The sequence below is a fragment of the Zhihengliuella salsuginis genome (assembly GCF_014651715.1).
Classification (GTDB): Bacteria; Actinomycetota; Actinomycetes; order Actinomycetales; family Micrococcaceae; genus Zhihengliuella; species Zhihengliuella salsuginis.
This window is the reverse complement of record NZ_BMXK01000006.1, coordinates 1-112190: the sequence shown is the minus strand read 5'-3', so window position 1 is coordinate 112190 and position 112190 is coordinate 1. Positions and strand designations below refer to the sequence as shown.

Genomic DNA, 112190 nt, shown 5'->3' with positions numbered 1-112190 from the left:
GCGTCGTAGCGCGTCGCGTGCTGCCAGACCTCGACGAAGACTTCTTGGAGAACTTCCTCGCTGAGATCCGGGTCGCGGACGACCCGCTTGATCAGGCCGAAGACCAGAGAGGCGGAGTCGTCGTAGAGCGCTTCGAAGGCGTCTTCGTCGCCGAGGGCAACTCGGGCGAGAAGATCGTTCAACGTCGCGGGCTCGGATTCGTTCCGCGCAGTGCCGGGCAGTTTCATTACCCCCATAGTTCCATATGAGGCCTTCATGCCGGTCCGACCCCCTCTACGCTTTCGCCCGTGTCGCCCAGTTCACATTCGATCCGGGCGGAGACCACGGGTCCCGGAGTGCGAACTCCGGGACCCGTGCCGTCTGCGGGCTCCTACTTCTCGTCCGCCGCCGGCATCAGGACCTCGTCCACGAGGTACACGGTGGCGTTGGCGGTCTGGACGCCGCCGCAGATGACGTTGGCCCCGTTGACCGTGAGCTCGTCGCCTTCGCCTGCGACCTCGACGGTGCCACCCTGGACGGTGGTCTGCTCGCCGGCGATCTCGTCAGGCGTGATCTGTCCGGGCACCACGTGGTACGTCAGGACACTGGTGAGGGTGTCCGCGTCGCTGACGACGGCGTTCAGGTCCTCCTCGGGGATGGCGCCGAAGGCGTCGTCGACCGGGGCGAAGACCGTGAACTCATCGCTGTTGAGCGTGTCCACGAGGTTGACGTCCGGGTTCAGCTCGCCGGAGACGGCCGCGGTCAGCGTCGTCAGCAGCGGGTTGTTCGAGGCCGCGACGGCGACCGGGTCCTGGGCCATGCCCGCGACCGATCCGTCGCCCTCGGGGACCTGCTCGGCGTAGGCCGCGCAGCCCGGGCCGACGAGGTTCGCGGCCGGGTCCATCATCTCGGCCTCTTCCGAGGCCGGGGCCGACGAACTCATCGGCGACTCCATCGGGCTGGACTCGGGCGCCTCTTCCGAGGTGCCGCCGCCGGAACAGGCGGCGAGGGCGAAGGTGGCGGTGGCGAGGACGCCGAAGATGGGAAGAATCCGGTTCGTTTTCATGATGTTCTCCTTGATGTGTGTCGAGCGTTGGCTGGTTGGAGTTTCTCGACGGGCGCCGTCCGTGCTGCGGACGGCGCCCGCGTGTGGGACCTCAGGCCGTGGCGGCGTGGAGGTTGTTCCGGCGCCCGAGGATGAGTCCGAGGGCGATCATGCCGATGCCGAGTCCGAAGTGCAGGACGTTGTCGGCGCCGTTGACCGGAACGAAGTTGGCGGGGCTGCCGTGCGGGACCAGGACGCCGTAGACGCCGAGGACCAGGTAGACGACGCCGCCCCACACGAGGAAGCGGATGGCCCCCTTGCCGCTCCGGCCGGCAGCGATGCCCAGTACGCCGAAGAGCAGGTGCACCACGTTGTGGAGCACGGAGACCTGGAAGAGGCCCAGAAGCATGGCCTCGGAGTGGTGGGAGGCGAACGAGAGGTCGCCGATATTGCTCGTGATGCCGGGAACGAATCCCAGAACGCCCACCAGCAGGAAGACCACACCGACGGTGCGTGCTGCGAGAGCAACTGCGGACCGCCGTGTCACCTGAGCTGCGGAACTGTTCATCGTGTGCTCCTTTGTCGATGTGTCGTCACCGCCGTTGTGCGGTCACATGAACAATTCGGAGCGGGGGCGATATCGGATTGGAGGAATCGCGAAGTTTTTTCGCGGGCCGTCCCAAACCGTGGCGAAGCAGGACGCCTTCGGCGTCGCCAGGTCCGGAATATCAGGGCATCCGGGGTGGTTGACGTGAGCGTGAAAAACATCGGCTTCCTGTCCTTCGGTCACTGGACCGACTCGCCCCACTCCGCGACGCGCAGCGCCTCCGACGCGCTCCTGCAGGCGATCGACCTCGCGGTCGCCGCCGAGGAGCTCGGTGCGGACGGCGCGTACTTCCGCGTCCACCACTTCGCCCAGCAGTACGCCTCTCCGTTCCCGCTGCTCTCCGCGATCGGCGCGAAGACCAGCAGGATCGAGATCGGCACCGGCGTGATCGACATGCGCTACGAGAACCCGCTCTACATGGCGGAGGACGCGGGCGCCGCGGACCTTATCTCGGGCGGCCGCCTGCAGCTCGGCCTCAGCCGCGGCTCACCCGAGCAGGTCATCGACGGCTGGCGCCACTTCGGCTTCGAACCGGCCGAGGGCCAGTCGGATGCCGACATGGGCCGCGCCCACACGGAGCGCCTGCTCGAGGTCCTGACCGGCGAGGGCTTCGCGGAACCGAACCCGCGCCCGATGTTCCCGAACCCGCCCGGCCTGCTCCGCGTCGAGCCGCATTCGGCCGGTCTGCGGGAGCGGCTCTGGTGGGGCTCCGGCTCCACGGCGACCGCCAAGTGGGCCGCGAAGCTGGGCATGAACCTGCAGTCCTCCACGCTGAAGGACGACGAGAACGGCAAGCCGTTCCACGTCCAGCAGGCCGAGCAGATCGAGGTCTACCGGCAGGCGTGGAAGGAGGCGGGCCACGCGCGCGAGCCGCGCGTCTCGGTCAGCCGCAGCATCTTCGCCCTCACGGACGAGCGCGACTGGCAGTACTTCGGCCGCGACCGCTACAGCTCCGACCAGGTCGGCAACATCGACGAGAAGACGCGCGCCGTCTTCGGCCGCTCCTACGCGGGCGCCCCGGACGAGCTCGCGGCCAAGCTGGCGGAGGACGAAGCCATCGCCGCGGCCGACACCCTCCTGCTCACGGTCCCGAACCAGCTCGGCGTCGACTACAACGCGCACGTCATCGAGTCGATCCTGACGCACGTCGCGCCGCAGCTCGGCTGGCGCTGACGCGCCACGCGGTAGTACGACGACGCCGCCGCGCACCTGCCGCGGGCTCTACGCCCGGGGTGCGTGGCGGCCGCACCCATACACCTCTTTACCAATAATTGGTATTATCGCTTCATGGCATCCAACACCTCCATCAGCCTCGATGAACACTTCACGGATTTCCTCACGCACGAGGTCGCCTCGGGACGATTCCGGTCGGCGAGTGAGGTAGTTCGCGCTGGCCTCCGTCTCCTCGAAGACCAGGAGACGCAGATGGCCGCTCTGCGATCTGCACTCGTCGCTGGCGAACAGAGCGGCGATCCCGAGGAGTTCAACTTCGACGCTTTCATCGCGTCCAAGAAGTCGTGACGCGCTACCGACTTTCTCCAGCGGCACAAGCAGACCTGTCAAAAATTTGGGACTACACCGAAGAACAATGGGATGCCCGCCAGGCCGAGACTTACATCCGCGACCTGCAAACTGCCTTGGAACGGATCGCAGTGGAACCCTCTCTCGCCCGCCCCGCAGACGAGATACGCGCGGGTTATCTGCGATACGCAATAGGCAGCCATCTCATCTTCTTCTTGGAGCAGGTCGATCACATCGATGTCATCCGAGTCCTCCACCAGAAGATGGATCCGACCCGTCACCTGTAGACGCCTTCACGCCATCCCCGCACCGAAGAGGTAGTTCTCCGTGGCCCAGCGGCGAGGAGAGCACCGAACACCCTCGTCAGCGATTCGCATTATGAGTAACTCAGTTACGCATAAACTCGCGCCCTCACTTATGAGTAACTCCCCTCACGCAAGGCGGGACGGGTAGCGTCGGGCAGGTGCTGAGCGCCGATGATCCCCTCCCGCTGAGGCCGCGGCGCATCGTCGTCGCGGGCGTTTCCGGCGCGGGCAAGACGGCGCTCGCCACCCGAATCGCTCAGGTGCTCGGCGCAGCACACACCGAAATCGACGCGCTGTTCCACGGCCGCTACTGGCCGAACGGGCGGACCACATGGTCTGGCTGGACCTTCCGTTCTTCACGACCACGCCCCCCGCGTGATCCGCCTGCGCTCGCAGCGCCAAGTCGACCGCTGGGTCACCAACCAGCTGCTGCCACCCGCGTAAGGCGAGGTACGAGGCCTTCACTCACGCTGACAGCATCTCCCAGTGCAAAGTCCATGGTGCTTACGGCGAACCGGCACGGCTTACCCGGCTTCGTGCCGCGCAGCCGGACACCAACTGGCGCCGTTTTCAGCGGGTGAACCACCACGTGATGACCAGGAACAGGGCGGTGACGATCGGAGTCTGGAATGTGAGAAGGACTTTGAGGGCCTTCCCCCGGCCCCCGGGTTCACGGCTGGATCCACCGTCGTCGAACGGGGACTCGATGGGATCGTCCGGCGTCTGCGTGCCGGCGCGGGCGATGAACTCCCACCCGATTCCGGCTGCCATCGCGGCAGTTCCAACGCCGAGACCCCACATCGGCTGAAACTCGGCCACGGAAGTAGTCCACAGCACTGCGGGCACAGCGAGAATCCCGGTGTGCACCATGAAGACGACCACCGACCATACGGGACGCTTCACGACGAACCGCACAACGCGCTGCGCGCAGAGCGCCAGCAGAGCGATCTCGCCGACCAGAACCGCGGCCAGGAGCACGCTGCCGGCCGTGAGTTCGAACGGTTCACCACGGCGCCAGTCGGTAAAACTCCAGAGGATCAGGAGCATGCCCACCAGTTGAACCATGACCGGGAAGACGGCACGCAACATGTCGCGCGTCATGTGGGTATTTGATGGCAGGTCGAGGCTCGCCGCGTAGACGGCCGGATCGCCGAAGGCGCTCTGGGCGGATTCGCCGCTCTCAGCGCAGTGAGAGTCGACCTCCGCGAGCACACTGCCGATGCGTGCACCGTCGACCCCCTGCATCCGCATCTCGAGGAGCAGGTCCCCAGCCCACTTCCTGTCCACGTTCGGAGCGAACTGCTCCTCCAGCGAGGCCGAACGCGGGCGGTTGCTGATCTTGGTCGGAAGTCTCATGACTCCTCCTCTGAAGTCGTTGCGGATCGGCGCCCGTCGGCGGCCATGAAGTCTCGGGTGAGGTCGGCGAACCGGGCCCACTGCAGTGAGAGGGACGCAAGCTCGGCGACGCCCTCATCGGTCAGGAGGTAGTACTTCCGTCCCGGGCCGCCGTCGCCGGCACGCCACTCGGCGGTCACCCAGCCGGCCTTTTCGAGCCGCGTCAGCAGCGGATAAAGCGTGCCGCCCTTCACTGTTCCGAGACCCGCCTCGGCCAGACGCTGCGCGATCGAGTACCCGTAGATCGGCCCGTCGGACAGCGTGCGGAGCACGCACGCGCCGAGCACGCCGCGCATCCACTCGCTGGGCCAAGGCTGTTCGTTTTCCGGCATGACTAGACAGTACCGCTAACTAGTATGCCTGTCTACATAGTCGGCCGGCGGGCGGACGCAGCACGTGCAGGCGTCGCTGCTGTGGAGCATGATCTCCAGTCCCGATCCAGCTCGGCGTCAGCTACAACGCGCACGTCATCGAGTCGATTCTGAAGCACGTCGCCACGGGGAAGTACGACGCCGCTGCGCCAGCCGTCGCCCACTGCGGTCGCCGCACTGCGGGTCGTCGCTCACTGCGCTGATTTCCGGGATTCTCGACCGTCAGCGACGACTCGCGCAAGCAGGCGAACGCCCAGCGACGACTCGCACGGACCGCGCGGCTACGCGGTCGCCACCTGCTCGGCCCCGGCGTCCGCACTCAGCCCCAGCTCCTCGAGCAGGAACCCAGCGCCTTTCTCCCCGATGAGGATCGACGGCGCGTTCGTGTTGCCGGTCGTGATCGTCGGCATGATGGACGCGTCGATCACGCTCAGCGACGCAACCCCCTTGAGGTTCAGGCGCGGGTCCACCACGGCGTCGTCGTCCGAGCCCATCCGGCACGTGCCCACCTGGTGGTGGTAGGTGACCGCGTTGTTGCGGATGTAGTCGACCAGCTCGTCGTCCGTCTGCACGTCCGGCCCCGGGTACACCTCGCGGGTGCCCCACCCGTCGGCGAGCGCGGGCTGGGCCATGATGTCGCGGCACTGCTTGAGGGAGAACAGGAACGAGTCCAGGTCCTCGGCCTCGCTGAGCGCGCCGAGGTCGATGCTCACGGCGTCGTCCAGCCCCGGCCCGGTGAGGCGGATCTCTCCGCGGCTCTTCGGCGAGACGATGCCGGAGTGCAGCGTGAACGCCGGCCCGTCCACGGGCTCCATGCCCGGCGAGTACATGGGGACGGCGAAGAAGATCGGCTGCGTGTCCGGCACAGTCTTCTCCGGGGTCGACTTCGCGAAGAGGTGCGTCTGCGACACCGACGTGCCGGCCGGCGGCAGCGGGATGTCCCGCGTGGTCGCCCCGATCACGGGCGCGAGCAGGTGGTCGTGCAGGTTCTTGCCGACCTGCGGCGAATCGAGCACGACGTCGACGCCCGCCTCCGCGAGTTCGCCCGCCGGGCCGATGCCGGACCATTCGAACAGCGTCCAGAAATTCCCCCGCCCCTCGCCCGGAGCAGCCGTGTTTAGTAAACGTTTGCGTGGCTTACATCACCACTTCTAGCCTCGATACGTAAACGATTACGTGACGCAAGCAGAGCAGGAGGTGCCACACATGACAACGATTCGCGAAGTAGCCCAACGCGTCGGCGTCTCCGCGGCTACCGTTTCCCGCGTGGTCAACGGAGTCCCCGGCTTCTCTGAGCTCACCCGGCAGCGTGTGCTGCAGGCAATCGACGAACTCGGATACGAGCCAGATTCATTGGCTCGCGGACTTAAGACCTCGCATAGCGCGCTATTGGGGGTTCTCGCGCCGGCCGTTTCCGATGCCCTTGCATCGCAAATCATGAGCGGAGTCGAGAGCGAAGCACGGGCGCACGGGCACGCAGTGATGCTCGGCCGCACGGGCTCCGGAGCCGAGCTCGCCGTCGAGTACCTGCGGACCCTGCGTGCCTATCGGCCCGCCGGCGTCGTCCTGATCTCCACGGCCATCACGCCAGAGATGAGGCGCGCAGTAGGTTCCCGTGTCCCACTTGTGTCCGTGGCCATCCGTAAGGGCAATGAGCTCCCCAGTGTGGCCATCGATGACGAGTTGGCGGCTTATGAAGGCACCATGTCGCTGCTGCGCTCCGGGCACCGGAGGATCGGGCTCCTCGCCGGTGACGAATCCTCGGTCCTGGTCAACGCACCCCGCGAACGCGGATACCGTCGTGCCATGCGGGCGGTGGGGGCAAAACCGCTCGAAGAACGAGGCAACTCCCTGTATGAGAGTGCGATCCCAGCACTCCAACGGCTGTGGCAGCGCGACCCCGAGCTGACCGCCATCTTCGCACTTAGCGACGAGATGGGGGCGGCCGCGGTCAACGAGGCGCAACGCCGTGGCCTGCGCGTCCCCGAAGACCTATCTGTCCTCGGCTTCGACGACACCCCCACCTCCCGGCACGTGCACCCCCCGCTGAGTACGGTGGCCCAGCCTCTGGTCCCGATGGGGGAGAGCGCAGTGCGGCTGCTCCTCGGGCAAGGCCCCCGAAACCAGGTGCTCCCCCATCGCATCATCGCCCGCGGCAGTACGGGACCCACCCCCATGCCGCCGCACTAAATCCACGCCCCCGGGCCTGGACCGGCCGACACATACTTTCCTTCCGCAATCACTCATCACCTCACCTTTAGGAGTAACAGCATGAGGCAACGACGCCCCAATCGATTCGCAACACTCTCGGCGCTGGCCATTGGAGTACTCACCATGACGGCCTGCGGCGGCCCCTCCGACTCGACGGCCGCCTCCGCACCGGAGGAACTCTCGGGACGCGGACCGATCACCTATGTGAGCAGCCCCGACTCGTCCGGAGCCGCGCAGGAAACCATCGAGGCCTGGAACGCGGCACACCCGGAAGAGCCCGTGGAATGGATCGAACTCCCGCTGGACGCCGATCAGCAGCGTCAGCAGATGATCCAGAACGCACAAATTGAATCCGATGCATACACCGTACTGAATCTTGATGTGGTGTGGACCAGTGAGTTTGCGGCGAATCGTTGGGTTGAGCCCCTGCCCGTTGAGGAGCTGCCTCTTGATGGCATGATCGATGCCACCGTTGAGGCGGCCACCTATGCCGATCAACAGTTTGCGGTTCCGTACTACACGGACGGCGCCCTGCTCTACGGGCGCAGCGATCTTCTGGAAGCGGCCGGTGTTCAAATGCCCACCACTTGGGAGGCAATGGAACAGGCCTGCGCTGCCGTCCTCGAGCTACCCGAAGCAGAGGGAATGAGCTGCTATGCGGGGCAGTTCGACAAGAACGAGGGGCTGACCGTTAACTTCAGTGAAGCAGCGGCCTCCGCCGGTGGTGCGCTGTACGACGCCGACGGACAGCCCAGCGTCGATACCCCGGAGACGCTGGACGCCCTGAACTTTCTGGTGGACGGATTCGAATCCGGCATGATTCCACAGGAAGCCGTGACCTTCCAGGAAGAGCAGGGCCGCCAGGCGTTCCAGGACGGCGATCTCGTGTTCCTGCGGAACTGGCCGTACATCTACAATCCGCTGAGCGCTCAGGACGGCTCCAGCCAGGTGGCCGGCAAGTTCACCGTGGCACCGATCCCCGGTCAGGACGGCCCTGGGGTCTCCACGCTTGGCGGACGCAACCTGGCCATTTCCTCATCCGCGGAGAACAAGGCCACGGCGCTAGACTTCATCACTTTCTTCGTCAGCCAAGAGCAGGAACGTGCGCGTCTGGAGCTGAGCTCACGTGCTCCTGTCTACAGTGCGCTCTTTGAAGATCAGGAGATCGTCTCGGCCCTCCCGTACCTGCCGACTCTTCTGCAGTCGGTCGAGTCGGCTCAGCCGCGCCCCAAGGCCGTTCAGTACGGCGCCGCGACCGCCGCTATTCAGGACGCCGTCTATGCCGCTATCACCGGCAAGCAGACGCCGGAAGAATCGCTCGCCGGGCTGCAGATCCAGCTCGAAGAGCTCGCGAACTAAGCCCTTTTCGCAAAGGAACCCATGACATCGCATTTGTCCAGCGCCCCGTCCGGTCTCCCCGGGTCCGGCGCAGCTGCAACAGTACGCCGGCCCCTCCGACGTTCCGAGGGGCGGGCAGCCAGCCTGCTACTTTCCCCAACCCTGATTGTTCTGGCGCTAGTGATCTTCTACCCGCTGCTCTCCGCAGTGGGACAGTCCCTGTACTCCGCGGAATCGCGACTCGATGAGAACGGGTTCGTCGTCGACCGCGAGGTATTCGTCGGCCTAGAGAACTACGCAGAGATATTCGTCGGCGCGCAGAGCGAACGCTTTTATAACGCGCTCGCCAACACCACCTTCTTCACGGTGGTGTCTGTGGCGCTGGAGACCGTGATTGGCGTCGCGTTCGCGCTGATGATGAATCGCGCTTTCCGGGGTCGAGCCTTCCTGCGGGCCGCCGTTCTAGTGCCTTGGGCGATCCCAACCGCTGTATCGGGCCTGCTGTGGCGCTGGATGTTCCAAGCGGACGGCATTGTGAACGCGCTGAGCGGCTCTCAGGTTCTGTGGACCGCGGAAGGCATGGCGGCACAGGCGGCGGTAATTATCGCGGAGGTGTGGAAAACCTCCCCGTTCATCGGGCTCCTAGTTCTAGCGGGCCTCCAGATCATCCCGGAAGAGGTTTACGAAGCCGCCAAACTGGACGGCGCGTCCGCTTGGAAGCAGTTCTGGGCCATCACGCTTCCGTTGGTGAAACCCGCCCTGATGGTGGCCGTGCTCTTCCGCCTGCTGGACGCGCTGCGAATGTTTGATCTCCCGTTTGTTTTGGTGGGTCCGCGCAAGGAGTCCGTGGAGACGCTCTCCATCCTTGCCTGGGATTCGGCCAACCAGTTGCAGTACGGGGCGGCATCCGCGTTCTCGATCGTCCTTTTGCTCTATGTGTCTGTGATCGTCTACATGTTCGTTCGCCTGCTGGGCGCAGACATCTTTCAAAGTGACGCAACCCGACCGCAGAGCTCGCGTCGTCGTCGAGCGGTCTCGCCGGCACCGCGGCCTGCAGCACACCACCAGGAGGAGACCCGATGAGCACTGTGACGCAGGAAGTGCCCGCGCCCCCGGGGCGGGCCCCGCAGATTTCCAAAGCGCCGCATGTCAGGGCCGGACGACGCGCCCAACCAGCCCGGACATTGCACGGGGCAGCGGGCGTTGCCGCGGTGGTGTTGATCGGCGTGTACTGTCTGGCCCCGTTCTACTGGATGCTGGTCTCCAGCCTGCGGCGATCAGGCGATATCTTCGACACCACCTTGCTGCCCAGTGTGTTCTCGGTAGAAAGCTATGTGAAGGTCTTCAGCGGGTCCTCGGACTTCGCGCACGCCCTGGTCAACAGCCTGATCGTGGCCGCGACGACGACGGCGCTGGCACTTGTTTTCGCCATCTTCGCCGCCTATGCGATCTCCCGCCTGAACTTCCGCTTCAAGAATGTGATTCTGGCCGTCATCATCGCCACCTCGATGTTTCCAGGCATCTCCGTAGTGGTGCCACTGCTGCGCCTTTTCTCCGATATCGGGTGGATCAACACCTATCAGGCCATGATCGTACCGAGTCTGTCCTTCGCGATTCCGCTGGCCGTCTATATTCTGACTACCTTCATGAAGCAGCTGCCGTTCGACCTCGAAGAAGCAGCCATGATGGATGGTGCCACCAAATGGCAGGCCTTTCGCAAGATTCTGCTGCCGCTGGCCGCGCCTGGCATCTTCACCACCGCGATCCTGACGTTCATCCAAAGCTGGAACGAGTTCATCATTGCCCTCTCCATGGTGAATGACCCAGCCGTTCAGACGGCCACCGTGGCAATCTCCAAGTTCACCGGCGCCAGCGAATTCCAGGCGCCTTACGGCGAGCAGATGGCCGCCGGCGTAATCGTGACGATTCCATTGGTGATCATGATCCTCATCTTCCAGCGCCGGATCGTGGAGGGACTGACCTCTGGGGCCACCAAATGACGCGAAAGAGCGGGGGCACCGAGATTGTCGACGGCGCGGGGGCCACCGTGGCCACCGTCGATGTGGATTCACAAGCGAGCACCGCTGCTTGGTGGGAGTCCGGGGTGGTCTATCAGGTCTACCCGCGTTCCTTCGCGGATGCGGACGGCGACGGCACAGGTGACTTGCAGGGCATCATTGAGCGCCTGCCATACATCGCGGCCCTGGGCGTCAACGGAATCTGGCTTACGCCGTTCCAGCCTTCACCAGGCGTCGATCAGGGCTATGACGTGCAGGACTACTGCGGTGTGGACCCCCAATTCGGCACATTGGAGGACTTTGACGAGTTGCTGAGGTGTAGTCATGCCCTGGGCTTGCGAGTGTTGATCGACGTGGTACCCAACCACACCTCCACCGAGCATCCGCTGTTCAAGGAGGCGCTCGCTGCCGGGCCAGGATCTCAGGCGCGCCAGCTCTTTCATATGCAGCCCAGTGCGGCAGGCAGCGCGCCGCCGAACAATTGGCAGAGCGTCTTCGGCGGTCCCGCATGGTCCCGCGCGAATCCGGAATCGGAAACGGATACCGACTGGTATTTGCATCTCTTTTCCCCTGCGCAGCCTGACTGGAACTGGGAAAATTCTGCGGTCTGGGAGATGTTCGACGACGTCCTGAGCTTCTGGTTCGACCGTGGCGTCGATGGCGCGCGCATCGACGTCGCGCACGGGCTGTTCAAGGCCGAAGGCCTGCCGGATTCACCAGTGGTGCCCACCGTGATCGACGGGCTGCGTTCCAACCCCTTGGCCATGGATCGGGAACGAGTCCACGAGGTCTACCGACGGTGGCGTCGTCTGGCGGACAGCTATGAGTCGCCGCGCCTTTTGGTGGGCGAGGTCAACCTTGAGCCCGAACGGTCCGCGCGGTACACACGCCCCGACGAAATGCACCAGACCTTTGCGTTCGCCTTCGCCCGCTTGGGGTGGGATCCTGAGGGCTGGGCCGATGCGGGGCGTCGTTTCGAGGCCATGCGTTTGCGCTACGGCGCATCACCCACATGGGCGCTCGAGAATCACGACCTGGTCCGTACTGTCACCCGGTTCGGTGGTGGGGAGCGTGGCGCGCGCCGCGCCCGGGCAGGAGCCCTCTCGACCCTCGGTTTCCCGGGTGGCGCCTATCTCTATCAGGGACAGGAGCTGGGTGTACCGGAGGTCGATGTGCCGGAGCACCTGCGGTTGGATCCCATGTGGTCCCGAGGTGGAGTCAGTCGCGACGGTGCCCGGGTGCCTTTTCCGTGGACAGCCGACGATGAAAAATCCTACGGCTTCACAACCAGCGCGACGGCTGAGCCGTGGCTGCCACAGCCTGAGGGGTGGGGGCAGTACAGCGTCGAGGCCCAAGAAACCGATGCCGCCTCGATGCTGATCCTGACGCGGAAAGCGTTGCGATTGCGCGCAGAGTTGGTGGAGCGCGGCCTTTTTGCCCCGCACGCCGGGGCTGTGTGGAGCGTCGATCAACAGTCTCTGACCTACCTAAGCGCGACGGGCTTGGCAGTAGTCGTGGCTATGGGGGAGTCGCCAGTTCCTTTGCCCGGTACCCTACTGCTGTCTTCAGAGCCGGTCGTTGACGGGTTTCTCCCCGCTGATGCGGCCGCGTGGGTGCTCATGGGAGACGGTCGAGGTTTCGAATGAGCCCACTCCGAAACTTCGTGAAGCGGTGTCCGCGCTGGCCCGCTTCGGTGCGACGCTAGCTGCCTCGCACTCTCCGCCACACTGCATCGTCGGCGTCACCAACATCATGGCTTCCTTTGGCTCCTGATCCAGAGCACAACGCTTGGATCTCAGTGCACGACTCACAGGCCGCCCGGAGCACCCGGACCGCTAGAGTGGGCCGGGTCCACGCACGACGAACCCTGAGGAGGGATGCAGGATGACTGACGAGAACGTTCTCCACCATGGCGGAACCGTTTCTCCCCCGGCCGGTTCGGGTACCGTCTCCCCTCCGAACATCGTCGTGATCCAGGCGGACCAGATGGCCGCGCAGGCGCTCGGCGCCTACGGGGACACGGCCGCCAAGACGCCGAACATCGACGAGCTGGCGGCGTCCGGCGCCGTGTTCGACCGCGCCTACTGCAACACGCCGCTCTGCGCGCCGTCGCGGGCGTCGATGATGACGGGGGCCATGCCGAGCGAACTCGGCTGCTTCGACAACGGCGACGACTTCCCGTCGTCGGCCCCGACGTTCGCGCACCGCCTGCGCAACGCCGGGTACCACACGGCGCTGGTCGGCCGGATGCACTTCATCGGCCCGGACCAGCACCACGGGTTCGAGCAGCGCCTGACCACGGACGTGTACCCGGCGGATCTGGACATGATCCCGGACTGGACGCGCCCGCTGGACCAGAAGCTGCAGTGGTACCACGACGCCGACGCGGTCTTCTCGGCCGGGGTCTCCACGGCCTCGGTCCAGCAGGACTTCGACGACGAGGTGGGCTTTAGGACGCTGCGGCACCTGACCGACCGGGCCCGCGCCAAGCAGGCGGCGCTGTCCTGCGGCGATCAGGTGCAGCCGTTCCTGATGGTCTCGAGCTTCATCCACCCGCACGACCCGTACGAGCCGCCGCGCGAGCACTGGGACCGGTTCGACGGCGTCGCGATCCCGGATCCGAAGCACCCCGAGGTGCCGGCCGCGGAGCAGGACCCGCACACGCACCGGCTGCGCGCGATGAGCGGTTTCGACAAGCGCGAGCCGCAGTCCGACGACGTGCGCCGGGCCCGCCGCGCCTACTACGCGGCCGTCAGCTACATCGACGACCACGTGGGGCGCATCCGGGCCCGGCTCGAGGAGCTGGGGCTGGCCGAGGACACGGTGATCATCGTGACCAGCGACCACGGCGACATGCTCGGCGAGAAGGGCCTCTGGTACAAGATGTCGCCGTACGAGCAGTCGGCGCGGATCCCGCTGATCGTCTACGGGCCGGAGCGCCTGGTCCCGCGGGGCCGGTACCGCACCACGGTCTCGCTGCTGGACCTGCTGCCGACCCTGGTGGACATCAGCCGTGCCGCGCCGGCGCGCACCGAGGGCTCCTCGCTGCTGGAGATCGCGCACCGGGAGGCCGCCGGCGAGCTCGCCCCGGACGACCGGGACGTGTTCATCGAGTACCTGGCGGAGGGGACGTACCGGCCGCAGCTGACGGTGGTCCGCGGGCCGCACAAGTACATCCACTGCCCGGGCGACCCGGAGCAGCTCTTCGACCTGGTCGCCGACCCGGACGAGCTGTCCAACGCGGCCGGCAGGCCGGAGTACGCGGAGATCCAGGCGCAGCTGCTCGCAGCACTGGCCGAGCGCTACGACCTCGACGCGCTCGAGACCGCGGTGCTGGCCAGCCAGGACCGCCGCCGACTGGTGGCCGCGGCCCTGCAGCGCGGGGCGGTGCGCAGCTTCGACTTCGATCCGGAGCCGGAGCAGCGCTACGTGCGCGGCGACTTCTGGAACGCGCTGGGCTACGGCACCATCAGCGACCCGGAACGCTAGAGCGGCCGGGGCGCGCCGCCGTCGTGCTGTGATTCTTCACGGCACGACGGCGGCGCGGCCGGTCGTCGCTGCCTGCGGTTGCGGCGCATCCGTTCGTCAATTACTGCGCCGATCTGCGATTTTTGCAGCCTTCAGCGACGACTCGCGGGAACGATAGGACGCTGGGCGACGACTCGCGGGGACAATGGACGGCAGGCGACGACTCGACGATCGAACGGCGTTCGGACCGAAGCTCTCGGGCCGACAGCCCACCCGAGAGCACATGGTGCTGGTGGTCGCGAAAGACCCATCCGACAAGGAGAAACATGACTGAGCAGTTGAACGTGGCCTTCATCAAGGCCGGATGGCACGGCGACATCGTCGGGCAGAGCCTGACCGGATTCACCGAGGACATGGAGACGTCCGGCGTGGCCTGCGCCGTCGACGTCGTCGACGTGCCCGGCGCCTTCGAGATGCCGCTGCAGGCCAAGCGGCTCGCCGAGACCGGCAAGTACGACGCGGTCGTCGCGTCCGCCCTCGTGGTCGACGGCGGCATCTACCGCCACGACTTCGTCGCGCAGGCCGTCGTCGACGGGCTGATGCGGGTCCAACTGGACACCGGCGTGCCGACCTTCTCGGTGAGCCTGACGCCGCACCACTTCCAGCCGACGGCCGAGCACGAGAAGTTCTTCTTCGACCACTTCGTGAAGAAGGGCGCCGAGGCCGCGCGCGCTGTGCGCAGCGTCGCGAGCCTCTACCGCCAGTCCTGAGGCCGCTGCGACGCCGGGCGGGCGGCGGCGCCTCCCGGCCCGCACGACTTCTGGCACACTGGGTTCATCGAACGAAGGGGATCCCGTGAAGCTGAAGACCCGCCCGCCCAAGCACACGACCGTCCTGCCCGGCGGACGGGTCCTGGACCGCATCATGCGGCTGCTCGTCGCCTCGGTGGCGACGGGGCTGATCTACGGGCTGCTGGCCTACGCCAGCAAGAGCTCCTGCGCCGGAGGTTTCGCGGCGTCGGGCGAATACGTGGACACCTCGGGGAACACCACGGAGTCGGTCCCGTCCTGCATCTACCTGACCTTGGAGCCGAGCGGCTGGGTCTACCTGGTCATGGCGTTGACGGCGATCGTCCTGCTCAGCCGGGCGATCCGGAACTCTCCAAATGAAGCGACCGCCCTGCACCTCATCAGGTGGGCCGGAATGATCGTGCCCCTCATCGCGGTCGCGGCCCTGGTCATCAGCCAGGTCAGCTTCATGCTGGTTCCCCTCCAGGAATGGGCGCCCGGCTCCGACTTCTCCTACTTCGTGCCGTTCGGCTCGGTCGACCTGGAGATCACGAACATGACTACTCCCTCGCAGCCGTAGAACGCCGTCATCGCAAGACCCGGTGCCGCGCCTACGTGGAATGATGTGCGCGTGAACAACGGACACGACACCACAGCCACCTCGGACGCAGTCGACTACGCGGTCATCGGGGCCGGGATCGCCGGCGTCTCGACCGCCTGGCGCCTCGCGCAGGCCGGGCACCGCGTCGCCCTGCTGGACCGCGACGAACCCGCCAACTCCGCCGGCTCCTCCCACGGGTCGGCCCGGATCCTGCGCTACGGCTACCCGGACCCGCTCTACGCCCGCCTCCTTGCCGAGGCCGAGGCCGGCTGGTCCGAGCTCGAGGCCGCCCACGGCGCACCCCTGATCACCCGCACCGGCTGCATCGACGCCGGCGAAGCCCACGACACGCGGCGGCTCGCCGGGGTGTTCGCCGAGACCGGGGTCGAGCACACGCTCCACTCCCCCGAGGAGGCCGCGGCGCGGTTCGGCGGCCGCTTCGCCTTCGGCACCGAGGCCCTCTGGCACCGCCGCGCCGGCGTCCTGGACGCGGAGGCGACCGTGAACGCGATGGTGCGCGCCGCCGTCGTGCACTCGGCGAATCTGCTGACCGGCTGGGAGGCCGCGTCCGTGACGCGGCGGGGCGCCGGATACCTGGTGACCGCGGCCGACGGGCGGAAGCTGTCGGCCGGCCGGGTCGTGGTCGCCGCGGGCGGCTGGCTGCCGGGGCTGCTGGGCGGGCTGGGGCTGCCGACGTCGTTCACGGGGGCGCTGCCGGCGTTCGAGGTGCGGCAGGAGTCGGCCTTCCACTTCCCGTACCGCGAGGCGCCGGATCCGGCGGACCCGTGGCCGACGAGCATCCACATGATCGAGGGCATGACGGTCTACACGCTTCCGGGCGGCCGCGACGCCGGGCACCGGGGCCAGAAGGTCGCCGAGTTCAACGGCGGGCCGGTCATTCCCGACGCCTCCGCCCAGGACGGGCGGATCAGCGAGGCGCGCCGGGCGCGGATCGTCGACTACGTGGGCACGTACCTGCCGGGGCTGGTGCCGGAGCCGTATGCGGAGACGACGTGCCTGTTCACGAACACGCCGGACGAGGACTTCGTGATCGACACCTGCGAGGGGATCACCGTGGTGTCGGCCTGCTCGGGGCACGGGGCCAAGTTCGCACCGATGCTGGGCACGCTCGCGGCGGGTCTGGCGACGGGCGAGCGCGACGTGCCGGCGCAGTTCCGCCCGTCGCGGTAGGGCCGACTTCCCTGGCGACCTACGGCCCGAGCAGGGACAGGGGCACGACGTGCACGCCGTCTTCGCGTTGGTAGGCCACGGGACCGGTCGTGACGACCACCTTGGCTGCGAGCCGATCGCCGATCTGCGACTCCAGCCAATGCAGATGCCTGACATCGGTGTCGCCGACAGTGCCGGCGAGTTTCACTTCGATGGCAACGACGGAACGGTCGTGCCCCTCGACGATCAAGTCGATCTCCCGTTCAGTGGATTTCGTCCTCAGGTGGTAGACGCGCGCCTCGGCACTGTCCGCATAGACGCGCACGGCCTGAGTTACCAGCGATTCGAAGAGAGCACCGAGCCAGAGTCCGGCTCCCGCCCCGGCACGGCCTCCTTCACCCGTGAGAAGGCCTGCTTCCTCGATGCCGACCAGATGGGCTGCGAGCGAGGGGTCGACGAGGTGGTGCTTCGGGGCCTGAGTCAATCGCTTGAGAGGAGTGAGCGCCGGTGTCCACGCTTCGAGGGGCTCGAGCACGAACACCCGAGTCAGATAGTCCCGGTAGTGTCCGACCGTGATGCGCGATGGCTTGTCCTGCTCCGCGGGGGTGGCAGCGTCGAGGATCCCGGAGTAGCTCGCCGTCGTCGCAGTGGCCGCACCGTAGGCGGCCAGCCACGATCTGATGCTGGCCGGCTTGCGCACATTCATTCCGTTCTCTGGCAGCTCGCGGGCGACGATCCGCTCGATGTAGCTCTCCAGCTGAATGCGCCGGGCTCGCGGAGGTAGGCCGCGCAGACCGGGAAATCCCGAAACGATGATCTCGCGCGCGTAGTCCTCCAGCTCGACTGAAGAGCGACCGTCCGTCTCGCCTGCCGTACGTCCGAGCAGCGCACGGAGGGAGACCACAGGAATCTCCAATCCGCGCTCCGCGAAGGACAAGGGCCGCATTCTGAGACTGACGATCCTGCCGGCGCCCGTATGGATGCGGGCGGCTGAAGGGGCTTCGGCCGATCCGGCCAGGAGGAAGCCCTCACCGGCCGCGCCATCGTCGACGGCTCGACGCACGGAATCCCAGGTGGAGGGCACGAGCTGCCATTCGTCGATGAGCACGGGCGTCTCGAGTTCGCGGATAGTCCTAGGCCGCATCGAGACGGATTCACGGGTCAGCTCGTCGTCGAGCGCCAGGACCGTCCGCGCCCGCTGCCGGGCCGTCTCCGTCTTGCCGACGGCTTTGGCGCCTTCGAGAGCGACGGCATCGAGGTGCGGGAAGAGCTCGTCGAGGATGTCGTCGACGATCCTGCGCTGGTAGGTCATGACCGAACTATACATGTGGACGGATTTGAAATATACAGTTCGACGGAACTGAACTATACAAACGGACGGATCCCGCCCATGTGCCCAGCCGTTGCCCCGACCAGAATCAGCCCGCAGTCTGCCCGTCGTCGAGGACCAGCTGGTGGCGGGCGGGCACCTTCAGCGTGTGTTCGCCGCTGGCCGCGATCCGCGTGATCTCGAGGCAGCGTTCGGCGTCGTCCCCGCCGGAGTGCAGGATCCACGGGCCGACCGTCACGAACGGCTCGTCGTAGGAGGCCGCCGTGGCCACGCCGGCGATGACGAACCGGCCGTAGGGGTGCTGCTCGAACGCGGCGACGACCAGGTCGCCGTGGGCGACGTCGACGTGGGCGACGGGCTCCCCGCCCATCTCCGCGGGCGCCTCGGCCGGGAACTGGCGGACGTCGCGCTCGGGTTTGCGGATGGCGACGTCGGCGTCGTCGCGGCGCTCGTTGGCCGCCTTGCCGGCGACGATCACGCCGCCGATGACGACGTCGTGGAGCGCGGTGAAGTACGGGACGCCCGTGAGCAGGTAGGAGCCGTTGCGATCATCGCGCATCAGCACGGTGGCCGGCTCCCCGGCCTCGATCGCGCCGAACGCGGCCTTCATGCCGGCGACGTCGCGCCGGGACGGCCCGGCGAGGGCCCCTTCGAATTCCATGTCTACTCCTCGTGCCTCACGTCGGTGGTCTCTCCCGACCAGTGTTTCATCAGCAGGCCCTTGGCCTGGTCCTCGCCCAGCCCGGCGATCTCCTCATCGGTCAGATTAAGGTTCGCCCTGAGCCCCTGCGCCAGCCAGTCCGGGAGTTCTGGCCGGAGTTCGGGCTCAGGATGAACGGGAATGTCCGCATAGAGGCGGCCCATCTCCTCGACAACATCGGCCAGTGATGCAATCCGCTCGTCGTCGTCACTCCTGAGGCTGGCGATGCGTTGACGGAGCTCCTCGTAGATTTCGGAGTCGGCGCGCGCCCCGGCGGCCCATACTTCGGCGACATCGAGGGTGGGCTGGTGCGCTTCATCCGTCGTCCGCCGCCAGACGATACGCCAGTGACGGTCGCCGACGACGAGCTTCCGGAATCCGACGAGCGCCCCGAGCAGCGGCTCACCCGCCTCGGTGTTTCGCTCCAGCAAGATCATCTTCGCGAAAACCGTTCGCAGTATCTGCGGGTCCTTGCGGTGCAGCCGATGCAGGTCCTGTACCGCAGCCTCGGTGAGCCGAACGCGGCATTCCGCTTCCGTCATCGCAGGCACGCCCCATCAATCATGCAGGCCGGCGTCGACTTCTGCCTCAAGCTCCGCCCGATTCACCCCGAACGCCTCCATGGCATGGTCCAGATCGGTCCGCTCCCCGGTATCCGTTGCGAACCGCGCCATGACGAGCGCGGCATCGCGGAGCGTCTCCCGGTCCCGCCTCAGTTGCGCGAGCTCTTCCGCGCCCACGACTTCAGCCACGACCCGACCGTGCCGTGACAGCGCAACGTCCTCGCCAACGGCCGCCGACTTCACCAGCGCGGAGACGCCGGCGCGGGATGCCTCGGTAATCGTCATGTTCACCATCCCTCAAATATACACAGATTTCTGCATAGAATCCATGTTCCGGGGCACCCAAGAGCCACTGCGGCCGCCTCTGGAACATGACTCCCATCCCATCAGGCGCCACCCGCATTTTGGGGCGACCAGAATACGGGAGACCCGGAGAGAGCCGGAACTAAACCCAGGGCGGCTCACCACTGGACCAGACCGCCTGCGCAGCGGAGTCGAGCTACTTCCGCCGACGCTTCTCCCGCGGCTGGTCGACCCCGATGTGCCGCCGCGTGCGCTTGCGCTCGATCGCGATGAAGACCGACCCGAGCAGCCACAGCGGGATCTGCGTCAGGAAGGCGATCTTGAACGCGTCCAGCGTGTAGTCCTCCGGCCGGCTCGCGCCCTGGAGGTCCATGGCGACGCCGATGAAGAACAGGGCCAGCAGGGCCGCCAGGAAGCCGCCCACGTTCGTGATGCCGGTGGCGGTGCTGAGCCGGTGTCTCGGGTTGTGGGTGCGCGCGTGGTCGAACGCGATCATCGACGCCGGCCCGCCGACGGCGAGCGCGATGGCCAGAACGAACAGCATCCACAGCGGCGCCGCCCCCGGCCACAGGATCACCACCAGCCAGGCCGCCATCTGGATCGCGACGGTCGGCAGCACCAGCAGCCGCGACCGCAGCAGCGGCACCTTCGCGGACAGCGTCCCGATGATCGGGCCGAACACCACGCCGAAAACCACCAGCGTGCTGGCCACGGCGGACGCCTCGCCGATGGACAGCCCCTGCCCGACGGTCAGGAACGGCACGCCCCACAGGATGACGAACGCGGTGCCGGCGAACGGCGTCGTGAAGTGCGTCCAGAACGCCAGTCGCGTGCCCGGGTGCGCCCACGCGGCGCGGATGCCCACGCGGGTGTCGACGGAGCTCTTGACGATCTCGATCGCGCCCGTGTCCGTGTTGACGGAGACGTCGGCCTTGTACCCGGGCGGGTGGTTGCGGATGAGCGCGAAGATCAGCACCGCGAACAGCACGGCCAGCCCGGCGACGGAACCGAACGCCACGGTCCAGGAGGTCGCGTGCACCAGGTGCGCCAGCGGGATGAGCGCCACCACCTGGCCCATCTGCCCGAGGATGCCGGTCAGCTGGTTCATCACCGGCGAGCGCTGCGCCGGGAACCATGTGGCGACGAGCCGCAGGACGGACGGGAACACGGTGGCGTCGCCGGCGCCGAGCAGCATGCGCGCGAACACGGCGATCCCGACGGTCGGCGCGAACGCGATCGTCAGCTGGCCCAGCGCCATGAGGATCATGCCGATCGTCATCATGGGCCGCGCGCCGTACCGGTCCAGCATCAGGCCGACGGGGATCTGCATGAGCGCGTAGACCACCAGCTGCAGGACGGCGAGCATGGAGAGCATGGAGGCGTCGGCGTCGTACCGTTCGGCGGCGTCCACGCCGACGGCCGACAGGGACGTGCGGTTCACGATCGACAGGACGTAGGCGGCGACGCCCACCACCCAGATCAGCCACATGCGCCAGGACGGGGCGGGGGAGATAGTTGTGCTCACTGACCAAGACACTACGCCCGTGACCTGACACGGTCTATCGGAACCGTCACAGTACGACGGCGCAGGTCACCGGCCGCTCGGGGCTCAGCCGTGCAGCGCGGGCCGGTAGACGAGCTCCTGGATGTCGGTGTCGAGCGTCCGGGTCTCGAGCAGCTCGAGGTCGAAGTCGGCCGCGCCCGCGAAGATCGGGTCCGCCCCGGTCCGGCCCGTGATGACAGGGAACAGCGTCACCTGGACACGGTCCACCAGGCCGGCGGCCATGAGCGCCCGGTTCATCGACAGGCTGCCGTGCGAGCGCAGGGGAACCGGGGACTCCGCCTTGAGCCGGGCGACAACGTCGACGGCGTCGCCGTTCGCGACCGTCGCGTCCGGCCAGTCGAGGGGCCCTTCCAGCGTGGTCGACACGACCGTCGCCGGCATGTTCCGCATCCGGGTGACCCAGGGGTCGCGCACGTCGGAGTCCGCGGTGCTCTCGGCGAGCATCTGCACGAACAGCCGGAACGTGTTGGCCCCGAAGACCATCCGCTGCTCCCGCTCGTACAGGGCGAGGCGGTGCCCGAGCAGCTCGGGCCCCTGCTTGCCCCAGTAGCCGGTCCAGTCCCCGCCGGCGGCACCGAATCCGTCGAGGCTGGAGAAGACGTCGAAGGTGTAGGTCGCGGACATGGTGCTCGCCTCCCGAGGGCTGTGCCCCCATCGTAGAACCGGGCCGCGCGGATGGCGATGGTTGTGCGGAAGGGGCTTCTCAGCCGATGACCGAGATGCCGAGCTTCTCGCAGTAGCCGACCAGCCAGTCGTCGTCGGCGGGGTTCACGCCGAAGGCGCGGGCGAATCCCGGGTCCTGAATGAACGCGGCGCCCTGGCCGGGGCGGCCGAAGAAGACGTAGGCGTAGCTCTCGTTGTGCTTGTCGCTGACCCACGCCAGCCCGTCGTAGCCCGCCAGAAAGGCGGCCTCCGCCCACTTGACGGTCGCGCCGTACTCACGGGGAGAGGTGTTGGTGACGTCCGAGGCCCGGGTCCGGAGTCTGCGCAACCCTTCCGACGTCAACGACGCCAGCCGGAGCCCGCGTGCCGGATGGAGCCGGGAGAGGACTCGACCGTTGAACGCCGACGGATAGAGCTTCGCCTCCTCCGGGGGCAGGTCGTGGAGGATCGTCTCGCAGACGGCCGCCTCCGGCGTGCTGGCCGCGTACAGCACCGGGACGGTGCCGCCGTCGACCTCGAAGAAGGCGAACCGCGAACGGGCGCCGCGCCCCGGGTTGAACTCGACCGCCTGGAATCGACCGCTGTGGACGCGGTACAGGTCGTCATCCTGGTCCAGCCGGATCTCGAGCGGGTCGAACGGACGCCCCGAGGGCGGGCGCCCCTCCGTCACCACTCGACCCCGAACGCCGCCCCCAGAGCCTCCTCGATCCTCGCCAAACCACCGGGCCCGGCGAGAAAATCGACTGGCCTGCGGTCATCGAGCGTGCGGCTGCGGCTGGCCATCCAGAGGGCGAGGTCGTGGTCCGAGACGTCGTACTCCCGTGCCCGCTTCACGATCTCCGGGATCGCGTCGAACACCTCGCCGGACGAATCGAACTGGTAGCCGGGATAGACGTACTGTCCCGCGCGCATGAACCCGATCAGCTTCCCGGCCCGGCGCCGGTCCCGCGCCCAGCTGCCCCGGGTATCGCGGCTGCCCACCAGCTTGGCGACCTCCTGCCCGGTCAGCAGGCCGAACGCCGCGTCGACCTCATGGAGTTCCCGCGCCAGATTCGCTGCCCGCGCGGCCTCCTGCGACGACGGCGGCAGCTCGAGCGCGTCGAACGCCTCCCCCAGCGCACGGCGCAGTTGCTGGACCCGGGCGGAGACCCGGACCAGCTCATCGGGGTCGACCGGCGCCGAGGGCCGGGGAAATTCGATGGTCGGCACAAGACACTCCTTCCATGAGTTCTATACCAATCATTCTAGCCATGGAAACCATGGGTGAACAGATCCCCGCCGCCCTCACGGCACGGAACCCTCCCCACGGGGCGTGCGGAGCGATTTCGCGGACGCCCCGGACTCTGATTTAATTCAGAATCATTCGCATTAAGGGGTTTCCGCAGCGCTGCGGGCCCTCCCGCCGCACCACCCAGCAAGGAACCGCCGCCCCATGCCCGCTCCCGCACCCCCGCGCCCCCTCGTCTCCCTGACCGGCGTCACGGTCGCCAGCCGGCGCACCCGGGAGACCCTGCTGACCGTGCCCGCGCTGGAGATCGCGCCCGCGACCCGCACGGTCGTCATGGGCCCCTCCGGCGCCGGCAAGTCGATGCTGCTCTCCGCGCTCACCGGGCGCCTGCCCGCCGGCGTCGTCCTCGACGGGACGCGCACCGCGCCCGCCGGCCTGCGCATCGGCTTCGTCCCGCAGCGCGGGGCCGAGGCCCTGCACCCGCTGCTGCCGGTCGGCCGCCAGCTGCGGGCCGTCACGGGCGCGACCGCCGCGCGCACGCGCCAGGTGCTCGCCGCCGTCGGGCTGGACGCGTCCGCCCTGGCCGGGCGGCGCCCGGCCGAGCTCTCCGGCGGGCAGCTGCAGCGCGTGGCGATCTCGCTGGCCTTCCTCGGCTCCCCCGCCCTGGTGATCGCCGACGAGCCGACCAGCGCCCTGGACAACGCCTCCCGCGACGAGACCCTGTCCGTGCTGCGCGGGCTCTCCCAGGCGGCCGGCAGCGCGCTGGTCGTCGCCACGCACGACCCGCTGGTCCGCGCGAAGCTCGCCGCCGACCTGATCCGCGTCGAGTCCGGCCGGGTCCACCTCGGCGACGTGGAGACCGCCGACGACGCGCGGGCGACGGCCGCATGAGCGCGCCGGTCCTGGAGGCGTGCGGCATCGGGGCCGCCTACGGCACGCGCCGACGCCCCGTCACGGCCCTGCACCCCGCCGACTTCGCGCTGCACGCGGGCGAGTCCGTGGCCGTGATCGGCCGCTCGGGCGCGGGCAAGTCGACTCTCGCCGAGATCGTCCTCGGCCTGCGCGCCGCCAGCACCGGCCACGTCCTGGTGCACGGCGAGCGCTTCTGCGGCGCCGGCCGCACCCCGCACGCGGCCCGCCGCCACCTGGTCCAGGGCGTCCCGCAGGACGCGGGCGCCTCGCTGCCGCCGCGGGTTCCCGTGCGCGCCTCGATCGAGCGTGCCCTGGCCCGCCTCGGCGTGCCCGGCGACCCGTCCGCCCGCATCCGCGCCGCCGCCGACACCGCCAGCCTGGACCCGGCCCTGCTCGAGCGCACCCCGCGCCGGCTCTCCGGCGGGCAGGCCCAGCGCGCGGCGATCGCCCGCGCGGTCGCGGTCGGCCCGGACGTGGTCGTCGCCGACGAACCCACCAGCGCCCTCGACGCCGCCACCTCCGCCGGCCTCGCCGACGCCCTGCTCTCCCTGCCGGCCCGCACGGGCGGGGCCCTGCTGCTCGTCACGCACGACGACGCCCTCGCCGCCCGCTGCGACCGCGTCCTCACCGTCCGCGACGGGGTCGTGGAGCAGACGCGGTGAGCGCCGCGCAGCCGCTGCGCCCCGTCCTGGTGCTGCAGCTGGTCTTCATGCTGGGGTTCTCCTCGGTGGTGCCGTTCTTCGCCGCGATCGGCCAGTCCCGGTTCGGCCTGGACGCGGCCGCGGTCGGCGCGCTGGTGGGCGCCCGGGTCATCGCGCAGCAGGGCCTGTTCGTCGTCGGCGGATACCTGACCGACCGCTTGGGTGCGCGCACCCTCCTGCTCGCCGGGTGCCTGCTGCGCGCGCTCGCGTTCGGAATCATCGCGTGGGCGCCGGACGCGCCCGCGTTCGTCGCCGGCGTCGTCCTGGTGGGCCTGGCCGGGGCGCTCTTCTCCCCCGCGGTCGACGCCCTGATCGGGCGCATCGACGCCGAGCGGCGCGGGCACGACGGCGGTGCGCCCGCCCGCCGCGGTCCCGCGCCCTTCGCCGCGCTCGCCCTGGCCGGCGAGACGGGCGGGATCATCGCCTCGCTCGGCGCCGCGCGATTCATGCCCGAGCACTCGGTTCAACTCGCCGCGGCCTCAGCGGCGGTCTTCGTCGCCGCGGCCGTCGCCGTGCACCGGCTGATCCCGCGCGGCGTCGTCGTGCCGCCCACCCCCGGCGCCCGGGACGCGGCCGCGCCGCCGGCCGGACAGGAGCCGGCCCCGGCGGACCCCGTGCGCGTGGTGCCGCTGGCGGCCGCGTGCTCGGCCCTGTTGGCCGTCTACACGCAGCTGTTCTCCACGGTCCCGCTGGCCCTCGCCGAGCACGGGCTCGACGCCGGGCGCATGGGCGCGGTGGCCGCGGCCCTCTCGGCGGCCACGCTGGCGCTGCAGTGGCCGCTCTCCCGGCTCGCCGAGCGGCTGGGCCGCTGCACCGCGGTGATGCTCGCGCTCTACGTGTCGACGGCGGCGTGCCTGGCCGCGTTCGCCGGCCAGCTGTACCTGGACCCGGCCGCGCTGCCCTGGGCGTTCTGCGTGGTCGCCGTGCTGGTCGGCGTCTCGATGATGCTCGGCACCCCGAGCGCGCAGTCGCTCATCGCGGGCGGCTCGCACCGCTGGCGGGCCACCCGGCTGGCGTTCCTGCCCACCGCCGGCGGGATCGCCGCCTTCCTGACCACCACCGCGACCGGCGCCGTCGTCGGCCAGTGGGGCACCCTGGCCGCCTGGCCGCTCGCCGCCGCGCTGCCCGCTCTCATGCTGCCGCTGGCCTGGTACGCCCTGCGCCCGGCCCACGAACTCCGCCACCACTCGACCTCCGCGCCGGCGACCGCCGGCGCCCTGAACGACAAGGAACACACCCCGTGAACCACCGCCTCCGCACCGGCGCGCTCGCCGCCGGCGCCCTCGCCCTGACCCTGCCGCTGGCCGGCTGCTTCTCCGCCGAATCCGCCGAATCGAGCGGCACCGGCGACGACGCCCGCATCTCCCTGGCCATGATGCAGCCGCCGCGCTCGGGCCTGAACCCCATGAGCGACGACGCCTTCAAGCTCTCCCGCTGGGCCACCGCCGAGACCCTCGTGGCGCTCGACGACACCAGCGACCCCGTGCCCGCCCTCGCCACCGAGTGGGAGCAGACCGACGACCTCACCTGGCGCTTCACCCTCCGCGACGGCGTGACGTTCCACGACGGCACCGAGCTGACCGCCGAGGCCGCCGCGCACTCGCTGCGCGTGGCCACCGAGTCGAGCCCGCTGCCGCGCATCCTCGACGGCGTGGACATGGAGGTCTCGGTCGACGACGGCCAGGTGGTCGTCACCACCGGGTCCCCCGACCCGCTGCTGCCGAACCGCCTGACCAGCCCGCAGTTGTCCATCCTGTCGGCGAACGCGTACGACGGCGGCACCATCAGCCCCGTGGGCACCGGCACCGGGCCGTTCGAGCTGGTCTCCGTGGACGGGACCTCCAGCGCCACGCTGGACCGCTTCGACGGCTACTGGGGCGCCCCGGCCGCCGCCGCCGGGATCGACGCCGACTTCGTCCCGGACGGCACGGCCCGCGCCGCGGCCCTGCGCACGGGCACCGCGCACGTCGTCGAGACCGTCCCGGCCGGCCAGGCCGCCTCGATCGACGAGGAGCTGCTGCACGAGGTGCCGATGCCGCGCACCAACACGCTCTACCTGAACGCGGAGTCGGGCCCGTTCGCGGACCCGGCCGTGCGGGCCGCGGCCCGCGAGGCCGTCGACCGCGCGCAGATCATCGCCTCCGCCTACGAGGACCGGGCCGACGAGGCCGTGGGCCTGCTCGGCCCGGCGCTGCCGTGGACGCTCGAGGAGCGCGGGGGCGCGGACTACGACGAGATCCTCGCCGGCCGCGCCGAGCCGGCCGACGTCGACGGCGTGGAGATCAGCCTGGGCACGTTCACCGACCGGGCCGAGCTGCCGGAGGTCGCGGTGCTGCTGGAGCAGCAGCTGGAGGCGGCCGGGTTCGTGGTGGAGCAGGACGTGCGCGAGTACCAGTTCATCGAGTCCGACGCCCTGGACGGCGCGTTCGACGCGTTCATCCTCTCCCGCGCCACCGTCCTGGACTCCGGCGACCCGGTGGCCTACTTCGGCGCCGACTTCACGTGCGCGGGCAGCTTCAACCTCTCCCAGCTCTGCGACGAGGACGTGGACGCGGCGATCGACGCGGCGTCGGCGGCCCCGGCCGGCGAGGCGCGCCGCGCGGCCATCATGGCCGCCGAGGCGCAGATCCTCGCGACCGATTCGGCCATCCCGCTGCTGCACGAGCGCGTCATCCAGGGCGAGACCGGCGGCGTCGCCGGAGCCGTCCGCGACCCGCGCGAGCGCACCCTCGTGACCAACGAGACCCGCATCGATGCGCAGTAGCGGCCGGCGGGCCCTGGCCTCGCGGATCCTCGCGGGGCTGGGCCTGCTCACGGTCGTCGGGGCGCTGCCGTGGCTCTCGCAGCGCGACCCGGCGCTCTCCGTGCTGCGCGCCCGCTACTCCGAGCTGGAGCCGACGCCGGAGGCCATCGCCTCCGTGCGGGCCGAGCTGGGGCTCGAGGGCGGGCCCTTCGCCATCAGCGCCCGCTGGTGGTCCGGCGTGCTGCGCGGGGACCTGGGCGACTCGTGGGTCTCCGGCACCCCGGTGGGCCCGGGCGCGGCGCAGGCCGTGGGGGTCTCGGCCACGCTGACGCTGCTGGCCGTGCTGGTCTGCCTGCTCGTCGCCGCCGCCCTGGTCGCGCCCGTGCTGCGGGCGGTCGCCCGGGACCAGCCCGTCCGGGGTTCCGGCCCGGCGGGCGTGGCGATGACGGCCCTGCCCGAGTTCCTGCTGGCCAGCGGCTTCCTGGTGCTCTTCGCGGTGTTCCTGCGCTGGTTCCCGCCCTACGGGTGGACCGGCCTGGAGACCGCGATCCTGCCGGCGGTGGCGCTCGGCATCCCGGCCGGCGGCCTGTTCGGGCGCCTGCTCGGCGACGCGCTGGCCGGGGCCTCCCGCGAGTCCTGGGTGGACGTGTGGCGGCTCGCGGGCGCGCGGCGGAGGGTGATCGTCCCGGCGGTGGTGCGCCGGGCGGCCGCCTCGGTGGTGGACCAGATGGGGCTGATCGTGATCGGGCTGCTCGGCGGCGCGGTCGCGGTGGAGCAGATCTTCGCGATCCCTGGGCTCGGCCGCTACCTGCTCGGCGCGGCCAACGCCCAGGACCTGCCGGCCCTGCAGGCGGGCGTGCTCGCCATGGCGGGCGCCGCCGTCGTGATCGGCGTGGTTGCGGGCGCGGCCCGCCTGTGGCTGCTGGGCGGGCCGCTGCCGGCTGGCTCGGTGGCGGCGCCGCCGGAGCGGCCGCACGGGGACCGGCTGGCGCAGTGGACGTTCGGGACCGGGTGCGCGCTGCTGGTACTGGTGCTGGTCGCGGGGCTGCCGCGGGATCCGTACGCGATCGTGCACGGCCGGCTCGAGGCGCCGTCGTGGCTGCTGCCGTTCGGCGCGGACGCGAGCGGGCGCGACCTGCTGGCGCGCGTCGCCCATGGCGCGCTGGGCACGCTGGTGCCGGCGCTGGTGATCGTGGTGGCGGCGATCGCGATCGGGCTGGTGCTCGCGTTCATCCCGAACGCGGTGCGCGGGCCGATCGAGGTCGCCAACGCGACGCCGCCCGTGATCGCGGGCGTGGTGATCGCGGCGCTGTTCGGGCCCACGATGGGCGGCGCGGCTGCGGCGGTGCTCTGGGTGAGCTGGCCGCCGCTGGCCTCGCACGCGGTGGCGCTCGTGGAGGAGGCCAAGGCGATGCCGCACGTGAAGTGGCTGCCGCTGGCCGGCGTGCGGCCGTTCGAGGTCATGACTCGGCACGTGGTGCCGGTGGTGGCGCCGGCACTGGCGCGGCACGGGATGCTGCGGCTGCCGGGCATCGCGCTGGCGCTGGCCTCGCTGGGGTTCCTGGGCCTCGGCGCGCAGCCGCCGGCACCGGAGTGGGGCCGACTGCTGGCCGAGGGCATCGACTACGTCGAGCGCGCCCCGTGGGCGACGGCGGCCCCGGCGGCGACGCTCGTGCTGGTCTCGGTGATCGCGGTGGCGGCGGCGTCGCTGCAGGGCTCGCAGCTGCCGCGCCCACCGCGCGACGGACGAGAGAAACCAGAGGTGCAACCGGCGGATGGTGTATCGGCGTAGGACGCCGCGCACGATTCCAGGTCTCCCGAGTGAGGAACGATATCGAACTCTCCGGATTTTCCGGAGAGTTCGATCGAAATGCAATACGCAAAATCCAGGCGACAGTCGCCCCTTGCCGACCAAGAGCAGCTGTCCGGATTTTCCGGACATCTGGCCCCACCGGGCCTGCCCCCTCACCGGTCACGTTGTAGACGCGAGTCGCTCCGAGAGGTAGCGGTTGATGGAGACGTGCTGCTCGGCGGCGGCGATCGCCACATTGCGGTGAACCTCTGGCGAGACGCGCACCTTGAGGTTGCCGCTGTAGCGCCGCTCCGCGAAGGGCTGCGGAATCTCTTCACCGTTGGCAACCAGGTCTGCCACGACGTCCTCCAGCATTGCCTCCAGCCCGGAAAGGGCTTCGGCTTTGCTGTCCGCGATCCACGACAGGGAAGCGAATTCGGCCACCGTGGCAACATAGGCCTCGTCCTCCGGCGACCACATCACCGAATACCGGTAGTGGGCCACCCAGCGGACACCCTCATTCGCCACTTTCCATCGCCTCTACTCTGATTCGGTCGATAGCCGCCAGCACCTGACGAACCCTACGCTCCAAGCGTTCGGTGCGCTTCACGATCATGGTCCCACTAATGGAACCAGATGGGCAATATCAGGCAATGGCTGAATATTCATCTACCCACCATCCCTGCGACGACCCCCAATTTGGACGGGCGATCCGGCGCGCGCGGACCTCCCGGCTAAGCGGTCCGCGCCCTCAGCAGCCGACCCGTCGTCTTCACGAGCATCAGGACCAGCAGCACGATGCCCACATAGCCGTTGACGACGTAAACGATGTTGACCATCTGCGAGAAGGGCAGGACCAGGCCGATCAGCGTGCCGGCGGCGGCCAGCCCGAGGGTCGCACCCCGGTAGGCGCGCGTCTTCTCGGTGAGGAAGCGCGAGGAGACGGTCCACAGCAGCGGCACCGCGGTCGTGTAGATGCCGGCGAGGATGATGACGGAGAAGCCGGAGGCCAGCAGCGGGCTGAAGTCGGACGCCAGGGCCAGCAGCGGGATCTCGGTCCCGTTGACCCGGGCGATGCCGGCCAGCAGGCCCAGCCCCACCACGACGCAGGCGAGCGAGAACGCGATGCCGCCGACCACTCCGCCGGTGGACGCCTCCCGCCGGCTGCGCGCCGTCGCGCCGAGTGCGGTGAGGAAGGCCGCCAGCCAGAGCATGCAGAATCCCACGTAGGACAGTCCGGAGAGGAACCAGTTACTGGAGGCCCGCGTCAGCTCCAGCGTGGGCAGGAGTGCATTGCCGCCGGCGATGCCGTCCGCGCCGCGGATCAGGCCCAGGATCCCGAGGGCCACCGCGATCACGACGATCAGGGGCCCGATCTTGGCGATGACGTCGACCAGTCCGCGCAGCCCGAACCACACGGTGAGGCCGACGGCGACGGCCAGCCCGATGCCGCCGATGTACTTCGAGAGCCCGTAGTGCTCCTGGAAGACGGCACCCGCGCCGGCGACCATGACGGTGAAGCTGAGGAAGACGAAGAGGATCGAGAAGTAGTCGAAGAACGTGCCCAGGTGCCGGCCGCAGTAGTAGTGGAAGATCCGCGAGGGCCGATCGAACTTCTGCGCCTGCCCGGCGGTGAGGAACTCGACGCAGACGTACGTCATCAACACGAGGACCAGCGCGCCGGTGCCGAAGACGCCCGCATAGCCGTAGGACGTGAAGTACTGCAGGATCTCCTGCCCGGTGGCGAAGCCGGAGCCGATGAGGAAGGCGATGATGGCCCCGGCGTAGGTGAGGGCGCGGGGGATGCTCGTGGTCTCGGCGGGTTCCAAACGGGCTGTAGTCGGCGCGGTGTGGGCCATGGCTGGTCTGCTTCCGGAGTGCGGGATTGCGTCGACAACTGATATATGAGTCACATGTAAGATATGTCACAGTTTGGATCCGGTCAAGAAGGGCGGAGGTCAGCCCCGACGCAGGTCCGCGAGCGCCGTCCGGTAACGCGCGAGCGCGCGGCGCTGCACGTCCGTCTCCCCTGCATAGAGCACCCCGTACGCGAACGCCTCCTCGCCGTCGGCACGCGCGGCGTCCGCGGCGGCGCACACGAGCTCCTGGAAAGCGGCGCTGTCGCCGTACTCGCCCAGCGCGTCCTGCACCGCCTCGGCCCGCGTGCGCAGGCTCCGCCGCGCTCCCCCGAGGTGCGCGCCCGGTACGGCCTCCAGAACGCCGATCGTGTAGCGCAGGATCTTGGCCTGCTTGCGCACCTCGTGCAGCGCGGCGTTGTGGTCATCGGCTCCGGCGGCCGCCTCCGCCGCGCGCAGGACGCGCCGCAGCTGGCGGTCCACCGCCTTCCGCAGGGGCTTCTTCGCCGGCGCATCGTTCGCGGCATCGAGCGGCGGATCCGCCGCGAAGGTGGCCGCGGCGTCGAGCATCCGGCGGTGCCCGTCCGACTCCAGGCGGTGCCGGGTCGCGGCAGCGGCGCCGTCGCGCTCGGCCTGCAGCACGGAGCGCAACCGCACGACGACGTCGGCCGGCACCGCCGCGCCACCGCTCCCCGGGGCCCTGGCCGCCAGGAGTTCGAGCCCGGCCTCGGCGTCGCGGGTGGCGGAGAGCCCGCGGCCGAGGTTGCGCAGGTGGGCCTCGAGCGCTGTGGTCGTGCCGGGTTCGAACAGGTGGCGCGTGGCTTTGAGGAGACCGCGGAGGGTTCGCTCGGCGATGCGGAGCTGGTGCACGGCGTCGGGCTCGGCGCCGCGGGCGCGGACGTCCCACGCGCGCAGCTCGTCCGCAGCCCGGCCGAGGGCCGCGGAGAGCACCGGCCGAAGACCGCCGTCGGTTCCCATGGGCCAATTCTCCGCGCGGTCGATCCGGCTGGCTACCCTTGCTTCAGACGCATATACGCACTCATCTGGTTCGACGTCGGCAGCCACCCACTAAGAAAGAGGCTCCGACACAGCCGTGCCGGAGCCCCTCTTAGCAGCTATTTACCCCTTGGTCTTGCGAGGGTCATTCGCCGGACTGACCGTGTGCTTGTCACGAATCTCGCCCTTCCGGTCATGGATGGAAATTTCCCCACCCTGACGACGCTGCAGCGAATCCCGCATGTCGTTGTAGGCCTGAGCTTGCGTGTCCGCCCGGAAAGAGGCACGGGAGTTGCCCTGAATCTTGCCTACCCATTGGTCGCCGTCGCGATAGACATCTGCGTTCTGAGCCAACTTAGGCTCCTTTCCTCAAAGTTAGAAAAGTTTCGAAGACTGGTGGCCCACCACGTGGGCCACCAGCCCGAGGGATCCCCCGTGAAGCTGCGGGGTACGCCTCGCCAATGCCCGGTATACCTACCGGCGAACCGGGCGGACCCGGATCGTGCGGCGGATACGGATGCGGATGCGTCCTGCCACTGCAGTCTCCTCTCCGGGCACCGAGGGCGACGACTCACTGTGGCGACCAAAACTGGACATCCATACAGTTCGCTTCTAACCTGAAGACACTTTCCGCCTAGGAAAATGACAACAGCGAGCAGTCGGGCCCCGAGCCCTCTTGTTGTTGCGCCCGAGGACGTAGACGTTGCATCGTCTGCGTCCTTTTGCGTGCCGAGTGGTCTCGACACTTACGAGCCTACATCTAGTAGGCCACACAATCGCCACCCCCAAGATCTTGTCTTACAAGTATGTCATTACCACCTACCTTCGCCCACAGGACCTGTGGATATCTTTGAACCCTCCAAGTCCGAGAACATGGTGATGGGAATCTTCTGTCCACATCCTGTGCACTCCGGACTCACAACCTTAATCTCCGGCGTGTCACCATTCATCGGCGTGTCGAAGGTCCCAAGAATGGCTCCCCACTCATAGTCGATCGAAACCAACTGCCGCGGCGATGCGCTCGACCACGTCGTCCGGGTCCTCGTGCGCCCAGAAGCGCAGGACGGTCCAGCCGGCGGCCTCGAGGAGAGCGGTGGTCTCGGCGTCGCGGGCGGCGTTGGCGTCGAGCTTGGGCTCCCAGTAGTCGGCGTTCCGCTTCGGGTGGGTGCCATGGTCGGGGCAGCGGTGCCAGAAGCACCCGTCGATGAACACGGCGATGCGCCGCCGGGTGAACACGACGTCGGCCCGGCGCCGCAGCCCCTTCACGGGCGGGTAGTCCACGCGGTAGCGGAACCCGAGGGCGTGCAACCGGCGCCGGACCGCCAGCTCGATCGACGTGTCCCGGCGCTTGTTGCCCAGCATCGACCGCCGCGTCCCCGCGTCCGACGCCCACGACTCCGCCCGCTTCATGCGTTCATTGTCGACGGACGGCAATGCGTTGCCAACCGCCAGCTGCACTGGAGCGCGCACGACGACGGCGGCCGGGCAGGTGCGTGGCCCACCCGGCCGACATCGAGGTTGTGGCTATCGAGCGCCGCGGTTCAGCAGGGCTTCCAGGACTGGCCGCCCGGGGCGTAGCAGCGGGGTCCCGTGTAGCCGGGGTATGCGCCGCCTCCTGAGGAGGTGTCCGGCTTGGGCTGTGGCTGGGGCGCCGGCGCAGGTGCGGGCGCCGGCTGCTGGCGCTCCCTCTCGCGGCGCTCGGCTTCGGCAGCAGCTGCCGCTTCTGCAGCTTGCCGCGCTTCCTCGGCCTGCCGGGCCTCTTCAGCCTTGCGAGCCTCTTCGGCTTTGCGGGCCTCTTCGGCTTTGCGCTTCTCCTCAGCGATGCGCTTTTCCTCGGCGATGCGCTTCTCTTCGGCGATACGCTCCTCTTCGGCGATCCGGGCTTCTTCCACCGCCTTCAATTCGCTCTGAATCTCGCGCAGCGCGTCCTGGCGGCTCATCACGGCGGATTCTGCAGCCGCGACCTTGGTGGTGTAAGCGGTCAGGGCCGCCCCACTGAACACCTTGGACACCGCATGCTCCGACATGCGCAGTGCTTTGCGGACGGCGGTTCCGACAGTTTTCACCGTCGCGACCGTTGCGGCCGCGCCCGTGACCGCCGTGGCAGCTGCGGCAAGACTCGTCGGGTCCTCGGCAGGAAGCTCGTCGGCCAGCTGCTCCATCTGTCCCAGCTGGCCAGGCAACGTGCACCCGATGGCCGGATCGTAAAGTCCCGTGCCTGCTGCCTCAGCGGACTGCTGGGCTTCGAGGACTTCGTCGTAGAAGCGGTCGTTGGGCTCGTACAACACGGCGACGCCGAGGCCCGCGGCTGCGATGTCCGCGTTCACCAGGGAGTCCTCGAGGTAGACGCCGGCCAATGTGCGCCCGTACCTGTCGGTCTTCTCGACGTCGTAGTGCAGCGTGACTTCGGCGCCTTCCGTGAGCAACTCCTCCAGGTAGTTGCTGGCTTCTGGTCCGAGGCACTGAACGGCCTTCTCCGGGTGCTTCGTCTCCGGCGTATCGACGTTCAACAGCCGCACGCGTTCTTCGCGTCCTTCGACCACCGCGTCGAACGTATCGCCGTCGATGACGCGGACGACCGTGGCGACGTCAGCACCGCCGCTCACCGCCGTTGCGATGCCGACGGACGCCACGGCAACGGTGACTGCCGTGGCAGCACCGATCGTGAACTTGCTGGCCGTGGACGCAGCAGCCCATTTAGTCCCCATCCAGGACATGTTTCCCCCAACTATTTATTTGTTGGCACCACCGGCACATGACCGGAGTTGCGAGTGATAGGACCCATCCTATTGATAGGGCCGAACAAAATAGAGGTGAGGCCCCGCAAATGTCGCTCCCGGACGCATTCCCACTACGCGGCCTTGAACATAGACTCGGCCGCAGGCAGACAGGACGCTCACCGGGGAGGCTGATCGAATGGACTGGGAGACGATCGCGGACATTGCGACGACGGTCGGCACCTTCGTCGCCCTGGCCGGTGTCATCACGTCGGTCATCATCAACATTCGGTCCGAGCGAGCGGCGGCCATGAGGGCCGAGGCCGCGGCAAGGCTGGCCGACGCAAACTCACGGCGGGCCGTCGAGGCGCTCGAGCGCATTGCCGACCGTATCCCAGGCGGCACCAACGGCCTGAGCGTCGCCGCCGAGCCACCTGTCCCCCGCGCCGCGTGGGCTATGCGGCACCAGGAGGGCGATCTGTACGTTCTGGAGAACGTCGGCGACGCCACGGCCCATCAGACTTCAATCGCCTCGGCACCCGGCGCGAACCTCCGGTTCGAACCGCCGGCGGTCACCGACGTCGAGCCCGGCGGATCTGTGACATTCCGGGCCGCACAACGGCTCACCACGTCGGACAGCACCCTCACCGTGTCCTGGCAGGAAAACGGCGAGGCACGGCAGTGGAAGTACCCGCTTCCGCCGAGCTCGAGACCAGCCTGATCCCGTCGTCACCGTCAGGATTCAGCGGGGTTTTCCCCATCTCCGTCACGGCGCCCCTGAGGCGACCTCCGCTCCAGCCAGTCCACCACGGGCCGGAAAGCCAGCGAGGCCAGGGTTGCGACCACTCCGCCAACGACCGCAGCGAGCCACGGGGTCAGTACGACGTAGAAGAGCAGGCTCAATACCAGGAGCTCGACAAATAGCCCGAGCACGAAGAGGGCCTTGGGCCCCAGCCCCAGCGCACTACGGCGCAATCGTCGATTTACGAGATCCGAAACGATGACGAATGGGATGACACCACCAACAATGACCCAGCCGGCCATGGGGCGAACCGCCTCGCGGAAGTCACCCACGCCGGGGAGTAGGACAGCTGCCCACAGCCCGGCGAACCATGGCAAAGCAGCAAACGCCAGAACGGCGATGAAGAACGCGAGCAACCCGAGAATGTCCCACCAGCGGAGCTTGGACTGCCTCATTTCCGGCCTAGGCGCCAACGAATACAACAATCCAGTAAGCCATGCCATTTGCGACGTCGTAAGGTACCCCAACAGCCATCAGGCCCGCAGTGATGGTCCCTTCTTGGAAGTCGTCCCACTGCTCAATGAGATCAGCTGCTTTGTTTGCATGTGGCCGCCAGCTCTTGGGGAGCTTGTCCTGCCCATACCGCAAGGCCGCCACGAGACTCTTTTTAACGACGCTGCTGACGACGTTGTACGGCTGCGCGACGGACGCCGAGGTCGATGTCTTGCCTACGATCATGGATTCCGCAGCTCGAGCACCTGCCGTGTCACCAGCTTGCGCTGCGGACCGTGCGACATGCCGCCAAAATCCGTCACCTTGGCCAACCAACTGACCCGTGGAAACTGCACCGACATTTGGCCGGGCTTCAACAGTGACAGCACCAGCGCTTGCCGGAACAAGAACACTCGCAACCACGATGGAACTGGCGATGATCGTTGCACTTCTACGCATAACTTAGTCCAACTTCCCCTTCTCACGACAGCAGTGGTGAAACATAATAGCCTCGCGTATTCTATATAGACACTAGTCAACACGACTTGAGCGGTATCCGCAATCCGAACATACACAGACTGCATCAATTTGGGGGACATGGCCTGCCAGCCCAGGCTCCCGAAGGGCTCGTCAAGTGTGCGCCCGCGCAAAGTACAGGCTCCCGCGGTTGCCGCGCTGATCAGGTGACAACAGTCCTCACCTGTCGTGCCGGATTCTCCCCGATCGCGACAAATCGTAACCGCGCAACCACACCTCAAACCGGACGTGCTGTGCGAACTCGCGTTTTGGGACGCCGCAACTATCCCGACGCAGAGCTAGTTACGGCAACTGGCGCGAATGCCTGCACCAGCTGATCCACAATGCGGATGCGCCCTATTTGAGTGCAGGCCGCGAATTGCCGTTGTGCAGCTCAACCTGCCCCAACTCGTCCACGGCGTACACGTCGATGCCCAGCCGTTCACGAATGCGCGCCGGAACCCGGAGCGCGGCATTGACTGCTTCCTCGGGGACGATCACGGCGAAGCGTGCCTCGTCGAGATGCTCAGCCGGCATCCGTCGAAGCAGCTGGCCATAGAGGGTGTCGACGTCCAGCCCAAGAGCCGCCGTCCGCCCCTTGGCCTCCCCGAAGAGCAGTTGCCCCTTGGGTCCGGTGGCACGCACGTCGCAGTACTCGATCTCGTATTCCACCGACCAACCCTGTTCGGCCAGGTACTTGCCGAACGCTTCTACTACACGCTTCTCGTCGCCTCGCATGTCACGCCTCTTCCGTGGTGTTGGATTCCCTTTCCAGTGCGGTTTGCTCGTCTGGCTCTTCGTCCTTCGCGCGTCGGCGGAACGCCCGCTCGGCAAGTCCGCCGGAGATCTTGCCCGTCAGCGACTTCGCCTGGTCGAAGCGCTCGGTCCCGAAACGACGAACGGATTCGGCACCCTCAACCCCCGTCTCCAGCACTTTGTCGCGGGCTTCACCGGCGGCCTCCAACCATCGCTTTGCTTCCAGGGCCTCCCGGTTGTGGTCAACGCCGAGGACTCCGTGAAACTCGACGACGGCGGTCGAGACGTGGTTGCTCGAGCGCACCACGGACTGGGAGGCCGTCGGGGAGAACAACACTTTCGCGTTGGCCGTCCCGGCCGCCACATCCATCCGGCCCATCAACCGCTCCGTGCTTTGCGAGATAAGTTCGATCCGGTTCTGCCGGGCGACCTTCACCCCGAGGCGGTGCTGGTCGAGCTCCTCTGGAGTCGAGTCCAGAACGCGATCAAGTTCCAGCACGGCGATCGCTTCCTGCAGTTGGAAGCAGCGCGCGAGAACAGCGAGCCACTCTTGAACCTTCTCTTCGGCCTCCCGAGTGGCCTCGGCGAGGTCGCCCATCTTCTTCTTGCTCTCCAGTTTGCCCGCCAAAGCGTCGAGCTGGCGCAGCGAGTAGGCCTGGGTGCGCGCGATCGTTCCTGAGGTGGCCTGCACCTTGGACCAGGTGACTTCGGAGACCCGGCCCGTGTGTTCGCGGACAGTCATCGCCTCGTCGATGGTCAGGTCGACACCGATCATGTCGGCGAGTACGGCGTCCTTCTGGGCGCGGAGCAGGTCGTCGACTTTCTCGTCGATCACCGCCAAGTAGTCGGTGATCTCGTCCATGGTCTGCTGCATCGCCACTTGCGCCATGATGCCCGCGGCCCCTGTAAGCAGTGCCGGATTCGTCAGAAAGGGTCCAGCACTCGATCCAAGCTTGGCCGTCTTCGAGAACTCGAGAATCCCCTTGATCTTTCCTTTGTCGGTCACCACAGCTCGACTGAACTCCGACGCCGATCCCTTCATCGCGTCGTACTTCTTGAGCGCTTGTGCGGATTCCTGAGTCAGCTTCACCCAACGCCCGGAATTGGCAGCGATTCCGGAGCCGGCTTGAGTAGCTGCCGAAGCCGCGCTGAAGGTGGACCCGAGCCGCTGCAGACCAAGCTCTCTCGACGGCAATCCCTCAGAAGCTAGAAAGCGCTCCACAGACGAAGTCTCGCCAATGACCGCGACGCCATCACCGTCACTAATCAACTCGATCTCGTTGTCCATCGTCGTCTCCTTGACGTTCGAGCAGAAATTATCTGCGAATGAGCGGCCTCACCGATTGGCGTGGACGGGCTTCTGCCCGCTACTTCTTGGTCGTCGCATCCATCCAGAGCACGATGTCGAGCGTCCGCAGCAAGGAGAGCTGAGACTGCCCGGACTCGGCCCGCACGTTTGCAATCGCAGTCGTGAACTCGCGATTGCCGGAGAAAGCCTCACGCCAGACGATCCAATGGTCGCGGCTTTGGTGAGCTAGACCTGCCTGCTCGCGCACGACACTGTCGTAGATGGGAACCAGTGCCGGGCGCTTGCGCGCCATGAGCTTGCTCGTCTTCGTCTGGCCGACGCGGGACTGGCCACGGAGCAGCTTCCACAGCCGTGACGCGGGACTATTATCGTCACCCAGAAGCGCGTGGAATTGCTCGCCAGAGAGATTTTCGAACGCGAGGTCGCTCGGAAGCTCCTCGAGACAGGCGGATATGTCTGCCGACAGCTCACCGAGGATCGCCAACTTCGCGTGCACGGGAATGCTGACCGAGAGGAGCTCGACGGAGAGCAGGTCCTCGAGGGTCAGGACGTTCGGCTCCTGCAAGCCGCCGCCGGCGAAGGTCTCGAAGCGGGCGCCCAAATAACCGGTCCGGCTCTCATCCAGCGTTCCAAAGTACTTCTTGACCAGCCTGACAGCTCGACTGGTCTCTGTTTCCGTTTCCGCGCCAGCGAGCGCCAGAAATCGATCGATCAGAATCTGCGGATCATCCGCCATGTTTCCCCCTTGTTGGTATTTCCTCGACTCTACTCAACGGCGAGACGAGCCACGTTTTCGAAAGCTGTATCTAGCTGTTCAAGATATTGCGGAACGCCGGATTCGGCTTCGCCGTCGGCAAGACAGTCCGGACCCGCTCGAGTGCCTCCGCCGGCGTCGAACCGGTCACCATCGAGCCGTAGAGCGCCGCGACCGTTGGCGTTCGCGATTCCATGCGTACGCAGTGCAGCAGCACCCGCTTGCCGGCATCGCGGAAGTCCTTCACCGCAGCGGCAGCGTCGCGCAGCGTGAACTCGGCATAGAGGTTGTCCTCGCTGTCGGTGATCCACATTTCGGCGTGGTCCTGGGCCGAGGCGACGCGCGCCTGCTCGGACCCGACGCGGCACAGACTGACGACGGCGTCGTAGTCACCCGTGCGCAGCGCGCCCACCGGACCGAGGACGACGCCGTCGTCGTCCGGGTGCGCCACGTAGCTCTCTTCCTCAGCACCGCCCCATTCGTCATACGACTGGTGGGGCACAGCCGGCCAGACGCCGCTCCGGTCTGCCCGGTGCGCCAGGGCGTCAGCCAAGGTGATCAGGTCGCGACCGCGCAGGCCAGGCCACCCGTGGATCATGCGCAACCAGGCGCTCGGGATCGCAGAGATCCCGTAGGCGCCGCCGATGAGGGACCCGGCGATCGCAGCGACCGTGTCCGTGTCCAGGCCGCCGCGGACCGCCGCCTCGAGCGCGGCACGCAGGTGGCCCGGACCGTCGGCGCCGTCCGCCGTCGTCGCAATCGCGGACCAGGCTCCCTGGAACGCCTCGACGACCCAGCCGTTCTTCGAAAAGTCGCGGGGGCGGGACGCCTCGGCGGTCTCGATGCGCCCGGCCCAGACGGGGGCGCGGTCGGCTGCGAGCAGGCTCAGGCCGACCCGGACGTCGAGCTCGCCCGTCAGGACGGCGTGACGGATGGCGACGGTCCACAGTCCGCACGCTTCGCCGGCTTCGGGGTCGAAGTGGGTGAGCCCGCTGATCCGGACCGCGGCGTCGTAGGCCTCCTGCGGGGAACGGTCGAGGAAGGCGAGCGCGACCGGCGCGGTGCGCATGAGGCTGCCGTTTCCGCCGGAGCGGCCCGTCGCTAGGTGCACTGCGCTGGCGGCGGCGACCGCGTCAGCAGCGGTGAGCTGCTCGCGGCCGTCCGCGGCGGCGGTGCGTGCCGCGCGGCCGAATACGTTGCGGGTCTGGCTTCCGACGTCGGCTGCGGTCTTGGCCCAGTCTGCCCAGTCGCGGACCATGGCGTCACACGCGGCGTCGGTCGCCTCGCCTCCGGCGGCCGCGAGGGCCCGGGCGACGACGACGGCCATGGAGGTGTCGTCGGTCCACTCCCCCGGTGCGAAGTCGCCAAGGCCGCCGCCGATCATGTTGACCGGTGTACCGTCGGCCATGGGCGGATCGAACTCGTATCCGGCCCCGAGTGCGTCGCCGGTGGCCATGCCGGTCAGAACACCGGCGATGCGCGCGTTCTGCGCTGAACTGAATCTCATGTTTCCCCCATTTGATTGTTCTTGCTTGAGAATATGCCGAGCCACCCGCTTTTTGGGTGGCCGGCCGAATATTTCTCGCCGAGTTTTCAGGCCTCGAGGAGATTGAGCTGGTGCCGCGGGTTGGTCAGCAGCGCGTGGATCTCGTGGTCCATCCAGTCGAGCGAGGCGACCTCGGCCTTGTCCGTGCCTCCACAGCGCCGCATCCCGATGCCGGCCTGCTCCGCACCCTGGGCGCGGACCCCGGCGGCGAGTTCGAGGAAGCGCCGGGCCCGGTGCGACGGCGTCGCAATGGGCGCCTGCCCGGCCGAGTCGAAGACCGCGGCCGCGACGATCGACTGGAACTGCCGCCGGAGCGCGATCGGCCGGTCGAACACCTCGGCGAACACGGGGTGCCCGGCGATGCCGACCATCACGCCGATCTGGCCGGGAAAGGGCTTCAGCGCGGCGGCCATCTCGGCGGCCTCCGGCTGGACCCGCTCGTCGTAGGCCAGGTAGGAGCCCGCCGGCGACGCCCCGTGCCGCGTTCCGACCTCGGCGACCCGGGACCACACGGCCTCCTGCCGGCGCGGGCCCGCCCCGTGGCCGGTCCCCGCGCTGCGCAGCCCCGAGCGGATGCGGGATCCGGCCCGGAGGCCGGAGGACCGGTGCGTCCCGTTCCCGCCCCAGCGCCCCTGCTCCACGCAGACGACGTCGACCTCGGTCCGCTCCAGCGCGGGAACCAGCACGGTCTCGGCGACCATGCGGTCCTGCTGCCCGCCGGCGAGCAGTTCGCCCGCGACCAGCAGCAGCGGCTGCCGGCCCGTGTTGCTGACGACCAGCCTGTCCACCCGGGCGCCGTCCGGCAGCTCGGAGACGGCGACGTCGTCGGTCAGCGTCGAGTACGCCGGGCCGGCCTGGCCCTCGCCCCAGATCGGGAACAGTGTCAGTGCGCCGCGGGTGGTTCCCCGGCCGATGTGCAGTGAGTCGATCATGGCGTTCCGCCTTCCGTTCGGACCGGTGCGCCGGCCGCTCTCCATCCCCCAACGAGCTGGAGTTGTCATTTCGACAATCACAACTATCCACCCATGTTTTGTAGTTGTCAAGAAGACAACTAGAGTCGGGGTGTGAGCACTTCCGAGCCGACCTACCAGAGCAAGCACCCGCCCTTCGCCGTCACCGTGGACCTCGTGGTCCTCGCCCTGCGGCCCGTCGAGTCGGCGGACCGCGCCGGCCGGCTCGGCCTCGACGTCGTGCTGATCGAACGCGGCGAGGCCCCGCACCTGGGCGCCCTGGCCCTGCCCGGCGGCTTCGTCCACGTGGACGAGGACCTGGAGGCGGCCGCCTACCGCGAGCTCGAGGAGGAGACCGGCCTGCGCCCCAGCGACGTCCGCCTCGCGCAGCTGGGCGCCTACGGCTCCCCCGGCCGCGACCCGCGCATGCGGACCGTCTCCGTCGCGTGGCTCGCGTTCGGGCGCGTGGACCGCACCCCGCACGCCGGGTCGGACGCCCGCGCCGCGCACTGGCTCCCGGCGGACCGCCTGCCGGCGGATCTCGCGTTCGATCACGCCAAGATCCTGCACGACGCCGTCGCCCAGGCCCGCACGCAGGTCCAGGACGTGCGGGTGGCGGCCTCGTTCCTGCCGCCGGTCTTCACGCTCAGCCAGCTGCGCCGGGTCTACGAAGCGGTGTGGGGGCTGGAGCTGGACGCCCCGAACTTCCAGCGGCGCATCCTCGCACTCACCGGCGGGGCGGCGGGGGATCAGCGGCCGCTGCTGCGGACCGAGGCGGACGGCATCGTGGATACGACGACGTCGCGCCGCTCCAAACACGTGCTGAAGCTGAACCCGCGGGCGCACGATCTGCCAACGCAGTCCTGCCGGTTCGACCTCCCGCGCTGACCCGAGTCCGGGCTCGTATCCAGATGGATTCGTGCTAGCCAATTCGCCGCGGAATGCACCGCCGAGATTTGTGTAGATTCCAGGCCCGGCAGTCGTTCCTCATTTGCGGGTGACCGCCCGTAGAGTTCGATCATCAACAGCGCCGGCATCCGGTCGGCGACGAGAAATTGAATTGCATGCTCCAAGGGGTGGCCGACTCCGTCGCATAGGAGCGGTTCATCACCCTCCGTCCAAACTTGGCTTACTTGCATGGTGGGGGCTCACTATAAACAAAGCGAGCGCGCACCGCATCGTCTCCAAAAGCGGCTACATGGTAGTGCTCACCAGCCAGTTCTACGCCGATTACAATCGAGACGGCGAGCAGGTCACGGTCGCCGCCCCGCACGGCTCTGTGATCGCGACCTACGCCAAGCCGGCGGCACGCGCCGGCAGGCATGGCCCCACCGAGCCTCGACCATCCACGAGGTCATGAGACCTGCCAAAGTGCATGATGTCCTAATTCATCACACTGCCCCCAGCTACACCCTCGTTTGTGATAAATTCTCGCCTATTGGTTTTAGCTGAGAATTCCAGATAGACTACGCACATCTCGCGTCAACCTCAACTGCAGCGCTGCTCCTCCGCAATAATAATAACACCAATTTGGGACAATGTTTGTATTACAATAACCAGCTCGAAAACAGCATAGAAGAAAGCAAACATGCCGGCAATCAAAGTTACGAAATGACTCAGATACATCCCAACAGGAGCCATCTCTAGATCACCACCGAACAACATCGCGAAAACGCAGACAAAGATCAGGGAAAGTTGGGACAACCCGGCCCAAACCAGGACAAACACTAGATCTGAAAGTACACTCTTGCCCTCCAATGCTCCACGTCTCCGAGACCAGTCCCGGAGACGTCGAGCACCTGGAAGACCCAAACTCAAGACTAGGGACGTAAAGCAGGCGCCAACCGAAATCGAGGAAAATGTCAACCCGTGCGAAGCGGCATCAGAAATCTTAGTGCTTGCAGCCGGGAGAAAAGGCAAAGCCAAAGATACAAGAATAGCCAGCATCATCGAGATATATGGTGCCCAACTTGAAACTAGCTGTCTTCTCCTCGGCCAAATCTGTCCTCTGAAGAGCCTCAGATCCAGCACTGGCGGCTTGCTGCCATGCATCTGCGCACCTCCTAGAAATTCAACTGAAGTCGTCGCGTTGTCGTCGACCCCAGGCTGCCGCTAGTTTTCTCAGTCGTTCCGCCACTCGAGATCCCCAATCTCTTCCACCATCTGTGACGCGACTTCTAGTAACGGCGCCAGTTGATCGATCGCGTCCGAGTGAGGGTCAATGCGAGCTGTTCCTTTTACCACATGCTTCTGCAAGCTCACAGAACGCTCGCCCTCATATTCCGGCGTTCGCCCTTTGATAACCGCATTCTTCAGTGCATTAATGGGCCGACGCGCCAGTTCGATTACTTCGTTTACCACTCCTCGCGTCTTGGAAAGGCTCTGCCCTCTATCGGCGTTGAGTTGAAGTTGAACGGCTCCAGCATTCGACTCACCAAGCTCGCCAAGCATAGCCTCAGCGCTCTTCGTCCAGCTATGGTTCGGTCGCTTCAACGTGATAGAAGCCTCACGAATGCGTGTAAATCTGGAAACTTCTTCCTCGAAAGAGCGACTGGGGATTGGGTTCAGAGACATAGTTAGTCCAGCCATACCGAGGCGTCCTCGCCCGAAATTCGAGAGGAACTTCTCGATCTGATAAACAGGGACTCCTGGCCTCTTACGCTCCAGCAATACAATTCGTTCCGCCGGGTACACGATTACCCATGCCCCATTAACTACAAACCGGTTACCTCCGGGGTTTACGCTAGCAGTTGTAGCTGTATTCGGGTCGTACATCACGGGCAGTTCCGTTGAATTTCCCGATACAAATCGAAACGCTAGCATTCCTCCGCGGCTCGACGTCTCAGTAATCGCGACAGTGTCCTCGCCCATGGGCATCCTTAGGTCACGCGGATCCGTTTCGAGCACACTGTGAAATAGAAACGGATAGTCCAACAGACTCTCGTCTGGCGAGCCCGCTTGGACGTGCCCGTGGATGCTGTGTGCTTCCACCGTCCGGATAACTGATCGCGCCAAGAGTTTCCCTTCCCCCACCTTGGCGGCCCGCAAGCGCCCCCAAGTCATCAATATCTACCAAGGATACTTTCTCACAGTGCTGATAGTTGTGTGAGTCTCCGAGGCTCTTGACGTCGTCGGCGCTCAAACGTGAGGTAGCCGGGCGCCCCTCCGAAGATCCATGCGGTCGACAGTAGAAGACGTACCTAGCCATGCCTGCATGGCTTCGCCACTAAAATATTCGCCTCGTGGGGTCCGTCGCTCCTGCCTTCGGGGCCACTGCGCTGGCCCCGAAGGCAATATCCACTGGCTTTCACCAAAAAATCCTCACTCGTGCTGCAGCTACTGGCGGAGGGAGTGATCTCCGCGTCGCAGGGATGTCGCACAAGCCCATCACGGCGGCACTGGAAGCCGCCGGTGCGTATATGGCGAGCATGAATTCAGTCACGTGCCTATCGACGTCCGGTGGACGATCCCGAACCAGTCCGACAAAGCCCAGTATGGGGCGGTGGCACACCACTGCAAACGACACGAGATCAAGGCGTGGGCATACAACAGGATCCGCAGCAGGTCCCTAAAATTGGTCCCGTCAGTGCGCCCGATCCCCGCATACCCCTACCACAGAGCAGCCCCTACCGCGTCAATGGCACCTTGACCGAGCCCGACCCGGATCAACTATTCGGCACTAGCGCTCGTGGTCAAGAATTGACCGTTCTTGGCGCATACATCACAGAGTAGCTATTGACCCCGATCAGGTTACAGAGAGCCTCAACGTCAGACCACTCGCCGGCCGGCAGTGGACGCATGCTCGGTCGTGTGATGGCAATTGCGACGCGAGCCGTGCCGAGCACGCGGGCCCGTGAGGCCGCCCAGTGCAGGTCGCGCAGGCCTCGCAGCGGGCCCCAGAATACGGTCACCGAGTCACCATTGGGACCACGCGCCTCGCATCTCATCGGCTTCTGTTCGATCGTTCCGCTGACGACTGTCCATTCGACGCCCAGCGCAGCATGAATGATCGCGCTAGGCCCCGGATAACGCCGTGCGGTGAACTTAGCGGTGCCCCCGATACCCTCCAGTGCGCGCGGGTATTCCTTAGCGACACTATCTTTGAGCCACACGCGGATCTCCCCATCGGTCATGTAGGGGTGCAGCGGTCCACCGAATTCTGGGTCGGCTACAAGCTCGTTAAAGACAGCCCCGCGCTCGCTTGTTGGGACGCGCTCCCATCGTCGATGATCGAAGATTCTGTACGCATACGCCAGCGCCTCCTCGCGCACGTGCTCCGGGAGTCTCACAGTGTCCTCTCATCGCCACCGCGATGGGGAATGTCCTCGATCGGAGGGAACTCCAATCTCACCACGTCGGCGGCTGTTGCCAAATCACCGACGTCCGCAATCCACTGCTCAATGAAACCTGCAACGATTTGATCCTCAAAGTCGAATTTCGACCGGCTGACGTTTAGGATCTCACTTTCGCCAGCTTCGACGTGAGCCCTAAATGACGAGACCTCGGCTATGCGTCGCAGATCTGAGACGCAATCTAGGACAACAACCTTCTCCTTCCCAGCACGCAAGCGGAGTCCACGGCCGAGCTGCTGGATAAAGATTCGACGGGAATGGGTAACCCTAGCGAATACGATAATGTTTACGTCTGGGACATCGATGCCCTCATTGAGAAGGTCCACGCTAGTTAGTAGCTGAGTCTTCCCTGACCGAAACCGGAGCAGAGCCTGCTGCCGCTCACGCTTAGTCAGGCCGTTGTGCACCGTTTCGACCCCTCGCCAGGTAGAGGAACGGCACAGAAGCTCCGCGAGTGCTTCCGCGTGTTGGATCGTCTGGCAGAACACAATCCCGCGTGGTGCGCGCGTCGCGTTCCACACTGCGGTAAGCCGGTCACGAATTGCCTCGTCACGCTCAGGGATGAAAAGCCTGCGGTTGAGGTCCTTAATCGAGTAAGAGTGCTCAGATGCATCACGTACGAACTCCCAGTCGATATTGTCGGCAAGCAACCGATAGTCGACTTGAGCGAGATACCCTCTGGTGATCCCGTCCGGGATAGACATGCGTACGACCGGTGGTCCAAAGGTCCGTTCGATATCGAACCGGTCGCCTCGCCAGGGCGTTGCGGTCACCCCGAGGCGAGGCACGTCAACCAAGGTCTCGATCATCTGCGCGTAGTAACCGGTTTCACCCACGTGATGCACTTCGTCAACGACAAGTAGATCGGGACAAAAACCACGCTGGACATAGGCGTGCGCGCTGGGCAGGACTGCGAAGGTGACACCAGATAGATCGTCCCTGTGATCGCCGTCGCCGATCCTCTGGGTCGGCACTCCCTTTGGGATAAACGCCCACATTGACTTCTCGAGCTGGTCGATGAGGTCAGTCGAATGCGCGGCTACCAGCACACGAGAATCGGGTTTCTGCTCGAGCATTCTAGCCACAATCGAACCAGCTACTATCGTCTTGCCAAGGCCGGTGGCCAGATATACCAACGCGCGACCCGGACCGTCTTCACCTAGTGCCTCCCAGGCTTTCTTGACCGCTTCGTTCTGGTAAGGACGCAGCTCAACTTCCGGTGGCAATTCGTTCGCGCCGCGCGCCAGCTTTGCAAGCGCGGCACCATCCCATGCTTTCACCGATCGACCGACATCTGCAAAGGCTAAAATACGAGCGCGGGCCGATTTTGTGAAGCGCCCGTTTGTTACGACGATCCCCGAGGCCGCACCGTATGCGTCGATTGCCTGCGAAACTTCATTCACCGCGTCATCATTAACAGAACCGAGAGTCGGGTCCAGCTTCCACTTTGCCTGGATAGCCACGAGCTCTTGACCGAAATACGCAAGAAGATCGCCGCCCTGGTCGTTTGCACCATCGATGTTTACAACCTGAGTAAACCCCAGTAGTGGCAGCAAGCGCTCAAGGGATCGCGTGAAGCCACTCGGCCCACCCTCGACTAGCCGCTGTGAGGAAAGGAACTCAGCCATTGCTGTCCGGCCCGTTCTGCTCCGACACGACGCCGTCGAGGGTCTCCAGGCCGATCGAAAGCCGCAGCAACTCCCGAGGGCTCAGCCGGTCCGTCGCGCTGAGCATCCGCTGGAGGTCGCGGAGCAGGCTTGTGACGTGCGTGAGCCGCTCTTCGCGGATCACCTCGTCCTGCCACGACGCATAGGTGGTGGCGAATACACCACCGTCGAGCATCTGCTCGGGCATCTCCAGGGCTAGATCCTCGATAGCACGGGCACTGAGGTGTTCGGAGTATTCGCCAGAGTCGACCAAAGAGTTCCAGTCGGCCTGATCAGCGGCGTTCGCCGCAATCTTCTGAGTCTCGGTCTTCGCTGCGGGCGACAATCTCGACCAGATCCCGGTGGGATCTTCTTTGATGACCGAAACCACCGCTTCTCGAAGCTGGCTCAAGATACCCTCCGCAGACGCTCGAACAGTCGCTGCATCGATTTTCCGGTCACCCACCTGCTCTAAGACCCGCGACACGAAAACTCCGGCCCGGCCCTTGTAGCCCAGGTAGCCAGCCGCGTAGTCGTGGAAGACCGTAATTGCGACGTCAACTGGGTTCCAACCGTATTCGGCGAGCAAGGTGTGACGGCTGTCGAGGAAGATCTCAATTACGCCCGCTTCAAGGTTGGCGTTAGAGAATCCATCGGGTAGTTCCACACCCTTAGTAATGTACGCAGTCACCTTGATGGTGGTGGTGTCATCGGGAATTACGATAAGGGCGGCATCGAGTTGTGGAATGATGCGTCCGCTTGCCCGGAACCGAGCCAGCCGATCGTCACGGGTCTCCATCGCAGGCGTATTGGGCTGTTCAGTAGCACCGTCGCTGCCTCCCAGGGTATCCTTCTCGTCCGCATCACCACCCGAATCCGGCAAAAGATCAGCAATATTCGTATTGTCGAGGTCTCCGCCGTCGTCAGCATCCGCGAAACCGGCCTTGATCTCCTCGTGGTTGACGACATACCTCCACCACATCTCGTCCGACTGATAGTCAGTCAGGCCCTCTCGGAAATACCGCGCCCAAGTGCGCGCCTTGTCCGCCATCGCTTTCTCACCGTTGCCGGGAACCAAGTACCTATAGCCCGGATCGTACCGACGGTACGCGTGAAACAGCATGCCGAGGCGAGAAGAGTTACTCTCGAAGGAGAGCTGCTTGGCGCGTTGTTCTTGAAGCGGTCCGAAACCGCGAACCTTTTCAACGACTGCCCTCCATGCCACGGTGTCGCGACCGAAGTCGGTCTTCCTGTAATTAACAGGAAGATGATCGAGGTGGAGCTCACCAACAATGCGCCCACGGCCAAGTTCGGCCGGGTACTCCGTGAACCGCTCCCCTGTGTCCGAGTTGAGCCAATCGAAGAGACCTTTGTCGAGGTGGCGAATCGTGCGCCCCTCGCGAAGCAGCGAGATGCCAAAGTCGTTGGCATCGTCGTAGCGCTGGATGCCAAGCCATCCGCGGATCTCGCGAGCGCGCTGTTCAATCCGGTTAGACCCACATTCGACACATTGTTCTAGATCACGCATCTCGGGCGAGTGCCAGTGGCCGCAGTCAGAACAAGCGAAAGCCAAGCCTAGCTGCTCATTGATCTCAACGACGGCCGAAACGTGCTGCCCCTTATAGAGTACTGACCGCTCGGACGACCAGATGCACGGGATATAGGGCTTGACCGCCTCGCCGTTTAGACGCAGTCCGAGGCCGAGCCCTCCAATGACTTCCGCCCCAGCGATAACTGTGCCGGTTACGTTCCGGAGCATGTACGAATAAGTTTCGCCGATTCGGCTTCTGACACGGCTCGCGATGCCGTTCCAGCCGAGGCGCTTGACGGTGTCGCTCCGCAGCCGGGAGACGCCAACCGTCGTGCCATGTTCACCGATCGCCTTCGGCTCACGCGCGAGCGGCACCTGGAACGAATCTTCGGAACCCATAGCCTGGATGTCAATGGTTGCGATGGTCCACCAAGTCTCATCTGAGCGACCCGAGCGTATCGTCGTAACGTATCCCAACCTACCCGTCGCGACATTGAATCCCATTCCGAAGAGACCGAGGGAGCCATATCGATCGTTGCCCGACGAGCCCGCTCGCAGCGCGTTTCGCATCTGCTCCGACGACATGCCGCGCCCCGTGTCAGTCACACTGATGACGGACTCAGACGTGACCGATGCGCCGTAGGGCAGGTCGATCTCAACCTCACCTTCGAAGCCGGGTTTGTCCCGACGCGCACTTGCTAACTCATCTAGCGCGTTGTCGATGAGTTCGGCCAGACACTCCTCGACGCTCATGTCTACGTCGGCAATCACGTCCAGGATTCGCGGAGACGGAGTTAGGTCAAGTTGCTCTTCAGTCATTCCTAGGCGTCCAGTTCCCTTGAGGTAAATTCATAGCATTCAGGTCAGCAGGCCCCCAGGTCGGCTATTGGCCTAGTCACGTACTGGACCTGGGCCAGCGGGCCGACGATACCTACGCGGAGCTGCCGCATTCCTGCACCCATCCTAGTCGTCGATACCCAAATCCTCGGCACACAGCAATCATTCGACGGCTAGTCAAGCATGGACCTAAGTTATCCATGCGAGTAGCCCGATTGGAGTTCCGCATAGTGGTGTGACGCAACGGTGATCAGCACGTCGTAGTCACGGCAAACGCGGTCACCGTATAACCCTTCGGGTGAACCCCTCACAGCACACTCGAACGAAGTCATCACGATAACCGACCCACTCGTTTCTGGGCCACGCACTGTCCGGTTCGTCGCCGGAGCTGATGCGCGAACTGCTTCAATGGATGATCAATGCCCTGTTCTGGCGCGGACGCCGCGACGTCATCACTCGTCTCGGCGCCATGACGTTGCGGCGAGTTCGTCGCGTGCGAAGCCCATGGAGTGTGCAGGCTCTCCAGGAGTACACGACGGAGCAACTCGGCTACATGTCTCTCTAGCTCCGGAAAGGTTGAATCCCCTATACAACGCACATCTTTTCCACAAGGTAACGATTCGCAGTGGCGTCGGCGTGTTAACTGAGTAGATTTGAAGCATGAATGACGACAAAGACGAGGCCGCAAGCGGTAAGCAAGTTCCTATACCATGGGGCGACGGATACAGAACATGCACCGTTTGCGGCGGCGACTGCACACCCGATCCGGAAGGAGTCGACGGATTTGGTGTACGTATCATCTTTGTCTGCCCTCTTCACGGAGTGCACTCGGTAGTAGATCCATTCGAGGACAGACGATAAGCAGTCCGGAGATCGCACTCGAGTTGTAAGGCGTAGTCACAATGAGCCGAGGCACGAGCCATCGATGATAGGGCAATTGCGCCGAAAGGCCGCAGGCCATTCCCATGGCAGCGGTCCTACGGCCGGCCTATTATGGGCGACATGGCCTCCCTACGCTATTTGCACCACTAAAGAGGAAGGTCGTGAGAATAGCCGTTTAGGATCATGATGAGCACCATCGCCCGGAGACCACTGCACTTGCTGAACTCCTCCTTCAAAACCCCGCCTGACGTGCCAGGTTGGAGCGGCAGCACTGTGCCAGAGCAAATCAGGAAGAGAGAGCGACGCCCATCCTTCCTCGTCGAGCAGCACCCCAATGTCGCGTCGCGGACCTAAGTAGAGTCCGAACAATTCGAGAATTCGTTCTTCCTGGACCTGCATCTACGATCATCGTTGGTTTCGGCCTCGGCGCTAACCACAAACTCGTGGGCACCGAGCTTTCAGCCGTTTGCGGCCGCAGCCAATACAGCCCGGTTCCAGGATCGGACCGAGGACGCCTAATTCGAGCCTCTTGTGGAGCACATCGATCGCCCGGTATCTGTGCTTATGCCTGACAGCAACAACTACTCAAGGCCGGTGCGTGTTGAGGTACTGGACCACGTCCTGCTCAATGTCGGCTGCGGTTTCAGACCTCTCATTGAGCTTAGGTGCCCATGCGCGTCCGGGGTGGAGTGTGTCCCAGCGCGGACGAAGACCCTTATATCTGCCTGCGCCAGGGTCGTGGTTACCTAGGCCATCGACGATGACATTCCAGGCGGGATTGTGCATACGAATAGCCACAACCTCCGCCAAGGGCACCCAAGTGGGCGCCACTGCCAGTGCTCGAACCTGAAAGTCAGAGACGTCAAGGTTGGTGGCGGCACCAATTGAAGCACGATGTTTGCCAATTCTATTAAACAGCTTTGCCCCTACGGGTTTATTTGCCTGTTCAGGGTCACCCTTTCGCGCATTCTCTGCATCGGCTTTGCCGATGTAGAGGGCCCACGCCCCTGCATTAGACATGTTCTCGTCTGCAAGAAGCCTGTACGCCGGATGCTCTCCGGTGTAGTAAAGGGCATATATACCAGCTCCATCGAAGCGCTCGAGCTTGGCCAATGATTCTACCGGACGTTCATCGAGGGCACGCGCGATCGACGCACCGAGATTGTCGTAGTCGAGAGGGTCGAAATGCTTGGTCATGCCGGCATCATCAACCGAGCAGTGTTCCGTTGAGTCACCTCGGCGACGCTCTTCTTCGCACTGTCGAGCTCTAGATGCTCGACGACGCTGGCCATCACAGTCTGGGCGAGTTTGACAGGTACAGCGTTACCAACTTGGCGCATCGCCTCTGTCCACGCTCCATGAAGTGCGTAACGATCCGGGAATGTCTGGATTCGAGCCGCTTCACGGGTGGAGTAATAACGCACGGAGCCGTCAGGGAACCGCATCATGTTTTCGCCACCAGGCACGCCATGAACACCAGCTTTGAGCGCCTTGCTCGGCTCGTCAAGCAGTGATCCGGTGTGCCCGAGGTACGAACGCGCGCCGGCCTGCAGGCGATGATCTAGCCATCCACTAGCTGTTCGGTTCGCTGCAGGTTTCGGCAAACCAACCATCGCGTCACGGACCGTTCGCCAGGGTTTCTTACCGTCATCATCCCTAAGAATCCCACGCACAGGAATGCGATCAGCAACACGAACCCCATGCCGTTGCCAATAGTGTCCTTCGGTTTGGTCCCGCAGAAGCGCTGCTGCGGAGAACCCGGCTTTGGGAAACGACCACTCGGCGTCTACGTCCGAGCGGAAGCCAACCATGAATACGCGGTGGCGGCGCTGAGGTACACCATAGTCGGCCGCGTCCACCAAGGTAGTCACCAAGCGATAGTTAAGATCAGAGCGCACTGCCGTGTGTTCACGCTGAAGCCGGGTGAAGTGCTCTACCCACGTCTCCCCCTCACGCGCGCGCAACTCAGGATGCTGCAGGCGCAACTTGATGAACTCAAAGTAGTCTGAGAAGGAACTGCGCGTCAGGCCCTTCACATTCTCAACGACGAATGCGCGAGGTCGGAGCTGCTCAATGACTGAGGTAGTAGCCGGAAACATATCGCGCGGGTCTTCGGCGTTGCGAGCCATCCCGCCGAGGGAGAATGGCTGACAAGGCGGACCGCCGGTGACAACATCAACTTCGTCAGCTCCAGGCACCTGAGACCAGTCGATCGAGCGGACGTCACCCTCGAGTACATTGAGGCCACGGACTAGTGGATAGTCGACTGCCGCGTTCTCGCGCATGGTCTGGCAGGCCCACTTATTCCACTCTGCTGCGGCAACATGTTCGACCCCAGCAATGGCCGACCCCAGTAGTAGCCCACCGCCTCCTGCGAAGAGCTCTACTCCCCGTACTGCCACTGCAATCTCCCTCGTGCACGACCGACTGTGTACTCTTGACAAGAGTACCGTGATGACGCAGCTGAATCTCGAATGGGCATCCCGGGCGGACTATCCAAGCCCACGCCCTGAGGCTACAGCCACAACTCGCTCTTCATGGACATCAAGTGCCCGATCCTCGAGAACGTCGTCGCGGACCACGAGGTCAATATCACCACACCGGTCGCGGACTCGTTCAGATACAGCGTCCAGACCGGCTACAGTACCAAAATACGTAGATCATGGACCACACCATCTTGCCGCGCAACTGCCTGGGGTCCGACGATCAGGTGCCTTCGGGCATCTGACCACTGCGCCGGCGTCGCACCGCACGCGGAGTCCACGGCCAATGACCTGTACGGACTGCTGCTCGAAGACGAGCGCGCCTACGGGGGCCTTCCGTGGGATCCGCGACTTCGTCGCCTTAACGGTGAAGCGGATCATCGCCGTCAACGTCCAGGGCATCGCCGGCAAAATGCGCGACTACACCTCGCTGCCCTACACCAAGATCCAGTCCTTCTCCGTCGAGACGGCCGGCACGTTCGACCTCGACGCCGAACTCGACCTGTGATTCAGCGAGCTGGACAAAGTGCGACTGCTTTCCTCGCCGCTTGCTGGATCGCGAATTCGACACCCGTCGCTGTTGTGTAGGGTTCAGGCGTGCTCATCGTCAGGCCCCTCCCGATCCGCAGGTGCAAGCGCCAGAGTTGAATCCAGAGCCTCGCCCGTCGTCGCACGGCTCATCTCGCCAAAGAACCCACTTGCTACATGCTTTGCAAGCGTATGCGGAACATTCGCGCTCGCGGCTTCCGGGTGCGGCCCCCCGGTAGCCTCGAGGTACTGAAGCAGAGTTCTCAGGGCAGGACTCACCACCTGTTGGACTTCTGGCACTGAAAGCGTTCCTTCTAGCGGGGAGAGGTCGAGCTGAGCGAGATATTTCCAGAGGACGCGCGCACCGAGTTGCGGGTCTGCAGCGATCTCCGCGGCCAGCGAATCTCGATCAATACCAGCTTCCTCCAGCAGCCTGTCCAGCAGCCCCTGCCCGTCAGACCGCTTGAATCCATTGCGCTCTGCCAGCGGCGCGAGCAGGTCTCGGAGCCGGTCGAGTTCCAGACGTCCCTTACTGACTGCGGCGCCAAGTACATCGGCAACCAGGCTGATGTCACCCACCTCGGCGACGAGATCGGCGATCGTGCGCTCGATCGTCATGGTCGGGAGCCCCCGCACAAGAGTCACGTCGGACGGATCAAGCGCTCGCTGCCGGTAGCGAATCTCCGATCGCTGGCTCTGACGACGCTCCGACGAAACGAACTCGTGCCGATCAGCCCACAGGTCGCCTATTTCGTGCAGCACTGCCGCCGACGAGCTGGCAACCACGATTCCGCCGGCCAGGTCTTGCATCCGGTTCTCCGCGAGATTCTTCGGTTCGGTACTGAGCCAGGCGGCGCGCAGATTCTCGAATTCATCACCGGGAGCGCCCGCGTCTTTGTAGACGCCATGGGCCAGCCGCTCGAGATGCCCGGCTTCCGTGAGACGAGAAAGATTGAGCCGGGAAACTCCAAGCGCGCCCGCCTGAGCCGACGTCACCATCCCCCACTGGGAACCCGTGACGTCGGCAAGCACTTTCAGCGCGTCACCCGACTTCATGCTTGGATTGTATCTTTTAGAGTGAAACATTCCAAGTAGTAGTTCACCCAGAGGAGCGGTCGGTCTCGGCGCTTGAGCGCTCCCGCCGGCGTGCGCACCTCCGCGACCACGGTCAAACCCCGCGATCGGAATGAGCTCCCGACTCAGCGGCGCCCGCACCTATTTTGTGAGGAGTCTTCCTTAGCGTGGTTGTACCGGCCAGACGCCGGTGCCCGCCGCTTCCCAGACGGGCTCATCACGATCACAGTTGGGGGAAATCATGACTGCGAAAGGAAACCTGCCGCGGCGCACGGCCTCGCCGATGCGCGAGCTGTTCGCCACCGCACTGCTGGTGCTGGCGCTGGCCGCCTGCGGCACCAGTGACGTCGACGAGACTGCCGCATCCAGCAGCGCGGCGGCGGAGTCCGCCGCCCAGGCCGCGGAAGAATCGGCCGCCGCGGAGGCAGAAGCGGAAGCCGAAGCCGCCGCCGCGTCCTCACGCGCGGCTGAGGAATCCGCCGCTGCGGCAAAGGCCGCCGAAGAGTCCGAAGCCGCCGCCAAGAAGGAAGCTGAGGAAGAAGCCAAGGCCGAAGCCGAACGCAAGAAGCGTATCGACGACGCCAAGCCCGCGACCGAACGCGAACTGGCACTGGTCGCGAAGGACCCGGACGCCGCCTTCGGCGACATCATGGTCGTCTACGGCGAGATCACGCAATTCGACTCTGCGACCGGCAAGTGCACCTTCAGGGCGAACATCGCGCACCAGAACATGGCCGACACCTGGGACTACGACCACAACGCGATCTTCATGGCCGTGGACTCGGACGAGGAATGTCCGATCCTGGACGACGTCATCGCAGACGACGAAGTCGAGATCACGGCGACTGTCATGGGCGCGTTCAGCTACGACACCCAGATCGGCGGCAGCACGACCGTCCCGTCGTTCATCGTCAACGAGATCTCGCTGCTCAACTGATCGGACCGACCGGCCGGGTGCCCGCGGGCACCCGGCCGGCCCCGCCGTCGTCGTACCGGCCGAAGACTGCCCGCTGCACACGGACAGGCTGCTGCTCGAGGGCGAGCGCGTCTACGGGGCCTTCCGCGGGATCCGCGACTTCGTCGCCTTCACCGAGAAGCGGATCATCGCCGTAAACGTTCAGGGCATCACCGGCAAGAAGCGCGACTACACCTCGCTGCCCTACACCAAGATCCAGTCCTTCTCCGTCGAGACGGCCGGCACGTTCGACCTCGACGCCGAACTCGACCTGTGGTTCAGCGGGCTGGGCAAGGTGCGGCTCGAATTCACCAGCGCCGTCGACATCCGCTGGCTGTCGCAGTTCATCGCCGGGCGGGTTCTGTAATAGATCCGACCGTCCGCCGACACAGCTTCGTCGACGCAGGAACACCCGCCAAACGAACGAAGCATGCCCGGATACATCTACTTCCTTAGAATCTCCAACAAGCCTCAGCACGCATAGCGGCACAAAGCTTGTTGGACATTTGATCCAGTGCGTGCATTGAACGTCACGCGCTCCCGCATCAACGTGGTCGGGCCTACGGCGGAAGCGTGGAGTGAACAGCCGCCGCCGTGCTTACGGGGCAGCTGGCGCCGGCGACTACTCTCGGGCGAACCGATCGTCGTCGCGGTGGACCGTCGACGACTCACCGCCGCCCTCGAGGACGGCCGTGACCTGTTCCAGCTCCGGGGCGTCGAAGTAGATGTTCTCCAGGATCGTGATCGCGATGCCCTGCAGCTCGTACTTCACATGCTCCTGCGGGTCCTGCGGGTCCTGCAGGTGCGGCAGCCGGGCGACGTCGTCGTTCAGAATCACCACCAGCTCGCCCTTCGCCGGCGTCTCCCACCCGGTGATCAGGTTGAAGCTGCCGTACAGGTCGTCGATCCCGGGCACACGGATCTTGGTCAGCCACTGGTCCATCTTCTCGTCGGCCCACGCCTGGCCCGTCAGCTCCGAGGCCCGGCTCGGCGAAGCTTCCGCCAGAGCGGCGCGCTGGTGCATCGGCAGCGCCATCTCCCACTGCCCGCGTGTGTAGGAGCGGGAGGCGCCTCCGTCATGCGTCACCGCGGTGACCCGCTCGAGCTCCGGGTACGCCTCGGCGGTCTGCTCCATGATGCTGTACCCGACTCCCCCGAGCGCGTCCGCGCTCCCCGGTGCCGCCTCCAGAGTGGCCACGAGTTCGCCCGGGGCTCCCGGCATCGTGGACTGCACGAAGTACCCGGGGTGGACCACCGCGTCCGGGCAGTCGGCGCCGTGTCCGGAGAGCCAGTGCCCGGTGACCTCGTTGGCCCACTGCTGGCGGTCCGAACCGGCCGACGGGAGAGACCAGAGCTGGCAGAACTCGTCGAAGGCCGCCTCCGGACGCCCGTTGGCGACGGCGGCCGCCTTGATGTCCGCCGGGTCGTCGGAGGCGGGCTCCTGTGAAGCGGAGGACGTGGCGGCGGCTTCGATCGGCCGGTCCTCGGACGACGCGTTCGGCGTCGGCGGGTTGGCCGGGCCGCCGCGCGCCTCGTTGGCAAAATGCACGATTCCAGCCATGACCAACGCCCCGACGAGCGCCACGCAGACGGCCAGGGCCGTCACGATCACGGCCAGGCGTTTGATGGACGTCTTGCGGTCGTCCGACATGATCCCCCACATCATCGCTGCGTCGGGCGGCCATTTCATCCGACCCCTGTGGATACGCAGTCCGGCGTCGTGTGGAAGCCTAGCTGAAAGCTACGCACGCGCCCAGCCTGCCCGTTCGCCGCCAAGGCCCGGGCGGATCCGCGCCGCGGCGTTGTCGCCGGTGACCACGCACACATAGGATCACAGCATGCGCCCTCCGTTTCGTATCCTCGTAGGCCTTTCCGTGGCCGGACTCGCCGCCTCCTCGCTCACCGCGTGCGGGCCCGCCACCCCGGAGCCCGACCCCGCCGCCGAGGCCCTCGCCTCCGCCCTCGAGTCCGGCGACTTCTCCGCCGTGCCGCTGGCGGAGACCACCGCGGAGGAGGCGGGCGACGTCGTCGTGCAGGCCTACTCCCCCATGGGCGAGATCCCGCACGCCCACACGGTCACGCAGGTGGCCGTGGACGAGGAGGAGCAGGACGGCGTGAAGACCGCGACCGCCACCCTGCACACCGTGTGGGACGTCGACGAGACGGAGAACGACTTCGCCTACGACACCCGCGCGGTGTGGGAGCTCGACGCCGAGGACGAGCGGTGGGAGCTGCGCTTCGCCCCCGAGATCTTGGCGCCCGAGCTGGGCGAGGGCGAGTCCCTGGCCGCGCAGACCACGTCCGGCGAGCGCGGGGAGATCACCGGCGCCGGCGACGAGCCCCTGGTGACGGACCGCCCCGTGGTGCGGGTGGGGATCGACAAGACGCGGGCCGAATCGAGCGAGTGGGAGGCCTCGGCGCGGGAGCTGGCCGGGCTGGTCGGGATCGACGCCGACGCCTACGCCGCGCGCGTCGAGGCGTCCGGCGACAAGGGCTGGGTGCAGGCGATCGTCCTGCGCGAGGACGGCCGGGAGGTCACCGACGAGCAGATCGCCGCGATCCCCGGGGCGATCGCGCAGCCGGACGAGATCCCGCTGGCGCCCACCCGCGAGTTCGCGCGGCCGATCCTCGGCACGGTCGGGGCCGCCACCGCGGAGATCATCGAGGAGTCGGAGGGGCGGATCGAGGCCGGCGACCAGGTGGGACTCTCCGGCCTGCAGGCCGCCTACAACGCGGACCTCGCCGGCACCAAGGGCGTCACCGTCACCCGCAACTCGGCTGAGGGCGAGCCCGTCGCCGAGCTCTACGCGAGCGAGCAGACCGACGGGCAGGACCTGGAACTGACCCTCGACGCCGACCTGCAGACGCACGCGGAGGCCGCGCTGGCCGACGTCGAACCCGCGTCCGCCCTGGTGGCGGTCCGCCCGTCCGACGGCGCCGTGCTCGCCGCCGCGTCCGGCCCCGGCAGCGAGAACTACAACACGGCCCTGCTGGGCCGGTACGCGCCGGGCTCCACGTTCAAGGTGGTCAGCGCACTCGCGATGCTGCGCGGCGGCTCCACCCCGGAGACCGAGGTCGAGTGCACGCCCACCACCGAGGTGGACGGGAAGTCGTTCAAGAACTTCGACGCCTACCCCGCCTCCGCGCTCGGCGGCATTCCCCTCTCCGAGGCCCTCGCCCAGTCCTGCAACACGGTCTTCGTGGACGCGGGGAACGACGTCGGCGCCGCGCCGCTCGCCGAGGCGGCGGCCGCGCTGGGCCTCACGGGTGAGGACACCACCGGGGCCGGCGCGTTCCTGGGGGCCGTGCCGGACGATTCGACCGGCACCGAGCTGGCGGCCAACATGATCGGGCAGGGCGTGGTGCAGGCCTCTCCCCTGGGCATGGCGACGGCCGCGGCGTCGGTCGCGAACGGGGCGACCGTGACGCCGAAGCTGGTCCTCTCCCCTGCGCAGGACGCAACCTCGGAGGACTCTTCAGCCGAAGCCTCCCCCTCACCGGACGCGCCGGCGGAACCGGCGAGCACGCTGACCGCGGAGGAGGCCGAGTCGCTGCGGACGATGATGACCGGGGTCGTGGACCACGGCACGCTCGTGGACCTGAAGGGCCTGCCGGGCGGCGCGGTGATCGGCAAGAGCGGCACGGCGGAGTACGACGACGAGGAGAACGCCCACGCCTGGACCATCGCCATCCAGGGCGACCTGGCCGTGGCGGTGTTCGTTGAGACGGGCGACGGCGGCTCGCACACGGCAGCCCCGCTGGTGGCGGACTTCCTGACGGCTGCCGCCGAGTAGGGGCCACTCCACTCCTGCCGCCCGGCCGCTTGACTTGAATACCCCTGGGGGTATTCTGGTCGGCATGAACAACTCCCCTCAGCCCGCCCGGCGCATCGTCGTGGTCGGCGGCGTCGCCGGCGGCATGAGCTTCGCCGCGCGCGCCCGCCGGCTCGACGAGTCCGCCGCCATCATCGTCCTGGACCGCGGCCGCCACGTCTCCTTCGCGAACTGCGGCCTGCCGTACCACCTCGACGGCGAGATCGCCGACGGATCGGCCCTGACCCTGCGCACTCCCGAGTCGTTCCGGCCGTCCGGCATCGACGTGCGCACCGGGCACGACGTCGTCGCCCTGGACCCGCACGCACGCACCCTCACCGTGGAAATCTCCGGCGACGGCGACCCCCGCACCGAGACCATCGCCTACGACGAGCTGCTGCTCTCCCCCGGCGGCCGCACCGTCCTCCCCGACGTCGACGGACTCGACGCCGGCTTCGCGTCCGGCCGGGTGCGCACGCTGCGCACGGTCGACGACGCCACCGGGCTGCGGGCCGACGTCGCCAACGGGCGGGCACGCACCGCCGTGGTCGTCGGGGCCGGCTTCATCGGCCTCGAGGCCGCCGAGACCCTCGCCGAGGCCGGGCTCGACGTCGCCCTCGTCCAGCGGTCCGGGCAGATCCTGCCGCCGCTCGAGCGCGAACTCGCGCACCTGGTCGCCGCGGAGGCCGAGCGACTCGGCGTCCGCATCCTCACCGGCCGCCGGCTGCGCGCCTACCGCCGGGGCACGGACGGAGGCGACGTCGTCGTGCTGGACGACGGCACGGAGCTGCCCGCCGACGCGACCGTGATCGCCACCGGCATCACCCCGGACACGGATGTGTTCGCCGCGGCCGGCGTCGAGTGCGACGCCGGCGCGATTCTGACCGACGAGCACGGCCGCACCAGCGTCGAGCACGTCTGGGCCGTCGGCGACGCGACCGCCCGCCCCACCGCGGTCACCGGCGCCACCCGCGCGACGGCCCTCGCCGGGCCCGCCAACCGGGCCGGCCGCCTGGTGGCGGACGCGATGCTCGGCGAGAACGCCCGCCCGCTGCCGCCCGCCCAGGGCACCGCCGTGGTCCGGGTCGGCGGGCTGACCGCCGCGATGACCGGCGCCAACCGGGCCGAGCTGGACGCCGCCGGCACCGCCTACGAGACCCTGCACCTGCACCCGCTGCAGCACGCCGGCTACTTCCCCGGCGCCGAGCAGATCCACCTCATCGTGCACATCGGCCCGAGCGGCCGGCTCCTCGGGGCGCAGGCCGTGGGGCGCGACGGCGTCGACAAGCGGATCGACGTCATCGCCACCGCCATGCGCGGCGGGCTGGGCGTGGCCGACCTGATTGACCTCGACCTCGCCTACGCCCCGCCGTACGGGTCCGCAAAGGACCCGGTGAACTTCGCCGGCATGCTCGGCGAGAACGTGACCGGCGGGCTGGTGCGGCTGTGGCACGCGGCCGAGGCCGAGGAGCTGGACGCGGCGCTGGTGCTGGACGTGCGCAACCCGGACGAGGTCGCCTCCGGCACCCTGCCGGGCGCCCTGGTGATCCCGGTGAACGAGCTGCGCTCTCGCCTGGGCGAGGTGTTCGCCGCCGCCGGGCACGACGACGACGCCCGGCCGATCCGCGTCCTCTGCGCGTCGGGCGTGCGCTCGGCCGCCGCCTACCGGATCGTCGTCCAGGCGGCCGCCGCGGAGGGGCGCGCCCTGGACGTCGCCACGCTCTCCGGCGGCATGCTGACGCTGCGCGCCTGGTACGGCGACGACGTCGACTCCCTCCTGACCACCCCCGAACTGGAGGCCGCATGATCTCCCACGACGAAGCAACCCAGCGCAAGATCCTGAACCGCCTCAAGCGGGCCCGCGGCCAGCTCGACGCCGTGATCGCGGCCGTAGAGGAGCAGAAGTCCTGCCGCGACGTGGTCACCCAGCTGTCCGCGGTGACGAGCGCGCTGGACAAGGCCGGCTTCGCGATCGTCTCCACCGCGATGCGCGAGTGCGTGATCGCCGACGGAGAGGACGGCGCCGCGGAGCGTGACGCCGACGGCAGCGACGACGACCGCATGAGCATCGACGAGCTCGAACAGCTCTTCATGCGCCTGGCCTGAGCGCCGGACCCCGACCCCAGATACCCCGATAGCCAACTTCACGGAGAGAACTATGTGCCGAGCAGTATCCTGCAAGACCTGCGGCAAGACCACCTGGGCCGGCTGCGGCCAGCACGTCGACTCGGTCAAGGCGACCGTCCCGGCCGGCCGGTGGTGCGGCGGCCACGAGAACCAGAAGAAGGGCTTCTTCGCCAGCCTCTTCGGCCGGTAGGTGCCACGCCTGGCGCGGGCGAAGGGCTGTGGATAACTCCAGGGCCATCTTTCCAGGGTGTATTAGCATGAACGGAAAGACTTAAGCCGCGGCGATGAGCGCACGCAGGGCCCTCGGGCCGCAACCGCTACATCGGAGGCCAAACAGTATAAGTTTCACTCAGCCCCTTTCCCAGGAAGTAAGTAATGGGACCAATCGCCTCCTACTTCGCTTATGCTGTCGCCCCGGCTGCCCTCACCTGGGTCTACGCATGGCTCGCCTGGACCGGCCGCTATCGCCGCTGGGTCAGATCACCCGTCACTATTGGAATCGCCCCGGCCTTCACATGGCACAAACGTAACTACTGGCCTTTCCTAGCCGCAGCCCTAGGCACCGGCCACCTATTCTGGGGAGCATTCAGCACTGTCAATTACATGTACCCGGATGAAGACGTTCTCGCCAGTGCGTTCCTGTACGCCGGAGCTGCGATCATCTTTCTCTTTGGCTCATGGTGGCCGGAGGCGTGGCGCCCTCAGTGGCACAAGGACTGGGTTGCACGCGGCGGCGACCGCGACCGTACAGGCACACCGCTCTTCTCCAACGAGGAGCTCATCGCCCGCGGCAAACTCCCACACGGCGCAGCAGCAAAGATTCAGCGCCAACAAGCCCGCGGCGCACGCAAGAAGCGCCACTAATCCACTACTCAAAACGGGTCTTCGACCTTCCGGAAGGGAAAACATGACTGAAACCGCGCCCACCCACACCGGCTTCACCGGCGCGCTCAGCTTCGTCCCTTCCAAGGGCTGGCAGCCCGAGCACGCACGCGAAGAGGTCGAGCTCCTCGCCGCCGTCCCCGACGCACCGTTCGCCCCCGGACCGCCACGGTATACCCCTGCGCAGGCAGCATCGACGAATACAAGCGCGACTCCATGATCTAGCTGTCGGAGGTGCCCGCGCGGGCAACGCGGGCGAAGGGTTGTGGATAACTCCAGGGCCATCTTTCCAGGGTGTATTAGCATGAACGGAAAGACTTATGCCGCGGCGGTGACCATCGCGGTTCGGTGCACGCTAGGACGGGGATCCACTCTGCCGGAAGGAGCGCACAATGACGTCTTGGGACATCCGCGTCGCAGCCAGCCGTGCCGCCATTACTGGCGCAAGGACTGATATCCAGACGATGGCTGCCCAGACGCCGAGCCTCGACGCGCGGATCACGGAAGCAGCTCATTCCACGAAGTCGCCTGAAATCGCAGCTGCCCTCGAACTGCTCCACCGCGACCATCTGGATCCGGTACTCAGCGCGGCCGAATCCATCGCCCTCAACGCCTGCGATCGCACCGACGACGTCATCGATTACCACGTGGCCGGTGACGAGGAGATGCGCCAGGTCGCCGAAAACGCGGCCACTACGGCTGCCAACGCGCAGGGCTTCTAGCATGTCAGTCACGTTCGTCCCCGCTGTCAGGCTCGAAGTCCTTCCCGCAGAATTGCCGCTGCCGGGCGAGGTTTCCGGTTCCGCCGACGCGATCACCGAGCACGCCCGCACGGCCAGGGGTCGGTACGACGACGCCGCAGCTTCCTGGGCTCAACTCTCCGACGGCCGCTTCATCACACCCCAAGCCGAGGAAGTCCACAGCGCATTTGAACGGCTCGTGCTGCCGGTCGTGCAGGACTACGAGTCTGCGGCCGGGCTGACAACCAACGCACTCGTGGCCTTCCAAGATGCGATCGACCGGCTCCGCCCGAGCATCCAGGACGCCCGGGAGCAGGCCTACGTCATGAACGCGGTTCCGCCGCCCGAGCGCGACGACGCATTTTGGGCTCAAGCCCAAAACCTCCAAGCGCGCCTCAACGGGCTGGGCGAACAGTACGCTCAGGCCGTCGAGGACTGCGTCAATGCGCTGAACCGTGCTGCCGCGCAGCAACGGAGCACCAGTTGGCAGGCGGGCCCGGCAAGCATGCTCAGCATGTCAAGCACCATCAGCGAGAGAGCGGCGAAGCACCTCCCCGAAGCGTCCCTGTTCAAACCGTACGAGAAGGACGGCCGGCTCATGTCGGCGTTCAAAGGCACGGGCCTCACCGGCGCGGCCGCGCACTCGGCCACGTGGATGGCTCGCAAAGCCGGCGTCCCAGACGACTACATCGATCGCGTCCACGAAGCCGCTTCCGGTGGAAAGCGCGTCAGCAATAACGAGACCAGCGCAATGCTCCGCTCCGCTGCCAAGGACCCCACCGCGCTCGGCTTCGTACTTCGGAAATTCCCTGCACTTCAGAAGTCCAAGACGAGCGTCAAGGGCGACCAAGTCTCGATGCGCCTTCAGCTCACGGACCCTGCAGGCCCACCGCGCCGGACCGGAAAATCGTCGACGGCGATGCGCAACGCGGTCAACAAGCTCGAGGATCTCTCCCAGAGCAAGGCCGCGAAATTCCTCGGCCCGGCAGGGCTCGCACTCGGTGCGTACGGCAACTACAACCAGGGCTACAACGACAGCCTGAGACGCAACCCCAACGCCACAGAAGCCGAACACCGCAAGGAAGCGCGTCTTGACTCAGCCATGAAGACTGGCGCCAATCTCGCCGGCTCGCTGGCCGGCGCCTCTGTTGGACGCGCCGCCGGAGCGGCGCTTGGCCAGGTTCTCATCCCCGTTCCGGGTGTCGGGATGGCCATCGGCGCCGTTGCAGGCAGTCTTCTCGGCGGATACTTCGGCAGTAAACTGGGCGACACTTTCGGCGACGCCGCCAACGAATCCCGATACGAGGGAGCCCGCATTGAAGACCAATTTCTGGCTGGAGGCAAGGCCGTGCTCGACTCCGTCAATCCCTTCTCCACGACTGGACCTTAGATGCTGGATACTCTGATCTCATTCTTTTTCATCGGAATACTGCCAGCAATTCTAGGCTGGGTCTATGCGTGGCTGGCATGGAGCGGCCGGTACCGCCGCTGGGTCAGAACGTCAGCAATTGCCGGGATTCCACCTATGTTCTCTTGGCACAAGCGGAATTACTGGCCGTTCCTATCGGCCGCGATCGGAACAGGCTGGATGCTCATGTGGGCTTTCAGCGCCGTCGATTATCTGTACCCAGATCAGGATGTCCTCGCCGAGACCCTTCTGATGGTCGGTGTTGGAATCATTCTCGTCCTGGGCTCGTGGTGGCCCGAGGCGTGGCGGCCGCAGTGGCACAAAGACTGGGTCGCACGCGGCGGCGACCGCAACCGCACCGGCACACCGCTCTTCTCTGACGAAGAGCTCATCGACCGCGGAAAACTCCCACACGGCGCAGCAGAAAAGATCCAGCGCCAGCAAGAACGCGCCGCGCGCAAGAAGCGCCGCTGATCTACCAACACTCCAATAGCCACAATGCCTTCCGGAAGAGAAATCATGACTGAGTCCGCGCCCACCCACACCGGCTTCACCGGCGCGCTCAGCTTCGTCCCCGTCGAGGGCTGGCAGCCCGAGCACGCGCGCGAAGAGCTCGAGCTCCTCGCTGTCTTCCCCGACGCACCGTTCGCTCCCTCCCTCACCGCCACGGTGATTCCCTTCGCGGGCGACATCCATGCGTTCGCCGCCCGCGCCCTCGACGGCCTCAACTCCACGTTGAAGGACTTCCGGCTCGTCAACGTCACCGGCTGGCAGCCCGACCTCGACGCGCTCGAGGCGCACGCGGCCGATCCTGAGTTGGAGAATCCCGAATCGCTGCGCCGTCGTCGTATTGAATATGTCCACCGCGCACCCGACGGTCAGCTGATCTCCGGAGCCGACTACCTCTTCATCGACCAAGGTTGGGCCGTGCAGGTGACGACCACCTGCGCCATTGCCGATCGCCTGCTGCACCACGACGCGTTCGAGTCCATGGTCGGCAACGTCTCCGTGCTGCGCCCCGCGGGCGCTGCGCCGGCGTCGGCGAGTCCGGCCACCATCGAGTACGACGACGTCGCATCCGCCGCCTTCGGCGCGAATGTCGAGTCGCTCGCGGGGTGGGCTGATCAGCCGCCGTTGCAGCGCGAGGGCGAGTTCATTCACGCGGCCACCTTGATGCAGGTGGAGCAGTTGGATTCAGAGAATCCCGTCAACCTGGGCAGGAACATCTTCCGGCCGACAGGGCTGACGAACGATGTCATCGCCAACATGCAGTGGCTGCAGCTTCTTGACGACGAGCTCCGCCCGACCGCCCTCGGGCGCTTCTTCCACCAGGCCATGGGGAACGCCGACATCAACGTTCAGGCAACGGCGCACCTGGCCGACGGCGCCGAATCGCTGCTCCAGATCGGCATCGTTGGCGAGACGGCACTCGTCATCGCTCAGCCAGGGTGCGCCGAGCTCCACGGCGGCGCCGTCTGGGGCCCGCCGGGCCCGGACCACTACTGGGCCGAAATTCTGCCGACCATCGAGGTCAGCCAGCGCATCCTCGAATGGGCAGGCGCCACACCAGCATGGAATCTGCAGATCCAACCGGACGCGCTCCCGGCCGCAACCATCGACGCCAAAGTCAGCGGCGAGGCCGCATCGACACAGGTGGGCGCCAATGCGGCGGCCCAGCGGCTCTGGGACCAAAAGTGGTGGCGCTGGAGCGTTCAGATGGAATCCGAGGGTCTGCACATCGACCCCCTGGAATACGTCAGCGCTGGTGCTGCCGGACCCCACGCCGTGCTTCCCGGGCCAACACCTGACACTCGACTGCTCTCCCCCACGCCGGCCCACCTGGTCTTCTGGCAGATCGAAGAACGCCTCCAGGCGGTCACATACAAACGCGACTCCATGATCTAACTGCAGGAGGCCCCGCGCGGGCGAAAGGTTGTGGATAACTCCAGGGCTGCCTTTCCAGGGTGTATTAGCATGATTGGAAAGACTTATGCCGCGCGCGAGCCCGGCACGATCCGGCACGCACGAGGCCATGACGGGAGGGCGGCGCAGCTTGAAGTTCGACATCCATCACGACGCCGCCCAGCAGACCACCCGCGTCGCCGAGTCCAACCTGGCCGAGATCCGGGAGCACCTCGCGGCCGTCGAGGCCCGCGACCGCGCACTGCGCGGCGGACTGTCCCAGAGCGACGCCGTCCGGTCCGCTCTGGAGGAGCTCTCCAACTACGTCGTCGCGCCCACCGAGCAGGCCCTGCGGGAGAGCGTCGACGCCGCCATCCACTGGACGCGCGTGGCCCTCGGCGAATACGCCGCCGGCGACCAGAAGATGGCGGACAACGCCAACCGGTCCGCCGCCCAGGCCGCCTCCCCGCACCCACCGGGGGCGCCAGGATGAGTTCACCGCTGTTCGAGGTCGTCGCCCTCGATGATCACGACGTCGTCCGCACCCGGGCGGTTTCCTACGCGGAGGCCGCCGCTTCCGTGCGGACCTCCGCCGAAACGACGCGGAACAACTGGCACCCGATCGGCCAGCAGTACAGCGCGGTCGAGTCGTTCACGGTCACCGCGGCGATGGACCGTCCCGTGCAGCTGGCATCGCAACTCGACGACGTCGCCGATGGCGCCCGCTCGGCGTTGACAACTTACGCGGACGCGCTGGAGGAGCTGTCCCGCCAGCGCGCCACCCTGCTCGCCGACATGGTGGCCTTCGAAACCAGCGGCCCGGGCGTGGAGGATCTGGACGCCCGAGAGCTGGCGATCACGCGTCTGCAGGACCGCTGCCACCACCTGGCCCAGGCGAAGGACGACGCCCAGAACCGGTGCGTCCAGTCGCTGCGCGGACTGAGCACCGCCGCCGCTCCCGAGGACGCTCGTCCCAAGCGCGTGCCCACGGCCGACGAGGCCGGAGACGTACACGACCCGACGCCCGGGGCAGCCGTCGAGATCGCCCGCGACGCCGGATTCGTCCCGGGCGACTCGTTCGACGACGGCCTCGATACCCTCAAGTGGGCCGCTCAGCACTACGGCGGCGCATTGGGCGCGGGTTCGAACTACTTTGCCCACAATCTGTCGCAGACGGTACTGAAGGCCGACTGGGTCCCGAATTTCATGGCGGGGATGGGCGCCAAAGACGCTCTCCTGGCGAAGTTCGATCTGACCCCGGAAGCCGTCTTGGACGGCAACAGCTCCCGCCATCCCTTCAGCAAGGCGGTAAATCTAGCCGACGGGGCCAAGAAGTTCGTGCAGCGCAGCGTCGCATTCCTGAACCCCAAGAACTTGGTTCCAGACGAAGGCCTCAAGGTCTCGAAGGACATGTGGGGAAGCGTTGGCAAATGGGCAGGACGCGCGGGTGGAGTCGTCGGCGCCGGCTTCACTGCCGTCGCGAGCTGGCAGGAAGACTCCCAGAAGCACCCGGAAATGACTGGCCGAGAAAAGACCGCACGTGCTGCTATGGTGACTGGCACTACGACAGTTGCCGCCATAGGTGGCGCCAAGGCGGGCGCGGCGATGGGCGCAGCCATCGGCACTTTCTGTGGTCCCGGAATCGGAACTGCCATAGGCGCCGTCGCCGGCGGAATCATCGGCGGTGCCGTCGCAGGGTTCGCAGCCAGCTCAAACGACGATTTCCTGAAGAAGATCGGCAGTCAGGTCTACGAGGTGGGCGATAATATATTTGGAAGGGCCGATACGTGAGCATTCTACTAGCCATTGTCGGAGGAATCCTATTTCCACTTCTTTCGGCCCACTACATAGTTCACCCTCGCCGCATCACTGACGCCTCGTGGTACGGTCATTTCAGCGAGTACACAAACCTCTATCTTTTCCCGCCCGGTTTCGCGCTACTTGCGTCAGTCTGCTGGGCCTACGTTGCCGACAGCTGGGGGTTAGATAATATCTTTACTGTCCTCAGCGTTGTCGCGATGTTCTGGGTCGCTCTCACCGCGCTCGGTTTCATCGCCATGCTCGGCGTCCCAATGCCGCCATTCATGACCCCCAAGTGGGTCCGTGAGCGCCGCAAGGCCGACCGTGAGGCCAAACGTCAGCGTCGCGCCGAGCGCAAGGCTGCACGAGACGAGACACCGGAGACAACAGCAAGTGGCGATTGAGTTGTCGTCGCTGCATCCCGCCAGTCGAAGCAGGACAGGACGCACAGGTAGACGATTCCGTGAACCCAGTATTCGAAGCAGCGCTCTGGTGCCCTGGTGGTGTTTTTTTCACAGTGCTAGCTATCCACTACATCGCGCATCCCCGACGCATTCAGGACGCTGCGTGGTATGGACACTTCACGGAATCCCTCTATTTATACGTTTCCCCACCGACGTTCGCATTCTTTGCCTCGACCATGTTCGCAAAGGCGTTCGGGGCCCTTGATGTCTAAGTACTCATCAGGTTCATGCTGTTCTGTGGTCTTTTGGCGGCCGGTCTCTGGGTAGTCAGATTCATCGCCATGCTCGGCGTCCCCATGCCGCCCTTCCTCACTCCCAAGTGGGTCCGAGACCGGCGCATGGCCGACCGCGAAGTCAAGCGGCGACGTCGTGCTGAACGCAAAGCACGTCAGGCCGAATACTGGCAGAGGAGCACCCGTGGATAACCCCACCGGAAAGCAAGACATGACCGAAACGCACTTCGCGGATCCCCGCGCCGTTTACACGCTCACCGCCCCGCCGAACTGGGACGTGGACGCCAGCGGCCTCGACGACGGCCTCCTCATCGCGACCTCCCGCGAGCCCTGGACGGCGGGCTTTCACCCCAACATCGTCATCACGCAGGTCGACCTCGGCGAGCACCCCGAAACGCCCGACGCCACGCTCGCCGACCAGCGCGGCGCCGAGCCCCTGCTGGCGCGCACGCTCGCCGACTACCGGCTCCTCCACCTCGACCGGGAACGCGTCGGCGCCCCGCCCGTGCAGGGCGTCATGCGCTCTGCCTCCTACACAAACGACGACGGCACCCCCGTCATGCTGCACCAGTGGGTGGCGCGCACCGCCGGCAAGGAAGTCGCCATGACCATCACCTTCGCCACCCCGGACATGCCCCACTGGGCCAGCGGCAGCTGGGTCATCGCCGAACTCCTCGAATGGCAGACCGCCCGATGACCACCGCCCTGACCACCATCACCCTCACCGACGTGGACTTCCGCGAGCTGATTTCCGCCCAGCACGACGGCGACGCCACCACCTGCCGCGACCTCACCGATACCTCCGGAATCCCGGTGGTGCGCGCCGGGACCCTGACACCCGAGGTGTCCGACCTGGTCCAGCTGATCACCCGGAGCCGGGGCACATTCATGGCGCAGCGCTGCGACAGCGAGGCCCTCCTGGACGACGTCTGGCTCTGGTCCGGCGGCAACGGCATCATCTCCGCCGTGAAGCGCAGGGGCGGGGACTTCGTGCTCACCGCCGCACCCGCGACGGACATCTACCGGACCGTCATCGACGCCGTGGCGCTCCAGGCCCGTCCCCGCCCGCTCGACGATGGGCCCACGGTGAAGGTGGGCCAGAAGGACCTCACCGGAGCAACCGATGGGGAGAACGGCGCAGAGGCCGCGCGCGCGGCCCAACGCATCCTCGGCGAGACCATCCGCAAGATCCACCCGGGCATCGCTGATTCCCTGACTGCCGGGGAGATGGAGCACGTCACGGTCTACTCGGAATTCAAGGGCGTGCGGGGACCGGTCAAGTCGTCGCAGTTGTTCCTGGACACTCCAGCCGGGATCCTGATGCACGCCACGTCCGGCATGCGCTTCATGCCCCGGCACCACCTCACGGCAGTCCCCGCGTGGGCCGTCTGGGAGGAGATCGTCAAGCTGCTGCCGCGCCCCGAAGACTTCGTGCGCTGGAGCCGGGAAGTCGCGTAGCGCGCTTCAACGTAGTCCTGTCGGCTGGGCGGAATCGCGCAACGCGATCGGCACAGGAGTTCTTACTGCCGGGCTTCCAGCTCTTCCTGTGCGGCTTTGAACGCCTCCGACGTCTGCGGGCCGCCCTCCCACGGGAAGGGAACCGTCTCGCAGCCCCAGGAGCCGGGGTTCTCCGAGCAGTCGCCCGAGACCAGCCGGGTCTCCGACTTCCACACGGTTGCGGTCTTCGCCGGACTCGTCACGGTGGCGACGCCCGGGATCGGGATCCACTCGGACGTCGGGGTTTTGAATTGTCCTGCATAAACGGTGGTGACCGTGACCGGGTAGAACCCCGTTTCCTCATATGCCTGACTCGTCGCCGTCTCGGAATAGACCGATCCCTCATCCGAGCCCGCCCGAAGGGGCCCTCCGGTCTGGGCAGTGGTCCTCGTCTGGCCGTTGCCGTAGTCCCACGTGTACTGCAAAGGCGTCGCCCGGATGGTGATCTCCGTGCCGAGCAGCGTGACGCTCGTGGTGTGGTCCGGGCTCTCTACCCACATGTTCATGTGTTCGCCACGCATTGCGACACCCCACAATTTCCCCGCCGACACCTGGTCCTCGACCTCGTCCTGAAATACGAGGGCCGGCTGCGGGATGTCCACACGGGCAAACTCCTGGGCCACCAAGTCCGGGCGATCGGCCGGATCAACATCCTCCGGCGCGGGCGTCGCCGTGATCTGAGCCCTCTCTACGTTGATCTCCGTGCACGGATCGTCGGCGACGACGACGTCCCGCGGCGTCCCCGACGGTACATCGATGTCCATGGACCCACCCGTGTCCATCAGTACTTCGTCCTCGTCGCAGACATCCAACGTGCTGCCGACGCAACCTTCCTTGATCTGACCGTTGTCGTCACCCATGCAGTAGGCACCACCGCCTACGACTGGCTCCTTCGACTCAGGGGCTACAGTCGGAACCTCGACGAGCGGTGGCGGAGTCTGCCCAGCGCCCTCCTCACTAGAGCCCTCATCTGCGTTCGCCAAAGCAGCGGCGTCAAAACCTCCTCCATTGGCCCCGACCGAAGGTGACGGAACGGGGGGCGGTTCTTCCGCCAGTGCACCAGGCGAACTGACCAAGATCAAGCTTCCGGCGAACGCGACAACAGCCAAGTTTCTTGCATGAGTCGGAGAGATCGCGAGCATCTAGTGCTCGACCTCGATTCGCGTCGCCGTCCAAGCGCCTTCCTCGTAGCGGGCTTCGAACTCGAAAGGCTTTACCACAGCTTCGATGACATTGGCGCCATCTTCAACGATTCCGTCCTTGCCGTAAGCGTCTCCCGAGGATTTCCGTAGCGTGAAGTACGCCAACTGCGTCCTATCCGAGTCGCCAGAGTCGCCATGAACCGTGGCGGTGATATCCGTAGCCTGAATCTCGCCACCGACAATCCAAACGTCACCTCCACCCCTGGCGATGTTCTCCGTCATCTCAAGGGTCGTTATGCAATATGGGCAGTCCTTGCTCGATACCGCCCGGATGTAGGAATCGTCCGTAGTAGCAATGCCGTAGTTCCGGGCCTCGAACCAGTACTCGATGAAGGCCTTGAAGCCTTCGTCGGTGAACTCGGTGGCCTCCTCGGGCAGCTCCGGCGGTACAAGGTTCTGCGCGGGGTGCTCCGGGGTCGCCTTCTGAGGTTCCGGCGGAGCGCTGCTGCTTTGCGGCGCAGGGGTGGAGGAACCGGAAGCAGAGGGCCCCGGCGTCGTACCGTCGCCACAGGCGCTTACCGCCAGGACGCCGGCGACGCCCAGCACTGCCAGCGCACTGCGCATCCAACCCGAATCCCGCATGCTTCCGCCTCCTCGTTACCCCCAAGAAAATGACAAACTCAACGGTACCAAGTCTCAGGAGGCCGGCGAAAAGTTCTCCACAGGCGGAGCCCATGGCTTCAGCCGGAGAGGAAATGCTGCAATCACTCAGGCGCTACGGCAGCCTCGACCCCCGCGACATGCACGTCCACGCCCGCGTCACGGAACGGACGGAGTTGCTCCTCGGTCGCGGAATCGTCGGTGACCAGCGTCCACCCCTCCGGCAGCAGCGCCCACGCGTGGAACGGCGCGTGCCCAAGCTTGGTGGCGTCGGCCAAGACCACGATCCGGTGCGCTCGGGCGCACATCATCTCCTTGAGGCGCGTCTGGCGCTGATCCGCCTCGCAGATCGCCCCCGGTGCGACGCCGTCGGCGCCGAGGAAGACCTTGTCCGCCGTCATCCGCTCCAGCGCCGCCTCGGCCAGCGGCCCGACGAACCCCTGGCTCTGGTGGCGGAGGGTCCCGCCCAGGCACTCGACGTGGATGTCGTCAGCATCGGCCAGCTCCTCGACGACCACGAGCGACGAAGTCGCCACGGACACCGTCACCCGGTCCCGGAGCTCGACGGCGAGCGCCGCCACCGACGACCCGGCATCGAGCAGGACCGTGTCGCCGTCGTCCACCATGCCGACCGCCAGGCGCGCCATGGCCCGCTTGGCCTCGGCCGCCTCCTGGTTCCGCTGGCGGAAGGTCGACTCCCCCACGCGGCCGGAGAGCGCCATCGCCCCGCCGTAGGTGCGGGCGATCTTCCCCTCGGAGGTGAGCCGGGCCAGGTCCCGGCGGATCGTCGACGCCGTCACCTCGAATCGCTGCGACAGCTCCTCCACGCTCGCCAGACCGGTGGTGTGGGCCAGCTCGACGATCTCGCGCCGCCGGCCCCGTGCGCTCATGCCCATCGTCGGCTCCTCTCCTCGCCCCCGGGCCCGGCCGGCAGGGTCACGCCACCGGGCTCGGCGACAGGTTCGCCGCCTGGTGCAGGGCTTCAATCATGCTACCCACCTCGACAACTCCCGTCCCGGCGATGTCGAAGGCGGTCCCGTGGTCGACGGAGGTGCGGATCACCGGGAGCCCGACGGTGATGTTCACGCCGGCCTCGATGCCGAGGACCTTCACGGGTCCGTGGCCCTGGTCGTGGTACATCGCCACGATCAGGTCGTAGTCGCCGCGTCCGGCCAGGAAGAACGCCGTGTCGGCCGGCAGCGGGCCGGCGACGTCCATCCCCTCCGCCCGCAGCACCTCGAGCGCCGGCTCGATCTTCTCGGCCTCCTCGCCGTACCCGAACAGCCCGTTCTCGCCGGCGTGCGGGTTGATCGCGCACACCCCGACCCGGGGCCGCTCGATGCCCGATCGGCGCAGCGCCTCCTCGCCGCGGCGCACGGTGCGCTCCACGAGCCCGGGCTCGATCCTCGCGATCGCGTCGACGAGCCCGATGTGCGTGGTCACGTGGATGACGCGCAGCTTGGGGGTGGAGAGCATCATCGACACCTCCTCGATCCCCATGAAGTGGGCCAGCAGCTCCGTGTGCCCGGGGTAGACGTGGCCGGCGCTGTGCAGGGCCGCCTTGTTCAGCGGGGCCGTGCAGATCCCCTGGACGTCGCCCTTCATGCCGAGCTCGCAGGCGATGCGGATGTAGTGGTAGGCGGCGTTGCCCGCCTCGGCGGACTCCCGCCCCCAGGCGAGATCCGCCGGCAGCAGGTGCGGGTCGACCACGTTGATGCGCCCCGCCTCGAAGACGGCCTCGTCGACGCCGGCGACCTCGACGATCTCCGCCTCGACGCCCAGGGCCTCGGCCCCGAGCCGCAGCCGGGCCGCGTCGCCGACGACCACGGGCCGGGACTCGCGGTAGGCGCGGGGATCGAGCAGGGCGCCGACGGTCACCTCGGGGCCGACGCCGGCGCCGTCCCCCATCGTGACCGCGATGTTCGGGCGTCGGTCTTCAGTGGCAGTGGTCATGTCGTCTCCTGTTTCGGTGATTGCGCGTTCCGCGCAGAGTTCGTCGAGGGCGTCCTGCAGGACGCGGGGCGAGCCGAAGCTGCCCGGTTTGGTGATCACACGGCGGCCGTCGCCCGTCCCGCAGAGCACCACCCCGTGCTCGATCTGCCCGAGGGGTCGCAGCACGACGACGCCGGCCCGCGTCAGGATCCGGCGCGCGGTTTCGCCGCCGGTCAGGACGAGGTCGGCATCGGGTGCCGCCGCGAGGACGGCGGCCGCGGCCGCGTCGAGCTCCTCCAGCACGCGCGCCGGGTCCGCAGCGGCGTCCGGGGCGCCGAGGACGGCGATCCCGCGCTCCTCGAGGTCGGCGACCGCCTCCCGCGCCTCCCCGCCGGTCCGGATCGTCAGGCCGCGCGCGCTCAGCGCCGCGCACTGCTGCCGGGCCGCCGCGCTGGCGGATCCGATGACGACGAGCGCCGGACGCGCCCTCGCTGACGTGCTCGAACGGCGGCCCCGCGGCCTGCCCGGCGGGCTGCCGCGCCGGGCCAGGACGGCGGCGAGGCCGCCGGTGCCGGCGAGCGCGACGGGCGCCTCCCGGGCCAGATCCGCTGCGGCGTCGGCGATGCTCCCCAGGTCTGCGGCGGTGGCGCAGTCGAGGACGACGACGGCACCCTCCCGCGTGCGGGCCTCGTCGCCGAGCGCGGCGGCCAGGGCTTCCGCGCCCGCGCGGACGGTGGCCAGGCCGATGGTCGCCACGTCGTCGTCCGTGGCGAAAAGTCCCGGGACGCTGCCCGGCGTGGTCGAGTCCTCGACGGCCCACAGGTCGGTCTCGGCGAGCGGGACGCCGCGGACCAGGGGCACGCCGTCGACGACGGACCGGCCGAGTTCGGGCAGCGCGCCGGCCACCAGGACGGTGAGGCCGCGGCCGGCGAGCGCGCGGAGTTCGGCGGCGACGTTGCCCCGCCACAGCGAATCGAGCTTCTTGAAGACCAGACCGGGCTCCGCCGTCGTACCCCGCCCGAGGGCGGATTCGACGCGTGCCGCGGCGGCCCGGGGCTCCAGCCCGCGGGTGTCCAGATCGAGGACGACGACGCCGGGCTCCGCGGCGGCCGAGCCGTCCAGGCGGATGCTCGTGCTGTATCCCGCCTCGGCCCACTGGGCAGCGCATTCGGCGGCACCGGTGAAGTCGTCCGCCAGGACGAGTGCAGGTTGCATGGTTGGCCCTTCGAGAGGCTGCCCGCCGAGCGTGCAGAAGCGGTCGGATTCGCGTCCGCCATCGAGTCGGCGGTGTTTTCATCATGGCACAGTTGCGCGAAGTGCGCTACATCCCTTGCGCGAAACACGCAGTTGTGTAAAAGTGATGCACACAACAATCCCGTGCACCCCGCCCGGCGGGGAACCACGGACGTCACCCGTCACATCACTCGAGAGGTCGACGATGACCAACCCACTGACCGGACCGCAGCTGTCGCGCCGCCAGCTGCTGCGAGCGGCAGCCGCCGCCGGACTGTTCGCCGGCGTCGGCACCACCGCAGCGTGCGCAGGACCCACGGGGCTGCCCGGACCAGGGACCCTCACCGTGGCGCTCACCCGCTCGCTGGTGAGCCTGGACAACAAGCTCAACCAGTTCGACTCCGCTGTCACCGTCCAGCGGGCCGTCCGGCAGGCGCTCACGGAGATCGGCCCGGACATCACCCCGGTGCCCGTCCTCGCCGAGACCATGGAGCCGGACGGCGACACCCGCTGGACCGTCACCCTGCGCGAGGGCGTCGAATACTCCGACGGCCGCCCGCTGAAGATCGACGACGTCGCCACCGCCCTGCAGATGTACGAGCAGGTGCAGGGGTCGTTCGTCGCGAGCTTCTTCCCCGAGTTCCCCACCGTCGTCCCGGTCGACGAGCGCACCTTCCACCTGGACAGCGAGCAGCCGATCCCGATCCTCGACGCCCTCATGGCGCTCATCCTCATCACGCCCGCGGAGGACAACGAGGCCGCCGAGCTGCAGGAAGGCGTCGGCACCGGGCCGTACCTCGTCGAACGCTCAAACCGCGGTGCCGGAACCTACACGCTGGTGCGCAACGACAACTACTGGGGCGACGCTCCGGAGGTCGAGCGCGTCGAGGTGCGCTTCCTCCCCGAGGAGGCCAGCCGCATCATCTCCGTGCGCAGCGGCGAGGTGGACGTCATCGACTCCATCTCCCCCGACTCGCGGGACCAGCTCGAGGGCCTGCCCGGGGTCTCCATCGAGGAGTCCTCCAGCCTGCGGCTGAACCAGATCTTCTACAACTTCCGCAAACCCGCCTCCAACCCCCTCAGCGACGCCCGCGTCCGCGAGGCGCTCAGCTTCGCGGTCGACGGCGAGTCACTCGTGAAGAACGTCTTCACCGACGCCGTGACCGCCGCCGAGGGCGTGGTCCCCGACTCCCTGCTCGGCTACCACAAGACCGGCACCTACCAGTACGACCCCGAACGCGCCCGGCGCATGCTCGACGACCTCGGCGTGGGCGACCTGAGCCTCAAGATCATCTGGCAGACCGGCGAGTTCCCCGCCGACACCTCCGTCATGGAGGCCCTGACCGAGATGTTCGGGGCCATCGACATCCGCACCGAGCTCCAGCAGTTCGAGCCCGGCGGCAACATCCTCGACTGGCGCCAGGGCAAGGCGGGCGACTGGGACCTGCTCGGCAACGGCTTCTCCAGCCCCACGGGGCTGGCCATCACCATGCTCCAGGGAATGTACGCGGGCACGGCCGCCAAGGAGGAGACGCGGGACACCTACCAGGGCTACGTCGTCGAACCCGTGGAGGCCAAGATCACCCGGGCCGCCCGGGAGAGCGACCCCGTGCGGCGCGAGAAGTACCTCGCCGAGGCGCAGCAGGCCGTGTGGGACAGCTGGCCGTGCGCGTGGGCGTTCGTCCCCAAGTCCGTGCTGGCCCGCCGCGAGCGCGTGGGCGGCCTGAGCCTCGCCGCCAGCAACTCCTACCCCCTCGCAGACGTCCGGCTGGAGGCCTGACCATGTTGACCTACATCCCCAAGCGCATCGGCCAGGGCCTGCTGACGGTCTTCCTCACCGTCTCCGTGGTCTTCGTCCTCATCCGCATGGCGCCCGGCGACCCGGCCGCCGCCTACGCCGGCCCGCTGGCCACCACCGAGCAGCTCGCGGCAGTCCGCGAGCAGTTCGGCCTGGACCGCCCCGTCTGGGAGCAGTACCTGATCTTCATCCAGCAGCTCTTCACGGGCCAGCTGGGCATGTCGTACTCGTTCCAGGCGCCGGCCTTCGAGGTCGTCCTCGAACGCCTGCCCTACACGCTGACACTGGCGACGGCGTCGATCGTCCTGGCGGCGATCGTGGCCATCCCGCTCGGCGTGTGGATGGCGAACCGGGCCAACACCGGCAAGGAGCTCGGGGCCAACATGCTCACCATCGCCGGGCAGTCGATGCCCGACTTCTGGACCGGCATCATGCTGCTCTCGCTGTTCGCCGTGGTCATCCCCGTCTTCCCGGCCTCGGGGTTCGCCACCTGGGACGGGCTGGTCCTGCCGACCATCACGATCGCCATCCTGCAGATCGCGCTCGTCTCCCGCATGGTGCGCCGCGAGATGAGCAACAACCTGGCGCTGCCGTACCTGACCGTCGCGCGCTCGCGCGGCATCGCCGAACGGGTCCTCACCTGGCGCTACGCCATGGGCACCGCCGCGATCCCCGTCTTCACGGCCCTCGGCACGCGCTTCGCGGCCATGCTCAACGGCGTCGTCGTCGTGGAGGTCGTGTTCGCCTGGCCGGGCGTCGGCTCGCTCATCGTCCGCGCCCTCGAGACCCGCGACTACCCGCTGATCCAGGCGGCCGTGGTCGTCACCTCGCTCCTGGCGATCGCTGTGCAGCTGCTCATCGACCTCGCCTACCCGCTCCTCGATCCCCGCGTCCGACTCGGAAAGGCGGCCTCAGCATGAGTGCCACAGTCCCCGCCGCACACCCCGCCCCCCACGTGTCGCCGCCGTCGGCCGTGAAACCCGCGGACCTCGCCCGGTCCGCGGCGGCCCGCACCCGGCACTCCGTCCGCATCAAACTGTGGATCGGCGCGATCTGCGCGCTGGCCGTCATCGTCCCCATCGTCCTGGCGCCGCTCCTGCCCCTGGCCGACCCGAACGCGCAGGAGCTCTCCGCGCGCCGGCTGGCACCGCTGGTGGACGGGCACCTGTTCGGCACCGACCAGCTGGGACGCGACCTGCTCTCCCGCGTCCTCTTCGGCGGGCAGGTGTCCCTGACCATCGGCGTGCTCGCGGTCCTGGTCTCCGGCGCGATCGGCATCACCCTCGGCGCGGCCGCCGGCTACTACGGCCGCTGGGTCGACACGATCGTCTCCCGTCTGCTCGAGGCGCAGATGTCGCTGCCGCTGCTCATGATGCTGCTGCTCGTCGTCGCGCTCTTCGGCCCGTCGATCCCGGTCATCACGTTCGTGATCGCGATCGCCCAGTGGCCCGAGGTCGCCCGGCTGACCCGCTCCCTGGTCCTCGTCGAACGCGAGAAGCCGTACGTCGACGCCGCCCGGACCCTGGGCCTGCACAAGATCAGGATCCTCATCCGGCACGTCATCCCCAACGTCTTCAAGCAGGCCAGCCTGGTCATCCTGCTCCTGCTGGCCCAGGCCGTGCTGCTGGAGAGCGCGCTGAGCTTCCTCGGCGCGGGCCCGCAGCGGCCGTTCGCGACCTGGGGCCGCATCATCTCCGACGGGCAGAACTACATCACCACCTCCTGGTGGATGGTGACCCTGCCCGGCCTGATGATCGTCCTGCTCGTCGTCGGTGTGAACCTCCTCGGCGACGCGCTCCGCGACAGCGGCCCGATCGGCAAGCGCCGCTCCCCCAAGACCGGCACCCCAGAGAAGAACGGAGCGACAGCGTGAAGACCCAGACCCTCACCCCGCCGCGCGGCGACTCGGCCACGACCGGCCCGCTGCTGAGCGTCGAGAACCTCTGCGTCGAACTCATGACGGCGTCGGGCATCGTCCGCGCCGTCGACGGCGTCAGCTTCGAGATCGGCCGCGGAGAGACCGTCACGATCATCGGCGAATCCGGCTCCGGCAAGTCGACCACGGCGATGGGGCTGCTAAAGCTCCTGCCGCGGGACCTGGCCGTCGTCTCCGGAGACGTCAGCATCACGGGCGTCGACGTCCTCGCCGACCGGCGGGCCATCCGCAAGGTGCGCGGACGGACGGTGGCGCTCATCCCCCAGGACCCGATGACCGCGCTCAGCCCCGTCCTCACGGTCGGCAGCCAGCTCTGCGAGGCCATCCTGGTGGCCGGACGCGCCGGGTCCAAGGCCGAGGCCCGGGACCGGGCGGAGGAGCTCCTGCGCAAGGTCCACATCCGGGACCCGGAGGCCCAGCTGAGGAAGTTCCCGCACCAGCTCTCCGGCGGCATGCTCCAGCGTGTGCTCATCGCCGCCGCCCTGGCCGGCGAACCCGACCTGCTCATCGCCGACGAGCCCACCTCCGCCCTGGACGTCACCGTCCAGGCGGGCATCCTGGACCTGCTGCTCGAGATCCAGGAGGCCAACGGCACGGGCATCCTCATGATCACCCACGACATCGGCGTCGCACGCCTGGTCTCCGACCGGATCCACGTCATGAAGAACGGCCGGTTCGTCGAATCGGGCGATGCTGTAGACGTCGTCGAGAACCCCCGCGAGACCTACACGCAGCACCTGCTCGACTCCGTGCCCCGCCTCGGCGCGTGGGACGAGTCCGCAGCGCCGAAGGAAGGCTGAAACCATGTCCGAACCGTTCCTCGCGGTCGAGGGCCTCACCCTCGACTACTCCACCAAGGCCGGCCCCTTCCGCGCCGTCGACGACGTCTCCTTCTCCGTCGACAAGGGCCGGACGCTGGCCATCGTCGGCGAATCCGGCTGCGGCAAGTCGTCCGTCGCCAAGTGCATCATGCGCCTGGTCGCACCCACCGCCGGCCGGATCTCCCTGGACGGCACCGACCTCGCCGGGCTGAAGGAGGCCCAGCTGCGGCCCCTGCGGCACCGGTTCCAGATGGTGTTCCAGGACCCCTACGGGTCCCTGGACCCGCACCTGAGCGCCCAGGAGATCGTGGCCGAGCCCATGAAGACGCAGGGCCTGCGCTCGAAGGCCGAACGCTCGAAGGAGGTCGCGCGGCTCTTCGACGCCGTCGGCCTGCCGAGCACGTCGCTCGAGCGGCGGGCCCACGAGTTCTCCGGCGGCCAGCGGCAGCGCATCGGCATCGCGCGGGCGCTGGCGTCCAAACCCGACCTCCTGGTCTGCGACGAGGCCACCAGCGCCCTCGACGTCTCCGTGCAGGCCCAGGTCCTGCGCCTCCTCCAGGACATCCAGCAGGAAACGGGCATCACCTACGTGTTCATCTCCCACAACCTCGGGGTCGTGCAGGAGATCAGCGACTCGATCGTGGTGATGCGCCGCGGTGAGATCGTCGAGTCGGGTGCCACCGCCGACGTCCTGCAGACCCCGCGCACCGACTACGCCCGCACCCTGCGCCGGGCCGCCCTGGACCCGTCCGCGATGACCGGGATCAAGCCCCGGCACATCGTCTCCGCCCTGGCCGCCAGCGCCTGATCCGGCACCAGAGAACGCCATCCACGAATGACTGAGGGAAGAATGACTTCGACCGACACCGGAACGCCCGAGCTGGTCCTCGGGACCATGACCTTCGGCGACACCGCCGACGAGGCGACCGCAGCGGCCATCCTCGACGCCGCGCTGGACGCCGGCGTCAGGCACATCGACACCGCCAACGCGTACGCCGGCGGCGCCACGGAGACGATCCTGTCGCGCCTGCTGGGCGGGCGGCGCGACGACGTCGTCCTCGCCTCCAAGGCGGGCATGCCGCACGACGACGCCGGCGACGACCCGCTGCTCTCCCCCGCCGCGCTGCGCCGCAGCGTCGAGGGCAGCCTGCGCCGCCTCGGCACCGACCGGCTGGACCTCTTCTACCTGCACCAGCCGGACTACGCGACGCCGCTGGAGGACACCCTCGGCGCGGTCGCCGACCTCGCCGCCGAGGGCAAGATCCTCTCCCTCGGCGTCTCCAACTTCGCCGCCTGGCAGATCGGCGACGTCGAACGCGCGGCCGAGGCCGCCGGGGCGCCCAAGCCCGTGGTGGCCCAGCAGCTGTACAACCTGGTGGCACGCCGGATCGAGGACGAGTACCTGCCGTTCGCGTCCGCGCACGGCACCCGCACGATGGTCTACAACCCGCTCGGCGGCGGCCTCCTGACCGGCCGCCACGCGTTCGACCGGCAGCCGGACTCCGGCCGCTTCGGCGACTCCCGGCTGGCCGAGATGTACACCCGGCGCTACTGGGACGAGCAGCTCTTCGCGGCCATCGGCGCGCTGACCCGCATCGCCGGCGAGGCCGGGCTGACGCTGATCGAGCTGTCCCTGCGCTGGCTCGCCTACCGCCCGGGCGTCGACTCGTTCCTGCTCGGCGGCTCGCGCCCGGCGCAGCTGACCGACAACGTCTCCACGCTCTCCCGCGGCCCGCTGCCCGAGGACGTCGTCGCCGCGTGCGACGCCGTCGGCGCGGACCTCCGCGGCCCCATGCCGAACTACAACCGCTGACCCGCAGAAAGCAGGCAACCTGATGCCCACGTCCCCCGTGGCCGCTCGCTTCGCCCAGACCATCCGCTCCCGCACGCCCGCCGTCGGCTACTGGATCGTCCTCGATTCACCCGTCTCCACCGAACGCATCGGCCGGCTCGGCTTCGACTACGTGGCCCTCGACGCCCAGCACGGACTGCTCGGCTACTCCGGCATGCTGCACGGCCTGCTCGCCATCGACGCCGGGGCGCAGTCGGCCGGCATGGTCCGGGTCGAGGCCAACGACCCGACGGCGATCGGCAAGGCGCTCGACGCCGGCGCCGTCGGCGTGATCGTCCCGCTGGTCGACACGGCCGACGACGCCGCCGCGGCCGTCCGCGCCGCGAAGTACCCGCCGCACGGCATCCGCTCCTACGGCCCCATGCGCTCGGCGCTCCGCGTCGGCCCCGCCCCGGCCGAGAGCGACGAGACGACACTGGTCTTCGCGATGATCGAGACCCCCGACGGTCTCGAGAACGTCGAGGAGATCGCGGCGACGCCGGGCCTCGACGGGGTCTACGTGGGCCCGTCGGACCTCACTCTGGCCGTCGGCGGGGCGTACCCCGGCGACCCCACTGTCGCCGACACGTTCGCCGCCGCCCTGAAACGCGTCGCCGCCGCGGCCGAGGCGGCCGGCGTCGCCGCGGGCATCCACACCCCGCACGGCGACGTCGCCCGCCAGCGGCTGGCCGAGGGCTACACGTTCGCCACGGTCGCCTCGGACCTGACCCACCTCGAGGCCGTGGCCGCGACCCACCTGGCCAGCGCAACCACCACAGGAGAGAACGCGTGAGCGCGACGATCGACTACTCGACCATCACCCCCACGGGCGCGGTGCACCGCAGCGGAGACCTGTCCTACGCCTACCTGCCGGCCCCCACGGTCCAGGCGCACGCCGCGAACCTCGCCGTCCTGCCCGGCGGGGACCTCGGCTGCGTCTGGTTCGGCGGGACGCAGGAGGGCGTCCCGGACATCAGCATCTGGTTCAGCCGACTGGCCCGCTCCGCGGACGGCGCCTGGGGCGGGAGCTGGTCGGAGCCGGTGCAGCTCTCCGACGACCCGGCCCGGTCCGAGCAGAACCCGATCCTGTTCAACCACGGCGGGCAGCTGTGGCTGCTCTACACCGCGCAGAAGGCCGGCAACCAGGACTCCTCCGAGGTCCGGCGCCGGATCTCGCACGACGGCGGCGCCACCTGGGGGCCGGTCGAGACCCTCTTCCCGACCACCGAGGAGGGCGGCGTGTTCGTCCGGCAGGTCCCCGTGGTCGTCGACGGCCGCATCATGGTGCCGGTCTTCCGCTGCCTCACGGTCCCCGGGGAGAAGTGGGTCGGCGACGCCGACGACAGCGCGGTCATGGTCTCGGACGACGACGGGGCCACCTGGCGCCGCCAGCTCGTCCCGGAGAGCGTCGGCTGCGTGCACATGAACATCCACGCCCTCCCGGACGGAAGCCTGCTCGCGCTGTACCGCAGCCGGTGGGCCGACTGGATCTACGAATCCCGGTCCGCCGACCGCGGCGAGACCTGGTCCGCACCCGTCGCGACCGACCTGCCGAACAACAACTCCTCGATCCAGTTCGCTCCCCTGGACGACGGCCGGCTGGCCCTGATCTACAACCACGTCCAGGCCGACGCCAACACCGAGCGCCGCGCCTCCCTCTACGACGAGATCGACGACGAGGGCCTCGCCGACGAGCAGGAGGCGGTCCCCGAGCCTTCGCCCGCCGCGGCGGACGACGGCCGCCGCCGCGCCTTCTGGGGCACGCCGCGCGCGCCGATGACCGTCGCCCTCTCCAACGACGGCGGGCGCAGCTGGCCGGTCCGCCGCAATCTGGACGAGGGCGACGGCTACTGCCTGTCGAACAACTCCCGCGAGGGGCTCAACCGCGAGTTCTCCTACCCGTCGATCCTGCAGACGGAGGACGGGGCCGTCCACGCCGCGTACACGTACTTCCGGCAGGCCATCAAGTACGTCCGGTTCGACCCGGAGTGGGTCGCGGGCGGCGCCGAGTGAGCGCGGAGCAGCCCGGCGCGCCGGGTTCCGGCGCACCGGTCCCCGTCACGCCCCACGCCGTCGTCACCGGGGTGAGCTCGGGGATCGGCCGGGCCATCACCCGCCGCCTCCTCGACGCGGGCTGGGCCGTGACGGGCCTGAGCCGGCGGGATCCCGGGTTGCCCGACCCGTCCTTCACCTGGATCGCCGCGGACCTGACCGATGTCCCGACGATCCCCGGGCTCGTCGAGACCGTCGGCCGGCTCGACGCCGTCGTACATGCCGCCGGGTACATGACCACAGGCCACCTGGGCGACCTCGACCCCGCCGCCCTCCGCGGCATGCTCGCCCTGCACGTCGAGGCGCCGTCGGCGCTCGTCGACGCGCTCGAGGCGCGGCTGAACGACGGCGGCCGGATCGTCCTCGTCGGCAGCCGCACCATGACGGGTGTGGCGGGCAAGAGCCACTACGCCGCCTCGAAGTCGGCGCTGGCCGGGCTCACCCGCAGCTGGGCGATGGAACTCGCGCCGCGCGGCATCACGTGCAACGTCGTCGCGCCGGGGCCGACCGACACCCCGATGCTCTCGGATCCGGGCCGGGCCTCCGTCCCGCCGAAGGTGCCCGCGCTGGGCCGGCTCGTCGCCCCGGAGGAGATCGCCGAGCTCGTCGCCCTGCTCGTCGGCCCGCACGGCGGCTCGATGACGGGCCAGACCCTGACGGTCTGCGGTGGCGCCTCGCTCTGAGCCCATGCCGGCGGCCCGTCCCCTCCCCCTGCGCGGGGCGGGGGCGCCGCTGATCTCTCTCCCCCAAGCGCGGGAAACCTGTCTGCAGAACCCATCACGTGGTTGGTCACCCCTACTATCGGATGACATCGCACATTTTCCGGTTTCAAGCACTAGAATGAGGATCGGCGAGAGGGGCCACCATGATTCCAGACTTCGCAGAGAGCGAGCCGCGCACCGCGCCCGACGACGCATCGGATGCACTCGACCAACTCGATCTGACCTCTGAAATCCTCCTCTCGGCCGCCCGCGCAGGCGTTGTGCAGGCCAAGGAGATCACCGACTTCCACCCGGTGACGGCTCGTGGCATGACCCAGTGGATGGAAACGGTCGCGTCACTCCGCAGGTCGTTGGATGAACGCTCCTGGACGCTGGGCAACCCCAAGAACTCGCCACGTGCCATCTCTCCCGACGGGAAGACCTCCATCATGGTCATGGGCGGCGACGAGAACACGGGGAGCCAGACGACACCGCCCCAAGCGGCACGGAGGCGGGGCCCGAGCACCCGTGACACGATGCAGTGCAACGGTCAGGAGATGCTGGACGTCACGCTGCCCCTGCCCCGCGGCTGGTCCGACCAGGAGCCGCTGACCTGGGTATTCGTCTACCACTGGTCACGCCGGGCTCCGCAGCTTCAGGCCGAGCTGTCTCTCGCACGGGATCTCGACGAGGACGGGCGCACCTTCGCCTGGCACCACCGGATTCTCCTGCCCGAGCAGGACCTGGGAGAATTCAACATCCCACAGCGCCCGGCTGGCCCGGATTTCGACATCGACTTCAGGATCCAAGAGCTCAAGTGACCATCGCACCATCGCGCATCACCCTGGCACGGCTCCGAGCCGGCGTCAGCAAGACCCAGGCGGCCGAGCGCCTCGGCGCGACCCCGCGCACCATCCGGAACTACGAAACAGACGGCGCCCCGGACCACGCGGCGACCGCGCTCGCCCGCGCCCTCGGCTGTCGCGCGGAGTACTTCTCCCGCCCGGAAGCCGGCCCGCTCGAGGAGGACCGCGTCTTCTTCCGCGCGCGCCGGCGGACCAGCGCCGCGCAGAAGCACCAGGCGACGGCCGCCGGCCGCACCGGTGTGGAGCTCTACGCGGTGATCACCGATTACTTCGGCCTGCCGGGTGTCGATGTTCCCGAACTGGCACATCTGGATCCGGTCGCGGCCGCGCAACTGATCCGTACGGAATGGGGCCTCGGGGTCGACCCTCTGCCCAACTCGATCCAGCTCGCCGAGTCCAAGGGGATCAGAGTCCTGAGCCTGCCCGGCGCAACGGCCGACGTCGACGCATTCAGCCATTGGGAAGATGGCCGTCCCTACATTTTCCTTTCGACAGCGAAGAGCGCCGAACGCTCTCGGTTCGACCTCGCGCACGAGCTCGGGCATCTCGTTCTGCATACCGGCCTCATGCCGTCCGACGAGGGCGAACGCAACGCGGAGCGCGAGGCAGACCAGTTCGCTTCCGAGCTCCTGGTCCCCATGATCTGGCTCCGATCCACAGTCCACCGCGAGCCGACCGTCGATGAAATCCTCAAGCTCAAGACGCACTGCGGTGTATCGGCCATGGCACTGACCTACGCACTGCACAAGGCAGGGATTCTAACCGACTGGAACTACCGGCAGGCCTGCATCAACCTCGGCAAACGCGGCTACAAGACCGGGGAACCGTCCGGGATGGCCCGTGAGACATCGCGGGTCTTCAGCAGCGTCCTGCCCAGCCTGAAGAGGAATCACGGCATCGGCACCGAGGAGCTGGCGCGGTCACTGGGTGTGCACCCGCCGGAAATCCACGGCTTGACCTTCGGCCAGGCGCTCGCGGGCATCCCCCGAACGGAGCGCGGGGATGGCCGGACACCGGGCGAGAGACCGAAACTCCGCGTCGTCCACTAGGAATCACGCCGGGTGACGCTGGAGGGGCCGCGGCCACGCCGTCGCACCGGGCGGCCAGATGCCCGACAGCGGCACACCCGAGCAGGACTGATCCGGCACTGCCCCTCCCGGAGGCCCGGGATCAGCGCTATCCTGATCTCATCTTCGGGAGACGCACCCGGGCCCCGGGCGCCACCGAACATGGCGGAGGGGACCGGCATGGCCAGACAGTCATCCATCGGCGAGTGGTACTGCCCCGCGTGCGGCGGCTCCGGCCGGGGCCTCGGCGAGTACAGCGACCGGTGGTGCCAGACCTGCGACGGCCGGGGCACCGTGGGCTGGGATCCCGACAAGGTCAAACCTCCCGGCGAGAACCCACTGGATCTCGCCACCGACCGCGGACTCTGGGCGGTCGGTTTCCGCAACATGGGCATCGCGATCGCCCTGTTGGCGATTCTCGCCGGACTCGCAGCGGCCGTCATGATCACCTCCACGTGGCTCATGGCGGCAACCCCCGCCCTCCGTTCCCTCGCCGAGCTCCTGCCCGAAGCCCTGGTCGCCCGGACCGACGGTGCCGGAGGGGCTCCCTGGGCCGTCTTCGCGGTCGCCGCTGTCCTACCGCTGGCCCTGTTCGTCACGACGACGGCGCTCGCCCGCCGCGCGGCCCGCGCCCGCCGCCGCGGTGCGGCCTTCGGCTGGACGACCCTCCGCGCGGCCGTCACCGTCTTCGGACTGGGGGTCGCCGTCGTGTTCGCGGGCATCGCCTCGGGTGCCGACCTCGGACCACCGGAGGCGCCCGCCGACACCTACATCGGTCTCGGATCCCAGATGCCGGAGGGATTCGACGGCCAGGTGCTCCGCACCGACTCGGCGTGGGCACTCGCCTGCGTCGCCGGCGTCGTTCTCCTCTGGGGCGCGTTCAGCGCATGGCGGATCCTCCGCCGCGGCTCGGCCGGCCTCCCCGCCGGGCACCACACCGGAAGCGAGGTCCAGTCATGAGAAGAGCCCGTCACGCGAAACGGTCTGCGGCGGCGCTGGCCGTCGCCGCGCTCGCAGCCGCGCCGCTGGCCGCCTGCTCCTCCGAGGAGGGCGAATGCCCCCTTCCGCCGGAGACGATCGCGGACTACCTGATGAGCGAGGCGAACCCGACCGAGCAAACGGTGGCGGTCACCCCCGACGAGGAGCAGCCGAAGCTCTGCATGTACACGCGCACGTTCGCCGACGCGGAGACGGGCACGTTCAACCGGATCTCGATCGACGTCGGCTGGAGCGACGGCTTCACGGAGGAGGACTTCGAGGCGCGGGTCGCTGAATTCGAAGCGGACGACGACGACGCCACCTTCGTCGAGGAGCTGAACGGCACCGCCTACACGGTGGACGAGGACCGAGGAGCCGGCGTCCGGATCGACGGCGAGCACTACTGGGTAGCGTGGAACGACTACCGGGACGGGCTCATCCACCGGCCCGCATTGGCCTCCGCGGTGACCGGTCGCGACGCCGCGCACATCGTTCGACTCCTGATTCTGACGAACGCCGGTGAGAACCCCGGAGCCTGGAAAACCGCGGAGGAGCCGGAGGATCCGGAACCGAGCCCGGCGACCGCAGCCCCGGAGGAACCCGCCACCCGCCCATCCGGCAGCAGCGACTGGGACGACACCCCGTCCGATCCCCCGGACGAGCTCCTGCCCCCGCCGGCTCCGCCGGAGCCCGAGGCAGAGGAGGCCGGTGAGGGCGACGTCGACATGTCCGGCTCGACAGACGACGAGGAGGACAGCGCGGACCACGAGCTCGTCGGGACCCGGCTGACCCCGCCCGATGTCCTGACGGCCGTGTTCGAGCTCTGGGAGACGCCCGGATACCCGATGTGCGCGAACGTCATGGCCGGCGGCGCGTGCGTCCAGGAGCCGCGGGAGGACGGGGACAACGTGGTGGTCACCGCACTGAGGACCAACCAGTTCGACGGCGCGGACGACTACACGCGGGACACCGCGGTCATGCTGGGCCGGAACGACGACGGCTCGTGGACGGTTCTCCGCTACTGGGAGACCGAGGATCCTCTCGGAGAGCTCCCGCCCGACTGGGCCATCTGACAAGAGTTGCCCTCGCCCGGACATCTGCCGGGGCGGGGGCGTGCATCGCCGGCCGTATTCTATAGAATTTAGATATGAGCACTCCGCAGCAGCCGCACAACCCCTACGGCGGCGACCAGCCCGCGCCCGCCCAACCGTCGCAGGCCCCGATGGGCGCGCCCCAGCCCGGCCCCTACCAGCAGGGTCCGTACCAGCAGACCCCGGGCCAGCCGGGCGCCCAGACGCCCTACGGCCAGCCGGGCTACTACCCCCAGCAGATGCGCCCGACCAACACGTACGCGATCATCTCGCTGGTCTCCAGCTTCTTCATCGGCCTGGTCGGCGTGATCTTCGGCCACCTCGCCCGCAAGCAGATCCGGGAGACCGGGGAGGCCGGGGACGGCCTCGCGATCGCCGGCCTGATCATCGGCTACATCTCGATCGGCTTCTGGGTGCTGATGTTCTTCCTGATGTTCGTGCCGCTCCTCTTCCTGTAGGCCACCACGCGTTGCCCGGCGGCGCCGGCGACAACTAGTGTTCGAACAACCGGAACAATCTAGGGGGAACGGTAGTGGGTATCCAGGGCTGGCAGTGGCTGATCATGATCCCGACGGTGGTCGGCGCCGTGGGACTGGTGATCGGCATCGCGATCATCATCGCCACGCGCAACAAGGAACCGGTCGGTGCCGTGACAACGTCACCCGGGAAACCGGTGGGCCACACCGCCGACGGGCAACCGCTCTACCGGTCGACCCAGCCCCAGCCGACGAATACCTTCGCCATTCTCTCGCTGATCTTCAGCTTCTTTATCGGCGTCATGGGCGTGGTCTTCGGCCACCTGGCCCGCGCCCAGATCCGGCGGACGGGTGAGGCCGGCGATGGTCTGGCCCTGGCCGGCCTCGTCATCGGCTACGCCGCGATCCTGGCCTGGGGCGCGGCCGCCCTGGTCATGTTCGCTTCGATGCCCATGGGCATGTAGCCGGGGCCAGCCCCGTCCCGGCGGCCACGCGGCGCCGCCGGCCGGCCCACGCCGGCGGTGCGCGTCTACGCCGGAGGGAACACCCCGACGCCGGCCAGCGAGACCGCGAGCACGACCGCCGTCGCGCACAGCCCCAGGAGCACGGGCCGCCCGCCGAGGCGCACCAGGCTCGGCAGGTGCACGCCGACCCCGAGGGCGAACATCGCCGCCGTCAGCAGGGCCGACTGCAGCCCTGCGGCCGCCGCCAGCGCCGGCTCCGGCAGCACGCCGGTGCTCCGCAGCAGCACCGCGACCAGGAACCCGGCGACGAACACCGGGACGATCGGCGGCCGCCTCCCCGCCCCGGAAGCATGGCGTCGCCGCATGTACACGGAGATCCCCGCGACCACCGGTGCGAGCATCACCACCCGGGCCAGCTTGACCGTCACCGCCACGGCGAGCGCGCCGCCTCCCACGGCCCCTCCGGCGGCGACGACCTGCGCCACCTCGTGCGTCGACGCCCCGATCCACATCCCCACCGCGGCCGCGTCCAGCCCCAGCAGCCCGCCGAGGAACGGGACCAGCGGGATCATGGCCGTCCCGTAGAGCACCACCAGTGCCACGGCGGCGGCGACCTGGTCCTGCCGCGCCCGCGCGGGCTGCTGCACCGCGGCGACGGCCGCCGCCCCGCAGATCGAGAAGCCCGCCGCGATCAGCAGCCGCTGCCCCGGCTCGACACCCAGCGCCCGGCCGATCCAGAGGGTCACCCCGAACGTGACCACCACGGTGCCGGCCGCCACCAGCAGCACCCCGGGACCCAGCCCGGCCAGCGCGGCGAGCGGCAGCTGCAGCCCCAGCAGCACGATCCCCGCCCGCAGCAGCGGCCGCGCCGCGAACTCCACCCCGGGCGCGAGCACCGCCGGAACGGGCGCCAGGTTGCGCCACAGGGCACCGGCGAGGATCGCGATCAGCAGCGGGCTGGCCTGCGGCACCAGGTGCGCGGCCGGCCACGCGAGCGCGGCCCCGGCCAGGCACGCGGCGAGGCCGGGGGCGCGATCCAGGACGACGGCGGCGGCACGGGCGGGTGCCGTGCGTCGCCCGCGGGGATGCTGCGGGCGGACGGGGCGGCGGGTCTCGGTGAGCATGCTTCCATGCTCCGCCCCGCCGTCATGCCGCGGTAGACACCGCTGGGGCACCGCGGCCATATGATGGCGATATGACCGATTCGCGCCCGCCGGTGGAGAACTGGCTGCAACTGCCCGTGCTCCGCCTGCTCGTGGGCATCGCCGACCACGGCAGCCTCAGCGCGGCCGCCCGGGCCACCGGAATGGCCCAGTCCAACGCCAGCCGCTCGCTGAAGACGCTCGAGCGGCGGCTCGGCTACACGCTGGTGCGCCGCTCGACCCGCGGATCGACCCTCACGTCGGAGGGCCAGCTGACCGCCGGGTGGGCGCGCGATGTCCTCGCGGCCGCCGCCCGGTTCTCCGCCGGCACGGCCGCCCTCGCCGCCGGCGAGCAGGACGAGCTGCCGATCGGCTGCAGCATGACGATCGCCGAATACCTGGCGCCCACGTGGATCGGCGCCTTCCGCACCGTCATGCCCCGCGCCGCCCCGACGCTGCGGATCGCGAACTCGCGCGACGTCGTCGCGGCCGTGGTGGCCGGCGACGTCCTGCTGGGATTCGTCGAGTCCCCCGACCGGCTGGAGGGGCTGCTCGAGGAGACGGTATACGCGGACGAACTGGTCGTCGTCGTGGACCCGGCACACCCGTGGGCCGCGGACGGGCGGACGATCGAACCTGCCGAGCTGGGGCGGACGCAGCTCGTCGAACGCGAGGCCGGGTCCGGGACCCGGGCCGCGCTCGACCACCTGGTCGGCGGCGACCGGCCGGCACCCGTCGTGGAGCTGAACAGCATCGCGGCCGTGTGCCAGTCGGTCATCGCCGGGCTGGGACCGGCCGTGCTCAGCCGGCTGGCCGCCGCCGGGGAACTCGACAGCGGGCGGATCGTGGAGGTCCCGGTCGCCGGCGGGCCGCTGCGACGCGAGTTCCGGGCCATCTGGACCGCGGCCGCCGAACACTCCCGGGCGGCGCGGGAATTCCTGGCCATCGCGCGCGGCGGCGCGGACGGCCCGCCGGCGAAAAATACCTGGGCCACCTCTTGACACCCGACGGGATCCGGGAGATCTTGTAATTGGCAGATACCCCCAGGGGGTATAAACGATCGGCAGGAGATCCCCATGATTCCGCGCAACGCTCTGGCGGCCAGCGCCACGCTGCACTGTCTCACCGGATGCGCCATCGGCGAGATCCTCGGCCTGATGATCGGCACGGCCGCCGGCTTCTCCACCGCGGCGACGATCGCCCTGGCAGTCGTCCTCGCCTTCTTCTTCGGCTATCTGCTCTCCGTCATCCCGGTCCTGCGCAGCGGGGCGGGCATCGGCGTGGCCGTACGCGTCGTGATCTTCGCGGACACTCTCTCCATCACCGTGATGGAGATCGTGGACAACGCGGTCATGGCAGTCATCCCCGGAGCCATGGACGGCGGCCTGGTCAATCCCATCTTCTGGGTGGGCATGATGATCGCGTTCGCGGTCGCCTTCGCCGCCGCCTTCCCCGTCAACCGGTACCTGATCGACCGCGGCAAGGGCCACGCCCTGATGCACAAGTACCACGAGGGGCACGACGGCCACGACGGCCACGACGGCCACGACGGCCACGACGGCCACGACGGCCACGACCATGATCACGGCTCCGGAGACGATCACGGAGCCGGGCACCACCACCGGAAGGACGAGTCATGAACGCCAAGATCCTTGCAGCCGGAGTCATCGGATTCCTGCTCGGCGGGCTCGCGGTCTCCATCGCGGCCCAGCTGGAGGAGCCCGCCCACGGCGAGCCGACCGGCATCCACCGGATTCTCGAGGACTGACGCCATCGCACGCGGATGCCGGTCCGGATCAGACCGCGCCGCGCACGGCCTGCCCCGTTCGAGCCTGACCTGATGACCCAGGGGGTGTCCGGATGTCAGGCTCATGTCATCACCTCCGGCTGAAACGCGGAGTCGCAGCAACGCGGAGTCGCCGGAATGCAGCGGCGGCGGACGGCCGGAGCCCCGGGCGCTACGCCGAAGCGGTGGGCGCGAGCCCCGTCTCCGCGACGGACGCCATCGCCTCCAGCATGGCCCCCTCCAAGTGCGAGCGCAGCGCCGCCGCGTCCGGATCCGCGGCGACGTTGACCATCTCGTCCGGGTCCGAGCCGTGATCGTAGACCTCCACCTCGTCCGAGCCGAAGTAGCGCGTCATCCTCCCCCGCGACGTGAGCACCGTCCGGATCGTCACCGGTGCCGGCAGCCCCGGCACGGAGAACGGCTGCTCCTCCTCGACGAGCAGCGCCTCCCGCCACGACACGCCGGACGCTGCCGCTGCTCCGGTGCCGGCCGCCGCACTCGTGCCGGGCGCGGCTCCGGGCGCGCCGGCGTCGTCCCCCAGCAGCGGCCGCAGGCTGCGCCCCTGGATCCCGCGGAACGGCTGCGTCCCGGTCAGGTCGAGGAGCGTGGGTGCCAGGTCCGCCGTCGAGACCAGCTCCGGCATCCGCCGCGCGGCGACCCCCGGGCCGGCGACGAGCAGCGGCACGCGCGTGACCGCCCGGTAGTGCACGAAGTGCTTGAGCATCAGGCCGTGGTCGCCGAACAGGTCCCCGTGGTCCGCGGTGAAGACGATCAGCGTGTTCTCCGCCTGCCCCGACTCCTCGAGGGCCCGCAGCAGGCGCCCCACCTGGTCGTCGACGAACTCGATCTGCCCGTACTGCGCGGCCAGCGCCTGACGGTACTGCTCCTCGTCGACCGCGAACGTCATGGTCGGGTCTCCGTCCGGGGTGCCCCGGCGCTCGGCCATGAGGCGCACGTGCTCCGGCGAGCGCGCGTGGTCCTGGTGGAACCCGACCGGCAGCGGCATGTCCTCGGGGCGGTGCCGGTCCGCGTACTCCGCCGGCGGCGCGAACGGGTGGTGCGGGTCCGGGAAGGAGACGAACAGGAAGAACGGGTCGTCCTGCCCGGCCGCGGCCCGCACGCGCGCCTCGGCCCGCTCCCCCACGTACTCGGTGGGGTGCGCGGACGCGGGGATCGCCGACGTGTACACCTGCTCCCAGGCGCTCGAGCGACGCGGGCTCGCCGCCGGTCCGCCCTGCGCCGGGTCGACGCCGCGCTCGCGGGCCCAGTGCCGCCAGTGCCCGCCGGGGGCGTCGCCGTGGCCGACCACCAGGTCGACCTCGTTGTACCCGTAGTAGTCCCGCGGCAGCGGCAGGTAGGCGTCGTCGTGCCGGGCGCGGTCCTCGTGCCGGTCCCAGCCCGGCTCGCGGTCCCGCACGACGGAGTCCGGCGCGCCCCCGTCCAGCAGCAGCGGCGAAGTGGCGCGGATCTGCTCCAGCTGCTCGGGCTCGAACTCCCACCCCATGTTCTGGTGGTGCAGCTTGCCGACGGCCGCCGTCGTGTAGCCGGAGCCGGCCAGCTGGCGGACGAACGTGCTGGCGTCCGGGTCCAGCGGGATGCCGTTGCAGCGGGTCCCGTGGGCGGACGGCCAGCGCCCGGTGAGGAGGCTGGCGCGGTTCGGCATGCACGTCGGGCTCGCGACGTACGCCTCGTCGAACACGGCGCCGCGGGCGGCGAGCGCGTCGAGGTTCGGCGTGTTCACGTGGCCGTCGCCGCCGAAGCCCAGGTGGTCGGCGCGCAGCTGGTCGGCGATGACGAACAGGACGTTGGGGCGGTCCGAGGCCCCGGGCCGGCTCACTGCTGGGCCTTGCGGATGAGGGACAGGGTGCGCGAGCGCAGCTCGGCGAACTCGGGCAGCGCGCGTGTGGTGATCTGGTCGCGTTCGCCCGGCAGGTCGACGTCGATGACCTCGAGCACGCCGGCCGGCTTGCCGCCGATCGCGACGATCCGGTCCGAGAGGTAGACGGCCTCGTCGATGTCGTGCGTGACCACGACGATCGTCATGTCCAGCTTGTCGCGGATCGACAGGCACAGGTCCTCGAGCTCGAACCGGGTCTGCGCGTCGACGGACGCGAACGGCTCGTCCATGACCAGGACCTCCGGCCGGTAGGCCAGCGCGCGGGCGATCGCCACGCGCTGCTGCATGCCGCCCGAGAGCTGCCACGGGTACTGCTTCGCCGCATGGGAGAGCCCGACGGCGGCCAGCGCGTCCTCGATCCGCTCCGCCGCCTCGGCCTTCGGCAGGCGCATGTGCCGCAGCGGCAGCCTCACGTTCTTCTCCACTGTCAGCCACGGCATGAGCGAGCGCGAGTAGTCCTGGAAGACCAGGGCCATCTCCGCCGGCGGGCCGTCCAGCGGTTTCCCGTCGATGTACATGGCGCCCCCGGTGGACGGGTGCAGCCCGGCCAGGCACTTGAGCAGCGTGGTCTTGCCGACGCCGGACGGGCCGACGATGCAGGCGACCTCGCCCTTGTCCACGGAGAACGTCAGGTCCCCGATGATCTGCTTCTCCTGGTCGCCGCGGCCGTAGGACTTGGCCAGGTGCTCGACGCGCAGGCGCGGTTCGGTCTGTGTCACGGTGTCCTCCCGTAGGGACTTGTTGCTGGTGGTGCGCCCGGCGCGGGCCGAGGCGGCGTAGGCGGTGCTCATGCTGCACGCTCCTGTCGTTTCGATCCGATGTACCAGGCCAGGACGCGGGAGCGGGCGGCCTCGAAGAGGATGTTCGCCGCGAAGCCGAGGAAGCCCAGCAGCAGGATGCCCGCCCACATGTCGGCGGCGAGGAAGCTCTGCTGCGCGAGCAGCGTCATGGCCCCGATACCCTGCGAGGAGCCGAGCATCTCCGAGGCGATCATGACGATGAATCCGATCTGCAGGCTGACCTGCATTCCGGCGGCGATCTGCGGCCCGGCGGCGGGCAGGTAGACCCGGAGCAGGCGCTCGTGCTTGCGCAGCCGGTACACCGAGCACACGTCGCGCAGGCCGGTGTCGACCGCCCGGATCCCGTCGATCGTGGAGATCATGGTCGGGAACGTGGCGGCCAGGACGATCGATGTCACCCGCATCTCCTGGCCGAACCCGATCAGCGTGATGAGGATCGGGATCAGGGCCACCGGCGGGATGCCGCGGATGAAGTGCAGGGCGGGCTCGAACATGGCCCGCAGCACGGGCACCGTGGCGATCACGAAGCCCAGCACGACGCCGACGACGACCGCGATGGCGTAGCCGATGCCCAGGTTCCGCAGGCTCGGCAGCACGTCGGAGGCGAAGCGGTCGAACAGCCAGAGCGCCTGGAAGCGCTCCATGATCGTCGCCAGCGGCGGGAAGAACGCGTTCGTGGAGCCGGCGGAGACGATCCACCAGGCGGCGATGACGGCCACCGGGGCGCCGACCCCGAGGACGGTGTTCAGTGCGCGGCGTTTCACGGCGTCTCCTTCCGGAAGGACGGGTGCCAGTGCAGGACGCGGCGTTCGACGGCGGAGCTGGCCCACTGCGAGGCCACGCCGAGCACGCCGAGCACCACCACCAGCGCGTAGAGGGTCGGGTAGAGGCCGCCGGCCTGCGCCTGGTAGATGCTGCGGCCGAGGCCGGGGGCGCCGCCGAGCAGGCCGGCGACCACCACGATCACGAGCGACGCCGGGGCGGAGACGCGCACGGCCGTGCCGATGAACGCCGTCGCACCGGGCAGCACCACGCGCCAGAGGGTCTCGGCGCGGCCCATCCCGTAGGAGCGGGCCGTGGCCAGGGCCACCGGGTCGGCGTCGCGCACGCCCGCGATCGCCTGGATGGAGACCGTCAGCAGGCAGCCGGCGACCACCAGGAACAGGGCCATCTTCGACGTCGGGCCGAACACCATCACGGCGAGCGGCAGGATGACGATCGGCGGGATCGGCTTGAGGAACTCGGTGATCGCGAGCGTCGCCGCCCACACGGGCTCGAACATGCCGATCAGCACGCCCAGGATCACGCCGCCGGCGACGGCGAGCGCCAGCCCGGCCGCCGCGCTGGCCACGGTCACGCCCGTGTCCACCCAGAAGACCTGCGTTCCGAGCAGCCGGACCAGCTCTGCGAGCGTGTCCGTCACGGTGGGCAGCCCGGTCCCGAAGGCGCCGGAGGCGGCGGCGAGCTGCCAGCCGCCCAGCAGGACGACGGCGCCCACCGCCCCGAGGACGGTCTTCGCGACGGGGGCGTCGACGTCGAGCCGGCGCCCGGCGGCGCTACTGCGCGTCGTAGACGAGATCGTCATCGAGCTCCACCTCCGTCTCCAGGTAGCCGAGCTCGACGAGCGAGGCGTTGACGGCCTCGATGTCCGCCGGGTCGACCTCGTCCGGCCAGTAGCTGTCGGCACCGGCTTCGATCACGGCGCGGTCGACCTGGGTCAGCTCCGCCGACTTGTCGATCGCCTCGTCGAGGTTCTCGTTGGCGTAGGCGTTGGCCTTGTAGATCGCCCGGACGAAGCCGGCGGCCGCCTCCGGGTTCTCCTCGGCGAACGTGCCCGAGGCGACCCACAGCCCGATCGCGCCGTCGCCGAAGAACTCCGCGCCCGGCGCCGAGAGGTGCGTGTGCCCGTCGTCGGCCGCCGTGTTGGAGAACGGGGCCACGAGCCCGGCCGCGTCGATGCGGCCCTGCTCGAGGGACTGGAGCGCCGAGGCCGGGTCGAGGACCATCCAGTTCACGGTGCCCGGGTCGCCGCCGTCGTCCAGGATCGCCTTCGCGATGGTGACCTCGAGCTGGGCGTTGCGCGCCGGCACGGAGACCGACTTGCCCTCGAGATCGGCGGGGGTCTCGATGCCGTTGCCGGCGGCGGCGAAGAGCCCGGTGTCGTCGACCTGGCTCGGGTCCTCGAGCTCCGCGGTCCCGTCCGGGTACCCGTCCGCGGCGGCGAGGATCTGCAGGTCGACGCCCTGCGAGAGGCCGTTGAGCAGCGGGATGGACGGGGTGTAGGTGATGTCGAGCTGGCCGCTCTGCGCGGCGGCGATGCCGGCGGGCGGGTTGGCGACGACGCTGGTCTCGATCTCGAGGCCCTCGTCGGCGAAGTACCCCCTCTCGATGCCGAGCGCGATCGCCGCGTCGGAGCCGATGCCGATCGTGCCGACCGTGAGTTTGCTGGTGTCTCCCTCGCCGGCGCCCTCGTCGGCTCCGCAGCCGGTGAGGGCCGCGCCGAGCGCGAGGACCGATCCGAGGGCCAGGATGCGCTTGTTCATGATGTTCTCCAGGTGGGTGGGATGTGCGGATGGGTGGGAGTGGTCAGGGTTCGCGCCGGTGGACGATCCGTCCGCCGGCGACCGTGAGGGCCGTGGGGTTCTCCAGCAGCTCGCGCGGGTCGCCGGGCAGCGGGCCGGCCAGCACGCAGAGGTCGGCGAGCTGGCCGGCGGCCACGCGGCCCTTGTGGCGCTCCGCGTGGTCCTGCCAGGCCGGCGTGCCGGTCATCAGGGCCAGGGCCGTGCGGAGGGCGAGGCGCTCGTCGTCGTCCCCGCCGGGGCCGGCGGTGGTGTCGCGGGTGGCCGCGGCGACCACGCTGTGGCGCCAGTCCGGGGAGGTGACGGGGGCGTCGGAGGCGATGTTGGCGGGGATTCCGGCGGCCAGCGCGCTGGTGAGCGGCTGGTGGCGGGCGAAGCGCTCGCCGCCGAGGACGCCCAGCATGAGGCGTCCGGCCGCCGACCGGATGGCCGGGTTGGTGCTGTAGCCGACGCGGTGCTCGCCGAGCCGGCGCAGGGCGTCGTCGTCGGCGAAGGCGCCGTGGATGACGTAGTGGCGCGCGTCGCGCGGGGCGGCCGCGGTGGCGGCGGCGATCGCGTCGACGACGGCGGCCGTGGCGGCGTCGCCGGTCGCGTGCACGCCGGCCTGCAGGCCGGCGCCGTGGATCGCGGCGATGATGCCGTTGAGCTCCTCGACGCGCTCGGCGTCCGTGGCGCCGGCGATGACGAGGTGGCCGTGGTGGTGGCCGCACGGGGTCCGGTAGGTGTCCTTCATCCAGGCGCTGCCCGAGCGCGGGGTGCCGTCGGCGAAGACCTTGACGCCGCCGATGCGCAGCTGCAGCGGGTCGATGCCGCGGCCGTCGAGCAGCCGCGGCAGGCCCGAGTCGAGCCCGCGCCGGGTGGCCTCGGCGGTGGCGCCGCCGGTGCCGCTGAAGAGCATGAGCGCGGTGATGCGCATGGTCAGGTCGCCGGCCTCGGCGAGGTCGGCGAGCAGCTCGAGGGCGGAGGCCGTGCAGGCGCCGCTGAGCAGGCTCGCGCCCCCGGGGCCGAGGCCCGGCTCGGTGAGCGAGGTGATGCCGAGCGCGTGCAGGTCGGCCTGGTGGCGCAGCACGGCCGAGCGCAGGGACTCCCGCGGCAGCTCGGGGATGCCGGCGCCGGCCAGGCCCATGGCCGCGTCGGCGAAGTGGCCGGTGGGCGCGCCGTCCACGTCGCGCGTCACGGTGCCGCCCGTGACGTCGGCCGCGCCGTGCAGGCCCAGCCGGTCCATGGCGGTGCGGTTGAGCAGCAGCTGGTGGCCGGTCTGGTCGTAGGCCACGACCGGCGCGTCAGGGCGGGCGGCGGCGACGCGGCCGGTGCCGCCGTCGCCGAGGACGGCCGCGTCCCAGCCGTGCGCCCGGATCCATCCGTCGGCGCCCGGCTCCAGCGCCTCCAGGAGGGCAGCGACGCCGTCCCAGTCGCGGGCCGAGCCGAGCGGGGCGAGGCAGTAGCGGGAGTAGGCGCTGGCGATGAAGTGCAGGTGGGCGTCGTTGATCCCGGGCAGGATGGCCCCGCCGGCGGCGTCGACCACGCGGGTTCCGGGGCCGGCGAGGGCCGCGACCTCTTCGCCGCCGACCGCGGTGATCCTGTCACCGGTGAGGGCGACGGCGGTGGCGTCCGCGACGTCGTCGTACTGGGAGGCGGCGCCGAAGCCGGCGGCCGCGCCGGGGACCGGGAGCACCGGCACGGTCCCGCCGGTGATCACCAGGTCCGGTGATGCTGTGCTCATGCTGGCCTCCTCACTGTCGAAGCGCCTGTGATCGGCGCCACATACAAGAGTATGTCGCATGACTAAGTCACTTGACCAGCTTTTGTGGGAAGATTTAATAGATCGCAGGGTCCGGGCCCCGGAAACAGGGCGCGGCAGGGGCGTCACGGAGCCGATCGCGGCGCCGCATAGGATGGACCACCAGGACCGAGGAGGACGTCGTGGGCAGGGTTTCCGCTGCAGACCGCAGCCAGCAGTTCGTCGAGGCAGCCGCGCGCGTGATCGCGCAGGAAGGCGTCACCGCCGCGACCACGCGGAGGATCGCCCGCGAGGCCGACGCCCCGCTGGCCGCCCTCCACTACTGCTTCCGCAACAAGGAGGACCTGCTGCTCGAGGTCTACCACCACCTCAGCCGCGACTACGCCCGGCAGCTGGACCCCCTGCCGGAGCACGCCGGGCTCGCCGAGGTCGTGGACCTGCACATGCGGCGGATCTGGCGGCGCATGGCCGCGCACCCACACGAGCAGATCACGACGTTCGAGCTGCTGCTGCGCGGCCAGCGCCTGACGAATCCGCGCGAGCGCGAGCAGGCCCAGCAGGTCAACCGGCAGATGTACGACGCGTGGATCAGCTCCACCGCCGCCATCTTCGACGCCGGCGCCGCGGCCTCGGGTGTGACACCGGCGACGGACACGACGGTCGCGGCGCGCTTCACCGTGGCCGGGATCGACGGGATCAGCATCCAGCACGTCTCCGACCCGGACGAGGAGCGCTCCTGGCGGATGATCGACGAACTCGTCCGCGCCCTGCAGTCCATGCTGCTGCCGCGGTAGGCGCCGCGGAACTCGTGAGAAGCGCCACCCCCGGCACCACACCACGCCCCACAGCACGCGTTCCGGCCTGAGCTCCTGACGCAGGGGGTGCTCGGATCTCAGGCTCATGTCTGTACCTCAGGCTCAAACGTGTGCGGCCCCAGCACCGCTCCTCAGCACCCCGATTGACGGCCCTCGCGTGAGGTGGCACACTCGTGTAATCGATTCCATGGAATCGATTACACAACCGCCGCCGACCCGAGGAGCACCGCATGCAGCCCGTCACCATCCGTGACGTCGCCCGCGCCGCCGGCGTCTCCTCGGCCACCGCCTCCCGCGTCCTCTCCGGCAACCCGGCCACCAGCGAGGCCTCCCGAGACCGCGTCACCGCGGCCGCCGCCGAGCTCGGCTTCTCCCCCAACGCCCAGGCCCGCTCCCTGCGCTCCACCCGCACCGACAGCATCGCCCTGCTGATCTCCGACGTGCGCAACCCCTACTTCGCCGACCTCGCCCACGCCGTCGAACAGGCCGCCCGGAACCGCGGCCTCGTCACCTTCATCGGCAACGCCAACGAGGATCCGGCCCAGCAGGACGAGTTCCTCGACGCCATGATGTCCCGCCGCGTCGACGGCGTCCTCCTGGTCCCCCAGGGCCTCGACAGCGACGGCGGCACCCGCCCGAGCCCCGCCGTCGAACACCTCCTCACCCGCGACATCCCCACCGTCCTGGTGGACCGCACGCTCGCCGGCGTCGCCGCCCCGCACGTCACCGCGTCGTCCACCGCCGCGCTGCACGACGCCGTCGCCCGGCTCGCGCGCGACGGCCACCGGCGCATCGCGTTCATCGGCGGGCCCGAGCACACCTCAACCGCCGCCGAGCGCTACGCCGACTTCCGCGCCGCGCTCGCCGCCCACGGGCTCGACGCCGGCGACGACCTGCACTTCCACGGCGACTTCCGCACCCCCTCGGGCGCCGAGGGGGCCCGCTGGCTGCTGGGGCTCGAGGAGCGGCCCACGGCCGTCGTCATCGCGGACTCCCCCATGGCCATCGGCGCCCTCGCCGTGTGGCGGGAGGCGGGACTCGCGGCGGGGACCGACCTCAGCGTGATCGCCTTCGACGACATCGAGGCATTCGCCCTGCACGACCCTCCGCTGGCGACCATCAGCCACGACCTGACCGACATGGGGCGCCGCGCCGTCGACACCCTCGCCGACCTGATGGCCGGGCAACCGGCCGCATCCACCGTCCTGAGAAGCACCTTCACCGACCGGGCCTCGATCGGCCCGGCCGCAGAGAGGAACCCGGCATGAGCCACCACCGAACCGTCACCGTCATCGGGTCCAGCAACGCGGACCTCGCCGTCAGCATGGACCGCCTCCCCGGCCCGGGCGAGACGGTGCTGGCCCGCTCCTTCGTCACCTCGCCCGGCGGCAAGGGCGCCAACCAGGCGCTCGCGGCGCGGCTGGCCGGTGCGGAGACCGAGTTCGTCGGGGCGGTCGGCCGGGATCCGCACGCCGAGGTCGCCCTCGGGATGCTGGCCGAGGCCGGAGTGGATCTGTCCCGCGTGCGACGCGTCGACGAGCCGACCGGCATCGCGCTGATCTCGATCGACGCGGCCGGCGAGAACTCGATCGCCGTCGTGCCCGGCGCCAACGCGACCGTCACCGCGGACGTGGTGGGCGGGCTCGGCGAGGTGCGCGGCGTCGTCGTGCTCCAGGGGGAGATCCCGGCCGCCGCCGTCGAGCGGGCGGCCGCGGCGGCCGAGCGCGTGGTACTGAACCTGGCGCCGGTCATCGCGGTGGATCCGGACGTGATCCGGGCCGCGGACCCACTGGTGGTCAACGAGCACGAAGCCGCCCTGGTGCTCGAGCAGTTCGGCAGCGACGCCCCCGAGGCGCCGGAGGACGCCGCCCGGGCCCTGCTGGGGCACGGGGTGCGCAGCGTGGTCATCACGCTGGGCGCGGCGGGATCTCTCGTCGCCGAGCACATGACAACCACCGCGAACGACGACGGTGCGCGCCTGAGCACGGTGGCCGCCGTGCGCGCGGACGCGGTCGACACCACCGGCGCCGGCGACGCCTACACGGGCGCGCTGGCCGCTCGGCTGGCCGCCGGGGACGAGCTCGTCGCGGCGGCCGGCTTCGCGGCGCGGTTCTCCGCCGCCTCCGTCGCCAAACCGGGCGCGCAGGCGTCCTACCCGCGCACGCTCGACGAGCTGCCTGGCGCGTAGCCGGCGACCGCGGAAATCTGCTGGTGACTCGCACCGCATTGCGCCGCGAGTAGTCACTGAGCGCGACCAACCAGCCGCGAGTCGTCGCTCAGTGCTGCAAAATCCGGGAATGCCAGCAATTCGCGACGACTGGCGCGACAAGCCTTCGGCTCGACGCAACCAGCAACGACAACCGTGGATGACGGTCCAACATGATGACGTGGCGCCTCACCACTAGAACGCGGCGTATTCTGGAGACAGGACAACGCTGCGAAGAAGAGGTGATGGAAATGAAGCGACAAGTGGTCAACAAAAAGCCCGTCAGTGCGAAGGCGATAAAAACGATCGTCTCTCGTTCGACCAAGGCTTCAGCCCACCTCGAACACCGCAGCGTCCCGGAGGGCTTCGTGCGCTCCGAACAAGCAGAGCGCTTTCTGGCCGAACGCCGGCGCCGAAGCTGATGGCTTTCGAACCGGGTTACGGAGAGACTCCGTTAAACGGTGACGAATTGGACGCTCTCACAGTCGACGCCCGCGCGATCCTCACGGGCACGGCTTCCAAAGCCTCTGTCTTCGATCTTGAGCAAGCGGTTCAAGACGACATAGCCGCTGAACAATTGACCGCCGTCTTGGCAGGCGAACTAGACGTAGATGAGCTCCTGACCGACACCTACGTCCGAGGGCTGCACCGCCGAATGTACGGCGACATCTGGACGTGGGCAGGCGTATACCGGAAACGAGAATTGAATATTGGAGTTGCGCCGGAACAGATCGCGACTCAGCTCCACGCCGCATTGGCCAATCTCCTGTATCGCTGGCATCACACGGACGACTGGGATCCCCGCATCCTCGGTATCGCTGTTCATGCGGAGACCGTCCGGATCCATCCATTCGTCGACGGCAACGGCCGTTCCACGCGGTTACTCGCAGATCTTGTGTTCGCAGCCGCGCAGGGAACGGAGACTGTGGAAGTCTACGACTGGGTCCTTGAGAAGAGGCATTACATAGAACTCCTCCGCGCCTACGACCGCCACCGAGACCCGATCGACTTGGCCGATTTCATCAGAACGATTCCTGTGACGGACTGATCTACGCCCTGTGCTCAACTTTTGGGATCCAACATCGACCCTGGCTCTCGCAACGCTCAGTCGGCGACGACGAGCCCCACGTGGGCTGCGAGCGCCGGGGCCAGGTCTGCGAGCTGGAGCGCGTCGACCGTGGCCCCGCGCAGCCCGGCCAGCCCTGAGATCGCGCGGAAGCGCACGCCCCGCAGGTCCACATCCTTGAGCTTCGCGCCGTCGAGGGCGAGGGTGTCGATGCGGCAGTCCGTGAAGGAGACCCGGTCGAGGCTCGCCGAACCGAGGTCGAGCTCGTCGAAGACCACGTCCTGGAACGCCACATCGCGCAGCTTCGCCTGGCGCAGGTTGACGTACCCGAGCTTGCCGCCGTCGAACCGGACCGACCGCAGGGACGCCCCGTAGAGTTCCGCGGAGCCCAGGCGCGTCTGCGCGAGGCGCGTGTTGAACCACGTGCTGTCCGGCGCCCGGAACACCGGGGCGTTGAGCTCGGCGAAGCGGCAGTCGCCGAAGCTGGTCCGGTTCAGATCCGCGTCGGAGAGCATCACCCGGCGGAAGCTGCACCCCGTGAAGACGGTGTCCTCGAGGTCGGCACCGGCGGCCGCGTCCTCGACGAACGCGGCGTCCTCGACGCGGCCGTCCACCGGCAGGGCGGTCAGATCCGCGTGGGCGGCGGGCGCCAGATCGGCGAAGGACGGCAGTCGGGGGCTCTTCGGTGAAGTCATCCCACCAGTGTAATGACCCGGAACCTCATAATGCGCGCGGGCGGTCAGTCGACGAGGTCGAGCGCGGCGTCCAGGCTGCGCAGCGCCGCCGCGTTGTCCACGCGGGTGAGCGCGAAGGCGGAGGTCACCAGAGCGGTCACCGCCTCGGCCAGGCGCCCGCGCTCACGTTCGCCGGCTTCCGGGTGCCGCGCGGCGATCCCGGAGGCCAGCGCCCGGCGCAGCTCCTCGCGGTAGGCCGCGACGGCCTCGCCCACGGCCTGCTCCATCGCGACCGGCGCGCCCGCCGTGTTCATCAGCAGGCACCCGTGCCGCGCGGCGTCCGCCTCCGGGTCGTCCAGGCCGGCGCGCATCCCCATCAGGTAGTCGACGACGGCGTCCGCACCCACCGGCGCCTCGGTCAGCGGGCGCAGGCGCGGGGCGATGACCTCGCGCAAGTAGCTCGCGACGGCGGCATCGAAGAGGCCGCGCTTGCTGCCGAACGTGTTGTAGAGGCTGGACCGGCGCAGGCCGGTCGCCTGCTCGAGCTCGGGGATGGAGGCCTCCTCGAATCCGCGCTGCCAGAACACCGCCCGGGCAGCGCGCACCACGACATCGGTCTCGAACGTCTGCACACGCCCCACGGCGGCCTCCTGAACTCGATATTTGCGTAACGGTCATTCCAGTATATATTAGAACGGTCAGTACAAAAACAGTCCGCCTCGAACCAGGGAACCCCATGATCATCGCCGGCCTCGTCCTCGCCGCCCTCGCGGCCGCCGTCCACGTGTTCATCTTCTATCTCGAGTCGATCGCGTGGACCTCCCCTCGGGCCCGGGCCGCCTTCGGCACCACCGGCGACGAGGCCCTCGCCACCCGCGAACTCGCCTTCAACCACGGCTTCTACAACCTCTTCCTCGCGATCCTGGCCGCCGCCGGCATCGCGTCCGTGGCCGCGGGCGCGACGACGGCCGGGCTGACGCTGACGTTCGCGGGGCTCGGCTCGATGGCCGCCGCGGCCGCGGTGCTGGCGATCAGCTCGCCGAACAAGCGCGCCGCGGCCGCCAAGCAGGGGCTCCTCCCGGCCGCCGGCGTCGTCGTACTGCTCCTCTCCTTGATCTGAACCACCACCAGAAAGCGAATCACCTTGACTGAGAACACCCGCCAGACCAGCACCCAGATCCAGCTCGTCGCCCGCCCCGACGGCTGGCCGACCCCGGAGAACTTCCGCACCGTCACCATCGAGCTCGACGACCTCGGCGAGAACCAGGTGCGTGTCGCCAACGAGTTCATGTCCGTGGACCCCTACATGCGCGGTCGCATGTCGGACGCGAAGAGCTACATCCCGCCCTTCGCGCTCGGCGAGACCATGAATGGCGGCTCCGTCGGCCGCGTGGTCGCCTCCCGCTCCGCGGACCTGCCGGTCGGCACGCTGGTCCTGCACCAGCTCGGCTGGCGGGACGTCGCCCAGGACGACGCCGGCGCGTTCCGTGCCGTCGCCGACCTGCCGGGCGCCTCGCCGTCGCTCTACCTGGGCATCCTGGGCATGACCGGGCTGACCGCCTACGTGGGCCTGACCGAGATCGCCCCCGTGGCGCCGGGTGAGACCGTGTTCGTCTCCGGCGCGGCGGGCGCCGTGGGCACCGCCGTCGGGCAGATCGCCCGCCTGCTGGGCGCTGGCCGGGTCATCGGCTCGGCCGGCTCGGATCAGAAGGTCGCCCTCCTGAAGGAGAAGTACGGGTTCGACGCCGCGCTGAACTACAAGAGCGCGCCGGTCCGCGAGCAGCTGGCCGAGCTGGTCCCGGGCGGCGTGGACGTGTTCTTCGACAACGTCGGCGGCGACCACCTCGAGGCCGCGATCGACGTCATGAACGACCACGGGCGCATCGCGCTGTGCGGTGCGATCTCGCAGTACAACACCACCGGGCCCGCCGCCGGTCCGGACAACCTGGTCAAGTTCATCAAGGGCAGCCTGTCCATGCGCGGCTTCACGCTGGGGCACCACCTGGACAAGGCCGGCGAGTACAACGAGAAGATGAGCGGGTGGTTCGCCGACGGCGAGGTCCAGTACGACGAGACCGTGGTCGACGGGATCGAGAACGCCGTCGACGCCTTCCTGGACATGATGCGCGGCGCCAACACGGGCAAGATGGTGGTCCGCACGGCCTGACCCGGAGCGGTCGATGTGGCGAAGACGACACGACAAGAATCGTCACGATCTGTTGAAGCTTAAACTAAATCGTGGTGGAGTATTCTTATGAACACCTCCGCTTCCACCGCATCGGCCGCCGCCCGCCTGATCATCCGAGTCGCCTTCGGCTTCCTCTTCCTGGCGCACGGCTGGCAGAAGTTCAACGAATTCACGATCCCCGGCACCGTCGGCGCCTTCACCGACATGGGCGTTCCGGCCGCGGCCGCGGTGGCCCCGGTCATCGCCTCGCTCGAGCTCGCCGGCGGCGCCCTGTTGATCCTCGGCCTGCTGACCCGGCCCGTCGCGATCCTGCTCACCGTCAACATGGCCGCGGCGATCATCCTGGTCCATGCCGGCGCCGGCGTGTTCGTCGCCAACGGCGGGTACGAGCTGGTGCTCGCGCTCGGCGCGGCGACGCTGGCGCTCTTCCTCGTCGGCCCGGGCCGCATCTCCCTCGACGCCGCCCTCTTCGGCAGCCGGAAGGGCGCGCTCGCGAAGCTCGCCTGATCCCCGCGCGAAACGCCGCCTGATCCCCTCGAGGCGGCGCCGTCTCATGACCCGCACCAGCACTCGTGCCCCGAACCGCCCGGTTCGGGGCACGACTGCGTTTCCGGCCGGGTCCCCGCGTCCGAGATCCTCTCAGCTTCACCCCTTAGACTTCCGGGGATCGGGTGTCACGCGACGCCCGCAACCAGGGCATCGGCAGCAGGAGGGTCTTCGAGTGCGCGCGAACCTCGCCGCGTTGATCAGCGCCTGCTGCATCATCCTCGGCCTGCTGGGCATGCACGCCCTCGCCCAGCACGGCACCCCCTCCGCCCAGCACGACGCCGCGCCCGCCGCAGCCGCCCCCGCCACCCACGGCGGGGCGCACGCAGCAACGGGCGCGGCGTCGTCGTTTTCGCATCCGGCCCCGGGTACCGAGGACTGCGCCGACTGCCCGCAGGCGCATGCCGCGATGGCAGCGGCCTGCCTGCTCGCGCTGATCGCGGCGGTCCTGCACCTCGCCGGGCCGCCCGCCTTCCGGCTGCGGCTCCGCGCGTGGCGCCGCCTGCTCCCCCGCACGCCCGTCCCACTCCCGGCGCCACCCCGGCCGCCCGACCTCAACATGCTCTGCGTCTGTCGGACGTGAAATGCGGCCCCGACCGCACACCACACCGACCACAGGAGTAGACATGAAGAAGACAACGATGACCCGTTCCGCCGCCGTGCTCGCGATCGGAGCGATCGCCCTCGCCGGATGCGCCACCGGGAATGACGACGCCGGCACCACCGGCCCGGCCGCCAGCAGTGCGCCGGGCAGCGACGCCGCCGCCAGCAACACCGCATCAGCCGAGGCGAACGAGGCCGACATCGCGTTCGCGACCGGCATGATCCCGCACCACCGGCAGGCGATCGAGATGTCCGGCCTGGTCCTCGGGGCCGAGGGGCTGCGCGAGAGCGCCCTCGGGCGCGGGACCGCGGAGCTCGCCGTCGAGATCAAGGCGGCGCAGGGCCCGGAGATCGGGCAGCTGGAGAAGCTGCTCGACGCGTGGGGAGCCCGCGACGGCGAGCACTCCGGCCACGGCGGGATGGACGGGATGATGAGCGAGGACGACCTCGCCGAGCTCCAGCACGCCACGGGCGACGACGCGGCGAAGCTGTTCCTGGAGCAGATGATCGCCCATCACGAGGGCGCCGTGACCATGGCGCAGACGGTGATCGACGAGGGACAGAACGCCGAGGCGCGCGAGCTGGCGCAGGAGATCATCGACGCGCAGGACGCGGAGATCTCCCGAATGCGCGGCATGCTCGAGGGCTGACCCCTCCGAAACGGGGCGGTCGGCCGGTCTGAGCACCGGCCGACCGCGCCGCCGGCGCACCCCGCCCCCGCTCCCCTGAACCTATTCTGCGGGTGCCCCCGCCTAGGGTTTTGATCGAGTCGCGCCGAGGTCTTCGGCGCGACCGACATCATCCAGTTCGTTGGGGGAACAATGAGCAATCAGATCCACACGGGAGTCGCGAGGACTTCCGCCGGCAAGGGGCTCGGCGTCGCCGCACTCGTGACCGCGATCGTGGCGATCGTCCTGTCCGCGCTGCCGATCATCAACAACTTCGCCGCGGTCCTGGGTGTCATCGCGCTCGGGCTCGGCATCGCCTCGCTCGTCATCGCGTCCAAGCGCCACGGCGGAAAGGGCCTGGGCATCGCCTCGAGCATCATCGCCGTCGTCGCGATCATCATCGTCTTCGCCTCCCAGGCGTTCTACGGGGCCGCGATCGACGAGGTTTCGGAGTCCTTCGACCAGGCGATCGAAGAGGCGGAGACCGGGGAGCGCGCGGCCACCGACGAGGAGCAGGAGGAGACCACATCGGTCGAGCCCCTCGCGATCGGCGCCACCGGCCAGCTCGACGACTACGAGGTCACGGTGGATGCCGTGAATCTGGACGCGGGCGAGGAAGTCGCCGCAGCCTGGGAGTACAACGAACCCGCAGAGGCGCAGTACGTGCTCGCCGACCTGACGGCGACCTACACCGGCGCGGAGGAGGGGGTTCCCTGGATCGAACTGAACGTCGAGTTGGTCGGCTCGGACTCGCGCATCTACTCGACCACGACCTGCAGCGCCGTCCTGGAGAACGAGGGCTACGACCAGCCGAATCTGACGTCGGGAGGGACGGCGTCGTTCCAGTCGTGCTTCGACGTCCCGGCCGAAGCCCTCGAGGACGCCACGCTGCGTGTCTCCGGCACGCTGGACTTCAACGGCGAACCGGTGGTCTGGAACACCAAGTAGGTCCAGTCCGGGCTGCCGCTCCACGACGGCGCCGGCACGGTCCCAGCGGATCGCGCCGGCGCCGTTTGCGATGCCTTATTTTGCTATATCGGCAAACACGTTTGCGATTTCGCGATCGTTCGTCGAGACTTGCACCAGGCAAAGCCAGCGTCGCCTTCAAGACGCCGAGAGGACGGACAGCACATGAGCAGCCACACCACGGAGGACGCCTCCACGCCCGCCGCCTTCTGGGAGAACCGGTACGGCTCGGCCGAGACCATCTGGTCCGGGCGGGTCAACCAGACGACGGCCGACGTCGTCAGCGGACTGCAGCCGGGGCGGGCTCTGGATATCGGCTGCGGGGAGGGCGGTGATGCCATCTGGCTGGCCCAGCACGGGTGGAACACGGTCGGCGTCGACATCGCGCCGACTGCCATCGCCCGGGCGTCTGCCGCCGCCGACGGCGCCCCCCTCCCCGGGTGCGGCCCGATTCGAAGCGGTCGACCTGGAACACTGGTCGACCGACGACGAGTACGACCTGGTCACCGCCTCTTTCTTCCACTCACCGGTCGCCTTGACCCGGGCGTCGATTCTTCGCACCGCGGCATCCCGCGTGGTCCCGGGCGGCCATCTGCTGATCGTGACTCACGCGGCCGTGCCACCGTGGGCGCCCCCGGAGATGCACGCCGACCACAACCTGCTCACTCCCGACGAGGAAATCGCTCAGCTCGACCTCGATCTGAACCTCTGGGACGTGCGCATCAAGGAACTTCGACCCCGCGAGACAGTCGATCCCGAGGGGCGGGCGGCCATCATCGACGACGGAGTGGTGCTCCTTCAGCGCCGGTCACCCCTGCTCCCACGGCGGCGTCTTCAGGAACGGTGATTCGCAGGCCCAGCCGTCGGGGTTCTCCGTGCAGTCCTCCGAGACGAGTCGTGTCTCGGTCTTCCAGATGCTGTTCACCTTCGGATCGCTTGCTACGACTGCGACACCTGGAATGGGGATCCACCCGGATCCACCGGTGCGGAAGTACCCGGCATAGACGGTCTCCAGCGCGACGTCGTAGTTTCCCGCTTCCTCGTAGACGATGCTCGTGTGGGTCTTGTATTCGTAGGGGTCCACTCCGTCAGGACGGGGCTCGCCGGCATGCGGAGTCGTCCGGTACTGCCCGTCGTCATAGGTCCACCGGTATTCGATGGGAGTGGCCTTGACGTCGACCGGCGCCCCCAGGATGGAGGTCGTCGTCTCGAACTCCTCGGAGTCGGCCCACAGATTTACGTGGTGCCCGATCAGCGCGATGCCGTACATCGGCTCGCCCTCTACACCGTTCTCGAAAATGATCTCCGAGGCTGGCAGTGGAAGGCGGCGGAATTCTTCGAGCGTCACCACTACCTCCTCTGCCGCCTCGCCTGCTTCCTCGTCCAGGGATTCTCCGGCGACAGGACTGCACCGAAATTGAGACGTGGCGACAAGATTCGGATCGGCTACCGTGTAGTTCCACCGCCTCTGACGATCGGAATCTTCAGGGCAACCGAAGTCCTCGTTCGTACAGGCAAGATCGAAATTTCCGGTACCGGAGAGATCGCAGATATGTGGCTCATCCCAATCGGGGGTGTAGGAGTTGGGGTCTGAAGCCGCCGGTCTCGAGCAGGCTTCGGGCGATGTAGTTGGTCAGGTTGCGGAACCCGAGTGCGGAGCCGCGCAGGTGTTCGAGCCGTCCGTTGAGCGCCTCGGTCGGCCCGTTGCTGGTGCCGGGTCGTTCGAAGTAGGCGAGCACGTCAGCGGCTCGCTTCTTCAGGGTCCGGCCCAGGGTGGTGAGCTCGGTGAGCACCTTGGGGACGCCGGCGCTGAGGTCGGTGATCAGCTTCTCCATGAGCTCGCGGCCACGTTGCCGGTCCTCGTGGCGATAGGCGGCGATCATGCGCTGGTAGACACCCCAGGTCGCCTCGACCTCGACGTGAGCGTCATCAACGAACAGCGCGCGTAGCCTGTCGCTCTGCTTGTCGGTGAGCAGGTCCGCGCCGGTGTGCAGCGTGCGCCGCGACTTGTAGAGCGGGTCGTCCCTGAACCCACGGTGCCCGTGGATCGCGAGTTGGACCCGGCGCCGGCACCTGTCGAGGGCGTCACCGGCCAGGCGCACGACATGGAAGGGATCCATCACCGTGACCGCGTCCGGGATCTCCTCTGCAGCGGCGGTCTTGAACCCGGTGAAGCCGTCCATCGCGACCACCTCGACCGCGTCACGGAAGGCGTCGTCGCGGTCGGCGAGCCAGGTCTTGAACGCCGCCTTCGACCGGCCCTCGACCATGTCCAGCAGCCTTGCTGGGCCGGCGCCATCGCGGACCGGGGTGAGGTCGATGATCACGGTGACGTACTTGTCGCCACGCCTGGTGTGGCGCC

117 protein-coding genes and 2 pseudogenes (1 of these 119 running past the window's edge) are annotated in these 112190 nt (G+C 68.0%); 68 read left to right on the top strand and 51 right to left on the bottom strand.

Annotated elements, in window-relative coordinates; genetic code table 11:
• From sigK to IE069_RS08255, 3 genes are all read right to left on the bottom strand, one after another.
• Positions 1-227, bottom strand: partial view of an ECF RNA polymerase sigma factor SigK gene (gene sigK, locus IE069_RS08265; protein WP_189349662.1) — the 5' portion only. It extends 352 nt beyond the left edge of the window; the window shows 227 of its 579 coding nt (coding positions 1-227); the start codon lies at positions 225-227; its stop codon lies beyond the left edge, outside the window.
• Positions 228-370: 143 nt separating this feature from the next.
• Positions 371-1045, bottom strand: a complete 675-nt coding sequence (locus IE069_RS08260) for a fasciclin domain-containing protein (RefSeq protein WP_189349661.1) — start codon at positions 1043-1045, stop codon at positions 371-373.
• A gap of 91 nt (positions 1046-1136) precedes the next feature.
• The gene (locus tag IE069_RS08255; protein ID WP_189349660.1) at positions 1137-1592 is read right to left on the bottom strand and encodes a DUF4383 domain-containing protein; all 456 of its coding nucleotides are present in this window, start codon (positions 1590-1592) and stop codon (positions 1137-1139) included.
• 189 nt (positions 1593-1781) lie between these two features.
• Here IE069_RS08255 and IE069_RS08250 point away from each other — a divergent pair, with 189 nt between their 5' ends.
• From IE069_RS08250 to IE069_RS08240, 3 genes are all read left to right on the top strand, one after another.
• Positions 1782-2804, top strand: a complete 1023-nt coding sequence (locus IE069_RS08250) for an LLM class flavin-dependent oxidoreductase (RefSeq protein ID WP_189349758.1) — start codon at positions 1782-1784, stop codon at positions 2802-2804.
• A gap of 114 nt (positions 2805-2918) precedes the next feature.
• On the top strand, positions 2919-3152 hold the full coding sequence (locus tag IE069_RS08245; protein WP_189349659.1) for a type II toxin-antitoxin system ParD family antitoxin: 234 nt from the start codon (positions 2919-2921) through the stop codon (positions 3150-3152).
• On the top strand, positions 3149-3439 hold the full coding sequence (locus tag IE069_RS08240) for a type II toxin-antitoxin system RelE/ParE family toxin (RefSeq protein WP_189349658.1): 291 nt from the start codon (positions 3149-3151) through the stop codon (positions 3437-3439). Before IE069_RS08245 ends, IE069_RS08240 begins: the two co-directional genes overlap by 4 nt.
• 588 nt (positions 3440-4027) lie before the next feature.
• Here IE069_RS08240 and IE069_RS08235 read toward each other — a convergent pair.
• The 3 genes from IE069_RS08235 to IE069_RS08225 form a co-directional block, all read right to left on the bottom strand.
• Positions 4028-4813 carry a hypothetical protein gene (locus tag IE069_RS08235; RefSeq protein ID WP_189349657.1) on the bottom strand — a complete coding sequence of 262 codons (786 nt, stop codon included), beginning with the start codon at positions 4811-4813 and terminating at the stop codon, positions 4028-4030.
• A complete protein-coding gene (locus IE069_RS08230) occupies positions 4810-5184 on the bottom strand; it encodes a PadR family transcriptional regulator (RefSeq protein ID WP_189349656.1) in 375 nt (124 codons plus the stop codon). The genes IE069_RS08235 and IE069_RS08230 overlap by 4 nt, the downstream gene beginning before the upstream one ends.
• A 320-nt stretch (positions 5185-5504) precedes the next feature.
• Positions 5505-6239, bottom strand: a complete 735-nt coding sequence (locus IE069_RS08225; protein ID WP_229791026.1) for a GMC family oxidoreductase — start codon at positions 6237-6239, stop codon at positions 5505-5507.
• A 190-nt stretch (positions 6240-6429) separates the two neighbouring features.
• Here IE069_RS08225 and IE069_RS08220 point away from each other — a divergent pair, with 190 nt between their 5' ends.
• The 9 genes from IE069_RS08220 (at position 6430) to IE069_RS08180 (ending at position 16838) form a co-directional block, all read left to right on the top strand.
• A complete protein-coding gene (locus IE069_RS08220; RefSeq protein ID WP_189349655.1) occupies positions 6430-7413 on the top strand; it encodes a LacI family DNA-binding transcriptional regulator in 984 nt (327 codons plus the stop codon).
• An 81-nt stretch (positions 7414-7494) separates the two neighbouring features.
• Positions 7495-8793 carry an ABC transporter substrate-binding protein gene (locus IE069_RS08215; RefSeq protein ID WP_189349654.1) on the top strand — a complete coding sequence of 433 codons (1299 nt, stop codon included), beginning with the start codon at positions 7495-7497 and terminating at the stop codon, positions 8791-8793.
• 159 nt (positions 8794-8952) lie between these two features.
• On the top strand, positions 8953-9855 hold the full coding sequence (locus IE069_RS08210) for a carbohydrate ABC transporter permease (RefSeq protein WP_229791025.1): 903 nt from the start codon (positions 8953-8955) through the stop codon (positions 9853-9855).
• Entirely contained in the window at positions 9852-10772 is a 921-nt protein-coding gene (locus tag IE069_RS08205; RefSeq protein ID WP_189349652.1) for a carbohydrate ABC transporter permease, read from the top strand. The genes IE069_RS08210 and IE069_RS08205 overlap by 4 nt, the downstream gene beginning before the upstream one ends.
• Positions 10769-12436: an alpha-amylase family glycosyl hydrolase gene (locus tag IE069_RS08200; RefSeq protein WP_189349651.1), complete on the top strand. Its 1668-nt coding sequence runs from the start codon at positions 10769-10771 to the stop codon at positions 12434-12436. The genes IE069_RS08205 and IE069_RS08200 overlap by 4 nt, the downstream gene beginning before the upstream one ends.
• A gap of 238 nt (positions 12437-12674) precedes the next feature.
• Positions 12675-14279: a choline-sulfatase gene (gene betC / locus IE069_RS08195; protein ID WP_189349650.1), complete on the top strand. Its 1605-nt coding sequence runs from the start codon at positions 12675-12677 to the stop codon at positions 14277-14279.
• 305 nt (positions 14280-14584) lie between these two features.
• On the top strand, positions 14585-15028 hold the full coding sequence (locus IE069_RS08190) for a 6,7-dimethyl-8-ribityllumazine synthase (protein WP_189349649.1): 444 nt from the start codon (positions 14585-14587) through the stop codon (positions 15026-15028).
• Between the two features lie 85 nt (positions 15029-15113).
• Positions 15114-15626 carry a hypothetical protein gene (locus IE069_RS08185; protein WP_189349648.1) on the top strand — a complete coding sequence of 171 codons (513 nt, stop codon included), beginning with the start codon at positions 15114-15116 and terminating at the stop codon, positions 15624-15626.
• Between the two features lie 51 nt (positions 15627-15677).
• Positions 15678-16838: an FAD-dependent oxidoreductase gene (locus tag IE069_RS08180; protein WP_189349647.1), complete on the top strand. Its 1161-nt coding sequence runs from the start codon at positions 15678-15680 to the stop codon at positions 16836-16838.
• Positions 16839-16857: 19 nt separating this feature from the next.
• Here the strand turns inward: IE069_RS08180 and IE069_RS08175 are convergent, their stop codons facing one another.
• The 8 genes from IE069_RS08175 to IE069_RS08140 form a co-directional block, all read right to left on the bottom strand.
• On the bottom strand, positions 16858-18129 hold the full coding sequence (locus IE069_RS08175) for an ATP-binding protein (RefSeq protein ID WP_189349646.1): 1272 nt from the start codon (positions 18127-18129) through the stop codon (positions 16858-16860).
• Between the two features lie 106 nt (positions 18130-18235).
• On the bottom strand, positions 18236-18808 hold the full coding sequence (locus IE069_RS08170) for a hypothetical protein (protein WP_189349645.1): 573 nt from the start codon (positions 18806-18808) through the stop codon (positions 18236-18238).
• Between the two features lie 2 nt (positions 18809-18810).
• Positions 18811-19398, bottom strand: coding sequence for a type II toxin-antitoxin system RelE family toxin (locus IE069_RS08165; RefSeq protein WP_189349644.1), 588 nt, complete (start codon positions 19396-19398; stop codon positions 18811-18813).
• Between the two features lie 6 nt (positions 19399-19404).
• On the bottom strand, positions 19405-19704 hold the full coding sequence (locus tag IE069_RS15615; RefSeq protein WP_229791024.1) for a type II toxin-antitoxin system Phd/YefM family antitoxin: 300 nt from the start codon (positions 19702-19704) through the stop codon (positions 19405-19407).
• A gap of 205 nt (positions 19705-19909) precedes the next feature.
• Entirely contained in the window at positions 19910-21202 is a 1293-nt protein-coding gene (locus tag IE069_RS08155) for an MFS transporter (RefSeq protein ID WP_189349755.1), read from the bottom strand.
• A gap of 120 nt (positions 21203-21322) precedes the next feature.
• Positions 21323-21901, bottom strand: a complete 579-nt coding sequence (locus IE069_RS08150) for a dihydrofolate reductase family protein (protein WP_189349643.1) — start codon at positions 21899-21901, stop codon at positions 21323-21325.
• A 79-nt stretch (positions 21902-21980) separates the two neighbouring features.
• Positions 21981-22610: an RES family NAD+ phosphorylase gene (locus tag IE069_RS08145; RefSeq protein ID WP_189349642.1), complete on the bottom strand. Its 630-nt coding sequence runs from the start codon at positions 22608-22610 to the stop codon at positions 21981-21983.
• Positions 22607-23149 (bottom strand): antitoxin Xre/MbcA/ParS toxin-binding domain-containing protein, encoded by a 543-nt coding sequence (locus IE069_RS08140; RefSeq protein WP_189349641.1) that lies wholly within the window; start codon positions 23147-23149, stop codon positions 22607-22609. Before IE069_RS08140 ends, IE069_RS08145 begins: the two co-directional genes overlap by 4 nt.
• Before the next feature lie 223 nt (positions 23150-23372).
• Between IE069_RS08140 and IE069_RS08135 the strand changes: the two genes are divergently transcribed.
• From IE069_RS08135 to IE069_RS08115, 5 genes are all read left to right on the top strand, one after another.
• Positions 23373-24059, top strand: a complete 687-nt coding sequence (locus tag IE069_RS08135) for an ATP-binding cassette domain-containing protein (RefSeq protein ID WP_189349640.1) — start codon at positions 23373-23375, stop codon at positions 24057-24059.
• Positions 24056-24742: an ATP-binding cassette domain-containing protein gene (locus IE069_RS08130; RefSeq protein ID WP_189349639.1), complete on the top strand. Its 687-nt coding sequence runs from the start codon at positions 24056-24058 to the stop codon at positions 24740-24742. Before IE069_RS08135 ends, IE069_RS08130 begins: the two co-directional genes overlap by 4 nt.
• Entirely contained in the window at positions 24739-26025 is a 1287-nt protein-coding gene (locus tag IE069_RS08125) for an MFS transporter (protein ID WP_189349638.1), read from the top strand. Before IE069_RS08130 ends, IE069_RS08125 begins: the two co-directional genes overlap by 4 nt.
• Before the next feature lie 128 nt (positions 26026-26153).
• On the top strand, positions 26154-27545 hold the full coding sequence (locus IE069_RS08120; protein WP_373287805.1) for an ABC transporter substrate-binding protein: 1392 nt from the start codon (positions 26154-26156) through the stop codon (positions 27543-27545).
• The gene (locus tag IE069_RS08115; protein ID WP_189349636.1) at positions 27535-29316 is read left to right on the top strand and encodes an ABC transporter permease subunit; all 1782 of its coding nucleotides are present in this window, start codon (positions 27535-27537) and stop codon (positions 29314-29316) included. The genes IE069_RS08120 and IE069_RS08115 overlap by 11 nt, the downstream gene beginning before the upstream one ends.
• A gap of 180 nt (positions 29317-29496) precedes the next feature.
• Here IE069_RS08115 and IE069_RS08110 read toward each other — a convergent pair whose 3' ends face one another.
• The 6 genes from IE069_RS08110 to IE069_RS08085 form a co-directional block, all read right to left on the bottom strand.
• Positions 29497-29844 carry a type II toxin-antitoxin system HicB family antitoxin gene (locus IE069_RS08110; protein WP_229791023.1) on the bottom strand — a complete coding sequence of 116 codons (348 nt, stop codon included), beginning with the start codon at positions 29842-29844 and terminating at the stop codon, positions 29497-29499.
• Positions 29845-30050: 206 nt separating this feature from the next.
• Complete coding sequence (locus tag IE069_RS08105; RefSeq protein ID WP_189349635.1) at positions 30051-31175, bottom strand: YkvI family membrane protein; 1125 nt, start codon at positions 31173-31175, stop codon at positions 30051-30053.
• Positions 31176-31274: 99 nt separating this feature from the next.
• Positions 31275-32150, bottom strand: coding sequence for a CHAD domain-containing protein (locus IE069_RS08100; RefSeq protein ID WP_189349634.1), 876 nt, complete (start codon positions 32148-32150; stop codon positions 31275-31277).
• A 141-nt stretch (positions 32151-32291) separates the two neighbouring features.
• The gene (locus IE069_RS08095) at positions 32292-32522 is read right to left on the bottom strand and encodes a DUF2188 domain-containing protein (protein WP_189349633.1); all 231 of its coding nucleotides are present in this window, start codon (positions 32520-32522) and stop codon (positions 32292-32294) included.
• 630 nt (positions 32523-33152) lie between these two features.
• A complete protein-coding gene (locus tag IE069_RS08090; protein ID WP_189349632.1) occupies positions 33153-33578 on the bottom strand; it encodes a very short patch repair endonuclease in 426 nt (141 codons plus the stop codon).
• A 131-nt stretch (positions 33579-33709) separates the two neighbouring features.
• Positions 33710-34876 (bottom strand): thermonuclease family protein, encoded by a 1167-nt coding sequence (locus IE069_RS08085; protein WP_189349631.1) that lies wholly within the window; start codon positions 34874-34876, stop codon positions 33710-33712.
• Between the two features lie 208 nt (positions 34877-35084).
• On the opposite strand from IE069_RS08085, the gene IE069_RS08080 reads away from it, so the two are divergent.
• Complete coding sequence (locus IE069_RS08080) at positions 35085-35606, top strand: hypothetical protein (RefSeq protein ID WP_189349630.1); 522 nt, start codon at positions 35085-35087, stop codon at positions 35604-35606.
• Positions 35607-35620: 14 nt separating this feature from the next.
• Here the strand turns inward: IE069_RS08080 and IE069_RS08075 are convergent, their stop codons facing one another.
• The 7 genes from IE069_RS08075 to IE069_RS08045 form a co-directional block, all read right to left on the bottom strand.
• Positions 35621-36082, bottom strand: coding sequence for a hypothetical protein (locus IE069_RS08075; protein ID WP_189349629.1), 462 nt, complete (start codon positions 36080-36082; stop codon positions 35621-35623).
• Positions 36083-36089: 7 nt separating this feature from the next.
• Positions 36090-36365: a hypothetical protein gene (locus IE069_RS08070; RefSeq protein ID WP_189349628.1), complete on the bottom strand. Its 276-nt coding sequence runs from the start codon at positions 36363-36365 to the stop codon at positions 36090-36092.
• 627 nt (positions 36366-36992) lie between these two features.
• Complete coding sequence (locus IE069_RS08065) at positions 36993-37373, bottom strand: hypothetical protein (protein ID WP_189349627.1); 381 nt, start codon at positions 37371-37373, stop codon at positions 36993-36995.
• Position 37374: 1 nt separating this feature from the next.
• Positions 37375-38679 carry a hypothetical protein gene (locus IE069_RS08060; RefSeq protein ID WP_189349626.1) on the bottom strand — a complete coding sequence of 435 codons (1305 nt, stop codon included), beginning with the start codon at positions 38677-38679 and terminating at the stop codon, positions 37375-37377.
• A 79-nt stretch (positions 38680-38758) separates the two neighbouring features.
• Entirely contained in the window at positions 38759-39436 is a 678-nt protein-coding gene (locus IE069_RS08055) for a DUF6308 family protein (RefSeq protein ID WP_189349625.1), read from the bottom strand.
• Between the two features lie 70 nt (positions 39437-39506).
• The gene (locus tag IE069_RS08050; RefSeq protein WP_189349624.1) at positions 39507-40961 is read right to left on the bottom strand and encodes an ADP-ribosylglycohydrolase family protein; all 1455 of its coding nucleotides are present in this window, start codon (positions 40959-40961) and stop codon (positions 39507-39509) included.
• A gap of 86 nt (positions 40962-41047) precedes the next feature.
• Positions 41048-41932 (bottom strand): ARPP-1 family domain-containing protein, encoded by an 885-nt coding sequence (locus IE069_RS08045; protein WP_189349623.1) that lies wholly within the window; start codon positions 41930-41932, stop codon positions 41048-41050.
• Between the two features lie 132 nt (positions 41933-42064).
• On the opposite strand from IE069_RS08045, the gene IE069_RS08040 reads away from it, so the two are divergent.
• Positions 42065-42838, top strand: coding sequence for an NUDIX hydrolase (locus IE069_RS08040; RefSeq protein ID WP_189349622.1), 774 nt, complete (start codon positions 42065-42067; stop codon positions 42836-42838).
• A gap of 600 nt (positions 42839-43438) precedes the next feature.
• Here IE069_RS08040 and IE069_RS08035 read toward each other — a convergent pair.
• The 7 genes from IE069_RS08035 to IE069_RS08005 all read right to left on the bottom strand — a co-directional run bounded on the left by IE069_RS08035 (position 43439) and on the right by IE069_RS08005 (position 53600).
• Positions 43439-44002, bottom strand: a complete 564-nt coding sequence (locus IE069_RS08035) for a hypothetical protein (protein WP_189349621.1) — start codon at positions 44000-44002, stop codon at positions 43439-43441.
• Between the two features lie 69 nt (positions 44003-44071).
• A complete protein-coding gene (locus IE069_RS08030; protein WP_189349620.1) occupies positions 44072-44821 on the bottom strand; it encodes a DUF4747 family protein in 750 nt (249 codons plus the stop codon).
• Positions 44822-45642: 821 nt separating this feature from the next.
• Complete coding sequence (locus tag IE069_RS08025; RefSeq protein ID WP_189349619.1) at positions 45643-46221, bottom strand: hypothetical protein; 579 nt, start codon at positions 46219-46221, stop codon at positions 45643-45645.
• Between the two features lie 14 nt (positions 46222-46235).
• The gene (locus tag IE069_RS08020) at positions 46236-47930 is read right to left on the bottom strand and encodes a DEAD/DEAH box helicase family protein (protein ID WP_189349618.1); all 1695 of its coding nucleotides are present in this window, start codon (positions 47928-47930) and stop codon (positions 46236-46238) included.
• Positions 47923-50298, bottom strand: coding sequence for an ATP-binding protein (locus IE069_RS08015; protein WP_189349617.1), 2376 nt, complete (start codon positions 50296-50298; stop codon positions 47923-47925). The genes IE069_RS08020 and IE069_RS08015 overlap by 8 nt, the downstream gene beginning before the upstream one ends.
• Positions 50299-51783: 1485 nt before the next feature.
• Positions 51784-52395: an Eco29kI family restriction endonuclease gene (locus IE069_RS08010; RefSeq protein WP_189349616.1), complete on the bottom strand. Its 612-nt coding sequence runs from the start codon at positions 52393-52395 to the stop codon at positions 51784-51786.
• Positions 52392-53600: a DNA cytosine methyltransferase gene (locus tag IE069_RS08005; RefSeq protein WP_189349615.1), complete on the bottom strand. Its 1209-nt coding sequence runs from the start codon at positions 53598-53600 to the stop codon at positions 52392-52394. The genes IE069_RS08010 and IE069_RS08005 overlap by 4 nt, the downstream gene beginning before the upstream one ends.
• A gap of 367 nt (positions 53601-53967) precedes the next feature.
• Here IE069_RS08005 and IE069_RS08000 point away from each other — a divergent pair, with 367 nt between their 5' ends.
• Positions 53968-54189 (top strand): PH domain-containing protein, encoded by a 222-nt coding sequence (locus IE069_RS08000; RefSeq protein WP_189349614.1) that lies wholly within the window; start codon positions 53968-53970, stop codon positions 54187-54189.
• 83 nt (positions 54190-54272) lie between these two features.
• Here IE069_RS08000 and IE069_RS07995 read toward each other — a convergent pair whose 3' ends face one another.
• Positions 54273-55265, bottom strand: a complete 993-nt coding sequence (locus IE069_RS07995) for a type IV toxin-antitoxin system AbiEi family antitoxin domain-containing protein (RefSeq protein WP_189349613.1) — start codon at positions 55263-55265, stop codon at positions 54273-54275.
• 259 nt (positions 55266-55524) lie between these two features.
• Here IE069_RS07995 and IE069_RS07990 point away from each other — a divergent pair, with 259 nt between their 5' ends.
• Positions 55525-56220, top strand: coding sequence for a hypothetical protein (locus tag IE069_RS07990; RefSeq protein ID WP_189349612.1), 696 nt, complete (start codon positions 55525-55527; stop codon positions 56218-56220).
• Positions 56129-56605: a PH domain-containing protein gene (locus tag IE069_RS07985; protein ID WP_229791041.1), complete on the top strand. Its 477-nt coding sequence runs from the start codon at positions 56129-56131 to the stop codon at positions 56603-56605. The genes IE069_RS07990 and IE069_RS07985 overlap by 92 nt, the downstream gene beginning before the upstream one ends.
• Positions 56606-56860: 255 nt before the next feature.
• Here IE069_RS07985 and IE069_RS07980 read toward each other — a convergent pair whose 3' ends face one another.
• Positions 56861-57928 carry a hypothetical protein gene (locus IE069_RS07980; protein ID WP_189349611.1) on the bottom strand — a complete coding sequence of 356 codons (1068 nt, stop codon included), beginning with the start codon at positions 57926-57928 and terminating at the stop codon, positions 56861-56863.
• A 184-nt stretch (positions 57929-58112) separates the two neighbouring features.
• Here IE069_RS07980 and IE069_RS07975 point away from each other — a divergent pair, with 184 nt between their 5' ends.
• The 15 genes from IE069_RS07975 to IE069_RS07905 all read left to right on the top strand — a co-directional run bounded on the left by IE069_RS07975 (position 58113) and on the right by IE069_RS07905 (position 71064).
• Positions 58113-60032 (top strand): penicillin-binding transpeptidase domain-containing protein, encoded by a 1920-nt coding sequence (locus tag IE069_RS07975; RefSeq protein WP_229791022.1) that lies wholly within the window; start codon positions 58113-58115, stop codon positions 60030-60032.
• 64 nt (positions 60033-60096) lie between these two features.
• Positions 60097-61857, top strand: coding sequence for an FAD-dependent oxidoreductase (locus IE069_RS07970; protein ID WP_189349609.1), 1761 nt, complete (start codon positions 60097-60099; stop codon positions 61855-61857).
• A complete protein-coding gene (locus IE069_RS07965) occupies positions 61854-62156 on the top strand; it encodes a metal-sensitive transcriptional regulator (protein ID WP_189349608.1) in 303 nt (100 codons plus the stop codon). Before IE069_RS07970 ends, IE069_RS07965 begins: the two co-directional genes overlap by 4 nt.
• Before the next feature lie 52 nt (positions 62157-62208).
• Entirely contained in the window at positions 62209-62367 is a 159-nt protein-coding gene (locus tag IE069_RS07960; RefSeq protein WP_189349607.1) for a DUF8730 family Cys-rich protein, read from the top strand.
• A gap of 185 nt (positions 62368-62552) precedes the next feature.
• A complete protein-coding gene (locus IE069_RS07955; protein WP_189349606.1) occupies positions 62553-63041 on the top strand; it encodes a hypothetical protein in 489 nt (162 codons plus the stop codon).
• Positions 63042-63084: 43 nt separating this feature from the next.
• Positions 63085-63279 (top strand): hypothetical protein, encoded by a 195-nt coding sequence (locus IE069_RS07950; RefSeq protein WP_189349605.1) that lies wholly within the window; start codon positions 63085-63087, stop codon positions 63277-63279.
• 172 nt (positions 63280-63451) lie between these two features.
• On the top strand, positions 63452-63781 hold the full coding sequence (locus IE069_RS07945) for a DUF6507 family protein (RefSeq protein WP_189349604.1): 330 nt from the start codon (positions 63452-63454) through the stop codon (positions 63779-63781).
• A gap of 1 nt (position 63782) precedes the next feature.
• A complete protein-coding gene (locus IE069_RS07940) occupies positions 63783-65189 on the top strand; it encodes a glycine zipper domain-containing protein (RefSeq protein WP_189349603.1) in 1407 nt (468 codons plus the stop codon).
• Positions 65190-65681: a hypothetical protein gene (locus IE069_RS07935; protein WP_189349602.1), complete on the top strand. Its 492-nt coding sequence runs from the start codon at positions 65190-65192 to the stop codon at positions 65679-65681.
• A gap of 45 nt (positions 65682-65726) precedes the next feature.
• On the top strand, positions 65727-67112 hold the full coding sequence (locus tag IE069_RS07930) for a hypothetical protein (RefSeq protein WP_189349601.1): 1386 nt from the start codon (positions 65727-65729) through the stop codon (positions 67110-67112).
• An 85-nt stretch (positions 67113-67197) separates the two neighbouring features.
• Entirely contained in the window at positions 67198-67602 is a 405-nt protein-coding gene (locus IE069_RS07925; protein WP_189349600.1) for a DUF6507 family protein, read from the top strand.
• Positions 67599-68900, top strand: a complete 1302-nt coding sequence (locus tag IE069_RS07920) for a glycine zipper domain-containing protein (RefSeq protein WP_189349599.1) — start codon at positions 67599-67601, stop codon at positions 68898-68900. The genes IE069_RS07925 and IE069_RS07920 overlap by 4 nt, the downstream gene beginning before the upstream one ends.
• A complete protein-coding gene (locus tag IE069_RS07915) occupies positions 68897-69313 on the top strand; it encodes a hypothetical protein (RefSeq protein WP_189349598.1) in 417 nt (138 codons plus the stop codon). Before IE069_RS07920 ends, IE069_RS07915 begins: the two co-directional genes overlap by 4 nt.
• A gap of 504 nt (positions 69314-69817) precedes the next feature.
• Positions 69818-70303 carry a hypothetical protein gene (locus IE069_RS07910; protein WP_189349597.1) on the top strand — a complete coding sequence of 162 codons (486 nt, stop codon included), beginning with the start codon at positions 69818-69820 and terminating at the stop codon, positions 70301-70303.
• Positions 70285-71064 (top strand): hypothetical protein, encoded by a 780-nt coding sequence (locus IE069_RS07905; protein ID WP_189349596.1) that lies wholly within the window; start codon positions 70285-70287, stop codon positions 71062-71064. The genes IE069_RS07910 and IE069_RS07905 overlap by 19 nt, the downstream gene beginning before the upstream one ends.
• Before the next feature lie 62 nt (positions 71065-71126).
• On the opposite strand, the gene IE069_RS07900 is transcribed toward IE069_RS07905, so the two are convergent.
• The 4 genes from IE069_RS07900 to pdxA form a co-directional block, all read right to left on the bottom strand.
• Positions 71127-71963 (bottom strand): hypothetical protein, encoded by an 837-nt coding sequence (locus IE069_RS07900; RefSeq protein ID WP_189349595.1) that lies wholly within the window; start codon positions 71961-71963, stop codon positions 71127-71129.
• Between the two features lie 282 nt (positions 71964-72245).
• Complete coding sequence (locus IE069_RS07895) at positions 72246-72887, bottom strand: DUF6318 family protein (RefSeq protein ID WP_189349594.1); 642 nt, start codon at positions 72885-72887, stop codon at positions 72246-72248.
• A 122-nt stretch (positions 72888-73009) separates the two neighbouring features.
• Positions 73010-73795, bottom strand: a complete 786-nt coding sequence (locus IE069_RS07890; RefSeq protein WP_229791021.1) for a DeoR/GlpR family DNA-binding transcription regulator — start codon at positions 73793-73795, stop codon at positions 73010-73012.
• 46 nt (positions 73796-73841) lie between these two features.
• Positions 73842-76052 (bottom strand): 4-hydroxythreonine-4-phosphate dehydrogenase PdxA, encoded by a 2211-nt coding sequence (gene pdxA / locus IE069_RS07885; protein WP_189349592.1) that lies wholly within the window; start codon positions 76050-76052, stop codon positions 73842-73844.
• Positions 76053-76275: 223 nt separating this feature from the next.
• On the opposite strand from pdxA, the gene IE069_RS07880 reads away from it, so the two are divergent.
• From IE069_RS07880 to IE069_RS07810, 15 genes are all read left to right on the top strand, one after another.
• Positions 76276-77850, top strand: a complete 1575-nt coding sequence (locus IE069_RS07880; protein WP_189349591.1) for an ABC transporter substrate-binding protein — start codon at positions 76276-76278, stop codon at positions 77848-77850.
• A 2-nt stretch (positions 77851-77852) separates the two neighbouring features.
• On the top strand, positions 77853-78788 hold the full coding sequence (locus IE069_RS07875) for an ABC transporter permease (RefSeq protein ID WP_189349590.1): 936 nt from the start codon (positions 77853-77855) through the stop codon (positions 78786-78788).
• Positions 78785-79741, top strand: coding sequence for an ABC transporter permease (locus IE069_RS07870; protein ID WP_189349589.1), 957 nt, complete (start codon positions 78785-78787; stop codon positions 79739-79741). Before IE069_RS07875 ends, IE069_RS07870 begins: the two co-directional genes overlap by 4 nt.
• A complete protein-coding gene (locus IE069_RS07865) occupies positions 79738-80604 on the top strand; it encodes an ABC transporter ATP-binding protein (RefSeq protein WP_308425382.1) in 867 nt (288 codons plus the stop codon). The genes IE069_RS07870 and IE069_RS07865 overlap by 4 nt, the downstream gene beginning before the upstream one ends.
• Before the next feature lie 4 nt (positions 80605-80608).
• Complete coding sequence (locus IE069_RS07860) at positions 80609-81433, top strand: ATP-binding cassette domain-containing protein (protein WP_189349588.1); 825 nt, start codon at positions 80609-80611, stop codon at positions 81431-81433.
• Positions 81434-81475: 42 nt separating this feature from the next.
• Positions 81476-82438 (top strand): aldo/keto reductase, encoded by a 963-nt coding sequence (locus IE069_RS07855; RefSeq protein WP_229791020.1) that lies wholly within the window; start codon positions 81476-81478, stop codon positions 82436-82438.
• A gap of 22 nt (positions 82439-82460) precedes the next feature.
• A complete protein-coding gene (locus IE069_RS07850; protein WP_189349586.1) occupies positions 82461-83249 on the top strand; it encodes an HpcH/HpaI aldolase family protein in 789 nt (262 codons plus the stop codon).
• Positions 83246-84469: a sialidase family protein gene (locus IE069_RS07845; RefSeq protein WP_189349585.1), complete on the top strand. Its 1224-nt coding sequence runs from the start codon at positions 83246-83248 to the stop codon at positions 84467-84469. Before IE069_RS07850 ends, IE069_RS07845 begins: the two co-directional genes overlap by 4 nt.
• Entirely contained in the window at positions 84466-85191 is a 726-nt protein-coding gene (locus IE069_RS07840) for an SDR family NAD(P)-dependent oxidoreductase (RefSeq protein WP_189349584.1), read from the top strand. Before IE069_RS07845 ends, IE069_RS07840 begins: the two co-directional genes overlap by 4 nt.
• Before the next feature lie 182 nt (positions 85192-85373).
• Positions 85374-86030, top strand: a complete 657-nt coding sequence (locus tag IE069_RS07835) for a hypothetical protein (protein WP_189349583.1) — start codon at positions 85374-85376, stop codon at positions 86028-86030.
• Positions 86027-87124 (top strand): XRE family transcriptional regulator, encoded by a 1098-nt coding sequence (locus IE069_RS07830; RefSeq protein WP_189349582.1) that lies wholly within the window; start codon positions 86027-86029, stop codon positions 87122-87124. The genes IE069_RS07835 and IE069_RS07830 overlap by 4 nt, the downstream gene beginning before the upstream one ends.
• A 198-nt stretch (positions 87125-87322) precedes the next feature.
• The gene (locus tag IE069_RS07825; protein ID WP_189349581.1) at positions 87323-88102 is read left to right on the top strand and encodes a DnaJ-like cysteine-rich domain-containing protein; all 780 of its coding nucleotides are present in this window, start codon (positions 87323-87325) and stop codon (positions 88100-88102) included.
• On the top strand, positions 88099-89193 hold the full coding sequence (locus IE069_RS07820; protein ID WP_189349580.1) for a hypothetical protein: 1095 nt from the start codon (positions 88099-88101) through the stop codon (positions 89191-89193). Before IE069_RS07825 ends, IE069_RS07820 begins: the two co-directional genes overlap by 4 nt.
• A gap of 74 nt (positions 89194-89267) precedes the next feature.
• Positions 89268-89669 (top strand): DUF4190 domain-containing protein, encoded by a 402-nt coding sequence (locus IE069_RS07815; RefSeq protein ID WP_229791019.1) that lies wholly within the window; start codon positions 89268-89270, stop codon positions 89667-89669.
• Positions 89670-89743: 74 nt separating this feature from the next.
• Positions 89744-90151: a DUF4190 domain-containing protein gene (locus tag IE069_RS07810; RefSeq protein ID WP_229791018.1), complete on the top strand. Its 408-nt coding sequence runs from the start codon at positions 89744-89746 to the stop codon at positions 90149-90151.
• Positions 90152-90216: 65 nt separating this feature from the next.
• Here IE069_RS07810 and IE069_RS07805 read toward each other — a convergent pair whose 3' ends face one another.
• Positions 90217-91275 carry a YeiH family protein gene (locus tag IE069_RS07805; protein ID WP_189349579.1) on the bottom strand — a complete coding sequence of 353 codons (1059 nt, stop codon included), beginning with the start codon at positions 91273-91275 and terminating at the stop codon, positions 90217-90219.
• Between the two features lie 71 nt (positions 91276-91346).
• On the opposite strand from IE069_RS07805, the gene IE069_RS07800 reads away from it, so the two are divergent.
• The 3 genes from IE069_RS07800 (at position 91347) to IE069_RS15720 (ending at position 93061) form a co-directional block, all read left to right on the top strand.
• Positions 91347-92294 (top strand): LysR family transcriptional regulator, encoded by a 948-nt coding sequence (locus IE069_RS07800; protein WP_229791017.1) that lies wholly within the window; start codon positions 91347-91349, stop codon positions 92292-92294.
• 75 nt (positions 92295-92369) lie between these two features.
• Positions 92370-92933 carry a DUF4396 domain-containing protein gene (locus IE069_RS07795; protein ID WP_189349578.1) on the top strand — a complete coding sequence of 188 codons (564 nt, stop codon included), beginning with the start codon at positions 92370-92372 and terminating at the stop codon, positions 92931-92933.
• Positions 92930-93061 carry a hypothetical protein gene (locus IE069_RS15720; RefSeq protein ID WP_268245173.1) on the top strand — a complete coding sequence of 44 codons (132 nt, stop codon included), beginning with the start codon at positions 92930-92932 and terminating at the stop codon, positions 93059-93061. The genes IE069_RS07795 and IE069_RS15720 overlap by 4 nt, the downstream gene beginning before the upstream one ends.
• A 190-nt stretch (positions 93062-93251) precedes the next feature.
• On the opposite strand, the gene IE069_RS07790 is transcribed toward IE069_RS15720, so the two are convergent.
• Genes IE069_RS07790 through IE069_RS07765 form a run of 6 tightly spaced genes read right to left on the bottom strand, consistent with a single transcriptional unit; the run spans position 93252 to position 100078 of the window.
• On the bottom strand, positions 93252-94916 hold the full coding sequence (locus IE069_RS07790; RefSeq protein ID WP_189349577.1) for a sulfatase family protein: 1665 nt from the start codon (positions 94914-94916) through the stop codon (positions 93252-93254).
• Positions 94913-95767, bottom strand: coding sequence for an ABC transporter ATP-binding protein (locus IE069_RS07785; RefSeq protein WP_189349576.1), 855 nt, complete (start codon positions 95765-95767; stop codon positions 94913-94915). Before IE069_RS07785 ends, IE069_RS07790 begins: the two co-directional genes overlap by 4 nt.
• Positions 95764-96540: an ABC transporter permease gene (locus IE069_RS07780; protein WP_189349575.1), complete on the bottom strand. Its 777-nt coding sequence runs from the start codon at positions 96538-96540 to the stop codon at positions 95764-95766. Before IE069_RS07780 ends, IE069_RS07785 begins: the two co-directional genes overlap by 4 nt.
• Positions 96537-97361 (bottom strand): ABC transporter permease, encoded by an 825-nt coding sequence (locus tag IE069_RS07775; protein WP_189349574.1) that lies wholly within the window; start codon positions 97359-97361, stop codon positions 96537-96539. Before IE069_RS07775 ends, IE069_RS07780 begins: the two co-directional genes overlap by 4 nt.
• Positions 97333-98319, bottom strand: coding sequence for an ABC transporter substrate-binding protein (locus IE069_RS07770; RefSeq protein WP_189349573.1), 987 nt, complete (start codon positions 98317-98319; stop codon positions 97333-97335). The genes IE069_RS07775 and IE069_RS07770 overlap by 29 nt, the downstream gene beginning before the upstream one ends.
• Before the next feature lie 43 nt (positions 98320-98362).
• Positions 98363-100078, bottom strand: a complete 1716-nt coding sequence (locus IE069_RS07765; protein ID WP_189349572.1) for an amidohydrolase — start codon at positions 100076-100078, stop codon at positions 98363-98365.
• 200 nt (positions 100079-100278) lie between these two features.
• Here IE069_RS07765 and IE069_RS07760 point away from each other — a divergent pair, with 200 nt between their 5' ends.
• The 5 genes from IE069_RS07760 (at position 100279) to IE069_RS07740 (ending at position 104165) form a co-directional block, all read left to right on the top strand.
• A complete protein-coding gene (locus IE069_RS07760) occupies positions 100279-100890 on the top strand; it encodes a TetR/AcrR family transcriptional regulator (RefSeq protein WP_189349571.1) in 612 nt (203 codons plus the stop codon).
• A gap of 251 nt (positions 100891-101141) precedes the next feature.
• Complete coding sequence (locus IE069_RS07755) at positions 101142-102179, top strand: LacI family DNA-binding transcriptional regulator (protein WP_189349570.1); 1038 nt, start codon at positions 101142-101144, stop codon at positions 102177-102179.
• Positions 102176-103099 carry a ribokinase gene (locus IE069_RS07750; protein WP_189349569.1) on the top strand — a complete coding sequence of 308 codons (924 nt, stop codon included), beginning with the start codon at positions 102176-102178 and terminating at the stop codon, positions 103097-103099. The genes IE069_RS07755 and IE069_RS07750 overlap by 4 nt, the downstream gene beginning before the upstream one ends.
• A 191-nt stretch (positions 103100-103290) precedes the next feature.
• Positions 103291-103539 carry a hypothetical protein gene (locus IE069_RS07745; RefSeq protein ID WP_189349568.1) on the top strand — a complete coding sequence of 83 codons (249 nt, stop codon included), beginning with the start codon at positions 103291-103293 and terminating at the stop codon, positions 103537-103539.
• Between the two features lie 47 nt (positions 103540-103586).
• Positions 103587-104165: a Fic family protein gene (locus tag IE069_RS07740; RefSeq protein WP_229791016.1), complete on the top strand. Its 579-nt coding sequence runs from the start codon at positions 103587-103589 to the stop codon at positions 104163-104165.
• A gap of 56 nt (positions 104166-104221) precedes the next feature.
• On the opposite strand, the gene IE069_RS07735 is transcribed toward IE069_RS07740, so the two are convergent.
• Positions 104222-104878 carry a pentapeptide repeat-containing protein gene (locus IE069_RS07735; protein ID WP_189349566.1) on the bottom strand — a complete coding sequence of 219 codons (657 nt, stop codon included), beginning with the start codon at positions 104876-104878 and terminating at the stop codon, positions 104222-104224.
• 44 nt (positions 104879-104922) lie between these two features.
• Positions 104923-105498 (bottom strand): TetR/AcrR family transcriptional regulator, encoded by a 576-nt coding sequence (locus tag IE069_RS07730; protein ID WP_189349565.1) that lies wholly within the window; start codon positions 105496-105498, stop codon positions 104923-104925.
• Positions 105499-105593: 95 nt separating this feature from the next.
• Between IE069_RS07730 and IE069_RS07725 the strand changes: the two genes are divergently transcribed.
• The 8 genes and pseudogenes from IE069_RS07725 (at position 105594) to IE069_RS07695 (ending at position 110675) form a co-directional block, all read left to right on the top strand.
• A complete protein-coding gene (locus IE069_RS07725; RefSeq protein ID WP_189349564.1) occupies positions 105594-105977 on the top strand; it encodes a DUF1304 domain-containing protein in 384 nt (127 codons plus the stop codon).
• Between the two features lie 24 nt (positions 105978-106001).
• Positions 106002-107024, top strand: coding sequence for an NADP-dependent oxidoreductase (locus IE069_RS07720; RefSeq protein ID WP_189349563.1), 1023 nt, complete (start codon positions 106002-106004; stop codon positions 107022-107024).
• 87 nt (positions 107025-107111) lie between these two features.
• A complete protein-coding gene (locus tag IE069_RS07715) occupies positions 107112-107552 on the top strand; it encodes a DoxX family protein (RefSeq protein WP_189349562.1) in 441 nt (146 codons plus the stop codon).
• A 214-nt stretch (positions 107553-107766) separates the two neighbouring features.
• On the top strand, positions 107767-108174 hold the full coding sequence (locus IE069_RS07710; RefSeq protein WP_189349561.1) for a DUF6153 family protein: 408 nt from the start codon (positions 107767-107769) through the stop codon (positions 108172-108174).
• A 43-nt stretch (positions 108175-108217) separates the two neighbouring features.
• A complete protein-coding gene (locus tag IE069_RS07705; protein ID WP_189349560.1) occupies positions 108218-108844 on the top strand; it encodes a DUF305 domain-containing protein in 627 nt (208 codons plus the stop codon).
• Positions 108845-109015: 171 nt separating this feature from the next.
• On the top strand, positions 109016-109810 hold the full coding sequence (locus tag IE069_RS07700; RefSeq protein WP_189349559.1) for a DUF4352 domain-containing protein: 795 nt from the start codon (positions 109016-109018) through the stop codon (positions 109808-109810).
• Between the two features lie 183 nt (positions 109811-109993).
• Positions 109994-110200, top strand: a pseudogene (locus tag IE069_RS15610) (class I SAM-dependent methyltransferase); the annotation flags it as partial.
• On the top strand, positions 110160-110675 hold the full coding sequence (locus IE069_RS07695; protein WP_229791015.1) for a class I SAM-dependent methyltransferase: 516 nt from the start codon (positions 110160-110162) through the stop codon (positions 110673-110675). The pseudogene IE069_RS15610 and the gene IE069_RS07695, both read left to right, overlap by 41 nt.
• Here IE069_RS07695 and IE069_RS07690 read toward each other — a convergent pair.
• Complete coding sequence (locus tag IE069_RS07690; RefSeq protein WP_189349558.1) at positions 110637-111176, bottom strand: hypothetical protein; 540 nt, start codon at positions 111174-111176, stop codon at positions 110637-110639. The two genes, IE069_RS07695 and IE069_RS07690, sit on opposite strands and share 39 nt — an antisense overlap.
• A gap of 211 nt (positions 111177-111387) precedes the next feature.
• Positions 111388-112190, bottom strand: a pseudogene (locus IE069_RS07685) (ISL3-like element ISPfr2 family transposase); the annotation flags it as partial.

What these genes read in the sequence shown, in the direction of transcription:
- IE069_RS07935 (WP_189349602.1), top strand. Translation starts at nt 65,190, where the DNA reads ATGCTGGATACTCTGATCTCATTCTTTTTCATCGGAATACTGCCAGCA.
- IE069_RS07815 (WP_229791019.1), top strand. Translation starts at nt 89,268, where the DNA reads ATGAGCACTCCGCAGCAGCCGCACAACCCCTACGGCGGCGACCAGCCC.
- IE069_RS07875 (WP_189349590.1), top strand. Translation starts at nt 77,853, where the DNA reads ATGTTGACCTACATCCCCAAGCGCATCGGCCAGGGCCTGCTGACGGTC.
- IE069_RS07775 (WP_189349574.1), bottom strand. Translation starts at nt 97,361, where the DNA reads ATGACGATCTCGTCTACGACGCGCAGTAGCGCCGCCGGGCGCCGGCTC.
- IE069_RS08115 (WP_189349636.1), top strand. Translation starts at nt 27,535, where the DNA reads ATGCGCAGTAGCGGCCGGCGGGCCCTGGCCTCGCGGATCCTCGCGGGG.
- IE069_RS07960 (WP_189349607.1), top strand. Translation starts at nt 62,209, where the DNA reads ATGTGCCGAGCAGTATCCTGCAAGACCTGCGGCAAGACCACCTGGGCC.
- IE069_RS07970 (WP_189349609.1), top strand. Translation starts at nt 60,097, where the DNA reads ATGAACAACTCCCCTCAGCCCGCCCGGCGCATCGTCGTGGTCGGCGGC.
- IE069_RS08100 (WP_189349634.1), bottom strand. Translation starts at nt 32,150, where the DNA reads ATGGGAACCGACGGCGGTCTTCGGCCGGTGCTCTCCGCGGCCCTCGGC.
- pdxA (WP_189349592.1), bottom strand. Translation starts at nt 76,052, where the DNA reads ATGCAACCTGCACTCGTCCTGGCGGACGACTTCACCGGTGCCGCCGAA.
- IE069_RS07745 (WP_189349568.1), top strand. Translation starts at nt 103,291, where the DNA reads ATGATGACGTGGCGCCTCACCACTAGAACGCGGCGTATTCTGGAGACA.
- IE069_RS07835 (WP_189349583.1), top strand. Translation starts at nt 85,374, where the DNA reads ATGATTCCAGACTTCGCAGAGAGCGAGCCGCGCACCGCGCCCGACGAC.
- IE069_RS07825 (WP_189349581.1), top strand. Translation starts at nt 87,323, where the DNA reads ATGGCCAGACAGTCATCCATCGGCGAGTGGTACTGCCCCGCGTGCGGC.
- IE069_RS07945 (WP_189349604.1), top strand. Translation starts at nt 63,452, where the DNA reads ATGACGTCTTGGGACATCCGCGTCGCAGCCAGCCGTGCCGCCATTACT.
- IE069_RS07950 (WP_189349605.1), top strand. Translation starts at nt 63,085, where the DNA reads ATGACTGAAACCGCGCCCACCCACACCGGCTTCACCGGCGCGCTCAGC.
- betC (WP_189349650.1), top strand. Translation starts at nt 12,675, where the DNA reads ATGACTGACGAGAACGTTCTCCACCATGGCGGAACCGTTTCTCCCCCG.
- IE069_RS08080 (WP_189349630.1), top strand. Translation starts at nt 35,085, where the DNA reads ATGGACTGGGAGACGATCGCGGACATTGCGACGACGGTCGGCACCTTC.
- IE069_RS07925 (WP_189349600.1), top strand. Translation starts at nt 67,198, where the DNA reads ATGCCGCGCGCGAGCCCGGCACGATCCGGCACGCACGAGGCCATGACG.
- IE069_RS07870 (WP_189349589.1), top strand. Translation starts at nt 78,785, where the DNA reads ATGAGTGCCACAGTCCCCGCCGCACACCCCGCCCCCCACGTGTCGCCG.
- IE069_RS07855 (WP_229791020.1), top strand. Translation starts at nt 81,476, where the DNA reads ATGACTTCGACCGACACCGGAACGCCCGAGCTGGTCCTCGGGACCATG.
- IE069_RS07785 (WP_189349576.1), bottom strand. Translation starts at nt 95,767, where the DNA reads ATGAGCACCGCCTACGCCGCCTCGGCCCGCGCCGGGCGCACCACCAGC.
- IE069_RS08075 (WP_189349629.1), bottom strand. Translation starts at nt 36,082, where the DNA reads ATGAGGCAGTCCAAGCTCCGCTGGTGGGACATTCTCGGGTTGCTCGCG.
- IE069_RS08220 (WP_189349655.1), top strand. Translation starts at nt 6,430, where the DNA reads ATGACAACGATTCGCGAAGTAGCCCAACGCGTCGGCGTCTCCGCGGCT.
- IE069_RS07750 (WP_189349569.1), top strand. Translation starts at nt 102,176, where the DNA reads ATGAGCCACCACCGAACCGTCACCGTCATCGGGTCCAGCAACGCGGAC.
- IE069_RS08175 (WP_189349646.1), bottom strand. Translation starts at nt 18,129, where the DNA reads ATGACCTACCAGCGCAGGATCGTCGACGACATCCTCGACGAGCTCTTC.
- IE069_RS07895 (WP_189349594.1), bottom strand. Translation starts at nt 72,887, where the DNA reads ATGCGGGATTCGGGTTGGATGCGCAGTGCGCTGGCAGTGCTGGGCGTC.
- IE069_RS07800 (WP_229791017.1), top strand. Translation starts at nt 91,347, where the DNA reads ATGACCGATTCGCGCCCGCCGGTGGAGAACTGGCTGCAACTGCCCGTG.
- IE069_RS08065 (WP_189349627.1), bottom strand. Translation starts at nt 37,373, where the DNA reads ATGCGAGGCGACGAGAAGCGTGTAGTAGAAGCGTTCGGCAAGTACCTG.
- IE069_RS07860 (WP_189349588.1), top strand. Translation starts at nt 80,609, where the DNA reads ATGTCCGAACCGTTCCTCGCGGTCGAGGGCCTCACCCTCGACTACTCC.
- IE069_RS08010 (WP_189349616.1), bottom strand. Translation starts at nt 52,395, where the DNA reads ATGACCAAGCATTTCGACCCTCTCGACTACGACAATCTCGGTGCGTCG.
- IE069_RS07715 (WP_189349562.1), top strand. Translation starts at nt 107,112, where the DNA reads ATGAACACCTCCGCTTCCACCGCATCGGCCGCCGCCCGCCTGATCATC.
- IE069_RS07940 (WP_189349603.1), top strand. Translation starts at nt 63,783, where the DNA reads ATGTCAGTCACGTTCGTCCCCGCTGTCAGGCTCGAAGTCCTTCCCGCA.
- IE069_RS07850 (WP_189349586.1), top strand. Translation starts at nt 82,461, where the DNA reads ATGCCCACGTCCCCCGTGGCCGCTCGCTTCGCCCAGACCATCCGCTCC.
- IE069_RS07905 (WP_189349596.1), top strand. Translation starts at nt 70,285, where the DNA reads ATGGCAGACCGCCCGATGACCACCGCCCTGACCACCATCACCCTCACC.
- IE069_RS07910 (WP_189349597.1), top strand. Translation starts at nt 69,818, where the DNA reads ATGACCGAAACGCACTTCGCGGATCCCCGCGCCGTTTACACGCTCACC.
- IE069_RS07930 (WP_189349601.1), top strand. Translation starts at nt 65,727, where the DNA reads ATGACTGAGTCCGCGCCCACCCACACCGGCTTCACCGGCGCGCTCAGC.
- IE069_RS07980 (WP_189349611.1), bottom strand. Translation starts at nt 57,928, where the DNA reads ATGAAATGGCCGCCCGACGCAGCGATGATGTGGGGGATCATGTCGGAC.
- IE069_RS08135 (WP_189349640.1), top strand. Translation starts at nt 23,373, where the DNA reads ATGCCCGCTCCCGCACCCCCGCGCCCCCTCGTCTCCCTGACCGGCGTC.
- IE069_RS08070 (WP_189349628.1), bottom strand. Translation starts at nt 36,365, where the DNA reads ATGATCGTAGGCAAGACATCGACCTCGGCGTCCGTCGCGCAGCCGTAC.
- IE069_RS08260 (WP_189349661.1), bottom strand. Translation starts at nt 1,045, where the DNA reads ATGAAAACGAACCGGATTCTTCCCATCTTCGGCGTCCTCGCCACCGCC.
- IE069_RS07820 (WP_189349580.1), top strand. Translation starts at nt 88,099, where the DNA reads ATGAGAAGAGCCCGTCACGCGAAACGGTCTGCGGCGGCGCTGGCCGTC.
- IE069_RS07705 (WP_189349560.1), top strand. Translation starts at nt 108,218, where the DNA reads ATGAAGAAGACAACGATGACCCGTTCCGCCGCCGTGCTCGCGATCGGA.
- IE069_RS07965 (WP_189349608.1), top strand. Translation starts at nt 61,854, where the DNA reads ATGATCTCCCACGACGAAGCAACCCAGCGCAAGATCCTGAACCGCCTC.
- IE069_RS08255 (WP_189349660.1), bottom strand. Translation starts at nt 1,592, where the DNA reads ATGAACAGTTCCGCAGCTCAGGTGACACGGCGGTCCGCAGTTGCTCTC.
- IE069_RS07920 (WP_189349599.1), top strand. Translation starts at nt 67,599, where the DNA reads ATGAGTTCACCGCTGTTCGAGGTCGTCGCCCTCGATGATCACGACGTC.
- IE069_RS08045 (WP_189349623.1), bottom strand. Translation starts at nt 41,932, where the DNA reads ATGATCGACTCACTGCACATCGGCCGGGGAACCACCCGCGGCGCACTG.
- IE069_RS08230 (WP_189349656.1), bottom strand. Translation starts at nt 5,184, where the DNA reads ATGCCGGAAAACGAACAGCCTTGGCCCAGCGAGTGGATGCGCGGCGTG.
- IE069_RS08190 (WP_189349649.1), top strand. Translation starts at nt 14,585, where the DNA reads ATGACTGAGCAGTTGAACGTGGCCTTCATCAAGGCCGGATGGCACGGC.
- IE069_RS08050 (WP_189349624.1), bottom strand. Translation starts at nt 40,961, where the DNA reads ATGAGATTCAGTTCAGCGCAGAACGCGCGCATCGCCGGTGTTCTGACC.
- IE069_RS08035 (WP_189349621.1), bottom strand. Translation starts at nt 44,002, where the DNA reads ATGCATGGCAGCAAGCCGCCAGTGCTGGATCTGAGGCTCTTCAGAGGA.
- IE069_RS08150 (WP_189349643.1), bottom strand. Translation starts at nt 21,901, where the DNA reads ATGTCCGCGACCTACACCTTCGACGTCTTCTCCAGCCTCGACGGATTC.
- IE069_RS07900 (WP_189349595.1), bottom strand. Translation starts at nt 71,963, where the DNA reads ATGGGTGACGACAACGGTCAGATCAAGGAAGGTTGCGTCGGCAGCACG.
- IE069_RS07725 (WP_189349564.1), top strand. Translation starts at nt 105,594, where the DNA reads ATGATCATCGCCGGCCTCGTCCTCGCCGCCCTCGCGGCCGCCGTCCAC.
- IE069_RS07995 (WP_189349613.1), bottom strand. Translation starts at nt 55,265, where the DNA reads ATGAAGTCGGGTGACGCGCTGAAAGTGCTTGCCGACGTCACGGGTTCC.
- IE069_RS08205 (WP_189349652.1), top strand. Translation starts at nt 9,852, where the DNA reads ATGAGCACTGTGACGCAGGAAGTGCCCGCGCCCCCGGGGCGGGCCCCG.
- IE069_RS08090 (WP_189349632.1), bottom strand. Translation starts at nt 33,578, where the DNA reads ATGAAGCGGGCGGAGTCGTGGGCGTCGGACGCGGGGACGCGGCGGTCG.
- IE069_RS08030 (WP_189349620.1), bottom strand. Translation starts at nt 44,821, where the DNA reads ATGGGCGAGGACACTGTCGCGATTACTGAGACGTCGAGCCGCGGAGGA.
- IE069_RS07955 (WP_189349606.1), top strand. Translation starts at nt 62,553, where the DNA reads ATGGGACCAATCGCCTCCTACTTCGCTTATGCTGTCGCCCCGGCTGCC.
- IE069_RS07755 (WP_189349570.1), top strand. Translation starts at nt 101,142, where the DNA reads ATGCAGCCCGTCACCATCCGTGACGTCGCCCGCGCCGCCGGCGTCTCC.
- IE069_RS08020 (WP_189349618.1), bottom strand. Translation starts at nt 47,930, where the DNA reads ATGGCTGAGTTCCTTTCCTCACAGCGGCTAGTCGAGGGTGGGCCGAGT.
- IE069_RS07700 (WP_189349559.1), top strand. Translation starts at nt 109,016, where the DNA reads ATGAGCAATCAGATCCACACGGGAGTCGCGAGGACTTCCGCCGGCAAG.
- IE069_RS08105 (WP_189349635.1), bottom strand. Translation starts at nt 31,175, where the DNA reads ATGGCCCACACCGCGCCGACTACAGCCCGTTTGGAACCCGCCGAGACC.
- IE069_RS08235 (WP_189349657.1), bottom strand. Translation starts at nt 4,813, where the DNA reads ATGAGACTTCCGACCAAGATCAGCAACCGCCCGCGTTCGGCCTCGCTG.
- IE069_RS08015 (WP_189349617.1), bottom strand. Translation starts at nt 50,298, where the DNA reads ATGACTGAAGAGCAACTTGACCTAACTCCGTCTCCGCGAATCCTGGAC.
- IE069_RS07880 (WP_189349591.1), top strand. Translation starts at nt 76,276, where the DNA reads ATGACCAACCCACTGACCGGACCGCAGCTGTCGCGCCGCCAGCTGCTG.
- IE069_RS07765 (WP_189349572.1), bottom strand. Translation starts at nt 100,078, where the DNA reads ATGAGCACAGCATCACCGGACCTGGTGATCACCGGCGGGACCGTGCCG.
- IE069_RS15615 (WP_229791024.1), bottom strand. Translation starts at nt 19,704, where the DNA reads ATGGTGAACATGACGATTACCGAGGCATCCCGCGCCGGCGTCTCCGCG.
- IE069_RS15720 (WP_268245173.1), top strand. Translation starts at nt 92,930, where the DNA reads ATGAACGCCAAGATCCTTGCAGCCGGAGTCATCGGATTCCTGCTCGGC.
- IE069_RS08055 (WP_189349625.1), bottom strand. Translation starts at nt 39,436, where the DNA reads ATGGCGGATGATCCGCAGATTCTGATCGATCGATTTCTGGCGCTCGCT.
- IE069_RS08130 (WP_189349639.1), top strand. Translation starts at nt 24,056, where the DNA reads ATGAGCGCGCCGGTCCTGGAGGCGTGCGGCATCGGGGCCGCCTACGGC.
- IE069_RS08155 (WP_189349755.1), bottom strand. Translation starts at nt 21,202, where the DNA reads ATGTGGCTGATCTGGGTGGTGGGCGTCGCCGCCTACGTCCTGTCGATC.
- IE069_RS07735 (WP_189349566.1), bottom strand. Translation starts at nt 104,878, where the DNA reads ATGACTTCACCGAAGAGCCCCCGACTGCCGTCCTTCGCCGATCTGGCG.
- IE069_RS07795 (WP_189349578.1), top strand. Translation starts at nt 92,370, where the DNA reads ATGATTCCGCGCAACGCTCTGGCGGCCAGCGCCACGCTGCACTGTCTC.
- IE069_RS07990 (WP_189349612.1), top strand. Translation starts at nt 55,525, where the DNA reads ATGACTGCGAAAGGAAACCTGCCGCGGCGCACGGCCTCGCCGATGCGC.
- IE069_RS08120 (WP_373287805.1), top strand. Translation starts at nt 26,154, where the DNA reads ATGATGCAGCCGCCGCGCTCGGGCCTGAACCCCATGAGCGACGACGCC.
- IE069_RS08200 (WP_189349651.1), top strand. Translation starts at nt 10,769, where the DNA reads ATGACGCGAAAGAGCGGGGGCACCGAGATTGTCGACGGCGCGGGGGCC.
- IE069_RS08170 (WP_189349645.1), bottom strand. Translation starts at nt 18,808, where the DNA reads ATGGAATTCGAAGGGGCCCTCGCCGGGCCGTCCCGGCGCGACGTCGCC.
- IE069_RS08000 (WP_189349614.1), top strand. Translation starts at nt 53,968, where the DNA reads ATGACCTGTACGGACTGCTGCTCGAAGACGAGCGCGCCTACGGGGGCC.
- IE069_RS07770 (WP_189349573.1), bottom strand. Translation starts at nt 98,319, where the DNA reads ATGAACAAGCGCATCCTGGCCCTCGGATCGGTCCTCGCGCTCGGCGCG.
- IE069_RS07890 (WP_229791021.1), bottom strand. Translation starts at nt 73,795, where the DNA reads ATGAGCGCACGGGGCCGGCGGCGCGAGATCGTCGAGCTGGCCCACACC.
- IE069_RS08245 (WP_189349659.1), top strand. Translation starts at nt 2,919, where the DNA reads ATGGCATCCAACACCTCCATCAGCCTCGATGAACACTTCACGGATTTC.
- IE069_RS07805 (WP_189349579.1), bottom strand. Translation starts at nt 91,275, where the DNA reads ATGCTCACCGAGACCCGCCGCCCCGTCCGCCCGCAGCATCCCCGCGGG.
- IE069_RS08215 (WP_189349654.1), top strand. Translation starts at nt 7,495, where the DNA reads ATGAGGCAACGACGCCCCAATCGATTCGCAACACTCTCGGCGCTGGCC.
- IE069_RS08060 (WP_189349626.1), bottom strand. Translation starts at nt 38,679, where the DNA reads ATGGACAACGAGATCGAGTTGATTAGTGACGGTGATGGCGTCGCGGTC.
- IE069_RS08085 (WP_189349631.1), bottom strand. Translation starts at nt 34,876, where the DNA reads ATGGGGACTAAATGGGCTGCTGCGTCCACGGCCAGCAAGTTCACGATC.